Genomic DNA, 112,988 nt, shown 5'->3' with positions numbered 1-112,988 from the left:
CCGACACTGGAGACGCTCGCCGCCGTCGACCTGCTGCGCAAGGCGCTGCCCGAGCTGAAGATCCGCGTTGTCAACGTCGTGGACCTCATGACGCTGCAACCCAGGGAGCAGCACCCGCACGGCTTGTCCGACCGCGACTTCGACGGCCTGTTCACCCGCGACAAGCCGGTGATCTTCGCCTATCACGGCTATCCCTATCTGATCCACCGGCTGACCTATAACCGCACCAACCACGCCGGCATGCACGTGCGCGGCTTTGCCGAGGAAGGCACCACGACGACGCCGTTCGACATGGTCGTGCTCAACGAGCTCGACCGCTATCACCTCGCGATCGAGGCGATCGAGCGCGTGGCGGGGCTCGCGACCAAGGCGGCGCAGGTGAAGCAGCAATTCCGCGACAAGCTGATCGAGCATTCGCGCTATGTGCGCGAATACGGCGAGGACATGCCGGAAATCCAGGAATGGGTCTGGCAGAACAGCGCCGGCGGCAACACGCCGGCGGAGGCAGGCGATTGACGGCAGCCATGTTGAACACGGTTCTCGTTCTCAACTCGGGATCGTCGAGCATCAAATTCGGCCTGTTCGATATCTCGGCGGCCGAGCCCACCCTGCTCTGCAAGGGCCTGCTCGACGAGCACGAGACGAAGCCGCGGCTCGTCGTGAAGAGCCCCGCGGGCGAAGACCTGTTCGAGAAACGGCGGGAAGCATCGGATGCGGACAGCGATCATCTGTTCGCCGACGTGCTCGGCTTCATCGAGGATCGTTTCGGCGACCATCGCTTGGGCGCCGTCGGCCATCGCGTCGTCCATGGCGGTCCGGACTATTCCGCCCCAGTCGAGCTGACGGACGATGTCACCGCAAAACTTGAAGAGCTGACGCCGCTGGCGCCGCTGCACCAGCCGCGGTGTCTGGCGCCGGTCCGCACTATCAAGGCGATAAGGCCCGACCTGACGCAGATCGCCTGCTTCGACACCGCTTTCCACTACGGCATTGCGCCGCCCGCGAGCCGCTTCGCCATTCCGCGACGTTATGAAGAGCGCGGCGTCCGGCGCTACGGGTTTCATGGTCTCTCGTTCGAATATGTCGCGGGACGGCTCGCCCGAATCGCGCCGCAGCTCGTTGCGAAGCGCACCGTGATCGCGCATCTCGGCAACGGCGCGAGCCTGTGCGGCTTGCGCGACGGCCGCAGCATCGACACGACGATGGGACTGACGCCGCTCGATGGGCTGGTGATGGGCACGCGCTGCGGCAGGATCGACCCTGGCGTGCTGCTCTATCTGCAACAGCACGAGAAGATGTCGGTCGAAGACGTCCAGCACCTGCTCTATCACGAATCGGGCCTGCTCGGCGTCTCCCGCATCGCTTCGGACATGCGCACGCTGCTTGCGAGCAGCGAAGCTGCGGCACGGGAGGCGGTCGAGCTCTTCACCTTCCGCGCCGCGCAGGAGGTGGCGGCGATGGCGACGACGCTTGCCGGGCTGGACTGCCTGGTCTTCACCGGCGGCATCGGCGAGCATGCCGGGGAAATCCGCAGCGCGATCGGTGAGCGTCTCGACTGGCTCGGTGTGCGCATCGATCCCGCTGCGAATGATTCAGCGCGCGAGCGCATCAACCATGGCGATAGCGCAGTCGATGTTTTCGTCATTCCAACGAATGAGGAACTGATGATCGCACGACATTGTGCGGCGGTGCTGCGGGCCGTCAGCTCGTAATCAACGGCGTAGGATCGGCGTTGCTTCCCTTCTCCCCTTGCGGGAGAAGGTGGCGCGAAGCGCCGGATGAGGGGTTCTTTCGTCGCTCACGTATGCATGTGAGTATGCGGAGGAATACCCCCTCACGCCTGTGAGTTTGTGTCTCCTTGCGGTGCTGCCCTCTCCCGCAAGGGGCGAGGGCGCAGTCACGAGCATCTCGCTCGCGGGGTAAATTGATCCAGCGGCCCGCGTGTTCTAATGCGTCCCCGACCAAATCTGGAAACACCCGATCGCGACCTCGATCACGATCAGCACCACCACCGCGACCTCGAGGCGGAGCGAGCGCTGGGTGTCGATGATGTCGGTGAGCGCGTTGGCGGTCTCGGACACGGCGGTGAGCTTGCGCTCGAGCGTGTCGAGGCGCTCCTTCAGTTCGTACTCGTCTTCAAGGCGAGCATAGAGCCGGTCGAGTTCGGGTTTCTCCCAGAGCACGTCGGGTTTCTCGGCCACCGCAACACGGCCGGCCACGCGCTGCTGGACGAGAAGCGCATTGCCGATCAATTGCAGGATGCCCTTGCGCCGGGGCGGCGTGCGGCCCTGCTCGGCGAGCATGCGCGCAAACGGCTCGATCACGTCGAAGACCGCGGCGACGCGGCGCTCGTCACGCGCGAGCGAGGTGCTCTTGGCAAGCGCGTCCGCGATCAGCAGCAGCCGGTCGTCGGAGAATTTGGCGAGGCAGATCGGGCCTCCCGGCTGGATCGCCTCGGCGCTTTCGTCCTTGCAGAGTTGCGCATGCGCGATCTCCTCCTCGTAGGGGCTGAGCTCGCCGATCACGCGGGTCTTCAGGCTGTCGATCAGCACCTTCTCCTCCGATGGGAGGAGACCGATCAGCACCACGACGCCGTAGCGGAAAATGACCGCAAGGCCGGCATGAACGCGGAAGGCGGCCGGCGTCGAGGAGACGGTCGCCCCCATCTCGAGGCCGGAGGGATTGATGCGTTCGCCCAGCATCACGGCGCGGATCCGCAAGGCCGCCGCGCCGTCCGGCCTGGGCGATGTTGCCGGCGAGTTAACAGCAAGTTGATCGGCGTTCATTTCGAAGCCCTTGTCAGCAGCGTGATTGCACGTTCACGTTCTCGCGCTCGTCCGCTGGCGCATCCTCCCTTTGCAGGATTGCGAACGGCCCGCCCATCGCGCAATATCGCGGCTCCTCTGGATTAATACGGTCCAGGACAGCTGGCGCCGAAACATTCGGCAATATTGCCACCCCGCACGGGACATATTTGGATGCGATCGCTACAGCGGTTTACCATCGTAGACCGCGGCCCGTCCGAAAAGTTGCACTCGGCAGCGCCGCGTGTTTATGACAACATCATAACAGCTACGTATAACAGCTACGTTTCTCCCGAAGTGCGGAGACTGAAGCCTCAATCATGCTAAGCGTAATTATTCCGACCGAAGGCGTCGAGCAGACGGCGGTCGCAACTCTGGCCGCGTTGGTACCCGGTGCCGCCGCGGGCATCATCCGGGAAGTGCTCCTGGTCGACGGCACCCGCAATGGCGTCATCGAGCGCGTTGCCGACGTCGCGGGTTGCCGTTTCATCGGCTTCGAAGGATCCACGCAAGGCGCCGCGCTCGCCGCTGGCGCACTCCAGGCCCGCTCGTCCTGGCTGATGTTCCTCCCTGCGGGCGCCGTGCTGGAAACCGGCTGGATCGAGGAAACCACCCAGTTCATCCAGTCCGTCTCGACCAGCGGCCGGGATCGTGCGGCCGTCTTCCGCTATGCGCGCTCGCCCTACGCCGATGCCGGCTTCCGCGATATCCTCCGGGCCCTGATGCGCAAGCTCGTCGGTCCCTTCGGCGATCAGGGACTTTTGATCGCGCGTGATCACTACGACCGCATCGGCGGCTACCCGCCCCAGGCCCGCCGCTCCGAGGCGCGGCTGCTCCGGCGGCTCGGCCGCTCGTCGCGGATCATGCTGCGCAGCCGGATCGTCATGGTCGGCTGAGGCACCTCAATACTTGCCAAAGTCAAATAATTATTTGACAATGGCAAATATCGAGGTGACCCATGTCGTTCAATCCTACCGACGACCACATCGCAGCGGTCCGCGCCTTCAACCGCTTCTACACCCGCAAACTTGGCGTGCTCGACCAGCACCTTGGAAAAAGCCCGTTCTCGCTCAGCGAGGCCCGCGTGCTCTACGAGCTCGCGCAACGGGACGACCTTGCCGCAAAGGAGATCGGCAACGAGCTTGGCCTCGACCCCGGCTATCTCAGCCGGATCGTGCAAAGCTTCGACGAAAAGGGCCTGATCACCCGCAGGCCCCTGCCCGCGGATCGCAGGCAATACCAGCTCAGCCTCACCGCCAAGGGGCGCCAGACCTTTGCCAAGCTGAACCTGGGCTCGCAAAATGAGGTCGCCGTAATGCTGGCTCAGCTTTCGGCCAGCGATGCGACGCGGCTCACGCAGGCCATGGCGACCATCAAGGCTGTGCTGGAGCGTCGAAGCCAACCCGCGGCTTTCATGCTGCGCAGCCATCGCGTCGGCGACATGGGCTGGGTTATCTCCCGGCAGGCCGCCGCCTATGCGGCCGACTACAACTGGGATATCAGCTACGAGGCCCTGGTCGCCGATATCTGCGCACAGTTCATCAAGGATTATGACGCCGCGCGCGAGCACTGCTGGATTGCGGAAGTGGATGGCGAGCCGGTCGGTTCGATCTTTCTGGTCAAGGCCACGGACGAGATTGCCAAGCTGCGCCTGTTGCAGGTGGAGAAGAAAGCGCGGGGGCTCGGTGTCGGCCGCGCGCTGGTCGAGCAATGCATCCAGGGCGCACGCGAGAGGGGCTACAGCAGGATGACGCTGTGGACGCAAAGCATCCTGGTCGCCGCGCGTGGCATCTATCAAAGTGCAGGATTCAAGCTCGTCGCTACCGAGCCGCATCACAGCTTCGGGCAGCATCTGATTGGGGAAACGTGGGAGCGGGATCTCTGATGCTGCAACAGCGGGCGAGATGCGCATAAATGTGCCCTCGCCCCTTGCGGGACTTCGCGCCACCTTCCCCCACAAGGGGGGAAGGGACGCAAGCGCTCACACCGTCGCGCCCTGGGCCTTCGGCCGGCGCAGGTGCTCGTCCAGCCGCGGCATGATCTCGACGAAATTGCAGGGACGCGTGCGGTAGTCGAGCTGGGCTTTGAGGATGCCGTCCCAGCCGTCGCGGCAGGCACCGGGCGAACCTGGCAGGCAGAAGATGTAGGTCGCGCCGGTCACGCCGGCAGTGGCGCGGCTCTGGATCGTCGATGTGCCGATCTTGGCGTGGCTCAGCATGTGGAATGCGATCGAGAAACCGTCCATGCGCTTCTCGAACAAGGGCTCGACCGCCTCCGGCGTGACGTCGCGCCCGGTGAAGCCGGTGCCGCCGGTGGTGATGACGACATCGACGCCCGCATCCGCAATCCAGCGGCGGATGATGGCGCGGATCGCCTCGACGTCGTCGGTGACGATCTCGCGCGCGGCGAGATGATGGCCAGCCGCAAGGAGGCGGTCGGCGAGCGTCTGGCCGGATTTATCATCCGCGAGCGCGCGCGTGTCGGACACGGTGAGCACCGCGATATTGAGCGGGACGAATTGTTTTGTTTCGTCGATGGAGGTCATTGCAACGCACCTTCTCTTCTGGCCTGCTGACGTCATCCTGAGGTGCGCGCTCTTGCGCGCCTCGAAGGATGGGCCACGGGCTCGCATCCTTCGAGGCTCGCCAATTGGCGAGCACCTCAGGATCACGGATAACCCCTACTGTCCGCCGCCAAACGTGTTGCAGGCCTGGACGGTGCCCTGCTGATATCCGGTCATGAACCACTGCTTGCGTTGCGCCGCCGAGCCGTGGGTAAAGGAATCGGGCACGACGCGGCCCGTGGCCTGGCGCTGCAGCGTATCGTCGCCGATCGCGCTCGCAGTGGTCAGCGCAGCGTCGATGTCGCCCGGCTCGAGGAAGTTCGGCCGCTTCTTCGCCTCGCGGTTGACCCAGACGCCGGACAGGCAGTCGGCCTGCAATTCGACCTTCACCTGCAGCGCATTGGCCTCCGCCTTGCTGCCGGCCTGCTGCTGCAGCCGCGTCACGCGCGGAATGATGCCGAGCAGGTTCTGGATGTGATGGCCGGCCTCATGGGCGATGATGTAGGCGGTGGTGAAGTTACAGGCGGATTTGCCGGAGCAGCCGCGAAAACGCGTCTCGACCTCGCGGAAGAAACCGGTGTCGAGGAAGATGGTCCTGTCGGGCGGACAATAGAACGGTCCCATCGCCGACTCCGCCCGGCCGCAGCGCCCGCCATTGGTGACGTTGCGGAACAGCACGACCTTCGGACCGGTAAAGGTCTGGCCCGAGGCCTGGAAGATCTCGCTCCAGCGATCGTCGATCTCGCCGAGGATGCCGGAGATCATGCTGCCCATCTCGTCGGTCGGCGCGCCGCGCTTGGCGTTGGACGACGATTGGCGATCGGTCTGGTAGGACGGCGCCTGGCCGCCGCCGGTGAGGATCTCGGCGCCGCCGATCAGGATGCGCGGATCGATGCCGAAGGCGTAGCCGACCAGGCCGAGCACGATGATGGTGCCGATCCCGAGCCCGCCGCCGCCCATGGGGAGACCGAACCCGCCTCCTCCACCGCCGCCGCCACCATCGTCGCGACGATCCTCGATGTCGTCGCTGCGGCGGAAATCATCGTAGCGCATGGCGGCTTCCCTCGGTCCTGGCTCAATCCGGCGCAAGAGCGCGAAAGCTCAACGCGCCATACACGTAAAATTTCCATTGCATTAATCAATATCCCGCTCGGCAATTATTGCCTAGTGCGACAGCATGGCAATGCCAGCAATTTTTTCCGGGCGTCGTGCAATTTTTTCCGAGAGAAATTTGGAGTCTTTTTTGCGCTCTGGCCACTCCCGCAACGCGAACAAACACGAAATACACTGCAAAACACGGCGAATGCGCGGAGCGAACCGCGTGCGAGGCGCGAGGTGAAGGCTGCTCACGAAAGCGGCGGGTTAAGTCGATTTTTACTTTGCCGCTTCAATGTAACGGTCAGTCGGTTGTTTGGTCCCGCGTCGCCGACAGCGTCGCCTGAGTCAGAGTTCTTGAGTCATGGTAGAGTCGCGTCGCGGGGCGTCTGCAAGGGCGCCCCGCACAAATTTTGAGTCTCCTTCGCACAGCATCGTCCTCGGCGATTGCGTCGCCGAGATGTCGAAGCTTCAGGCTGGTTCGGTCGACCTGGTGTTCGCCGATCCACCCTACAATCTTCAGCTCAAGGGCGATCTCAAGCGCCCCGACGAATCCCATGTCGATGCGGTCGACGACGATTGGGACAAGTTCGATTCGTTCTCCGCCTATGACGATTTCACTCGCGCCTGGCTGCTTGCCGCCCGCCGCGCGATGAAGCCATCGGCGACGATCTGGGTCATCGGCTCCTATCACAACATCTTCCGCGTCGGCGCGATCATGCAGGACCTCGGCTTCTGGCTCCTGAACGACATTGTCTGGCGCAAGACGAACCCGATGCCGAATTTCCGCGGCCGCCGCTTCACCAACGCGCACGAAACCATGATCTGGGCCGCGCGCGACGAGAAGGCCAAGGGCTACACGTTCAACTACGAGGCGCTGAAGGCCGCCAACGAGGACGTGCAGGCACGGTCCGACTGGCTGATCCCGCTCTGCACCGGCGAGGAGCGCCTCAAGGGCGCCGATGGCAAGAAAGTGCACCCGACGCAGAAGCCGGAAGGCCTGCTCGCGCGCGTGCTGCTGTCGTCCTCCAAACCCGGCGATCTCGTGATCGATCCCTTCAACGGCACCGGCACCACCGGCGCGGTCGCAAAGCGCCTCGGCCGCTCCTATATCGGCTTCGAGCGCGACAAGACCTATGCGAAAGCGGCACAAGCGCGCATCGCCGCGGTCGAGCCGCTGCCGGAGGCAAGCCTCGCCCCGTTCATGACGGCGCGCGAAGCGCCGCGGGTTGCGTTCTCGGAATTGATCGAGCGTGGCATGATCATGCCCGGCACCAAGCTGTTCGATGCCAAGAAGAAGCTCGGCGCGCTGGTCCGCGCCGACGGCGCCATCATGTTCGGCGACAAGGTCGGCTCCATCCACCGCATGGGCGCAGTGGCGCAAGGGGCGCAAGCCTGCAACGGCTGGACCTTCTGGCATATCGAGACCAAGAAGGGTCTCAAGCTGATCGACGAGCTCCGCGCCGAGATCCGTGCCGGTATGGCGGCGGGGTAGGCTACCCTTCGTCATTCCGTATGCGCCTCCTGGCGCGAGCCCGGAATGACGAGACTGGTTGAACCCGGCGGCCGCCGGGACTACATTAACCGCCTACGCCCCGTCTTGACCGGTCGAGCATGCGACGACAGTCCGAGACATTGCTGCTGGTGCCGCTGCTGCCGATCTTCCTGGTCGGCATGTTTCCGATGTTCCTGATCGCGCTGCTGGGATTTTTCGGCCTCGCCTTGTTCGGCGCGCTCGTGGTCTGTGTCGGGCTCGCCAGCAGCAACGAGGCCCATGACAGCTTCAATCACGACGTCATCGTGCACGGCTACGCGCGCGGATCCGAGCGCGCGGCGCGGGCCTCCGACATGCATATCGCTACCCGGCTCGGGCTGCGCCTGGAGGTCGTGGGCGCGGCAATGGTCATTACGGCGGCGATCGGCCTTTGTTACGCCGGCTGATCTGCGTGACACGCAGATACCGCCCGGCAAACTCGCCGGTTGCCCTCCCCGATAAGGTTCAGGCAAGACAAGGCCGCTTGCGGACATGTTGCTGCCTCCACTCTCGGCCAACAAACACAGGGGAGATGCCCGATGCTTAAATTCTATTTCAACGGCTCGCCGAACCCGACCAAGGTCGCGCTCTATCTCGAAGAGGCCGGTCTGCCCTTCGAGCCGGTGAAGATCGACACCCGCAAGGGCGAGCAGTTCACGCCGGACTATCTAAAGATCAATCCGAACGGCAAGGTGCCGTCGATCGACGACAACGGCACTATCGTGTTCGATTCCAACGCCATCCTGCTCTATCTGGCCGAGAAGACCGGCAAATTCCTGCCCGCCGCCAATGTTCGCGGCGAGATGCTGTCATGGCTGATGTTCATCGCCACCGGCGTCGGGCCCTATTCGGGTCAGGCCGTGCACTTCAAGCATTTTGCGCCGAAAGACCAGAACCACGACTACGCGCATAACCGTTACCAGTTCGAGACCGATCGCCACTACAAAATTCTCGACGGTCACCTCAAAGGCCGCAGCTACATGGTCGGCGACAGTTATTCGATCGTGGACATGGCGCTGTGGGGTTGGGCGCGGATGGTGCCGTTCAAGCTCGGCGACGATGCCTTCGCGCGATATCCGAACGTCAAGCGGCTGGTGGACGAGGTCACGGCGCGGCCTGCGGCGACGCGCGCGATCGCACTGAAGGACAAGTTCACCTTCAAGGCTGAGATGGACGACGAAGCCCGCAGCAACATGTTCAAGCACATGACGACGAAAGTGGCCTGATCGCGGCACGTCGCAATGCGAGGCCACGCGCATGCGCGTGGCCTTTTGCTTTGAGGCTCAGGCGGCGTGGACCGAGTTCAGGAAGTTGGCGACTTCCTGCTTCAAGCGGTTGCTGTCGGCCGACAGCGAGCGTGCCGCCGAGAGCACCTGCGAAGAGGCCGAGCCGGTCTCGGACGCGCCGCGCTGCACGTCGCCGATGTTGGACGACACGAGTTGCGTGCCCTGGGCGGCCTGCTGGACATTGCGGGAGATCTCCTGCGTCGCCGCACCCTGCTCCTCCACGGCGGCGGCGACCGTCGACGAGATCTCCGACAGCCGCTCGATGGTGCCGCTGATCTCCCGGATCGAGCCGACCGACTCCTCCGTCGCGGCCTGGATGCCCGAGACCTGCTGGGCGATCTCACCGGTGGCCCTCGCGGTCTGCTCGGCGAGCGCCTTGACCTCCGAGGCCACCACGGCAAAGCCCCGGCCGGCTTCACCCGCGCGCGCCGCCTCGATGGTGGCGTTCAGCGCCAGGAGGTTGGTCTGGCCGGCGATGGTGCTGATCAGTTCGACCACGTCGCCGATGCGGGCCGCGGCCTTGGAGAGCTCGCTGACGCGCGCGTTGGTCTTGCTCACCTGTCCGACGGCTTCGCCCGCGATCCGCGCCGATTCCTGCACCTGGCGCGCGATCTCCGTCACCGAGGAGGACAGCTCCTCGGTCGCGGAGGCGACCGCCTGCACATTGGCCGAGGCTTCCTGGGAGGCGGATTGCACTTCGGTGGAGAGATCCTGAGCGCGCCTCGCGGTCGCGGTCAGGGTGCCGGCCGAGCCCTCGAGCTCGTGCGATGCCGAGGATACGGTATCGACGATCTCGCCCACCGCCTGCTCGAACTGGCTGGCGAGCCGGGCCATGTCGGCCTTGCGGCTCTCGGCCTGCCGGGCCTCGGTTGCGGTCTGCTCATGGCGCAGCCGTTCGGTTTCGATCATGTTGTTCTTGAAAACGTCGATCGCCTTTGCCATGTCGCCGATCTCGTCGGCCTTGCCGCGCGAGGGGATCTCGACGGCGAGATTGCCCCCGGCAAGCAGTCCCATAGCGCGCGTCATCGAGGTCAGCGGCCCCACGATGCTGCGGGCGGTCAGGAAGGCGACGATCAGTCCGAACAGGACGGCGAGGCCGCCCGCGATCCCCTGTAGCGACGTCGTGCCGTCGATCACAGCATCGGCCGCGGTGCGCGAATCCTTGTAGTCCGTCTTCAAGGCGGTTTCCGTGACCTTGAGTTTGGCGATGCTAGCGGAGATGAGCGGTGCGAGATCCTTGTGGTAGATCTCGTCGGACCGCAGCATCGCGGCGGAGGTCGTTTCGAACGCGGATTTGTAGATGCCGAGGGCGGTCTTCACAGGCGTCAGAGACGAGCGAAGGTCCGCCGCCTGCGGGCTCCTTTCGACGGCTGCCAGCCGCTGCACCGCCCTGTCGACATTGGTTCTGAAGACGGTGGGCCCGTTGGTGTCGCGCAGAGCGAGGAAGCGCCAGTTCGCGATTCGAACCAGCAGGACCCGGGATTCGACGTCCGCGACGAGCGACACCGTGTCGTCATCGGCGGCCGCGCGGGCCACATCGACCAGCTTGGCCATCTTGACGGTCAGCTCTTCGCCACTCGGCAACAGCGTCGCCTTGCCGGTCCGCGCCTCGTTGACGGCGTCGCCGAGACTGTCACGCAGGGTTTTCATTTTGGCGATGTCGGCGATCAGATCGTTGTAGAGCTTCCGCCGCTCCTCCGAGAGGGTGCCCTTTGCTCCGAGTTGCAACAGCCCGGTCGCCGCGGTCTCTCGCTCGGCAGCCTCCCGCATCGCAGGCTCGTTGGCGTCGTAAATGTAGCGCAGATTGGCCCGCTGGATGGCCTGAAGATGGGTCGATATCTCCAGGACGCGCGCCGTGCTGTCCGACAACGTGGAGAGTTTTGCGACCTGATCCTGGACGGAGCGCAAATTCCAGATGGCGACCACCGCCATCACGAGACCAACCGCCACCAAGGCCATGAAACCTGCGTACAGGCGTCCCCTGATCCGCAAACGAAACTTCGGCATTCCCACTGTCCACCCAGATGCATGTCAATTCGAGCGGCCGGCCTAATCCGGCGATTGTCACCGGCCACCCTGGCAGCCGCGCGTCGCGTCTTTCGCGACCCACGCTGCACCGCGACACAATGGGGGACACTCGTTAATTGAACCTTCAAATTTTTCGCGCGCGCATGGGTCAGACGGCCCAACATCTGCTGATTTTATCGGCAGGTGAGCAAGGGCTTGGCGCGAAGCCCGCAGCGCCGTGCAGGCCGCTGCAGCTTATCCGGATGACGATCTGTCAGCTGCCGGCCTGCTGCAATTTGCCGAGCGCGTTTTCGACCACTTCCAGCGTGTAGGGCTTCTGAATCACAGGCGCGGCGGCCAGCTCCGTTGGGATCGGCGCCCGCTCGCCATAGCCGGTCGCGAACATGAAGGGCACGCCGATTTCCGTCAGCTTCTGCGCCACCCTTATGCTGCTCTCGTTGCCGAGGTTGAGATCGAGCAAGGCAAAGCCCGGGCGCGTGCGCTCGATCGCCCGCAGCGCCTGATCGACGCTTGCGGCGGTATCGACATGGCGGGCGCCGAGATCGAGCAGGATGACCTCGGCGGCCATGGCGATGATGAGGTTGTCCTCGACGATCAGCGCCGTGTCGGAAATCCTGGGACGCGAGGATTGCTGTTCTTCTATTCGCATGGCGGCTCCCGCGATGGATGGGACGAGTTCGACGAAGTTGGGGGGAATGACGAACGTTGCTTGCACCCCCAGCAGGTCGAACCGGATTTCGGCTTCGCCCTTGAGGTCGAACGGCACGGAGCGCTCGATGATGGTGGTCCCGAAGCCGCGGCGCGACGGCGGCTGCACCGGCGGACCGCCGGTCTCCTTCCAGTCGATCACGAGGCTCGACGACGGATCGAGCCGCCACGCCACCTCTACGCTGCCGGTGGAATCGGCGAGCGCGCCGTATTTGGCGGAGTTGGTCATCATCTCGTGCACGACGAGGGCCAGCGTCGCGAACGCTTTGGGATCGAGCGCCACGTCGGGGCCGCCCATCTTGACCCGGTCTGCGCGCGCGCCGAGATAGGCGCCTGCCTCAGACTCGAGCAGCGAGCGCAATGCGACCGGCGCCCAGTTCAGATTGGTGATCTGGTCATGCGCGCGCGCCAGGGCCTGGATGCGGCCGCCGAGGACGCCGGCGAACTCCTCGACGGTGGTCGCGGTATCCTTGCTCTGCGCCACCAGCGCCCGGACGAGGCTCAGGATGTTGCGAACGCGGTGGTTGAGCTCGGCGATCATCAACTCCTACCGCTCCTGCGCGCCGCGCCGCTCGCGTGCGGCAAGATCGGACAGTTGCAGGATCACCTCGAGCAGCGTCACCCGCAGGCTCTCGGCAATGCGGATGTCGGCCGCCGACCACGGCTTCGACTGGCCCGCCACCGTCTCCTGCCACAGCTCGAAACTCCTGCGTGGCGTCAGGCGCGGCCCGTTCGGACCCTGGTCGTAGACCTTGTTGGGATCGCCGGCCCAATGGACCGAGCGCGTGACCTCGCGCCGGAAGAAGATCAGGCAATCGCGCGGGGCGCGCGAGATCGGGATGGCGAGAAAGCCCGCCGCGCGGTCGCGGAAGGACTGGCCCGCAGCATAGACCTTGGCGATCTCGGCGCTCGCGAAGATCCGTCCCGGCGACGTCCGATTGATGAAGCTGACGAGTTCCTTCACCTCGTCTTCGGTCGGCGTCTCGCCCTGGAGCACGATCCTGTTGTCGGACCACACCGCCACGCCGTCACACTCGATCATGTTGCGGTAGTCGCCGAGGAAATCGACGATCGCGCGCCGGCTGTGCTCGTGCGAGGCCGCGGTCTCGATCAGCCGCTCCTGCACATGGTGGGCGCGCGCCTCATAGGCGACGTCGCCCTCGCGCTCGCGTCCCTCCACGATCCAGGAGAACATCTGCCCGAACAGCTCGGATGCCGTACGCTTCTCGAAAGAGATGTAGCGCGGCGAATAATGGTGGCAGGCGAACAGGCCCCACAGCTTGCCGTCGCGCAGGATCGACACCGACATCGAGGCGCCAACGCCCATGTTGCGCAAGTACTCGATGTGGATCGGCGACACCGAGCGCAGCACGCTCATCGACAGGTCGAGCAGCCCCGCATTGTGCGTGGCCGTCGACACCAGCGCGGCGGGTTGCGCATCGATGTCCGCGATGATGCGCAGCCAGTTGCGCTGATAGAGAATGCGGGCCTGCCTCGGGATGTCCGACGCCGGATAGTGCAGGCCGAGAAACCGTTCGAGTCCCGCTTCCGCGGCCTCCGCGATCACCTCGCCCGATCCGTCCGGGTGAAACTGGTAGACCATGACGCGGTCGAAGCCGGTCAGCACCTTGAGCTGCCGCGCGGCCTCGCGAGCGAGCTCGGTCATGCCGCGCGTCTTGCGGATACGCTCCAGCATCAGACGGACGAGCTCGCCGGAATTGACGCCGGGCTCGTTGACGCTGGGCTCCGCCTCGACGACGAGATAGGCGCCGGAGAAGTGGATCGAGAGATCGTAGGGCGGCTTGCCAGCCTTAAGCTCGACGCCGAACAGGCGCTCGGTCGCGTCCGGCCCGCTGAGATGATCGACGCGGCTGCGAATGGTCTCGACAGCGGCTTCCGAGATGACGCGCGAGAGCGGCTGCTGGAGCAGGTCGGAGACGTCGGCCCCGAGAAAGCTCCCGACATTGTCCGAGGCCATACAGATCGTGAAATCCGACAGTAGCGTGAGCAGGAAGCCGAACGATTGCACGCTGCCGGGAATGTGGATCGGCTCGCGATCGCAATTGGTGAGATTGACAGCCTCGTTCATGCCCGGTCCGCCGCCTGCTCGAACGCGGCGAAGGCGATGCGCGCCGCATCGATCGCCTCGTCCTCATCGCAAGCCTCTTCGCTTGCGAGCTTCACCAGGAAACTCTGCCAGAGCCGCTTGCCTACACCATGGCTGAGATAAGCGGTGGCTTCGCTGATGCGCGGATCGCCGGCGTCCGCGACCGTCTTCAGCAGGAACTTGGCCCCGAGCCGGGAGCCCTCCAGCACGTACATGGTGCCCAGCACGCCGCTGCGTGTCAGCGGCAGCACGGTCACTGTGGATTGTGCGGCACCACCGAGCCGGCCAAGATCGTCCGCAATCGCAGCGCTGCGCGCCCGTTCCGGCCAGTCCGGAAACATTTTACCGACATCCGCGTCCATCAGCGCGGCTTCGAGCGGCAGCAAGGCCCCGGCGCTGGCTTGCAGGAAACGGCGGTAGCCGGAAAACACGCTGAGATCGAATGACGAAAGCTGCGCATCGAGTTCGCGGTGCGCAGCCGCCGTCGCATCTCTCAGTCGTTCGCGGAGTCCTGGAAAGCTGCGGCCCACCTGTGTAGTAACGTCCGAAACCCCAGCCAGCATGCAATTCCCAAACGCGCGCAATGCCGGGGCGCGATTGCCCCGGAACCGAACGAACGCAGGAGGATTCCAAAGGTTCCGAACCCCTCTGGAAAACCGGGCACGGGCGGCCCGGGCCCGCTCGTCCGCTATGTCCGCCGTAGGGGCTTCCGCAGCTCGTATCCGATCTCCGACCGCGCGCTCAGCTCGCGACCCTCACGGCCGTTTGTGGAAACGGACCGAGGGCCTTCTCGGTCAGCACCGAGTCGCAATATTCCCGGATCTCCTTGATCTTGCCGTCCTCGAGCCGAAACACGAGACAATAGTCGTTGTCGTAGCGCACGCCTTCGGGCGTGACGTTGTCGCCCTTCGCTTCAACGACGACGATATCGCCGTCCGCGATAAAGCGGTGGGCCTCCGTCCGCGTCCGGTCGACAAGGCGGGTCCGCACATAGGCGTGCAGGTCGTTGAGGATCGCCTGTTTGCCCGAAAAGGTGCGCGACCAGGAGTACTGGCCGGTCACGATCCACTTGGCGTCGTCGGCAAGACTTTCGGTGAACAAGGCGCGGTCGCGCGCAGCCGGATCGGGGCTAGCGGCGGCTGCAAAGATATCCTGCATCAGTTTCTTGTTTGCGCTCGCGCTCATGGCGGCATCTCCTTTGTGAGAACACGCAAATTATCGCCGCCGGTGCTAAATTCTTCAAATCGATAGTGGATATGATATCTATTCACCTCATGAATTTGAATTCGCTCGACCTCAATCTCCTGACCGCGCTCGACGCGCTGCTGCGCGAGGCCAGCGTCAGCCGTGCCGCCTTGCGGATCGGTCTGTCGCAGCCGGCGGCAAGTCATGCACTCCAGCGTCTGCGCGACATCTTCGGGGATCCGCTCTTGGTGCGCACAGGCGCGCGGATGGAGCTGACGCCGCGGGCGCAAGCGCTACGCGCACCGCTGGCTCAGGCTCTCGATCAGGTGCGCGGGCTGTTCCTATCGGATGAATTTGATGCGGCGCGCAGCGAGCGGCAATTCCGCCTGATGATGCCGGATCTCGCAGTCGAGCTGTTGATGCCGCCCTTGATGGAAAAGGTGACACGCCTTGCGCCCAACGTCCGCATCGACGTGGTGCCGTGGCGGGGACCGGCGATCTTCCACGCCGAGTTCGCCCGCACCATCGATCTGGTGATTTCGATCGGCAACGCTTTCAAGGGCTTTCACCGCCAGCTGCTCTACACCACAGCGACGCACTGGCGGTGCGGCGCGGCCACCCCACGACCACGAAGCTGAAGCGGCGCGAGACGTTCCTGGCCGCACGCCATGTCGGCGTGATCATCCGCGGCCAGCCGGAGGACCTCATCGACACTTGGCTGCGCACCAAGGGCATCGACCGGCACATCGCTCTCGTCGTCCCGGGTTATCTCGAAGCGCTGCACGTCGTCGCCCGCACCGACCTCGTCGCCTTCGTGCCGCGCCGGCTGATCGCGGCGCTGTCCAAGCAGCTCGGCCTCGTCACGGTGACGCCGCCGCTCGACCCCGGGATCGACGAGCAGTTCATGTTCTACCCGACCCGCGCACAGATGGACCCTGGCTCGATCTGGCTCAGGCGGCTGATGTTGGAGACGGGACGGGAATTGGAGAAGAAAGGGCTCGCTGGATAGGACGCAACTTCAAAGCAAATGGTGTCGTCCCGGACAAGCGCAGCGAAGCGGAGCGCCGATCCGGGACCCATAACCACAGGACGTGGTTTGGCGAAGACTTGCGATTGTCAGCTTGCGTCACAACTTCTCCCTGTGGTTATGGGTCCCGGGTCTGCGCTGACGCTTGCCCGGGACGACAGGGGAATATGTTGCCGCGCTCCTACGCCTTCTGCGCGTCCATCACCTTGCGCACGGCAGGGCGATCGGACATGCGCTTGAAATGATCGGCGATCTTCGGCGTCGCGTTGATATCGACGCTGTCGCCTTCGAGCCAGGTCGACAGGGTGTAGAGATAAGGATCGCAGATCGTGTACTGCTCGCCCATCACCCAGGGTCCCTTGTACATCTTCTGCTCGATCAAGGAGAAGCAGGCGCCCATGGTCTTCGGGATCATCGCCTTCATGTCGGCGAACGAGCTCTCTTCGCTCGCCCAGCGTGCGCCACGCATCTTGTGGGCATGGTTGATGTGCACGGTCGAGCAGAGATAGGAGTTGAACGACTGCACCTGGGCGAAGTCGAAGGGATCGTCGAGCGGCGCCAGCTTCGCCTTGGGGAAGGTCTGGGCGAGATAGGCCAGCATCGCCGGGGTCTCGGTCAGGACGCCGCGATCAGTCACCAGCGCGGGCACGCGGCCTTTCGGGTTGATCGCGAGGTACTCCGCGCTGTTTTGCTGGTTGGTCTTGAAGCTCAGCCGCTCCGCCGCGTAGTCGGCGCCGGCTTCTTCCAGGGTGATATAGGTGGCGAGCGCGCAGGTGCCGGTGGCGTAGTAGAGCTTGAGCATGTCGGACCTCATGGGAAAGCCGGAAGGTAACGGCTGCGGGCCCCGAGGTCCATAGCACAGCGTTCTCAGCGCTCTTGTTCTTCGCAGTTGCCCACCGGCGCCCGGCTGTGCCAAGACGCCCTGAGTTGGAGGGGCTTTCCCATGACCGTACTCATCGCCGGTGGCGGCATCGGCGGGCTGACGCTTGCGCTCAGCCTGCACGGAATCGGCATTCCCGTAAAAGTGTTCGAGAGCGTCGCCGAGCTGCGGCCGCTCGGTGTCGGCATCAACGTGCTGCCGCACGCGGTGCGCGAGCTGATCGAGCTCGGCTTGATGGACAAGCTCGATGCCGCCGGCGTGCGCACCCGCGAGTTGGCCTATTTCTCCAAGCACGGCAAGCCGATCTGGAGCGAGCCGCGCGGGCTGGAAGCCGGCTATAAATGGCCGCAATTTTCGATCCATCGCGGCACGCTTCAGCAATTGCTGCTCGACACCGCGATCGAGCGCCTCGGCCGCGACAACATCCTGACCAGCCATCATCTGACCGGCTGGAGCGAAACCGCTGACGGCGTGCGCGCCGATTTCATCGACAAGGCCACCGGCAAGGCCGCGGGGACCTACGACGGCACGATCCTGATCGCCGCCGACGGCATCCATTCCGCCGTGCGAGACAAACTCTATCCGAACGAAGGTCCGCCGATCTGGAACGGCCGCATCCTCTGGCGCGGCGTCACGCCTGCAAAAGCCTTCCTCAGCGGTCGCACCATGATCATGGCCGGCCACGAGATCCTGAAATTCGTCTGCTATCCGATCTCGAAGGAACCGGACGCCGCGGGCAACCATCTGATCAACTGGGTTGCCGAGCGCCACATGCCGCCAACTTATCAATGGCGGCGCGAAGACTATAACCGCACCGCGCGGCTGGAGGAGTTTCTGCCCTGGTTCGAGAGCTGGCAGTTCGACTGGCTCGACGTGCCCGGCCTGATCAAGAACTGTCCGCACGCCTATGAATATCCGCTGGTCGATCGCGATCCGGTGTCACAATGGACTCTCGGCCGCGTCACGCTGATGGGCGACGCCGCGCATCCGATGTACCCGATCGGCTCGAACGGCGCCTCGCAGGCGATCCTCGATGCCCGCACCATCACCCGCGAGATCCTGGCGCACGGCCCGACGCAAGCGGCCCTGCTCGCCTATGAGGCCGAGCGGCGGCCTGCAACCACCAGTCTCGTCCTGCTCAACCGCAAGAACGGCCCCGAGCAGGTGATGCAGCTCGTCGAGGAGCGCGCGCCGGATGGCTACAAGGTCGTCACTGACGTGCTGTCGCAACAGGAGCTCGAGGATGTTGCCGCCAACTACAAGCGCGTCGCCGGCTTCCAGGTGGAAGCGCTGAATGCGAAGCCGCCGATCGTGGGCGCGGGTGCGCGCGCGACGAAATGAGTATTCGCACGAAGCGAGACGCACGTTGATGCGCCCTCGCCCCTTGCGGGAGAGGGCAGCGGCGCCGGTAGACGCGGACTCACTCAGGTGAGGGGTCTGCCTCCGCGAAGCCAACCCGCATTAGAACTTGCTGAACCAACCCCTCATCCGGCGCTTCGCGCCACCTTCTCCCGCAAGGGGAGAAGGAAGAAAGAGTCCGCGGCAGCTATTTGCCCACCACCCTCGCCGCTTCGAGCAGCCGCTCGCTCGCGGTCGCCGTCGCCAGCAGCGTGCCGTCCTCCGCCGTCAGCCTGGCCTCGACGAACGCAATCGTCCTGCCGAGCTGCGTCACCTTGGCCTCGCCGATGATCGGCCCGGGCTTCGCGGGCGCGAGGAAATTCACGGTCATGCTGATGGTGGTGGTGTAGAGCCGGCCCTCGCTCATCACCAGCACGGCGGGGCCCATCGTGTCGTCGAGCATGGCCGAGAGCATGCCGCCCTGGATGAAGCCGGCCGGATTGCAGAACTCCGGCTTGCCGTCGAAGGCGAGCTTGATCCAGCCTTCCCCGGGACGGGCGTCGAGCAAGCGCCATCCGAGCAGCTCGGCACAAGGCGGCCTGGGAAAACTGTCGAGCGCGGTCTTGATCATGGGAGCCTCCGTTGCCGGCCACAGCTAACGCAGCCCTGCTGCCAGCATGTTGTCAGCAGGATGGGCAGCTAGGGGTCCAATCCACGCGCAATCACCTTGCGCATGACGTTGGGCAATGCTTCGTCGGCGAGAGTGGCAATGGGCACCCAGCGCATGCCCGCGGGTGCCCGCGTCCGCGCTTCCGCCCTGCCCGTGTAGACCACGAGCTCCAGCGGAAAATGCGTGAAGACGTGGGTGACCACGCCTGCCTTGCGGTGCCAGCGCGACAGCCCCTTCAGCGCGGGCGCCTGCTGTTTTGCCTTGGCATCGTCCTGCCCGGCCAGCCAATCCGATCCCGGTACCTCGGTCATGCCGCCGAGCAGACCCTTTTCGGGACGGCTGCGGACGAGAAGCTCGTCGCCGCGCGTGACAACGAAGGCGGCGCCGCGCCGTAGCGCGCCGCTCTTCTTCGGCGCCTTGCGCGGAAACGTTTCCTGCGTTCCCAGTGCGCGCGCCGTGCAGTCCTCGTTCAGCGGGCACAGCGAGCAGGCCGGCTTTTTCGGCGTGCAGATCGAGGCCCCCAGATCCATCAGCGCCTGCGCGCTATCACCGGCGCGAGAATCGGCGAGCAGCGTCGCAGCCAACTCCTGAATCAGCGGCTTGGCCTGCGGGAGCTCTTCTTCAACTGCAAAGAGCCGCGAGACCACGCGTTCGATATTGCCGTCGACCGGCATGGTGCGGCGGTCGAACGCAATCGCCGCGATCGCTGCCGCCGTATAGGGCCCGATGCCCGGCAGCGCGCGCAGGCCCAGTTCGGTGTCGGGAAAGGTGCCGCCGTGCTCGCGCGTCACCGCGACCGCGCAGGCATGGAGATTACGAGCGCGAGAATAATAGCCGAGCCCGGCCCACATCCGCAGCACGTCGTCTTGCGAGGCCCGCCCGAGCGCGGTGACATCAGGCCAGCGCGCGACGAATTTTTCGAAATAGGGCCCGACCGCCTTCACCGTGGTCTGCTGGAGCATGATCTCGGACAGCCAGACGCGGTAAGGGTCGGATGCCTCGCCGGGTGCAGCGCGCCAGGGCAATCGGCGTCGGTGGCGGTCGTACCAATCGAGCAGCGCGAGCGGGCGCGGCGAGGTCTCCGGCTGAATTGGTTCCGATTTCGCCTTGAGGGCGGATTTGGGGCTCATGTTCGCACTGTAACGGCAATGCACCGATCTCTCCACGTCATGCCCACGCTCGTCGCGGGCGTCCACGTCTTTCTTCGCGGCCAAGAGCTTGCCTTCGCCGCCAAGAGCCTGTGGCGGACGCGCCGGAGTGCTATAAGGTCCCATGTCCAAGCTTCGCCCCATCAAACCCGGTCCCATCAGCGCCAAGCCGCTGTCGCTCCTGCTCAACGACGTCTTTGCCGAAGCCTATGCCAAGCAGGGATTTGCCGCGCGCGAGCTGGTGACGCGGTGGGCGCAGATTGCCGGGCCGGAGATCGCGGCTCATGCCGAGCCGCTGAAGATGCAATGGCCGCGGCCGGTCGAGGGTCAGCCGCAGGAGCCGGCCACGCTGGTGCTGCGGGTCGAGGGGCCGATGGCACTGGAGATCCAGCACTCCGCCGATGTGATCCTGCAGCGGGTCAACCGCTTCTTCGGCTGGAGCGCGGTCGGCAAGCTGGCCTTCCGCCAGGCTCCGCTGTCGCGCGCTCGCCGGCCGACCCGGCCCAGCCCCCCGGACGCCAAATCGGTGGCCGAGGTGGCCGAGAGCCTGGGTGACATCGAAGATGAACAATTGAAGTCAGCGCTGGCGCGCCTCGGGGCCGCCATCAAGCGAAATTGAGCCTTATTCTGCGGCCAAACTGGACCTGTCCTTGCCGCTCGCCATTGCCTCAAACGACGTTTCAAGCTAGCGACAGGCCGTCTGAACGCGAATTTCGGGCGACACCACGCCAATCCGGGAGCCGACCTTGATCATCACCCGCCGCGCCTTCACGTCGATGCTGTCGCTGACCGGGCTTGCCGCGCTCGCCGGGCTCTCGCCGCTGCGGTTCATCTCCGATGCCATGATCCCTGAAGCAATGGCGCAGGCGGCGCCTGGCGACGTGGCCAAGCCGGTGTCGCTGCCCGACATGGCGCTGGGCCCGAAGGACGCCGCCGTCACCATCACCGAATACGCCTCGATGACCTGCCCGCATTGCGCGGCTTTTAATGAGCAGGTGTTTCCCAAGATCAAGTCGGAATACATCGACACCGGCAAGGTGCGTTACATCTTCCGCGAGTTCCCGCTCGACATCAAAGCCGCCGCCGGCTCGATGCTGTCGCGCTGCATCGCCAATGGCGACGCGCCGAAATACTTTGCCGTCACCGACATGCTGTTCCGCCAGCAGAACGACTGGGTGATGAAGAACACCACGGAGACCCTGACGCGGATCGGCAAGCAGGCCGGTCTCACCCAGCAGCAGGTCGAGGCCTGCCTGAAGGACCAGGCGCTGCTGGACAAGATTGCCGCCGACCAGAAATATGCCAGCGACGTTCTGAAGGTCGATTCGACCCCGACGTTCTTCATCAACGGCGAAAAGATCAAGGGCGAGACCTCGTTCGAGGAATTCGCCAAGAAGATCAATCCGCTGCTCAAGAGCTGATTCGCACCGCACATTCCCGATTCGCATCTCGATAGCCGTATCTTTCCCGGCATAAATCCCTTGGGAAAAACGGCTTTCGCCGGTTGCCCTCGCGGCGCACCGCGGCCATTGTCCGACCGCATGAGGCGCCCTCGCGCGACTCGCCCGGATAGCGACACTGCCTTCCATGGTATTGTCCCGGCAGGGGGATTCGCGCCTGCCAACAGAGATGCGTGCTTATGAAAATCACCCGCCTGCGCCTTCACGGCTTCAAGTCCTTCGTTGAGGCCACCGACTTCGTCATCGAGCCCGGCCTGACCGGCGTGGTCGGCCCCAACGGCTGCGGCAAGTCGAATCTGGTCGAGGCACTGCGCTGGGCGATGGGCGAGACCTCCTACAAGTCGTTGCGCGCCGCCGACATGGACGCGGTGATCTTCGCCGGCTCCGGCAATCGTCCCGCGCGCAACCACGCCGAAGTGACGATGACGATCGACAATTCCGATCGCACCGCGCCGGCGGCGATGAACGACAGCCAGCTTTTGGAAATTTCCCGCCGCATCGAGCGCGAGGCCGGCTCGGTCTACCGCATCAACGGTCGCGACGTGCGCGCCCGCGACGTGCAGATTCTATTCGCCGACGCCGCCACCGGCGCGCGCTCGCCGGCCCTCGTCCACCAGGGCAAGATCGGCGAGATCATTCAGGCCAAGCCCGAACAGCGCCGCCGCGTGTTGGAAGACGCCGCCGGCGTCGCCGGCCTGCACGCCCGCCGCCACGAAGCCGAGTTGCGGCTCAAGGCGGCCGAAACCAACCTCACCCGCGTCGAGGACGTGATCGGCCAGCTCGCCGGGCAGATGGAAGGCCTGAAGAAGCAGGCCCGCCAGGCCGTCCGCTATCGCGAGGTCGCGGCCAAGGTCCGCAAGGCCGAAGCAACCCTGTTCCACCTGCGCTGGATCGGCGCCCATGCCGACGTCAACGAGTCCGGCCAGACCCACGATCTCGCGGTCCGCGAGATGGCCGAGCGCACCCAGCACCAGGCCGAGGCGGCCCGCATCCAGGCGATTCGCGCCGCCGAAATGCCGGCGCTGCGTGATGCCGAAGCTCGCGCCGCGGCGGGGCTGCAGCGCCTGACCAACGCCCGCGAACTGCTCGATCGCGAGGAAGAGCGCGCCAAGGAGCGCGTCGCGGAGCTCGAGCGGCGCCTCGCCCAGTTCGAAGGCGACATCTCGCGCGCCCAGCAGCAGACCATGGACGCCGATGTCGCGCTGCAGCGCCTCGACGCCGAAGATGCCGAGCTGAAGGAAGAGATCAAGTCGCGCGTCGAGAAGCGCTCCGGCGTCGATGAGCGTGTCGCCGAAGCCGAGGCGGTGCTGACCGAAACCGAGCAGCAGTTCGCCGAGCTCACCACCGCGCTCGCCGACCTCACCGCCAAGCGCAATCAACTCGAAGCCAACGTTCGAACCCACCGCGACAAGCTCGCCCGGCTCGACCAAGAGATTTCGAACGTCGCGGCGGAAGAGCACAAGCTCACCGAGGAGACCGGCGGCTTCGGCGATCTCGACGAGCTGACCGCGACCGTCGAGAACGCCGAGCAGACGCTGGCAGCCTCGGAAGCCGCGGCTCAAGCCAGCGAAGCCGCGCACGTCGTCGCGCGGCAGACGCTGGAATCCTCGCGCTCGCCGCTCGTCGAAGCCGACAAGCGCGTGCAGCGGCTCGATACCGAGGCGCGCACGATCTCCAAGATCCTCAACGGCGAGACCAAGAATCTGTGGCCGCCGATCATCGACGGCATCACCGTCGACAAGGGATTCGAAAAGGCGATCGGCGCAGCGCTTGGCGACGATCTCGACGCCCCGGTCGATCCGTCCGCGCCGATGCGCTGGACCAATGCCGGCGTCACCGACGGCGATCCGGAACTGCCCGAAGGCGTCGTGCCTCTCGCCAGCCACGTTCAGGCCCCGGCCGAGCTGACCCGCCGCCTGGCGCAGATCGGCGTGGTGCCGCGCGAGCGCGGCGCCGAGCTGGTCTCGCAGCTCAAGACCGGCCAGCGGCTGGTCTCGCCCGAAGGCGACGTCTGGCGCTGGGACGGTTTTGTCGCAGCCGCCCACGCGCCGACCGGCGCAGCACGGCGGCTTGCCGAGCGCGCCCGCCTCATCGACATCGAGAACGAGCTGGAGCAGGCCCGCATCGACGCGCAGATCAAGCGTCAGGCGCTGGAGAACGCCGAAGCCGAGCTGCAGATGGCCGCCAGCACCGAAGGTGCGAGCCGCGAAGCCTGGCGCGCCGCGCAGCGCGAGCTCAACGTCGCGCGCGAGCGCCATGCCACGGTCGAGCGCGAGATCAGCCGCCACGCCGCGCGCAAGGCGACGCTGTCGGAAGCACACAGCCGTCTGGCCGCCGACCGCGCCGAGGCCGAAGCCGCCTACGAATACGCCGAGGCCGGGATCTCCGAGCTGCCGTCGAGCGAGGACACCGAAACCCGTCTGGCCGCCGTCCGCAGCGACATCGAAGGTCATCGCCGCATGGCCGCCCAGGTCCGCGCCGAGGCACAGGCGCTGGCGCGCGAAGCCGAGCTGGCCGACCGCCGCGTGCAGGCGATCCTCGCCGAACGCACCGAGTGGCAGAACCGCAAGGAGAGCGCGGCCTCCCACATCGACACCATCCAGACCCGCATCACCGAAGTCTCGATCGAGCGCAGCGATCTCGAGAACGCGCCGGCCGTGTTCGCGGAGAAGCGCAGCGCGCTGATCACCGAGATCGAATATGCCGAAAACGACCGCCGCATGGCCGCCGATGCGCTCGCCAGCGCGGAAAACGCGATGGCCGAAACCGATCGCGTCGCGAAGCTGACGCTCGAAGCGCTCTCAAGCTCCCGCGAGGCCACCGCCCGCGCCGAGGAGCGCATGGAAGGCGCGCGGCGCCGGCTCGAGGACATCGAGCGCGAAATCTGCGACATGCTCGAGGTCGAACCGCAGGCCGTTGCCGGCCTCGCCGAGATCGAACCCGGCACGGAGCTGCCGCCGCTGCACGACATCGAGGAAGACCTCGAAAAAATGCGCCGCGATCGCGAGCGGCTGGGCGCGGTCAATTTGCGCGCCGAGGAAGAGCTGCGCGAGGTCGAAACCCAGCACAACGGCCTGGTCACCGAGCGCGACGACCTCGTCGAGGCCATCAAGCGGCTGCGCCAGGGCATCCAGAGCCTCAACAAGGAGGCGCGCGAGCGGCTCCTGACCTCGTTCGAGGTCGTCAACAACCACTTCAAGCGCCTGTTCGTCGAGCTGTTCGGTGGCGGCGAAGCCGCGCTGCATCTGATCGAGAGCGATGATCCGCTCGAAGCCGGCCTCGAAATCATCGCCAAGCCGCCGGGCAAGAAGCCGCAGACGCTGTCGCTGCTCTCCGGCGGTGAACAGGCGCTGACCGCGATGGCGCTGATCTTCGCGGTGTTCCTCACCAATCCCTCGCCGATCTGCGTGCTGGACGAAGTCGACGCGCCGCTCGACGACCACAACGTCGAGCGCTATTGCAACCTGTTGCACGAGATGACCGCCTCGACCGACACGCGCTTCATCATCATCACCCACAACCCGATCACGATGGCGCGGATGAACCGCCTGTTCGGCGTCACCATGGCCGAACGCGGCGTCTCGCAACTGGTGTCGGTGAACCTGCAAGAGGCGGTGGACATTCTCGACCAGAACGTGGCGTGATTTTTGGGACGTCATTCCGGGGCGATGCGCAGCATCGAACCCGGAATTTCGCGCCACCATTTCGAGATTCCGGGTTCGCGCTACACGCGCCCCGGAATGACGACGAATTAAGATGATCTCGCCCGCGCTTCCCGCTGAGCTAAAGGCCGCTCTCGACGGCAAGCTGCAGGGCTTTTCCCGCACCGATGCTGCGCAGCGATCGCAGAAAATCTCGACCACCTATCGTACAGGCGGTGGCTCCGGCACGATCAAGTCGGAGGCCGATGCGCTCGCCTATGCGCTTGCGCGCATGCCGGCGACCTATGCGGCGGTGGCGGCAAGTCTGAATGCGCTGACCGAGATCGCACCGGACCTCGCTCCGGAAACGCTGCTCGACGTCGGCGCAGGTCCGGGCACCGCGAGCTGGGCCGCGGCGGAGGCGTTCTCCTCGTTGCAGGATTTCACCCTGCTCGACGCCAACGCCACCCTCAGCCGTCTCGCGCTCGAACTGGCCCGCGACAGCACCCGTCTGGCGGATTGCCGCTATCTGCCGGGCGATGCCGGCGCGAACCTCGCCGAGGTCTCGCAAGCCGATCTCGTCGTCGCGAGTTATGTCATCGGCGAGCTCAGTGAGGGCGATCAACGCAAGCTCGCGGAAATGATGTGGGCGAAAGCGCGCCACGCGCTGGTCGTGATCGAGCCCGGCACCCCCGCCGGCTACGGCCGCATCCTCGCTTTGCGCCAGCAACTGATCGCGGCGGGCGCCTATGTCGCCGCACCCTGCCCGCACGAAAAGCCGTGTCCGCTGACGGCGCCCGACTGGTGCCATTTCTCCCAGCGCCTGCCGCGCTCGCAGGCTCATCGCCAGATCAAGGGCGCCGAGGTGCCGTTCGAGGACGAACGATTCATCTACGTGGCGCTGACCCGTACGCCGCCTGCAACCCGCGGCGCGCGCGTGCTGGCGCCGCCGGATCTCGGCAAGGCCGAGATCACGGCCAAGCTCTGTAGCGAGCAAGGCGTCGAACTCGCCAAGGTCCCGCGCCGCGACAAGGCCGCCTATGCAAGCGCCCGCCGCTGGCGCTGGGGTGATGCCGTCCTGTCCGAAAGTTAACCTCCTCCGGCGCTTTCGCCTTGAACTCGGATAGTCCCTCATCCGACCAAATCCTACCTCCCTTCTGCGCCGGGGCTCTCGCTCCGCGCCAATTTGGTCTAGGCTGCGCCCGCCTTCTTCCCCCTTCAGGAGTTCTCCATGTCGACCGGCTGGATCGTCCTCGGCGTTATCGTCGTCCTCGTGTTCTTTGCCTTCGCCGCCTACAACCGGCTGGTGGCGCTGGGCCAGCGCGTCGGCCAGGCCTTTGCTGACATCGACGTGCAGCTCAAGCAGCGTCACGATCTGATCCCGAACCTGGTCGAGACCGTGAAGGGCTACGCATCGCATGAGCGCGGCACGCTCGACGACGTCATCAAGGCGCGTAATTCGGCGATGTCGGCGCAGGGACCGGCGCAGGTGTCCGCGGCCGAGAACCAGCTCTCGGGCGCGCTCGGCCGACTGATTGCGCTCTCGGAGGCCTATCCCGACCTCAAGGCCAACGCCAATTTCCAGCAACTCGCCAGCGAGCTGTCCGACCTCGAGAACAAGATCGCGGCCAGCCGCCGCTTCTTCAACAGCGCGGTCCAGGAATACAACACCGGCATCCAGCAGATGCCGGCCGCCTTGTTCGCCGGCATGTTCGGCTTCACCAAAAAGGACTTCTTCGATCTCGGTGCCAGCCGCTCCGAGGTCGAAGCCACGCCGCAGGTGAAGTTCTGAGTTGAGCCGATAGGCCGGCAGGGCATCGCGTCATGGCCGCGTATGGTCTCTACACGCACATCGCCTCGAACAAGTTTCGTTCGATGCTCCTGCTCGCCGGCCTGTTCGCGCTGGTCTATGTGCTGGTCTACGCCGGCGCGCTGATCGCCGAAGTCGTCATCAACGGCGACGAGACTGTCGTCCATTATCTGAGACGCGCCTTCTATGACCTGAAAGTCGCCGCACCGGTTGCGACCCTCGTGGCAGCGGCCTGGATCGCGATCGCTTATTTCTTCCACCAGTCGATGATCGATGCGGTGACCGGCGGCCACGACGTCACCCGGCAGGAGGAGCCGCGGCTCTATAATCTGCTCGAAAATCTCTGCATCTCGCGCGGCATCACGATGCCGAAGCTGAAGATCATGGAGAGCCCGGCGCTGAACGCGTTCGCGACCGGCCTCAACCCGCGGCAATATTCGATCACCGTTACCACCGGTCTCCTCAATGCGCTGAACGACAACGAGATCGAGGCCGTGCTGGGCCACGAGCTGACCCACATCAAGAACGGCGACGTGCAGCTCATGGTGGTCGCCGTCATCATCGCAGGCGTGGTCGGCTTCTTCGGCGAACTGTTCTTCCGCCTGTTCACGAATTTCAGCTGGAGCTCCGGCTCCGGCGGCTCGTGGTCGTCAGGCTCCTCCTCGTCGTCACGATCATCCTCGTCGTCGAGTGACAGCAAGAGTTCCGGCGGCGGCGCGGTGATCGTCATCATCATTGCGATCGTGCTGATCGTGGTGGCCTGGCTGTTGTCGCAGGTGGTGAAGCTCGCGCTGTCGCGCTCGCGGGAATATCTCGCGGACGCGGGCTCCGTCGAGTTGACGAAAAACCCGGACGCCATGATCTCGGCCCTGCGCAAGATCGAGAACCGCGGCGAGCTGCCGGGCGCAACCTCGGCGGTGATGGAGCTCTGCGTCGACAATCCGCGCGAGGGTTTTGCCGATTTGTTCGCGACCCACCCCTCGGTGCAGTCCCGGGTCGACGCGCTGGTCAAGTTCGCCGGCGGCCATGATCCTGGCCCGCTGCCGTCTCCCGCCGACGAGGCCGAGGAGCCAGACACGCAAGCCGATCGGCAGGACACCCCACCGCCGCTGCGTCAGGGTCCCTGGAACGACGCCAGCGGCGCGACCAGTCCGCCGCCCGTGCCCGCACCCAGCCCCGCCGGAACCGCCACCAGCAACCCGATAGGTCCTTGGGGCCGCCATTGAGCGTGATTTGACGCCACGCGCGGCAGGCCTCGTCGCGATTGGGAAAAACCTCGGGAATTGCCGTAACTGGGGCCTGCGGAATTGAATTCTCCCTTGTTTCTGCCATGTTCGCGCCCAACAGCAGGCATGGGACATCCTCGGGACATCCTTGGGACATCGATTTGGGGCCCGGCCGATTGCGACTTCGCGATCGGGGGCGCGCGTTAGGGGACAGCAATGGCAAAGCCGGCAGTGGTTGTGGTGGGCGCGGACAAGGGCGGGGTCGGCAAGACCACGGTGTCGCGGACCTTGCTCGATTATTTTTCCGCCAACAACGTGCCGACGCGCGCCTTCGACACCGAGTCGCCGCGCGGAACCCTGAAGCGCTTCCACCCTGACATCACCGAGATCGTCGACATGACGACGACGTCGGATCAGATGAAGATCTTCGATACGCTGAACGCGACGAGCCCGTCGGTCACCGTGATCGACGTCCGCGCCGGTCTGCTGTCGCCGGCGCTCGCCTCCTTGCGCGACATCGGCTTCCTCGATGCCGCCAAGGCCGGCCAGATCACCTTTGCCGTGTTCCACATCCTCGGACCCTCAATCGCCTCTCTGGACGAAATCGCCGAGACCGCAGGCTTCATGACCGGTGCCAAATACTTCCTGGTGAAGAACTTCATCAACGACACCCAGTTCTTCCAATGGGACCAGGCGACCTATAATTCCTACTTCCACCGCATCAAGGATGCGACCGAGCTGACCATCCCCAAGCTCAACGAAATGGCCTATGAGCAGGTCGAAGTTTCCTCCGTCCCGTTCCTGAAATTCGTCGCCAACAAGGGCATCAACGACGAGGCCGCGAACTATTCGTTCGTGCTGCGCGGGTATGTCCGGCATTGGTTGGCGAACGTCTGGAGCGAATTCGACCGGATCCGGCTGACCGACATCGTCGGCTCCAAGCCCGTCACCCGCAACAGCGAAAAATAGTTGCGCAAGCCGGGCGGATACGGCTGGATTGGTCGCCGAGTTCGACTGATATAGCTATCGATGCCCGCGACGCCCCTCTACATCATTTGCTCGCCCCGCCCGCAGGTCGGCAAGACCCTGCTGGCGCGGCTTTTGAGCGAATTTTTGCTGCTCAAGAACGGCAACGTCGTGGCCTTCGACGTCAACCTGAAGGAGCCGTCGCTGCTCGACTATCTGCCAAAGATCACCGAGACCGCCGACGTGATCGACACCTATGGCAAGATGCAGCTGATGGATCGCGTCATCGTCGATGACGGGGTAGCCAAGGTGATCGACCTCGGCTTCCACGCCTTTGACGAGTTCTTCAAGATGACCGAAGAGATCGGCCTGTTGAAAGAGGCGGCGCGCCGCCACGTCGCGCCGATGATCCTGTTCGTCGCCGACACCGACCGCGTCTCGGCCCGCGCGCACGAGATGCTGCGCGAACAGATCCCGCGGATCAACCTGATCACGGTGGACAACGAGCACGTCGTGCGTGGCGAGTTGCCGGCCGCGATGGCCGGCGGCCGGCTGCTGCGCCTGCCGGCGTTGCCCGGCTTCCTGAAGACCTATATCGGCCGCCTGAACTTCTCCTTCACCGGCTATCTGCGCCAGGAGAAAGATGCCTCGACCGAGCTGCACCAGTGGACCCGGCGCAACTATCTCGCCTTCCGCGAGCTCGAGCTCAGCCTGATCCTGCAACGATCTTGAATATTTACCCGGATAATATTGACGTCGAGCGGCCCTGCGGTTACTGAGTCCATGCACCAGCGTTCCTCAGCAAGGACCTCACCGTGACCATCGACCGGAAAGCAGCGATCGCCGCCTACAAGGAGCGGAAGACCGTTGCAGGCATATACGTCGTCCGCTGCGCGGCCTCGGGCGAGGCCTGGGTCGGCCAAGCCCCGAACCTCGACACAATCCAGAACCGCATCTGGTTCTCGCTGCGCCAGGGTAGCCACACCTGCCGTAGCCTCCAGGCTGCGTGGAACACGCATGGCGAGGCAGGCCTGATGTTTGGCGAATGTGAGCGTCTGGAGGATGAGGAGACCGCCTATGTCAGGAATGCGCTGCTCCAAGAGCGCATGCTGCATTGGCTGTCGGAGCTGAAGGCCGAGCCGATCTGAACGTCGCCAGCGGCGCCGTTGCCGCTCAGTGCCCCTCGAACGTCATCAGCGTGCGCACCGGCACGTCCATCGCGCGCAGCTTGGCCGCGCCGCCGAGATCGGGCAGGTCGATGATGAAGCAGGCGGCAACGACATTGGCGCCGATCTGGCGCAGCAATTTCACCGCGCCTTCCGCGGTGCCGCCGGTGGCGATGAGGTCATCGACCAGGATCACGCGCTCGCCGGGCTGGATGGCGTCGACATGCATCTCCATCTCGTCGATGCCGTATTCGAGAGAGTAAGCGATGCGCACGGTGGTGTGCGGCAGCTTGCCTTTTTTCCGGATCGGCACGAAGCCGGCCGAAACCTGGTGCGCCACCGCGCCGCCGATGATGAAGCCGCGCGCCTCCATGCCGGCGACCTTGTCGATCTTGTTGCCGGCCCAGGGATTGACGAGTTCGTCGACCGCGCGGCGGAACGCACGCGCATCTGCGAGCAGCGTGGTGATGTCGCGGAACAAGATCCCGGGTTTCGGGTAGTCCGGGATGGTGCGGACGCTTGCCTTCAGATCGTGGTCAAAAGTCATGGTGCCTCTCAATCAGCGCGCGCATCCAAACGGAACGCGTTCTCGACAATTCGTAAGCCCACCTCGCCGCTCAGCGACATCAGCGATTCCGGATGGAATTGCACGCCGGCGACCGGCAGGGTCTTGTGCTCCAGCGCCATGGCGACGCCGTCCTCGGTGCTGGCGGTGACGGATAGCACCTCCGGCATGCTGTCGCGCTCGACATAGAGCGAGTGATAGCGGCCGATTACGATCTCGTTCGGCAGATTGCGCATCAGCCGCCCGCCGCGGACCTGCACCCGCGAGGGCCGGCCGTGAGCGGGATGCGTGAGCTGCCCGAGCTCGCCGCCGAAATATTCGCCGATCGCCTGGACGCCGAGACAGACGCCGAACACCGGCAGCTTGTTCTCCAGCGCCGCGTCGATGGTCTTCTTGATCCCAAAATCCTCAGGCCTGCCAGGGCCGGGCGACAGCACCAGCAAATCCCACCGCTTCTGCTTGAGCATGTCGAGCGCATGCACATGTCGGACCACGGTGACGTCGGCGCCGACTTGGCGGAAGTAATCGGCCAGCATATGCACAAAGCTGTCGTCATGGTCGATCAGCAGCACCCGCTTGCCGCTTCCGGTCGCATCGGGCGCAAAGGCCGACAGCGGCTTCGGCGGATCACCGCGCAAGGCCTGGAATAAAGCGGCAGCTTTGACCTGGCATTCGCGGTCCTCGGCGGCGGGATCGGAGTCGAACAAACAGGTGGCGCCGACACGCACTTCCGCGAGGCCTTCCTTCATCCGGATGGTGCGGATGGTGAGGCCGGTGTTGATGCTGCCGTCGAAATTCACCGCCCCGATCGCGCCCGCATACCAGCGGCGGGGCGAGCGCTCGTGATCCTCGACGAACTGCATCGCCCAGAGTTTTGGCGCGCCGGTGACGGTGACGGCCCAGGCATGGGTGAGGAACGCATCGAGCGCATCGAAGCCGGGACGCAGCATGCCTTCGACATGGTCGACGGTGTGGAAGAGTTTTGAATAGGTTTCGATCTGCCGGCGCGCCAGCACCTTGATCGTGCCGGGGACGCAGACGCGCGCCTTGTCGTTGCGGTCGACGTCGGTGCACATGTTGAGCTCGAACTCGTCCTTCTCGGAGTTCAGGAGCTGGCGGATCTGCTCGGCATCGCCGATCGCATCGGTACCGCGCGCGATCGTACCCGAGATCGGGCAGGTCTCGACCCGGCGTCCGTCCGAGCGCACGAACATTTCCGGAGAGGCCGAGACGAGAAATTCACCCTCGCCAAGATTCATCAGCGCGCCGTACGGCGACGGGTTGATGACGCAGAGCCGCTGGAACACTTCGGCCGGCGAGCGGTCGCAGGGCTCGGCGAAGAGCTGCCCCGGCACCGCCTCGAACAGATCGCCGCGCGCAAAGGCGGCGCGCGCGGTCTCGACCGTGGCCTGATATTCGCCGGGCGCGTGATCGGCAAAACCCTGGCGCGGCGTCTTGAGGTATGGGCTCTCGGCGGTCTCGTGCGGCAGGCCCGCGGTGGACTTGCCCTTCCACGCGAAATCGTAAGTGAGCACGACGCCGCGGCCGGTAGCGCGGTCATAGGCGAGCAGGCGGTCGGGGACATAGAGCACGATGTCGCGCTGGTCGCTCTCCCGCGCGCGCTTCTGCACGAGGTCCTCGATCTGGAACACGAGATCGTAGGCGAAGGCGCCGAACAGGCCGAGCGACCCGTCGTCATTGGCGGAGAAGGCGGCGACGAGATCGCGCACCAGCGACATCACGCTGGCGCGCCGCGTGCGCTGGTCTTCGTCGATCGGCGCTTCGCCGCGGATGATATGACCGGCAAGGCGCGTGGGCGTTGTCTCGGAGATCACGACGCAGGGCTCGCGCAAGACGTCGGCGAGGAAGGCGATCAGCACCTCCCCGCGCGCGTTCAGCGCTTCCAGCTTGAAATTGACGCCAGTGGTCTCGAGCTTGAGCGGCGGATCGGAGAAGCCGAGGTCAAAGCTCTCGTAGCGGCCGGGCACGGTCGTGCCCGACGACAGCACCACGCCGCGGCGACGGTCGAGCAGGCTGACGAGATCGTCCAGCCGGTTGGCGCCGCCGGAAAACTGTTCCGCCACGCGCGTGATCGCGAGCCCCGCGCGGGTCACATAGTCGCTTCGAGCCGGAAGGGCAAAGACGGTCCTGTTCATCGGGTCCTCTTACGAAACTTGTCGAGGGAACGCCACACAGGACAAACGATCAGGCCGCCGCACTGCGTGGGCGACCTCAGACGATTTTGGGAGAATAAATCGCACCGGCCACCTCTCAGGAGGTGCGCCACCAAAGACGGGATGGGCGGACGGCGGTGCTCATGGGCGGATACTCATCATGGCGCGGGGACGGCGTCAAGGTGCCGTCTCCGGCAGCCCGGATGGAGCGCAGCGCAATCCGGGGCTGTCTATTGTGATACCAAACCCGGATTGCGCTGCGCTCCATCCGGGCTACGGGCGCCTACCCCAAATGCTTCCGGAAAAACTCGGTCGCCCTGCCCCAGGCGAGCTCGGCGGCTTCGCGGTCGTGGACGGCCTGGCGTTGCTCGTTGACGAAGGCGTGCTCGGCGTCATAGCGGAACAGCTCCAGCGACTTGCCGGCGGACTTCATGGCCTTTTCGAAGCCATTGACCAGCTCAGGCGTGCACCAATCGTCCTTGTTGGCGAAATGGGCCTGGAGCGGGATCTTGACGTCGGCGGGCTTGGCCGCCTGCTCGGGCGGAATGCCGTAGAACACCACACCGGCCGCGAGCTCCGGCACATGCACCGCGCCGATGATGGTGACGGCGCCACCGAGGCAGAAGCCGGTCAGGCCGACCTTGGCGCCGTTGCGGGACAGATATTGCGTGGCGCCGCGCACGGTCTGCGTGGTGGCGTCCATGAAATCGAGCGAGTTCATCTCTTTGCCGGCCGCGTCCGTGTCGTGATACGGCACCACCTTGCCCTTGTAGAGATCGGGCGCCAGCGCATCGAAACCGGCGAGCGCGAAGCGGTCGCACAGGCCCTTGATCTGGTCCGACAGGCCCCACCATTCCTGGATGACCACCACGCCCGGCGCGTTGCCGCGCGCGGCATTGGCGAGATAGCCCGATGCGTCCTTGCCGTCCGGGCGCTTGAAGGTGATGGCGGTTCCCATGGTGTCCTCCGACGAGTTTTTGGGGAGCGTTGGCGGCATTTTGGCGTTTGAGCGGACGATAGGCAATCGCGCCTGACAACACACTCTCGTGCCCAACAAAAAAGCCCCCTCGCGGGGGCCTCTTCATTCTCGCCTCGGGCCGCTCAGTGCGAGTCAGCCCAGACCTTCTTTTTGGTGAAGTACATCAGGCCGGCGAAGATGATCAGGAAGATGAACACCTGGAAACCGAGGCGCTTGCGCGCTTCCATGTGGGGTTCGGCGGTCCACATCAGGAACGTGGTGACGTCCTTGGAATATTGCGCAATCGTGGTCGGCGAGCCGTCGTCATAGGTCACCTGGCCGTCGCTGAGCGGCTTCGGCATCTTGATGGCGTGGCCCGGGAAGTACTTGTTGTAGTAGGAGCCCTCGGGGAGGGTCACGCCTTCGGGCGCCTTGTCCTCAAAGCCCTGGAGCAACGCCGAGACGTAGTCCGGGCCCTGCTCCTGATACTGGGTGAAGAAGTCGACGATGAACATCGGGAAGCCGCGACCGTAGGAACGCGCCTTGGTGATCAGCGACAGATCCGGCGGCGCCGCGCCACCATTCGCCGCACGCGCGGCCTGCTCGTTCGGGAATGGCGAGGGGAAATAATCCGCCGGCCGGCCCGCGCGTTCGAACATGTCACCCGCATCGTTCGGACCATCCTTGACCTTGTAGTCGGAGGCGAAGGCTGCAGCCTGCGCGACCGAATAGCCGGGACCGCCGGCTTCCGCGAGATTGCGGAAGGCGACGTAGGACAGGCCATGGCAGTTGGCGCAGACTTCCTTGTAAACCTTCAGGCCGCGCTGCAATGCGCCGCGGTCGTATTTGCCGAACGGACCGGCGAACGACCATTTGTTGCCCGGCGGCTTGTCGCTGCCTTCGGAGGCACGCGCGCTGTCGGCGGAGCCCGCAAACAACGCGCCCGCCAGCGCAAGCACGATCGCGCTCGACACCATCGGCGTCGACCTGCTCCCGGTTTTGGCCAGGACGGCATCCGAGATCGAGTTCGGCACCGGCCGCGGCTTCTCGATGCGCGAGAGCAGCGGCAGCACGATCAGGAAGTAGGCGAAGTAGCAGAACGTCAGGACCCGGCCGGCGATCACATAGATGCCTTCCGGCGGCTGCGCGCCGAGATAGCCGAGCAGGATGCAGACCGCGACGAAGATCCAGAAGAATTGCTTGGCCAGCGGACGGTACTTCGACGATTTCGTCCTGGCGGCATCGAGCCAGGGCAGGAAGCACAGGATGATGATCGCCGAGAACATCCCGATCACGCCCGCGAGCTTGTTCGGGATCGAACGCAGGATTGCGTAGAACGGCAGGTAATACCATTCCGGCACGATGTGCGGCGGCGTCACGCCCGGGTTCGCCGGAATGTAATTGTCGGCGTCGCCGAGGTAGTTCGGCATGTAGAAGATGAACCAGGCGTAGAGCAGCATGAAGCAGGAGACGCCGAACATGTCCTTGATGGTCGCATGCGGCGTGAACGGAACCGTATCCTTTTCCGTCTTGGGCTCGACGCCATCAGGGTTGTTCTGGCCGGAGACATGCAGCGCCCAGACGTGGAGCACGACGACGCCCGCGATCAGGAACGGCAAGAGATAGTGCAGCGAGAAGAAGCGGTTCAGCGTCGGATTGCCGACCGAATAGCCGCCCCATAAGAGCGTCACGATGCTCTCGCCGACATAGGGGATGGCGGAGAACAGATTGGTGATGACGGTGGCGCCCCAGAAGCTCATCTGTCCCCATGGCAGCACGTAGCCCATGAAGCCGGTCGCCATCATCAGGAGGTAGATGATGACGCCGAGGATCCACAGCACTTCGCGCGGCTCCTTGTAGGAGCCGTAATAGAGGCCGCGCAGCATGTGGACGTAGACGGCGACGAAGAACATCGAGGCGCCGACGGCATGCATGTTGCGCAGCAGCCAGCCGTAATTGACGTCACGAACCAGAAGCTCGACGGACTTGAAGGCGAGGTCGGCATGCGGCGTGTAGTGCATCGCCAGGATCACGCCGGTCAGGATCTGGATCCCCAGCATGAAGGAGAGGATGGCGCCGAAGGTCCACCAATAGTTCAGGTTGCGCGGGGTCGGATAGACCACGAAGGAGGAGTGCATGAGGCCGAGGATCGGCAGACGTCGCTCGATCCATTGCAGGGCCGGATTGCTCGGCTGGTAGTCGGATGGTCCGCTCATGATGCGATCCTGAGGAAATAATACGACGAGACGGCGCGAAGCTTCGGACGAGGCCCGAAGCTCAGCCGATCTGAATTTTGGTGTCGGAAACGAACTGGTACGGCGGCACCGGCAGGTTCGCGGGCGCGGGCCCCTGGCGGATGCGGCCGGACGAATCGTATTGCGAACCATGGCAGGGGCAGAAGAACCCGTCGTAATTGCCTTCATGGGCGATCGGGATGCAGCCGAGATGGGTGCAGATGCCGATCACGACCAGCCACTGCTCATGGCCGGACTTGACCCGGGCCTCGTCGGACTGCGGATCGGGCAGGCTCGCCACGTTGACGGCGCGCGCCTCGTCGATCTGCTTCTTGGTGCGGTGGCTGATGTAAATCGGCTTGCCGCGCCAGAACACCTTGATGTCCTGCCCCTCGGCGACCGGGCTGAGATCGACCTCGATCGGCGCACCGGCGGCGATGGTCGACGCATCAGGATTCATTTGGGAGATAAAGGGCCAGAGCGCAGCTGCGCCCCATACTGCTGCAGCTGCCCCCGTTGCAACGAATAAGAAATCACGGCGTGTCGGATGGTCCGCCGAAGACGCTGTCGTCACGATTCCAACCCTTTCTTCTTATGCAGCCGGCGGAACCGCTCCAGGAGCCCCCAAGGTCCCCAGAACAGTCTGCCGGCGCCCGCGGCCCCCCGCGGCGGCAGAACTTCACGTGCCCCCACCAAAACAAGGCGAAAACAGCAGTCCAGAATCGTTCTATTGGCACCCTTGCCGGGCGAGCGCAAGCCCGCTATCGGCGCGGGAGCGTGCAATGCACGAATTCCGCGGCCAGCGATGTTTTATTGAAACATTTCCGGCCCGCACCGAACCCGGCACAGCCCATGCAGATAGCGCTTTTCCAACCCGACATCCCCCAGAACACCGGCACGATTCTCAGGCTCTGCGCTTGCCTGGACGTGGCCGCCCATATCATCGAACCGGCGGGGTTCCCCGTCTCCGACCGGCATTTCCGCCGGGCGGGAATGGATTACCTCGATCAGGTCAGCATCGTCAGGCACGACTCCTGGTCGAAATTCGAGCAATGGCGCGCGGCGCAGGGGGCCCGCCTGCTGCTGTTCACCACCAAGGGGGCGACCGACTACCGCGATTTCCGTTACCAGACGGCGGACATCCTGCTATTCGGGCGCGAGAGCGCCGGCGTCACCGAGGCGGTGGTCGATGCCGCGGACGCGCGGCTGGTGATCCCGATCGCTCCGGGGCTGCGGTCGCTCAATGTCGCCATGACCGCGGCGATGGCCGCAGGCGAAGCGCTGCGGCAGCTCCGGAACCCGCAAGTTTGATAATGTTGAGGAGAGACGGTTGAGTTACGCGGTCAAGGAAATCTTCCTGACACTGCAAGGCGAAGGCGCCCATGCCGGGCGCGCGTCCGTATTTTGCCGCTTTGCCGGCTGCAACCTCTGGAGCGGGCGCGAGGCGGACCGCAGCGAGGCCACCTGCAAATTCTGCGACACCGATTTCGTCGGCACCGACGGCACGCTCGGCGGGCGCTATGCCTCGGCCGCGGAACTCGCCGGCACCATCGCGGCGCAATGGACGGCCTCCACCGACAACCGTTACGTGGTGCTCACCGGCGGCGAGCCGCTGCTCCAGGTCGATACCGCGCTGGTCGACGCGCTCCATGCACGCGGCTTCGAGATCGGGGTCGAGACCAACGGCACCATCGCCCCGCCCGAGGGGCTCGACTGGATCTGCGTCAGCCCGAAGGGCGGCAGCGATCTGGTGATCCGGCGCGGCCACGAGCTGAAGCTGGTCTATCCGCAGCCGCTCGCCATGCCGGAGGCCTTCGCGGATCTCGCCTTCGAGCGCTTCTCGCTGCAGCCGATGGACGGGCCCGAGGTCGCCCAAAACACCGCGGGCGCCATCGACTATTGCCTCAATCATCCGCAATGGCGGCTCAGCGTGCAGACGCATAAATCGCTCGGTATCAGATAGGATTGGTTTTCGAACAGATGTGGGAATTGACGAAATCGTTTCGCTTCGAGGCGGCGCACTCATTGTCGGGAACGACGTTCGGCGCGGCCAGCGAAGAGATCCACGGCCACTCCTTTCGCGCCGAGGTGACGCTGCGCGGCACGCCCGATCCCAAAACCGGCATGGTGGTCGATCTCGGCCTGGTCCAGCGCGCCATCGAGGACGTGCGCATGATTCTGGACCACAAGTACCTCAACAAGATCGAGGCACTCGGCACCCCGACGCTGGAAAACCTCTCGCGCTTCGTCTGGGAACGGCTGGCGCCTATCGGCAAGCTCACCCGCGTCAGCATCCACCGCGACAGTTGCAACGAGAGCTGCACCTATTACGGTCCGCAAGGCTAGAATTGGTAGGGTGGGCAAAGCGTAGCGTGCCCACCATTCAAGATAAACGGTGAAAGATGGTGGGCACGGCGCAAGTGCGCCTTTGCCCACCCTACGAGCCGGTTCGTTGGGATTTGCAGATGGACGTTTCTACGATCGAAGACCGCAAGACGCGCGCACGCGCCTGGTTCGAAGCGCTGCGCGACGACATCTGCGCGAGCTTGGAGCGGCTGGAGGACGATGCCCCGCCAGGCCTTTATTCGGGCGAGCCGGGTCGCTTCAAACGCACGCCGTGGCAGCGCACCGATCATACCGGCGCGGCCGGCGGCGGCGGCGTGATGTCGATGATGTCAGGCCGCCTGTTTGAGAAGGTGGGCGTGCATTGCTCCACCGTGCACGGCGAATTCGCGCCCGAGTTTCGCGCGCAGATTCCCGGTGCGGCGGAGGACCCGAAGTTCTGGGCCTCCGGCATCTCGCTGATCGCGCATCTGCGCAATCCGCACGTGCCGGCGGTGCACATGAACACGCGCTTCGTCGTCACCACAAAAGCCTGGTTCGGCGGCGGCGCCGATCTCACGCCGGTGCTCGACCGCCGCCGCACGCAGGACGATGCCGACAGCATCGCCTTCCACGCCGCAATGAAACAGGCCTGCACGCAGCCGAACGGCATCGCCGATTACGACAAGTACAAGAAGTGGTGCGACGAGTATTTCCACCTGCCGCATCGCAAAGAGGCGCGTGGCATCGGCGGCATCTTCTACGACTGGCACGACAGCGGCGACTGGGACGCCGACCTTGCCTTCACCCGGGATGTCGGCCGCGCCTTCCTGAAGATCTATCCCGACATCGTGCGGCGCAATTTCGCGACAAGCTGGACCGCGGAGGATCGCGAGGAGCAGTTGATCCGGCGCGGCCGCTATGTCGAGTTCAACCTGCTCTACGACCGCGGCACCATCTTCGGTCTCAAGACCGGCGGCAATGTGGATTCGATCCTGTCGTCGCTGCCGCCGGAGGTGAAGTGGCCATGACGACGATGACTCCCGCAATGAGGCCGCTGCCGCGCGCCATGCTGATCGACATGGACGACACCATCCTGTCGGCCTATGGCCGGCCCGAGATCGCCTGGAACACGATCACAGCGGAGTTCGCCGAGGAGCTCGCGCCGCTGCCGCCACACCTGGTCGCCAGCACCGTCCTGGCCTTTGCGAAAAATTTCTGGGCCAATGCGAACGCTTCGTGGCGGATGAAGCTCGCCGAGGCCCGGCATCTCACCGTCAAGGGTGGCTTCGCCGCACTCGCGGCCGCCGGTCATCGCGCACTATCAGACGACCTCGCCATTCGCCTCGCCGACCGCTTCACCAGCTATCGCGAGGAGGAGATGTTCGTCTTCCCCGGCGCGCATGACGCCATCGACAGGCTCAAGGCGCTCGGCATCAAGCTCGCGCTGGTGACCAACGGCGCCGCCGACACCCAGCGCGCCAAGGTCGAGCGGTTCGAACTGGCGCACCGCTTCCACCACATCCAGATCGAGGGCGAGCACGGTTTCGGCAAGCCCGAGGAGCGCGCCTATCTGCACGCGATGGACGCACTCGGCGTCACCGCCGAGGACACCTGGATGATCGGCGACAATCTGGAATGGGAAGTCGTGACTCCGCAGCGCCTCGGCATCTACTCGATCTGGATCGACGTGCATGGCGACGGCCTGCCGGAAGGCTCGATCGTCAAGCCCGACCGCATCATCCGCTCGCTGACAGAACTGCTGCCGGGCTGACTGCAATCAGGGTGCGCAATCAAAAACATCGAAAACAACCCCATGCACAGTAGACGGCCGCAGCAAAATCAAGGGCTTGCGGCAAACGCAAACTGCGGATCTGACGAAATCGGTTGCTCCGTCGGGCAAAACAGGCGCATGGTGTCATCGTCGCGACGCACGGGACGGAAGAGCCCTTGCGCCATCCATCGAACAGGCGCCATTGCCTCTCGTGATGGGATCGCTCCGGCCTAAAGCTCTCTGATCGACGTTTCAGCGGCCCGGCCGGCGCATGCGCGCTACCACAACACATCCACTGACCGAGTAGCCCGTGATCGGCATGTCATGCCGTTTTGCTAGCTTCACCGTCAATCAACCCGAAAGGACCATCCATGGAACTAAAAGCCGGCGATATCGTCATGCTGAAATCCGGCGGGCAGCCGCTCACCGTCGCGGACGTGAAGGGCGACGACGTGATCTGTCTCTGGATGGGCGCGGAAGGCGATCTGTTTCGCGAGACGCTGCCGCTCGCGGTGCTCGATCGACTGGAAGAGCTCGACGAAGACGAGGACGACGAAGACGAAGACGAGGAGTAAGCGCGGCTGAGGCCGCGTCCTAGTTTGATCGGAGCGCACAGCTCCGGCGCGCATGATGTCCGCTTCTTCGCCAACAATGGCGCGACAGCGGACATCGCTGCATGGCAGAACGGCCGACGAGACGTTGTCCGGATTCATCCTCTTGTCAGCATCCGTTACCTTGCTGACGGGATTCCTCGGCGGATACTTTCAGGATCATCGTGTCTCGCGTAAGGGGTGCAGCCGGCACCGTCACGATGATTTCCCATTTGTCTCGTCGGCCGTAAGCCGAGATCAGCTTGTGTAAGCCTGAAGGCCCGCGCCGATATTTAACGATCGGCTACACGGTTCGATGGCTTCTTCGTATTGACGGAGCTGCAGGTGCGCAACACAGAGGAGCCGCACCGTGATATTCTTCTGCACAATGGCCAGATCTGTCCGATCGCCGTCGAACCGGTCGGACCATATGTCGCGCGCGGTCTGAAGATCGGTCAGCGATACGCTGATCCGCACCTGATCTCCGTTGCGCCTCACCGCGCCGCGCACAGCCCAGCGGGCGCCGAGATCTCCTCCAAGCTGCTTCAGATCAATCGACTTATTCTTGTAGGTAAGGGCGGCCTCGCGTCCGATGACGAAAGTGGCGGGCGCTCGCGCAAGATCGGTCGTCAAACCTGTCGTGATGGCATCGGCAAGGTGATCCTGCTCTGGATCGTTGTTGAGGTTAGCGAAGGGCAATACGATGAGAGAGAGACGATGCGCGATCTCCGGCCCGACTATCGGTTGTCCTTGAAGCTCTCGAGCTTCCCGAACTGCGTCAGTACGGAGCGTCTTCCAGACATTCCAATAACCGAGAAGGCCGCCGGCAATTGCACCGATGGCAGCAACGGACGCCAGCGTCCCGCCGACGAACTTCAGAGGACCTCTGATGTGACGCATCCAGTTTTTGGATCGTCGTTTGCAAGCTAATTTTTCGGAGAACTCCGGGACCAAAACCGCTGCCTCCGCGGCTGCGCGCGCAAGATTCGACGGTTCTGCGAGGGCGTCTGAGATCACCGCTGTTTCAAGACATCGCTCGTCATCGTGGACAGCGCCCACGAAACGAAAGCCCTTTCGTGGAAATGTCTTGATAAGACGTTGTTGCGCGCCGGAGTCGCCGATCGCGCGTCGGACCGCATTCAATCGGGTCGTCAGCGCCGCATCAGACACGATCCGACCATCCCAAATTGCGTTTATCAGATCATCCTTGCTGACGACGCGATCCCTGCTGCGGATCAAATAGCCGAGCAGATCAAGTACCTGTGGCGTCGTAGGCACGGCATCGGGCCCGCGCCGCAACTCGCGCCGGTCGGTATCCAGCACACAGTCCTCGAAGAAATAGCGCATGGCACCATTCCCCAGGCTTGCCCTCTACTTCCGAGAGCGCCGCAGCGATTGTCCAGCGAAGATAGGCCTTCGAAACGGAAAATGTAAGCCGAATATCAAGTGTGCCTTGCCCCAGTGTCGCGGGATCGGCCGACGTCAGCCGCACGGAAACGCCCCCGCACCGGCTGGAACGCAAAGAATAAGCCGCCGGTAAGAAAAATGTAAGCCCCTCGTTAAGCGTACCGGACCGAGCATTGGCACCTTAGCCCTCGGTGAGAAGCAAGCCAAAGGAGATTGCGATGAGCGCGATCTATGGCGCCGCGTGGATGCGACGGCCCTTCGGATCAACGCAGCGCGTTGTTAGCCTCGTCCGGCAATTCTTGAGCGCATGGCGGGAGCGCCGCAGACGCCGGAGTGCACAAGCGACCCTGTGCGGCCTCAGCGACAGGGAGCTCATGGACATCGGCACGACGCGCGGCGAGATCGACTACATCGCCTCGCACCGAAACATCACGAGGCCGAGTCGTTCGACAGAACGGGACAGCGGCGTTATTACCCTGCTGCTCTGTAGCGCGCTTATCCTCGCTTTCGCAAGCGAGGCCAAAGCCCAATGCACTGCGCACGACGTTCTGCGGAATCACCTGGACCTCAAGACCGCTCCTCCGGTGCCGAGATCGCAGACTCCCGTCAGTTCGGCCGTCGATGTTCGGCTGTGGAAGACGATTGCGATAGGGACGTTCAGGGACATGCGCTCCCTTCGCAAGGCGATGAGTGCAATGGGCTGCGACGTCGGAAGCGCCGCTGCTGAAGTCCTTGCGCGGCCGGCTTTTACTCTGAGTGGCAAGAAAACGGACGTGGAGCTCGTCCCTGTCTCGGCCGCTGAGCTCGGCTTCGAGGGCGAGACAGCGTCGTTGACCGAAATCTATGCGCGCGCGCAACGGCTGGGTTTCGGACTTGCGCCCGCAGAAATCGGTCCGCAGCTGAGACTTCAGTACTTGGACCAGCCAATTGGTGAGTTTCTCATCATCGGAATGGAGCCGATCAGGACCTGGGCGGGTGAACCGGTGATCCTGACGGTGGCGAATGGTGGAGCAGGCCTCATTCTCATCGGCCAGGGCACCCGCGAGAACGCGGAAATTCCAGTGAACTCCACCATTTTATTCGTGCGGCCAAGTACGCCCGCCCAGGCGGAGACCGCGGCATTCAAGTAGCTCGGGTCATGCGTATGTCCGCTTTACGCCGAGATGCAGCATTTGTGGGTACTCGCCCTGGTCACGTCGATCCACGTTGAGAGTTTCAGCCTGGCGCTGTCGAAGGGATTGTCCGGCCTGCTCCTGCGGTTTGAGCTTGCGAGGCCAGGTTGGGTCCGGGCTTCCGGTTCAAACCATCGGAACGTCAATCCAACGGAACGTTCAAACTGGTACCTTTGGTGATGATGCCACCACGGTTGCCAACCTCGATCGAACCATAGCGCTGCTTGAAACAATCGGGCAGCGGCCGATCGCCTTCCATGCTGAGCCAAAGGCGCAATAGATGACGCTTCTGGCCTGCATCGGACCAATCGCGGAATCCAGTCCGGTCATGCAGCAAGGCATGATTGTAGACGAACTGCATGTCGCCCGGCTGAAGCCGCATGCCGAAATGCAGCGCGGGATCATTTGCGAGCGCGTCAAAGAGATTGAGCGCCTCGACGCGAGCCGGCGTCAGTCTCGGCGCATCGGGAAAGCGCTGCGCACTATCGATATACTGGCGCTGATAGAACCCGGTCAGGAACCCCGCATGCCAATTCAGCACCGGGATTTCAAGATATGGCTTTTCGTTCTCCGGCACCTCGCCTCGCCGATCTGTCGCGATCGGATCAAACAAGAGAGCGGCAAGGTCGGGACGTCTGTCAAACATCTCGTTGTAGATTGTCGTCGTACTGACAAGGAGGGAATCCCCTCCCTCCATCGCCTCGCGAATGCATAACAATCCAACCACGTCGGACGAATCCGTGTGGAATGTTTGCCGTTCCGAAGTTTGATAAATTCGGGTGTTCGGATCCTTCGCATCCGCGCCGGTGTCACGGACGTGACCGAGAATGTGACCCGCTGCATTCTGAGACCGCGCCGATCCGAGATGCGCGCCCACTCCGCAAAAGATCGTAGCGGCGAACTCCTGGTTATATTTTGCCACCGGGAGGCCGCGTATGACCTCGAAGCCCAAGCCGACCAGGAGCTTTGTCTTGAGATCTTCCAGGTGCGCACCGAGATTGGGAAGCGGAAAGCTTTCCTTCGTGATCTCGGCGATTTTTTTGTTTCTGCCGAGATATGTTTCAGCCGCGCCCTCGAGTTCCGCGATCTCGCCGGCCGCAAGCGATATCAACCATCGATCAGGATTGGCTTTCATCTCAGCGCCCTGCCAGGCGGACGGGATATCGACCTTCCCTGGAGGGCGATGAATCCCGCCGGGCACTGAGACCACATTCATCGTGTTGGCTCCTGGGGAGATTGGACGTCAGACATCGGGGCGGAAGACATGGGGGCAGACGACCAACGATATTGTGCCGACCGCTTGTTTGCAACTTGGCTGAAGCGCAGCAATGAGCCGAGTGCACTGTCGCCGCCAACGGGTGCGCTCGTTGACGAGGACCGTTTCAGGCAGTTCAGCGAGCCGCTTCCACCAAAATGATCGGGTAACAACATGGCCGCTCGTACGACCAATGAAGCCTGGGAAAAAATGGCATCAGCCGGAACGTTCGCGAAGCTGGTTGAGTTGAAAGTCATGCGCCTCGTGCCGCGGTCGTGGCCGCACCAGGCGGCCCGGATAAGGCTCTGCAAGAGGCGAAAGCTACTTTGCGGCGTGCTTGGCAGCACGGCCGCGCGAGGACGACGATGTACACGACGGCGATATACGATGAGCTGAGGCAGATCGAGCGCGACGTCGTCGAAGGAGAACGGCGGCTCGCAGAGCAGGAGGCGCTGATCATTGAAATGAAGCGCCAGAACGAGGACACAGCCAAAGCGGAAGGCGAACTCGAACGGATGCGGATGGAGCAGCGACGTCGCGACCAGGATCGGCAACGTCTGCTCTCACGGCTGCAACCCTGAAACAATTCCGCCCAATGAGGCTGATCCGCCGAAGGCGTCGCGTTTCTGAGACGCGAGACCAGGCCAGGCGCGCTCGGCGAGACATTCTGTCGTGGGAAGTCACTCACCAAAACGGAGCCCGCCAGGCGAAGCGAACTTGACCTGCGAGAGTCCGGCAGGGGTTTACGCCCTTTGTATCGCAGGATCGATGTCCGAGGGCTGGTAAGCCATGGAATTGCCAAGCACGCAAACGAGAGAGTCCCACCTTCTTCGGTGTTCCATGTAGGATTCGCACGAATGCGGAAGATCGTCGGTGACACTGATGCCTGCTTGCCGCAGCCGCCGTCGTGCATTGTCGAACCGGACCCGCCAGACTTGCCGATCTCCCTCGTCGGCTTCAGCCGATGCTTTCTCGTGCAGGAAAACGTTGTTGAGGGTCGAAAGGAGTAGCAGCGCGGAGGACCATAGCTGGGTGACTGCGCCGGATTGCTTGAGCCAATCGGCGTCCTTCGGCAATGCACTTTTGATCAGCGAGACGGCATCGAGGACGATGAGTGACGACCGGGACACGGAGTAGAACGGTTCAGGGAAGCGGAAGTAAAACAGAACGGGATAGAAGTGGTGAGCTTCTTTGGTATCGGTGACCTCTGCGGCCAACTCGGACAAATTGTTGTAACCCGCACTCAACTGGTTATTTGCGAACAGATGCGCGAGCAGATCCGCGGCATCGCCGGTCTCACCGCAGAGCGCGTGAATCTTGAGGCAAAGCGAGTTCCTGCTCCTGAGCGCGCCGTAGACCTGCATCAGGTAAGTGATGGTGAGCGATATGACTGATGTCCCGATCACCGAATTCAGAAGAAACAGCAGTTTCGCTCCGGCGCTTTGCGGACCAAAGTTGCTGCCGCCTACGATCGAGAGGCTGCTTCCCGCGACGTAAAGCGCGGTCACGAAGTCGGTTGGAGTCTCCTGGCTGCTGCTGGTGATGCTGGTCCCGAGCTGAGGGTGCACAATCAGGGCTGCCCCGAGCGCGAGCAGAATAGACCAGGTGAGCAGCAAGCCGACCACGATCAACGGGCCGCAGAATGAAAGCAGATGGTTGCCGTTGCCGGCCGAGGAAAGCCGGCGCAGCGCAAGCCAGACCATTCTAGCCAGGCGGTCGCTGATGATTCCGGTGCCGGCGCGTGCGTAGAGAACCGTGAGGAATACGTCGGCAAGGACCAGTGCCATCAGCAGCGTGCCGGCTATAGGCTCAACCCAATGGGCCATCTGTCCTCCTCGTCCTAAGCCGCCTCCGAAGTCGTACGTTTACTGCCGGTTCGGCTCGCGACTTGACCCGACGGTGTTCGCGTGTTCAGGCATGAACTTGAACAACGTGAAGTTCTTGTCCGTCCACGCCATGTGAAACCAGGGCGAATCCTGGATATGCGACGCGGTGACATAGATTGCGCCATCAGGACCTTGCGAGAAGGTGTCCGGCCAGCGCAGGCGCGAATCCGTCAACAGCTGTCGCACGGTACCATCGCGGGGATTGATGACCTTGACGGCGTTGTTGGCGATCGAGCTCAGATAGATTTCGTCATGGTCGCCGGTCCAGAGCCCATCGACGGGCTCCGTCGTTGCCACTGTCTCCGGGCGAGCGCGAGCCGCCGCGTCCGCACTCTGGATACTGGACGTGGCGATCCGGTAGAGAGTCTTCCCGGTCAGGGCCTGCCAGTAGAGGGTGTTGCCGTCCTTCGACAGCGCCAGACTATCGGCATTGAACAAGGGCTGCCGTCCGTCCGGCCGCCGCAAGGGCTGGCCATCTGTCATCACGGTGACGCTCGGATCGAATTGGGTCGAAGGATCGTCGCTCAGCACACGCCAAGCCTGCCCGGATTCGATGTTGAGAACGACCAGGCCGCCGGGCGAACCGGAATCGGTCAGATAGGCGAACTTTCCGTCGGGGGCGATACGGATGTCGTTGAGGTAGCTGGCCGGACCAGCGACGTCCGGCCCGATCGGAAAGGTCCGCTTCACGTTGTTCGATTTCAGATCGACCTCGACGATCTTGGGTCCACCCTTCACGGTCTTCTCGGCATTGGGAGCCGCGGGATCGACGACCCAAAGCGATCCGCGCCGGTCCGCAACAACGCTTTGAACGCAAACGAAGTGATCATTGGGCGACACCTCGGACATTCGCGCATTGCGCCAGCCGTTCCATTCCTCATTGGGATATGGCTTGGTCGACCCGTCCGGCATGAGTTCGGCCACCGAAACCGGCGTATCCTCCGTCCAGCGCGGGAAGTTCACGAATATGCGGCCGTCCGGAGCGACCGTAACGCCGGTCACCTGATGCTCGAACGTCGCGACCGATTGCAGCCGGCTGTCGCGACTTTCGACAAGAGGCGCGACAAGCCGTTGGGCCTTGGACTTGATATCCTCTGTTGCGGATTGCGCATGAACCGCGGACGAAATGGATAGCACGACTGCTACGCAGGAGCTGAACGCGATTGGACGCATGAGAGGCCCTTTCCAAAAAGTTTAGGGCCCAATCCGGCTTTGCTTCGATCGTTCCTAGCAACTCCACATCTGCCAACGCGCCTTTGATGGGGAGTTCCAACCAGCGGTCCAGCGATGATGGTTGCCGAGGGATATGGCCGGGCGAGCGAGAGCATCGCCCCCGTCGCGGTCACAGTTCAAATCAGCAAATCATGATGCGCAGGTACAATGGCTTGATGCGGCCCGTTATTGCCGTGGTCGTCCGCGTGTCCGTTCAGTGCATGAGGGACGATCTTGCCGTTGAACCCGAGGCTCTCTTCCTGACCAGGCGGAACGTGCGCATCGAGCGGGTGATTGAACTCTTTAACCTCAACTATCGCGACGAGAGGAGAAGGAGTTGGTCCGCTATCGAACCGGAACACCGGTCCTTGGTCTGCGCCGCCGGTTTCGAACGCAGCCTTGGCCGGGTGTGCGTCGTCTGATGCGATCGCTGCAGATTGCGCAGCGTGCTGGGAGCTGCCGTGGTCCACGGTGGCTGGTTCTGCCGTCTTCACGGTCCCCGCAGCCTGCGAAGCCGAAGCGTGATGCTCGCCGCCATCGCGCGGGCCGTTGCCCGGCTTGGAGTCAGCTTCAGTCGACTCGGTGGATGCCACTTTTGCAGACCCTGGCTCTGAAGCGTGCTGCGAGTTGCCGTGGCCCGCGCTGGCGGCCGTTGCGGCGCCCGGATCGATCTCTGCTCCGTCCGGCGGGCTTGCAGCGGCAGAGTGCCCGGATTTGCCGTGTTCCGCGCTGCCTGCTTCTGCCGTCGTCGCTGGTGCTTGCGCGGCGTCAGAAGCCGAAGCGCGATGATGATCGCCGCCATGGCCGCCATCATTGCCCTGTTTGGAGCCAGCTTCAGTCGATTCGGTAGCTGCCGCCTTTGCAGACCCTGGCTCCGATGCGTGCTGCGAGTTGTCGTGGCCCGCGCTGGCGGCCGTTGCGACGCCTGGATCGATCTCGGCTGCGTCCGGTGCGTTTGCGGCGGTTGAGTGCCCGGATTCGCCGTGTTTCGCGCCCGCTGGTTCTGCCGTCTTCGCTGGTGCTTGCGCAGCGTCAGAAGCCGAAGCGTGGTGCTCGGCACCACGGTCGGCGGCGTTGCCCGCTTTGGCCCCATCTTCAGTGGGTTCCGTGGATGCCGCCTTTGCAGGCCCAGGCTCCGAAGCGTGCTGCGCGTTGCCGTTTCCTGGGCTGGCACCCGTTGTGCCCGGATTGATCTCGGCTGCGGCCGGCGCGCTTCCAGTGGTTGGGTGCCCCGATTTGCCGTGTTCCGCGCCCGCTGGTTCTCCCGTCGCGGCCCCTGGTGCAGCCTCCGAAGCCGAGGCGTGATGCTGGGCGCCATTGCCGTCGTCATTGCCCGGTTTGGAGCCGGCTCCAGTCGATTCGGTAGCTGCATCCTTTGCAGATCCTGGCTCCGAAGCGTGCTGCGAGTTGCCGTGCCCCGCGTTGTCGGCCGTTACGACGCTCGGTTGGCCGATCTCGTTAGGCCCAGTCGAGGAAACGCCGGTGCCCGCATTGATCGGACCACTGGTCGATGTGACATTTGCGACTGCCGGCGCCGTCGCGCTATGAGCAAGTTGGACTGGCGATGCGTGAGCCGACGCGGCAGATGCAGCATCGCTTTCTTCCGTTGCATCCGCCGACGGGCCGTTGGAGCTTCCGAACTTCGTCGGCGTTCCCAATCCGGTCCGGGTCTGCCCGAAATGGAAACCCGAGCCGTTGTTGGCCAGAAGGGCCCACGCTCCGGCCGTCCCGAGCGAGCTCTCGCTCCCCTCGATACTGGTTTGGACATTGTCCTTCGTCAGAACAGACTCATCGGGTGCCACCGCCTGTATCAGCGCGGCTTCGAGCTGCTCCAGGGTGGTCGCAACAGCCGCGCCATCTGGCTCGGAGACGACATCCGCCTCCGCAATGGATACAATCCCCTCCAGATGGATTTCCAGCAAGCCGCGATCGCCGATATCGAGGATACGATCGGTCGCATTCACATAGACGATCGTTTCGTTGCTTGCGGAGTCGTAGACCCAGGCGAGTGTGTGTGGCGGTATGGACTTGCTTGCGGCCGTCATATGCAGCCAAGCAAGCGCTCCGAAAGCCGCAAGATTGATCCTGCCAGGCCCAGATGCGAAATCGAACACGGTATCGGAAGCGGTCGACCTGGAATCATTAGACTCGGAATCGATCGGGGACCGATAAACAATTTCTTTAACGTTGCCGCCTACGCCGAGGCTGGCATCGTGACCAGGGTCCGCGCCAACAGGTTTATGGAGGTTGTCACCCGCATCGCCCGGCCCATTTGGACCCAGAGCGCCTTCTTGAGCGGCGTTGTCGTGTCCAGCGGTCACTACGGCGGAAGACAGGTGGACATCGTGCGGAAGGATACTTGGGGCTGAATGGTCGTCATGATTGGCGGCAGCATGAGTGATCGCAGCCAGCTTTGTAGTCGCACTCTCTTGGGTGACGGCCAGGATGCTGTCGATCGAGGCTTCGCGGAGGTCATGCGCGTGGGCGGCGAGTTGAGGGTCCTGCAGTGCGTAGATCAACGCACCGGTGAGAATAGCGAAGTTGCCATACCCTCCGTGCATCGACATCGCATTGGAAAGAAGCCGCGGGAATTGATGTTCCGGGGCCGGGTCAACTCCGACCTGTATGTCGTTTGCTCCTCGCAGTAAGGGCACGGGAAGATCGGGCGCGCTCGATCCAACAGGAGCGAAGTGCGTCCACGGTTTCGATCCTCCGGATTGCTCGGCCGTGCGCAGCGCTTCCATGGCCGCCGCCGGGTTGGTGATTTGGGTGGCCTTGGCGAACAAGTCTCTCTGGGCGAGCGTGGGCGTCTCGCCGGATTCCCAGGCGATGAGGTGCCGGAGAATCCCTTTTTTCCAGGGCTCGTACGCGGCGTGCTCGTCCGCGTGGCCGACGCCGTTCTCATCCGGAAAGATGCCATTCGCTTCCGACGCCTTGAGTTCGTCCGCAATTGCCAACGCCAGAAAGGCCAGGGAGAGCGCAGCCAGGCCGGAGGGGCGTTGCAGCAATGCGATGGTCGCGAGCACAGTTCTGTTGGTGATCTCAAGCTTCTGGAAAATATTGTACAGGTGGACTTTGACCGTCCCGTCGGAAACGTTGAGCTGACGCGCGATCTCCTTGTTCGACATTCCTTCCGACACGAGTCGTGCAATTTGACGTTCCCGTTGCGTCAACAGCTCCAGCATCTTTTCGACTTTGCCGTCGCCGTCCGCCTCCTTGCCGGCTGCCGAGAGATCGGACTTCTCCAGTGCCACACCGCTCTTCGTCATCAGCCGCAGCGATCGCAGCATCGTGGCGGGAGAGGCATACTTCGAAATTGCGCTGCAGGCGCGGGCTGCGATGGCGGAAGTCAGATCGTGGTTGATGTCGGACTCGGTGAAGAACACCAGGCGCGTGGAGAGCTTCTCAGCTTTCACAATCGCGAGGATCTCGGAGACCGTCAGATCTGGCACCTTGTCGGCGAGAATCGCGACGTCAGGTGTCAGCTTCCGAATTGCTTCGAGGCAGCTTGTCCGATCGCTGGACGATGCGACAACGTCGAAGTCCGGCTGCGTCCCGAGGACCGACCTCAGTCCCTGCAAAACGATCGGCTGTGGATCGACGATCACAAGCCGGATGGGCTTGAGTATCCCCTGCCTGGCGGACGCGTCCAACATCGACTTTGGCCCTCGGCCCGGTCCGCTATGTCGTTCGCCATATGGCCGTGCCCGGGTGGGACATTAAAATCAAAAAAGGCTTGGCAGTTCCAGAGCCTGAAGCAGATTTGGACGGTATGCGAGTGAAAAATATGTCCTTTGACCCGATGGCCGTCGCGGTAGACTGGCTTGATGCCTATCGCGCAGGCGATATCGAGGCGATCTTGGAGCTCTATGCCGAAGATGCCGTTGTGCACTGCGGCTGCGCCGGCGTCCAGACCATTACCGGCCGCGAGGCACTTCGTGCCTATTGGGTCGATCGCCTCCGGAAATATCCGGCGGGCACGTTGGATGATCTCAATCCCTGGCAGAACGACGGGACCGTTATCTCGTACATCACCAGTGCCGGAGTCATGAGTGCACTTTTGGCGTTTGACACCGCCGGCAGGATCAAGGAACTGGACTGCAGTCCCTCACACTAGACCTGCGGCGCAATCCAAACGGGCAGCGGGACACGTGCCAGATCCGATTGATTAGATCAGCTGCCTCGCCGCAGCCGAGATCATTACCAGCCCGCCCGTGATCACCGCAACGTCGAGGATCGCGGTGTGGATGTGTACCGGCATCCGCTCGACGAAGGCCTTTGCCAGGAACGCGCCGGGAATGGCAATCGCTCCGATCAGCAATGCAAAGGCGAGCACCTGGGCGGTCACGGCGCCGGCGAGGCCGAACACCGAGATCTTGATGAGGCCGGTGCCGAGCGAGATCATTGCATCGGTCGCGATCACGGCGGCGCCTTCGAGACCCGCGGCCATCAGCAGCGACAGCAGGATCACGCCGGAGCCGGAGGTGCCGCCGACCAGCACGCCATAGCCGACCGAGCCGGCCGCGAGCCCGGTGTCGCCGATCCTGACCTGGCGGCGGCGGAGCACACGACGCAGCGGCACGCTCAGGATCAGCATGGAGCCGATCACCAGTGCCGCGCCGGCATTGGTCAGCCGCGTATAGCCGTAGGCACCAAGCGCGGTCGTCAATGCCGCGCAGGCCAACACGATTACCGCGCGGCGGCGATCGGCATAGCGGAGATAGGCGAGCGCGCGGCTGGAATTGGTGAAGATCGCGGAGATCGCGATGATCGGCACCACCGGCTCGGCGCCGACGAGAGGGACCAGCGCCAGCGGCATCAAGGCGCCGGTGCCGTAGCCGGCGAGACCACCGATGATCGAAGCAAACAACGCCATCAACGCGACCAGCAGGAGCTGAAAAATCGAGATGTCGGCGAAGCCTGAGACGATGCTCACGTTCTCTCATCGCGGCTGACGCGTGCCGCAGCTTGATCGGCGATGGAAGCGATTGCGGCTTCCTCTAGGGGAAAATCCGCCGCAAGCCAAGCGTCCTCCGCGAGCGTCAACACATGTCCGAGCGAAGGTCCTTCCGCCATGCCGCGCGCGATGAAGTCGGCGGCGCGAAGCGGAAATTTCGGCGCAATCCAGCGCTGCGGCAGCTCGGCGAGCGCACGCCATCGCGACGAGCCGACGTCACCGCCGGCTCTCGCCCAGCCCAGCAACACGCGATCGTGATAGCGATGCGCACCGAGCCGGTAGAGCAATCGCCGCGCATCGGCTTCGCCCTTGGTGGCCAGGCGCCACCAGCGGTGCCCCATCGAATCCAGCGCCTTGGTTTCCGCATTGGAGAGCCTCAGGCGCGTGGCGACGCGCTTGGCGTCTTCAGTCACCGCAACCGTCAGCGCGGCGAGGCGCCGCGTGCTGCTCGCGGTGAGGCCGAGCTCGCGCTCGATCGCGATCATCGCCGAGAGCGGCCCGGTATAGGCGACGCCGCCGGTCAGCGCTTGCAGCAATCCGCCGTCCGCCATCGCGACCGCGGCGGCGAACGCGCCGGGGGCGACCAGCAGCTTCAGCGTCTCCATGCGCAGCCGCTCGGCCGACAGGCTCGCGAGGCCCGCGCGTCCCCGGATGCAGGCGAGATAGCCGTCGCGGTCGGGATCGCCGGCGCCAAAGGCGGCGTGGATGCGGAAGAAGCGCAGGATGCGCAGGAAATCCTCGGCGATGCGCTGGTCGGGATCGCCGATGAAGCGCACGCGCCGCGCCGCCGCATCCGCGATGCCGCCGACGTAATCGTGGACGACGCCGTCAGCATCGACCGAGAGACCGTTCATCGTGAAGTCGCGGCGCTCGGCGTCCTTCACCCAGTCGCGGCCGAACGCGACCTTGGCCTTGCGGCCGAAGGTCTCGGTGTCCTCGCGCAGCGTCGTGACTTCATAAGGCTGGCTGTCGATGACGAGCGTGACGGTGCCGTGGTCAATGCCGGTCGGCACGGCCTTGATGCCGGCGCTCTTCGCGCGACGCATCACCTCGTGCGGCAGCGCCGTGGTCGCGATGTCGATGTCCCCCGGCACGAGGCCGAGCAGCGCGTTGCGCACGGCGCCGCCGACCACCCGTGCCTCCTCGCCATCCGCATTGAGCAATTGCAGGACGCGCGCGGTCCCGCCCGAAATCAGCCAGGGTGCATCGGCGAGCATGGGCACCGCGCTCATCGGCCGGTCCTATCTTTCCACGCCCGGCACGAGCTTGCCGTTCTCGACATGGGCGGGAACATAGGTCGAATCCGGCGCGGCGCCGGAGAAATGCGCAAACCCAATCAGCCCCGCGATCACCAGCACGAGCGCCGCCAGCATAAGGCGCGCGACGATGGTAATCGGCCAGGACGATTGCACGAACAGGCCGGAGCGCGTGGCGGCCAGGAACAGCGCATAGACGGCGAAGGGAACGAGGAAGATTCCGATCTCGGTCAGGATCGGCCGGATCATGATGAATAGATCCGCTCGTAGAGCACGCGCAGCATGCCCGCTGTCGCGCCCCAGATGTAGCGTTCCGCAAACGGCATCGCGTAGTAGGACCGCTCCATGCCGCGGAATTCCTTGCTGTGCACCTGATGGTTGGCCGGGTTCATCAGGAACGATAGCGGCACTTCGAACGCATCATCAACCTCGGAATGGTTGATCGTCAGCTCAAAACCCGGGCGCACCCTGGCAACCGTCGGCAGGATGCGGAAGCCGAAGCCGGTGCCGTAGAGATCGAGATAGCCGATCGGTTCGACGAAGTCTCTGGACAGCCCGACCTCCTCCTCGGCCTCGCGCAACGCCGCATCGAGCGGCGAGGAATCCGTCGCATCGATCTTGCCGCCGGGAAAGGCGATCTGGCCGGCATGGTCGTTCAGATGCGCCGAGCGCTGCGTCAGGAGGATGGTCGGCTCGGGATGATCGACCACCGCGATCAAGACCGCCGCCGGCCGCACCGGCTGCTCACGCGCGATGATCTCGAGCATCTTGTCGGTGCCGGGATCGCCCGAGGCCGGAATGATATTGGGATCATAGAGACCGGGCGGAACGTCGAAGCCGAGCCGCGCGGCGGAGCGGGCGAAGAAATCGGCCGCACCGATCACGGCGGGATCGTTCCTGGAGATAGGCTTGTTCAAAGCGCGGCCCTCACCTGCTCCGCATCGGCCATGGCGAAGAATTCGCCGGCCGATTCGACACCGAACATCGGCTGGCCATCGACCATCCGCTCCTCACCCATGTCAACCAGATCGTAATAGAGCGCGCGGGTGACCTTGGCCCACAGCTCGGCGCGGACGTGCAGATAGGGCGTCAGCCCGCCGTCTTTGGCCTGCTCGAAGCGCAGCCGGTGCGCCGCATCGCAGGTGACCCAGTCATCGACATTGGTGCGGAAGCGGAGCACGCGGTGGTCGTCCTCGCCGTCCTTCTGCATTTCGACCGCCATGAACGGTGCGTCGTCGACGCGAATGCCCACCTTCTCCACCGGCGTCACGAGGAAATGCTTGTCGCCTTCACGCTTGAGGATGGTCGAGAACAGGCGAACCAAAGCGTGACGGCCGATTGGCGTCCCCAAATAGAACCAAGTACCATCCGACGCGATTCGCATGTCGAGATCGCCGCAGAACGGCGGATTCCACAAATGCACCGGAGGCAGGCCCTTTTTGGCGCCTTCGGCATCGGCAGCAGTTTTGGCAGCGGCAGTCAGCCCCTCAAGACCGCGATCGGCGCTCTGCCCTTGGTTCGCCATGGTTTGCCTTGACTTTGTCATTTGGCACGATCGGTCATTTGGCACGATTGGTGCAGGTTTACGTTGTATCCGGGTGCTCGGTTCCACCCCGCATTAGTCCGGTGTGGAGGTCGCCACTTCGTGATGCCCTACATATCCCTAAGCCGATAAGGTGGGGATAGGTTAATTCAACGAATACATGGCCTTCCTGCAAGTCTAGCATAGGGCCCACGTCTTGAGTTGAGGACGTGATGACATGACGACGCAAGCGAGCCGCATGGCAGGCTGAAGGAGCTAACGGATGGCGGAGAGTGTCGAGAAGCTCGAAGACGGGATAGTCCGTTCGGCCGAGCAGGTGTCGAGCCAAATTCGCGCGGCAAAGGATGCGATCGCGTCCGTCATCTTCGGTCAGGATCGCGTGATCGAGAACACGCTGGTCACCATCCTCTCCGGCGGCCATGCGCTGTTGATCGGCGTCCCCGGCCTCGCCAAGACCAAGCTGGTCGAGACGCTCGGCATCACGCTCGGCCTCGATGCCAAGCGCATCCAGTTCACGCCCGATTTGATGCCATCCGATATTCTCGGCGCCGAAGTGCTCGACGAGAGCACCTCCGGCAAGCGTGCCTTCCGCTTCATCTCCGGCCCCGTGTTCGCGCAACTGCTGATGGCCGACGAGATCAACCGCGCCAGCCCGCGGACGCAGTCGGCGCTGCTGCAGGCGATGCAGGAGCAGCACATCACCGTTGCCGGCGCGCGTCACGATCTGCCGAAGCCGTTCCACGTGCTCGCCACGCAAAACCCGCTGGAGCAGGAAGGCACCTATCCGCTGCCTGAAGCCCAGCTCGACCGTTTCCTGATGGAGATCGACGTCGACTATCCCGACCGCGACGCCGAGCGCCGCATCCTCTTCGAAACCACCGGCGCCGACGAGACGCTGGCCAAGGGCGCGATGACACCTGATGCACTCATCACCGCGCAGCGACTGATCCGGCGCCTGCCGGTCGGCGATTCCGTGGTCGAGGCGATTCTGTCGTTGGTGCGCTCGGCCCGTCCGGGTCCGGACGGCGGCGACACCAGCAAATTCATCGCCTGGGGACCGGGCCCGCGCGCCAGCCAATCGCTGATGCTCGCGGTGCGCGCACGCGCGCTGATCGACGGCCGCCTCGCGCCCTCGATCGACGACGTGCTCGACCTTGCCGAGCCCGTGCTGAAGCACCGCATGGCGCTGACGTTCCAGGCGCGCGCCGAAGGCCGCACGATTCCGGACGTGATCAAGCAGCTCAAGACACGGATCGGTTGATGGCCGCAGAGAACGGGCACGCAGCGAAGGAGATCATCGCGATCCGACGTGCCGATGGCGAAAGCCGCACGCTCGCCGCTTCGCTGCCGCGCCTGGTGCTCGAGGCCCGCCGTATCGCCGCCAACGTCATTCACGGTTTGCACGGCCGCCGTCGCGCCGGCTCCGGCGAAAATTTCTGGCAATACCGCCGCTTCGTCTCCGGCGAGCCCTCGCAGAACGTCGACTGGCGGCGCTCGGCGCGCGACGATCTGCTCTATGTCCGCGAGCTCGAATGGGAAGCTTCGCACACGGTCTGGATCTGGCCCGACCGCTCGCCGTCGATGGCCTTCGCTTCAAAACAGGCGCGCGAATCCAAGCTCGAGCGGACGCTGATCGTCGCCTTCGCGCTGGCCGAGCTGCTCGTCTCCGGCGGCGAACGCGTCGGCATTCCCGGGCTGATGGCACCGACCGCAAGCCGCAGCGTCATCGACAAGATGGCGCAGGCGATGCTGCATGACGATGCCGACCGCTTGAGCCTGCCGCCGTCCTTCGTGCCCGCGGCGCTGGCCGAGACGATCGTGCTGTCGGATTTCTGGTCGCCGATCTCCGAGATCAGGACCACGCTCGCCGGACTGTCCGGCTCCGGTGCGCATGGCACGCTGGTGCAGGTCGTCGATCCCGCCGAGGAATCATTCCCCTATTCCGGCCGCGTCGAGTTCGTCGAACCCGAGGGATTCGGCGTGATCACCGCCGGCCGGGCCGAGAGCTGGACGCTGGATTACACCGCGCGGCTCGCGCTGCACCGCGACCAGATCCGCGCCGAGACCAACAAGCTCGACTGGCTGTTCACGACGCATGCCACCGACCGCTCTGCCGCCGAGCTGCTGCTGTTCCTGCACGCCGGCATGCAGGTGAGCAAATCGGGCGCGCGCACCACCACGATCAAGGCGGGGCCGGCCGCATGATGGGACTGCCGCTCGCCTTCACCGAACCGCTGCTCCTCATCGGCCTCGTCAGCCTGCCGGTGCTGTGGTGGCTGTTGCGCGTGATGCCGCCGCGGCCGCGCCGCATCGAGTTTCCGCCGACCCGCCTCCTGTTCGACATCGCACCGCGCGAAGAGACCCCGTCGCGGACGCCGTGGTGGCTGACCGCATTGCGGCTGCTGGCTGCGGCGCTGGTCATTTTCGCCGCCGCCGGTCCGATCTGGAATCCGCAAACAGGTGCGGCCGCGAGCAAGGCGCCGCTGATGATCATGTTCGACGATGGCTGGAGCGCGGCCTCGAACTGGGACATCCGGATCAGGGCCGCCGACGAGTTGATCGCGAGTGCCGAGAACGACCGCCGTGCGATTGCGCTGGTGCCGCTGTCCGAGCCGAACCGCGATATCACCCTGATGCCGGCGGGCGCCGCGCGCGTCGCGCTGCGGCAGCTGACGCCAAAGCCGTATTCGATCGACCGCGTCGAGACCCTGACCGCAATCGATCGCTTCCTGAAAGCCACGGGCGAATGCGAGATCGCCTGGCTCTCCGACGGGGTCGACACCGGTCGCGGCGAGGAATTCGTGGCTGGCCTCGGCAAGACCGTCGGCGATCGCAGCCTGACTGTGTTCGAAGGCGGCACCTCCTCAGCCCTGGCCCTGGTCGCGGCCGAGAACGCCGCAGCCAGGATGACGGTGAAGGTGCTGCGCACCGACGGCGGCATCGCCATCGGCACCGTGCGCGCGCTGGACCAGAAGTCATCGCCGATCGGCGAAGCGCGTTTTTCGTTCGGTGCGCAGGACAAGGAAGCCGAAGCGTCGTTCGATCTGCCGGTCGAGCTGCGCAACGACATCACGCGGCTTGAAATCGCCGGTGAGCGCTCCGCCGGCGCAGTGCAGCTGCTCGACAAGCGCTGGCGCCGCCGTGCCATCGGCATCGTCTCGGGCTCGACCAGCGAGACCGCGCAGCCGCTGCTGGCGCCGACCTTCTATCTCACCCGCGCGCTGGCGCCGTTCGCCGACGTGCGGCTCGCCGACAAGGGCTCGCCGCAGCAGGGCATCACGCAGTTCCTCGACCAGAAGCTGCCGATGATCATCCTTGCCGATGTCGGCACCATCGCCCCCGAAATCCGCGAGCGTCTCAATGCCTGGATCGATCAGGGCGGCGTGCTGGTGCGGTTCGCCGGTCCGCGGCTGGCGCAGGCCGAGGACGATCTCGTTCCGGTCAAGCTGCGCAAGGGCGGCCGGACGCTCGGCGGCAGCCTGACCTGGGAAAAGCCGCAACATCTGGCCTCCTTTGCCGCCGATGGTCCGTTTGCCGGTGTCGTGGTCCCCAAGGACGTCACCATCAGCCGCCAGGTGCTGGCCGAGCCCGACGCTGTACTTGCCACCAAGAGCTGGGCGTCGCTGGAAGACGGCACGCCGCTCGTGACCGGCGAGCATCGCGGCAAGGGCGTCGTCAGCCTGTTCCACGTCAGCGCCGACATGCGCTGGTCGGATCTGCCCATGTCGGGCACCTTCGTCGAAATCCTGCGGCGCGTCGTCGACATGTCCGGCTATACCGCCAAGCCGGGTCCAGGCGTTGCCACTGAGGCGACCGCCGAAACGGTGGCGCCGCTGCATATCCTCGACGGCTTCGGCGCCTTCGGTCCGCCGCCGGCCGCCGCCAAGCCGCTGCCCGCGGATTATCGCGACCGCGCCACACCCGATCATCCGCCGGGCTTTTATGGTCCGGCAGAAGGACCGCTCGCCGTGAACACGCTTGCCAGCGCCGACCGTATCGCAGCCCTGAACACCGCAAGCCTGCGCGCCCGGCACGCCACCTACACCAATGCCGAGCCGCAGGACTTGCGCGGCTGGCTGCTGTCAACGGCGCTCGCGCTGTTCCTGATCGACGCCATCATCGTCGCGGTGCTCGGCGGCGGCCTTGCCGCGCTGCTGCGCCGCCGCGCCGCGCCCGCGATGATCGTCTTCGGTCTGGTGCTCGCAGGCCTCGCCTCGTTCGTGCCGACGCCATCGCACGCGGACAGCGCATCCGACGAGTTCGCGATGAAGGCGGTGTCGCAGACCCGCCTCGCCTATGTCGTGACCGGCAATGCCGACGTGGATTCCATCGTCAGGGCCGGGCTGTCAGGACTGACGCTGTTCCTGGCGCAGCGCACCGCGCTTGAGGCCGGCGATCCCGTCGGCATCGATCCGGCGCGCGACGAGCTCGCCTTCTTCCCGCTGATCTACTGGCCGATCGTGCCCGGCGCGCCCAAGCCGTCGCGGGACGCCATCAACAAGATCGACGCCTACATGAAGCAGGGCGGCACCGTGCTGTTCGACACTCGCGACGCGGTCGAAGCGCCGCCCGGCGCCAACGGCGCCGCGCAGACCCCGGCCATGCAGACGCTCCGCGAGATCCTGTCCTCGCTCGACGTCCCCGAGCTGGAGCCGGTGCCGCGCGAGCACGTGCTGACCAAGACCTTCTTCCTCTTGCGCGACTTCCCCGGCCGCTTCACCACCGGCCAGACCTGGGTCGAGACCTTGCCGCGCGAAGAGGACGAGGACAGCGCGCAGCGGCCGGCGCGCGGCGGCGACGGCGTCTCACCGATCATCATCACCTCGAACGACCTTGCCGGCGCCTGGGCCGTGCGGCCCGACGGCCAGGCCATGCTGCCGGTGACCGGCGGCGACCCCCGCCAGCGCGAATTCGCCTACCGCGCCGGCGCCAACATCGTGATGTACACGCTGACCGGCAACTACAAGGCCGACCAGGTGCACGCACCGGCTCTGATCGAACGGCTGGGGCAGTAGGATCTATATGAATTACGGCATCGCATTCACGCCGCTGGTTCCCGCGATCGTCCTGTGGATCGCGCTGGCCGCGATCGTCGTCATCGCGATCGTGCTGCTGCTGGCGCGGGCGCGCGGCGCTGCCGTGCGCGTGGCCGCGTTGGCGCTGTTCCTGCTGGCGCTCGCCAACCCCTCCTTCACCCGCGAGGACCGCGATCCGCTCACCTCGGTCGCCGCCATCGTCGTCGACAAGAGCCCGAGCCAGAATTTCGGCAATCGCAATCGCGAGGCCGCTCAGGCGCAGGAAGCGCTGGTCGACAGCCTGAAGAAGATCAAGGGGCTCGAGGTCCGCGTCGTCGATGCCGGACAGGCCGACGGCGAGACCGACGGCACAAAGCTGTTCGGGGCGTTGGCCTCGGCCTTGTCCGACGTGCCGGTCGACCGCGTCGCCGGTGCGTTCCTGATCACCGACGGCCGCGTTCACGACATTCCGGCCAACGCTGCCGGGCTCGGCTTCCAGGCGCCGGTGCACGCGCTGATCACCGGGCAAAAAGACGAGCGCGACCGCCGTATCGCGGTCATCGCTGCTCCGCGCTTCGGCATCGTCGGACAGCCCCAGACCATCACCTACCGCCTCGACGACCAGGGCGTCAGCGGCGAGCGCGCCAAGGTCACGGTCCGCAGGGACGGCGAGGTCATCAACGAGCGCACGCTTTCGAGCGGCCAGGCGGCAAGCGTCGAAGTCGACATCAAGCATTCCGGGCCGAACATCGTCGAGATCGAGGCCTCGCCGCTCGAGCGGGAATTGACGCCGGTGAACAACCGCGCCGTCGTCGCCATCGACGGTGTGCGCGACAAGCTGCGCGTGCTGCTGGTCTCGGGCGAGCCGCATTCCGGCGAGCGCACCTGGCGCAACCTGCTCAAATCCGATGCCAGCGTCGATCTTGTCCACTTCACCATTCTGCGGCCGCCGGAGAAGCAGGACGGCACGCCGATCAACGAATTGTCGCTGATCGCGTTTCCGACTCGCGAGCTGTTCCAGCAGAAGATCAACGAATTCCAGCTGATCATCTTCGACCGCTATGCCCGCCAGGGCGTGCTGCCGATCGCCTATTTCGACAACATCGCACGCTACGTGCGTTCCGGCGGCGCGGTGCTGGTCTCGGCCGGCCCCGATTACGCCTCCAACACCAGCATCTGGCGCACGCCGCTGGATTCGGTGCTGCCGGCCGAACCGGTCGGGGTGACGGAAAAGCCGTTCTACGCGCATCTGTCCGACGTCGGCAAACGCCATCCCGTCACGCGCGGCCTCGAGGGTTCGGCCTCCGAGCCGCCGCGCTGGAGCCGATTCTTCCGCACCGTCGACACCCGCAATGCGGTCAACCCGCCCGTCATGACGGGCGTCGACGGTAAGCCGCTGCTGTTCCTGTCGCGTTTCGGCGAGGGCCGCGTCGCACTGCTGCTCTCCGACCACATCTGGCTGTGGGCGCGCGGCTATGAAGGCGGCGGCCCGCATCTCGACCTGTTGCGGCGGATGTCGCACTGGCTGATGAAGCAGCCTGATCTGGACGAGGAAGCGTTGCGCCTGCAGGTGCAGGGCAAGAATCTCGTGGTGGTGCGCCAGACCATGGCGGACAGCGTTCAGCCGGTGAGCGTGACCTCGCCGTCGGGCGTGTCGCGCGACCTGACGCTTGCAGCCGGCGATCCCGGCGAATGGCGCGCCAGCCTGCCGGCGAGCGAGCTCGGCCTGTGGCAGGCCACCGATGGCACGCTGAAGGCGCTGATCAATGTCGGCCCGACCAATCCGAAGGAGTTTTCGGAAGTCACCTCCACCGTCGACACGTTGAAGCCGCTGACCCAGGCGACCGGCGGTGACGCCGTGCGCGTGGTCGACGGCGCCAGCGTCGAGCTGCCGCGCATCCTGCCGGTCCGCTCGGCGAGCGTCTTCCATGGTGACGGCTGGATGGGCGTGCGGATGCGCGACGCCAGCGTCGTGAAGGGCGTCGGCGTGCTGCCGATCTTTGCCGGCCTGATCGGGCTGCTGCTGCTGCTCGGCGCGTTTGCTGCGACGTGGATGCGCGAGGGGCGCTAGGCGGCTTACGCGCCTCCCTTCGCTTCCCGTCAGTCAGATTGAATCCCCATCTCCCGTTCTTCGCCGGAAGCTCCATAGCGCCTTCGGCCCCGAACTCGGTCGAATGTAGCGCGTTGTGAAATCTGGGGGCGGTTCTTCCTCGGCCCTGGGCAGGCGTGTCCCTGTCCAAGCATCGCCCCCCGCGGACAAGAGCAGTTCTGGACGCAGCCTTCGCAGCACCCAATTAGCGCGAGCGCTCCGTGAGCGCATCACGTTCAAGAACCCAGCCGAATTCAAGCGGAGCTACTCGACCATGACAGACCCACTTCCACCAATCAGTTCTGGAGCCGAACTAGGCCTCGACCAGCGCACGTTCAGCTCGCCTCGACAGACAACGCGCTACATCGAGTGCGGGCCGGCCGACGGACCGTTGATGATCTTCGTCCATGGCTGGCCGAGCATCAGTTTAATGTGGCGCGCGCAGATGGATGCGTTCGCCGCCGACGGTTGGCACTGCGTCGCTCCCGATCTGCGCGGCTACGGCGGCTCTACCACGCCTGCAGCCAACGACGCCTATACCATCGAGGAAATCGTGACGGACATGGCCGAACTCCATGATCACCTTGGCGGCAAGCCTGCGATCTGGGTTGGTCACGACTGGGGCTGTGTTGTGGTTGGTCAGTTGGTCGCGCATCAGCCAAGGCGCAGCCGCGGCGTCGTGCTGACCTCACTGGCGTACCAACCCGACGGGCACGCCATGCGCACAGTCGTCCCGCTGGTCGACCGAACGATTTATCCGGTTGACCAATATCCGGACGGCCAATGGGATTACTACCGCTACTACAACACGCACTTCGAGGCGGCAGTCGCCGATCTCGATGCAGATCTGGCCGCATCGCTGGCGTCGATCTTTCGGCCAGGCAACCCCGCCGGCATCGGCAAGGTTTCGCCGAAAGCGATGGTCACGCGCAATGGAGGGCGCTTTGGCGCCGCGCACCGCGCCCCGCCGACTGAGCCCGATCCGGCTCTCTGGCCGCCGGCGGACTTCGACGTGCTGGTGCAGTCGTTCAAGGCTCATGGCTTCCGCCCATCCTGCGCGTGGTACCTGAACGACGACGCCAACGTCGCCTATGCGCGCAAGGCACCCAATGGCGGCCGCCTGTCGCAGCCGGTGCTGTTCGTTAACGGCGACTTTGATCAGATCTGCAGCATCACCGGAAATCGCCAAGGTGACCCGATGCGCGCCGCCTGCCCGGACCTGACCGTGACGAGCATGCCCGCAGGACATTGGCTGCCGCTGGAGCGCAAGGCAGAACACATCGAGGCCATTCGCACCTGGCTCCAGAGCAAAAAGCTCTGATGCCGTAGGCCTTCAGTTGCCCGCACAACACATCGAGGAGCCGGCTGGCGCGGGTCGGCTCGACAGCAGTTGACATCCGCAGACCGATCGGGCGATGTTACATTATAACGTCGCGGGATCAGGGGATGATGCCTCGCGATGTGGGGTGGCGTTTTCGGATGAAGTGGTTCCGGTCGAATATCAGGCACGGCGCCCGGCTCGCGATCTTCGCGATGCTGGTGCAGTTCGCGCTGACGTTCGGCCACAGCCATTGGTTCGCCCAGGCCGCTCCCCTTGCCCAATCCTCGCTTCAGCAGACCGACAGCAACCAAAGTCTCGCTTTGATCGACCGCGCTGCGATCGAGAGGCAATCGCCGTTGGCTCCGGACAGGGAGCACCCGGGCGAGGACAATTGCGCGATCTGCGCATTGGTCGCGATGGCCGGCACCGTCATCTTCGCGGCGCCGCCTGTGTTGTTGCTGCCGCAGGCAATTGACCTGCTCTACCGCACCACCGACGCCGAATTCGTCCATCTGAAATCGGCCGGCACGGCATTCCAGCCCCGCGCCCCTCCCGCGTCCTGACTTCCAACATCGCTTGATCACGCCCAGGCTCGCCGCTTTCAGGCGCATGCCCGGGAGACGTTGAAGTCGAATTCCGTCGCGCAGCGACGGCAGGCCGCCTCCGATCAGCAGACGAACTTGCGGACGGCGCCTGACTGGAATCAGGACCATGTCATTCAAATTGCGGCGCGCGCAGCGTCTTGGTGGAGCAAGCCTGCTCCTGCTCGGCGCCGCCACCTCGGCGCTCGCCGAGGATAAATCATCGACCGAGATCCCCGCCGTCACCGTGACGGCTCCGAGCCCCATCGTACGCAGGGCAGTGGTGCCGAACCGCAATCCGGGCCGCCCCACGCGAACCGCGCGGGCCCGCAGCCACGAACGCACCGCGGACGCCACGCCGGCAGCCTCCACGCCGACCGCACCTCAGCAGGGCGTGCTGCCGATCGTCACCAACCAGTTCGCGACGGTCACGGTGGTGCCGAACGAGGAGATCCGCCGCGAGGGCGGCGGCCAGCTTGGCGATCTCCTGTTCTCCAAGCCCGGCATCACCGGTTCGAGCTTTGCGCCCGGCGCGTCCAGCCGGCCGATCATCCGGGGGTTAGACGTCAACCGCGTCGGCATCGTCGAGAACGGCACCAATTCCGGCGGCGCCTCCGACCTCGGTGAGGATCACTTCGTCCCGATCGATCCGCTCGCGACCAACCAGGTCGAGGTGGTGCGCGGGCCGGCTGCGCTACGCTACGGCTCGACCTCGATCGGCGGCGTCGTCAGCGCCACCAACAACCGGATTCCCGACGCGCTGCCGTCCTGCGCTCCATCGTTCCAGGCTTACGGCATGCCGGCCAAGGCGCCCCTCGCAACGGCCGCGACGTCGCCTTGCGTCACCGCCGAGACACGCAGCGCGTTCAGTTCGGTCGACCGCGGCGTCGAAAGCGGCGTGCTGCTCGACACCGGCGGCGGCAATTTTGCGTTCCATGCCGACGTCTACGGGCGCAACACCACCGACTACAGCATCCCGAGCTACCCGTATCTGAATGACCAGACGCGGACCGTCGCCAACGGACGCCAGCCCAATTCGGCGACACGCTCGGACGGCGCCTCGATCGGCGGCTCGTACTTCTTCCAGGGCGGCTATATCGGCGCGGCGATCACGCAGAACGACTCGCTCTACCACATTCCCGGCATCGACGGCGCCGACCACAACACGCGGATCGACGGCCATCAGACCAAGATCAACGTCAAGGGCGAGTACCATCCCGACGCTACGGCGATCGATGTCGTTCGCTTCTGGGCCGGTGCGACCGACTATCGCCACAACGAGATCGGGCTTGCCGATCCCGCCGATCCCAATACCGACGGCGTGCGGCAGACCTTCACCAACAAGGAGCAGGAGATCCGCACCGAGGTGCAGCTGATGCCGTTCAATGCGCGCTTCGCCGAGGTGACGGCGGCGCTGGGCTTCCAGGTCGGCCATCAGGAATTGAGCGCGCCGAGCCCGGACAATCCGGGCACGCTGTTCAACGGCCTGTGGGACCCGAACAACAGCACGCGCGTTGCCGGTTACGCCTTCAACGAGTTCAAGTTCACGGACGCGACGCGGGCGCAGATCGCCGGCCGCATCGAGCATGTCGAGCTGCACGGCACGACGCCGGATTTTCCCGCGGACTTCCTGCCCGACGGCACGCCGCAGACGGGCATCGGCCGCAATCCGTCCTTCACGCCGAAGAGCGGCAGCATCGGCCTGTTGCAGGACCTGCCGGGCGGCTTGGTCGGCAGCATCACCGCGCAATATGTCGAGCGCGCGCCGAAGGCGGCCGAGCTGTTCTCGCGCGGCGCGCATGATGCGACCGCGACCTTCGACATCGGCAACCCCAACCTCGGCATCGAGACCGCGAAGTCCGTCGAGGTCGGGCTGCGCAAGGCGACCGGGCCGTTCCGGTTCGAGGCGACCGTTTACTACACGCACTTCAACAACTTCATCTATCGCCGTCTCACCGGCGTGATGTGCGACGACGACTTTGCCTCATGCGGCACACCTGGCGCCGAGGTGAACCAGGCGGTCTATTCGCAGCGGGACGCGAATTTCCGCGGCGGCGAATTCCAGTCACAGCTCGATGTCGGAGCATTCCAGGGCGGCATCTGGGGCATCGAGAACCAGTTCGACGTGGTCCGTGCCACCTTCACCGACGGCACCAACGTGCCGCGCATTCCGCCGGTGAGACTGGGCGGCGGCGTGTTCTGGCGCGACGACAATTGGCTGATGCGCGTCAATCTGTTGCACGCCTTCGCTCAGAACAACGTCGCCGTGATCGCGGAGACGCCGACGGCGGGCTACAATTTGCTGAAGGCCGAGGTCAGCTACAAGACCAAGCTCAACCCGAATGCATTCGGTGCGCGCGAGATGATCGCCGGCCTCGTCGGCAACAATCTCCTCAACGAGAACATCCGCAACTCGGTGTCCTACACCAAGGACGAGGTGTTGATGCCCGGCATCGGCGTGCGGGCGTTTGCGAATTTCAAGTTCTGAAAGCGCGATAGCTAGCCGGACTTCATCGCGCGTTGGCTGAAAGCGGCTGTTTCAGGGGCGTCCTCTGCCGCCTCCTGAAACAGCACGGCAAACAGCAGGGTCCACAATGTCAGGAGAGAAATGGGGATCGTGTAGTATGGCGTCGCGATCGGATAGGTGAAGAAGAAGGCGAGGTTGAGCGCCAGATTGGCCAACGTGAGCAGCGCGACGCGGCGAATGTGGTTTGCCTGCCGCAACAGCCAGATCGAGCCTGCAATTCCGATGACGATCAGCAAGGTCTGGAGCGGATCGGCGAGATAGTCCCGGACCACCGCGAACGAAAAATCCAGCGGCCTGACATCGGGGTTGTTGCCATAGGTCGATGCGAACGGACTGCCGGCGTTGACGGCGTAAGAGACGACGGTCGGGATCACACCGGCCAGCAACGCGACGCCGAACACGACCCCTTGCAAGAACCGGGACCATGTTCGTTCCGCGAGAAACGCGACGAGGAGAAACACGCCATAGCCGGACGCCAGGAAAAGGTTGGCCAACCGGAAATCGACGGTCAATCCGAGCAGAAAACCGATGGGCGCCAGCAGCCAGATCCCCGGTTGGGATCGTGGGCTCGCCAGCCATCGCGCCGTGAGACATCCTGCAAGCGCGCACACGACGACCGTCGGGGCCATCGAATAGCTCGCCTTGACCGGATTGACCATCAGGTAGATCGCAACACAGCCGAACGTCCCGGCCATCACGACCGACCTCATGTTGCGCGCAAGGGAAAGGGCAAATAGCGCGAAGCCGAGGACGACAATGGTCGCCAGCATGTACATGGGCACGACCTGGTGACCCGGCGGAAACAACGCCAGCACGAGGCCGACACCCGGCGGGTATTGACTGACGACCTTCCCCGTGGCCGGCATCAGATTGTGACAGGGCGCAGCGGTCGTATCGTTCCAGTCCGGGTAGCCGATCTCCTTCAGCTTTGCTTTCTGATAGCCATCGTCGTCGCGGGCGAGGTTGGTGTCGAAGCCCTGTACCAGCCCGAACCTCTGGAACAGATGCGCCTGCCTGAGGTAGCAGATGTCGTCATAGACGCCGCGCGCTTCATTCCATCGCATCATGGTCCAGAAATGGCCGACCAGCACCGCGAGAAACAACACGGCGAAGACGGCTTTGCTGGCGTGGATTTTGTTCATCGGGATCATGCTGCGGGGAGGCGTCGCTGCTTTAGCGGAATGCAAGATAGAGATTGGACGAGAGCGGGCCGAGCGACAGACCGGTGTAGCCCACGGCCGCGGACTTGGGGGTGGAGGACTTGGCGGCGAGCTCCAGCAGCCGTTTTCGCGTCATCAGAATCAGGTTCTGCTCGTCGGTCCATTCCGACTTGCCGGCGATCCTGCAGGCGATCCTGAAGGTGCCGTCCAGATAATGCGCAAGCGGGATGGCCGTGTGGTGCTCGACCGGAAAGAACCTGTTGGGCACCGTGATGAACACCCGCCGTGCGACGCGGCAAAGCTCCTCGACCAGGAGCACCTGATTTCGATGGCTGCCGGCATGCTCGAGCACGGCATTGGACGTCGCGACATCGAACGCATTATCGTCAAACGGCAGCCGTGTATTCGGTTCGATCTGCACGTAACGGCAAAGCGGAAAAGCCGCCTTGAATCCTAATCCTTCGCCAAGCCCGCAGGCCGTGATCTTGTGCTGATGCGGGTAGCTTCTCTCCAGTACGTTTGCACCGTCGTTGATGACGTCGGAAACGCCGACATCCAGGATCTCGTCCGCCGCGGACGGCTGCATCTGGGCGATGAAACCCTGGAAGATGCGGTCGCGCGCCGCGATCAGCAGCTTTTCCGCCGTGCTCCCGGACGCCACTTCACGGTAATATTGCTGATCGACCGGCACTGCCCTACCTTCATGTGAGCTTCGAAGCGATGGCGCGTCAGGTTCGCGTCTTGCTCCAGTCGGGACCGACCGGCCCCGACACACCTTCGAACGCGCCTTCGACGAGCTCAATGACGAGGAGCCGGCTGTAATCGACCGGGCCCGGCATGGTCACGCGCCCCTTGGCGACCTGCTTGAAGCCGACGCGACTGTAATAGGGCTCGTCACCGACCAGCAGCACCAGACGATGGCCCTGCGCCTTCGCATCCTTCAGCGCGCGCTCGAGCAGCAGCCGGCCGACGCCGCGGCTGCGGAACGGAGGCTCGACCGTCAAGGGCCCGAGCAGCAGTGCCGGCGTATCGCCGACGCAAATCGGCAATTGCCGGACGGATCCGACCAGCAACGTTCCGACGCGGGCGGTGAAGGATAGATCGAGCACATGATCCACATGCTCGCGGATGCGGTATGCGCTGAGCACGAAGCGGCCCGGTCCGAAGGTGCGTTCGTGCAGCCGCTCGATTGCCTGAGCATCGCCGACAGCTTCCGACCGGATGGTGAGGGAGAGATCGTTCATCGCGTCGGCGGGATATCACCTTGGAGGGCGGCGGTCCATGGGATTACGCCCGGCCCCGAAGGCAATTTCAGGTCCGCCCGAGCGGCGGCTGGGACAGGTAGGCGAGCATCTTCATTTCCCGCCGCCCGCGCGTCACGGTGTCGAGCACGAGCCCCGACGAAGCCGAAAGCAGCGCCATGATCATCAGACCCATGGAGAGCACGGCGGTCGGTAGGCGCGGTACGAGGCCGGTTTCGAGGAAGGTGATCACGACCGGCAGCCCGAAAGCAATCGACAGCAGCGCGAAGACGATGCCGATCGCCGAAAAGAACCGCAGCGGCCGTTCCGACCGGTTGAGCTTCAGCATCGTGTTCAAGATGCGCAAGCCATCCTGCCAGGTGTTGAGCTTGGAGAAGGAGCCTTCCGGGCGCGCGTAATAGGGCGTCTCGACCTCGGCGACCGGCAGCGACAATTCCAGCGCATAGACCGCAAACTCGGTCTCGATCTCGAAACCGCCGGACAGGACCGGGAAGGATTTGACGAAGCGGCGCGAGAACACGCGGTAACCGGACAGGATGTCCTTGAAGGCGTGGCCGAAGGTCGATGCCAGGAAACCGGTGAAGAGCCGGTTGCCAATGCGATGACCGCGCCGGTAGGCCGCTTGCGATTGATCGACACGCAGACCGACAACCATATCCAGATGCTCATCGAGGAGCTGGTCGATCATGCGCGACGCGCTCGGCGCGTCGTAGGTCGCATCGCCATCGACGAGCACGTAGATGTCGGCCTCGATGTCCGCGAACATGCGGCGCACGACGTGGCCCTTGCCCTGGCGCCGTTCGCTGCGCACGATCGCTCCCGCCTCGCGCGCGACCGCCGCGGTACGGTCGGTCGAGTTGTTGTCGTACACGTAGACCTCGGCCGCAGGCAGCGCCTTGCGGAAATCGGCGACGACCGTCGCGACGGCGGCTTCTTCATTGTAGCAGGGCACCAGCACGGCGACCCGAAACGGCCATGGCCTTGTCGATTCAGACAATCTTCATCCCTCGTCCCTGCGCCGACACCGCAGGCGCGGCGATTTACTAGCACAGGCCGCCATCATCGCCACGTCGCAATCAAGGGCTTGCCGTCCAGCACTTCCGCGATCCGCAGCCGCGTGCCGGGCGTGGTCCCCTCGGGCAGCGCGGTGACCGCGAAGAACCCGCACTCGGCGATCTCGCGGTTGGGCGCGGGCAGACGATCCTGCTTGAACTGCCTGACGACGTAGACCGCGACATGGTCGCGGCGGGAGACGTGACTGTTGAGGAAGATGCCGTGCAGCACGGCGTCGCCGGTGAGATCGATATCCCCCTCCTCCTTGAGCTCGCGCCGCAGCGCCTGCTCCATGCTCTCGCCGAGATCGACGCCGCCGCCGGGCAGATACCAGCCCATGACGTAGCTGTGCCTGACCAGGAACACCCTGGTGTCGGCATCCAGCACCACGGCGCGGACGCCGAGCGTCATGCCGCGGACCAGCAGGAAATAGGCGTGGAAGATTCGCCGCAGCAGCGGCTCGAATCTCCGTCGGACGTGGTTCAGACGTTCCGCCATCGGGCTCCCTTGCTGCCCCGCTTGCACCTGGCCTGCGACCTTGCCATTACAGCGGGCGAATAGCGAGGCAATCGCCCCCAATGGCCCCCTTCACGCTCGCCCATCTGTCCGACCCGCATCTGCCGCCGCTGCCGACGCCGCGGTTGATCGAGCTCGCGGGAAAGCGCGCGTTCGGCTATGTCAACTGGACGCGCAACCGTCACAAGTACCAGCGCCGCGAGGTGCTCGACGCACTCGTCGCCGACGTGAAGGCGCAAGGTCCCGACCACATCGCGGTCACAGGCGATCTCGTCAATCTCGCGCTGGAGGCGGAGTTCGCGCCGGCGCGCGCCTGGCTCGAGGGCGTCGGTCCGCCCGACCGCGTCACCACGATTCCCGGCAATCACGACGCCTATGTCCGCGCCTCCTCTCATCGCTTCGGCGAAACCTTCGCGCCCTATCTTGCGGGTGACGATGGCCGTATCGGCTTTCCGAGCCTGCGCCGGCGCGGGCCGCTCGCGCTGATCAGCCTGTCCACGGCGGTGCCCACCTTGCCGTTGATGGCGACAGGCACGCTCGGACGCGATCAGCTCGCATCGCTCGAAGAGGTGCTCGAGCAGCTCGCGGCCGAGGACGTCTTTCGCGTGCTGCTGGTGCATCATCCATTGAAGTCCGGCGCGCGTCACAAGCGGATGACTGACTCGGCCGGGCTGCTGACGCTTTTGAAACGCCATGGCGTCGAGCTGATCCTGCACGGGCACGACCACATTCATTCGACGATGTGGTTCGAAGGACCCAACCGCAACATTCCCGCAATCGGCGTGCCCTCGGCCTCCGCGCTCGCGCACGGGCACACCCCGGCTGCGGCCTACAATCTGTTCACGATCGATAAGGACAACACCGGCTGGCATTGCGAGCAGACGGTGCGGAGCCTGAGGGCCGGATTTCAGATCGGGCAGATCAAGCATGTGAAGTTGATTTAGTCTCACGCCGTCATTGCGAGCGCAGCGAAGCAATCCAGAGTCCCTCCGCGGCGGCAGCCTGGATTGCTTCGTCGCCAGCGCAAAATTGCTTCGCAATTTTGTCGCGGGCTCCTCGCAATGACGACGCCTCACCAGCTCCGCAGGGCCGCGAGCACGGCGACGCCGAACAGCGCAGCGGCGCCGAGCACGAACCCCAGCACGAATGGCCAGAGGCGCGAGCGGCGCCGCGGCGGCGCGACGTCGGGCTTCGGCTCGGGCGGGACCACCATCGCATGCTCGCGCTCGATCATGCGGCGCGCGACGTAATCGGTCACGGCCTCGACGATGACAGACGTGTCGTGCGATTCGGCGAGCACGATGCGGCCGAAGCGGGTGTCCTGCACGAAGCGGTACATCCGCTTGTCGCGCCCCATCAAGATGTGCGCGACGACGTCGATCCAGAGCCTGGGCGTATCGCCCTGGCTGATGCCGCGGTCGAACAGGTCGATCTGCTCAGGCACCTGTGCGAACAGGGGATCGAGCGAATCGTTGAGGATCTCGAGCCGCGCCACCTCGGCATCGCGCAAATCGACGACGACGCCCGTCCGGTCGGCGGCCTCGATCCGCGCGCGCAACAGCGCATCGCGCAGCCGCACCGGGCGCGGCTGGCTGGGATGGATCCCGCTGGTCTCGGGCTCTGACATTGGCGGCCTCGTCCCTCACTTGGCCGGATTAACCTATCAGCAACCAAAGTGTCCGCAAAGGCCCTACAATTCCAGTTACTTACGGTGCCCACAGGCCGTTCACCTGTGCCAAAAACAGACGGTCCCACCCGGCTTGCGCCGGATGGGACCCTCCGTCCTTGGACGTCTTCTTATCCAGGTTATCAGGCCGAGACCCGCGACGGCTCTTCCACGATCGAGAAGCGGACGCCCGCCTTGTGGCGGTTCTCTTCCGAGACCGAGCGCCAGGCGTCCTCGGCCTCCTTGCGGGTCTTGAACGGACCCTGCACCTGGGCCGAACCTTCCACCAGCTTGTGGAAGTTCATCGAGCCGAACTCGCCGCCGATCACCCAGAAATTGCTGTTGGTCATTGTCAGTCTCCTGTCGATTAGCGTGATGCGTTAGCCGAACTGGTTCATCGTGTTGTGGGCGCCGCCCGCCTTCAGGGCAGCCTCGCCGGCGAAGTATTCCTTGTGGTCGTCGCCGATGTCGGAGCCGGCCATGTTCTGATGCTTGGCGCAGGCGATACCCTGACGGATCTCGGCGCGCTGGACGTTCTTCACATAGCCGAGCATGCCCTGGTCGCCGAAATATTCCTTCGCCAGATTGTCGGTCGAGAGCGCCGCCGTGTGGTAGGTCGGCAACGTGATCAGATGGTGGAAGATGCCGGCACGCTTGGCCGAATCCGCCTGGAAGGTACGGATGCGCTCGTCGGCTTCCTTCGCCAGCGGCGTATCGTCGTATTCCGGCTTCATCAGCTCGGCACGATTGTACTTGCTGACGTCCTGGCCGGCTTCCTTCATCGCGTCGTAGACCTGCCAACGGAAGTTGAGCGTCCAGTTGAACGAGGGCGAGTTGTTGTAGGCCAGCTTCGCGTTCGGAACCACCTTGCGGATCCGGTCGACCATCTTGGCGATCTGCTCGATATGCGGCTTCTCGGTCTCGATCCAGAGCAGGTCGGCGCCGTTCTGCAGGGAGGTGATGCAGTCCAGCACGCAGCGGTCTTCGCCGGTGCCCGGGCGGAACTGATAGAGATTGGAGGGCAGCCGCTTCGGACGCATCATCTTGCCGTTGCGGTTGATGATGACGTCGCCATTGCGGGCGTTCTCCGCCGTCACTTCCTCGCAATCCAGGAAGCTGTTGTACTGGTCGCCGAGGTCACCGGGCTTGTGGCTGACCGCGATCTGCTGGGTCAGGCCGGCACCGAGCGAGTCGGTACGGGTCACGACGATGCCGTCTTCTACACCGAGTTCGAGGAAGGCGTGGCGGCAGGCCCGGATCTTGGCCAGGAACACCTCGTGCGGCACGGTGACCTTGCCGTCCTGGTGGCCGCACTGCTTCTCGTCCGAGACCTGGTTCTCGATCTGGAGCGCGCAGGCACCCGCCTCGATCATCTTCTTGGCGAGCAAATAGGTCGCCTCCGCATTGCCGAAGCCGGCGTCGATGTCGGCGATGACGGGCACGACATGGGTCTGGAAGTTGTCGATCTTCTCGATCAACTCCTTCTCTCGGGTCTTGTCGCCTTCCTTGCGGGCCTTATCGAGGTTGCGGAAGATATCGTTCAGCTCGCGCGAATCGGCCTGACGCAGGAAGGTGTAGAGCTCTTCGATCAGCGCCGGCACCGAGGTTTTCTCGTGCATCGACTGGTCCGGCAGCGGGCCGAACTCGGAACGCAGCGCCGCGATCATCCAGCCGGACAGATACAAATAGGTGCGATCGGTCTTGCCGAAGTGCTTCTTGACCGAGATCAGCTTCTGCTGGGCGATAAAGCCGTGCCAGCAGCCCAGCGACTGCGTGTACTTGGTGGGATCGCCGTCATAGGCGGCCATGTCGGCCCGCATCAGCGCCGCGGTGTAGCGGGCAACGTCGAGGCCGGTCTTGAAGCGATTCTGCAGGCGCATGCGGGCGACCGCCTCGGCCGACACCCCGTTCCACGTCGGCTGGGTCTCCAGGAGCGACCGGGCCGCCTCGACCTCACTCTGATACGAGGCGGGGGCCTGGAGGGTGCTGATGCCACGGGGTTGGTAATTCATGTGCCTGATCCTTTCGCTGACGATGGCCACCAGCCATCGACATTCTTGACAATGCATTGCGAGATGCGTGTCAGAAGCTAAACGCGAGAAAGCTCAGCTCGTATAGTGCGCTTGTATTTGAATGGTGATGTCATGTAACATCGGTACTTGTAATAGATGTCACTTTGTAAATCTTGTAAACACAGAAGGTCAGCAAGGCTGTCCTTGATGTCCCTCTGGAGGCCTGAGAATGCCCGCCGGTTCCAGCAAAAAGCTCTTCGTCGGCCCGCGCTTCCGGCGGATTCGGCAGCAACTGGGGCTGTCCCAGACCCAGATCGCCGAGGGGCTCGGGATCTCGCCGAGCTATGTCAACCTGATCGAGCGCAACCAGCGTCCGGTGACCGCCCAGATCCTGCTGCGGCTGGCCGAAACCTACGACCTCGACCTGCGCGACCTCGCGACCGCCGACGAGGACCGCTTCTTCGCCGAACTCAACGAGATCTTCTCCGACCCACTGTTCCGCCAGATCGACGTTCCCAAGCAGGAATTGCGCGATCTCGCCGAGCTCTGCCCCGGCGTCACCCATGCGCTGCAACGGCTCTATGCAGCCTATACCGAGGCCCGCCAGGGCGAGACGCTGGCCGCGGCACAAATGGCCGACCGCGACGTCGGCACCCGCTATGAGGCCAATCCGGTCGAGCGCGTCCGCGAGCTGATCGAGGCCAATCGCAACTACTTTCCGGAACTCGAGCAGGCCGCGGAGACTCTGCGCGACGAGCTGAACGTGCCGGCCGAAGAGCTTTACGCGGCGCTCGCGGCACGGCTGCGCGAAAAGCATTCGATCCAGACCCGCATCATGCCGGTCGACGTGATGCGCGAGACGCTGAGGCGCTTCGACCGCCACCGCCGCCAGCTCCTGATCTCCGAGCTGGTCGACCCGCCCGGCCGCGCGTTCCAGCTCGCCTTTCAGCTCGGCCTAGTTGAATGCGCGCAGCATCTGGAGACCATCATCGGCCGCGCCGGCCCGCTCGACGACACACCGCGCCGCCTGTTCCGCATCACGCTCGGCAACTACTTTGCGGCCGCCGTGATGATGCCCTACCCGGCTTTCCTGGCTGCGGCGGAAGCATTGAACTACGACATCCATCTGCTGGCGCAGCGCTTCAATTCCGGCTTCGAGCAGGTCTGCCATCGGCTCACGACGCTGCAGCGGCCGAACGCGCGCGGCATCCCGTTCTTCCTGCTTCGTGTCGACAATGCCGGCAACGTGTCGAAGCGATTTTCATCGGGCACGTTCCCGTTCTCGAAATTCGGCGGCACTTGTCCGTTGTGGAACGTGCACTCGACCTTCGACACGCCTGACCGCCTGCTGAAGCAGGTCATCGAGCTGTCGGACGGCACGCGCTATTTCTCGATCGCGCAGATGGTGCGCCGCCCGGTCGCGCCGCACCCGCTGCCGCAGCCGCGCTTCGCCATCGGCCTCGGCTGCGAGATCCGTCACGCCGCGCGCCTCGTCTATGCTGCCGGCATCGATCTGGAGAAAACGGAGGGCACGCCGATCGGCGTCAACTGCCGTCTCTGCGAACGGGAAAACTGCGCCCAGCGCGCCGAGCCGCCGATCACGCGCACGCTGATCCTGGATGAGACGACGCGGCGGGTGTCGAGTTTTGCGTTCTCGAATGCAAGGGAGTTGTGAGAGGCACATCTGCCTCCTCGTCATTGCGAGCGAAGCGAAGCAATCCAGACTGTCTCCGCAGTGACAGCCTGGATTGCTTCGTCGCTCCGCTCCTCGCAATGACGAAGGCTTCACGCCAGCGTATGCACGATCACCGGCCCCGCGGCGGCGCGGGCGTCGCCTGCAAGCAGCGCGCCCAGATCCTTCTCGATCCAGGCAATCGCACGCCGGTTCGCCTCCTCCGCCTGCTCGAACTTGTCGAAGATCGAAATCGCCGTGACGGTGTCGTCGCCGGCGTAGACGACGTAATAGGCACGGAAGCCGTCGACGTCGCTGATGATCGGAACGGCGCCTTCCTTGATACGGCGCGCCAGCTCTTCGGCGCTCCCGCTTTTTGCCTTGGCCTGACGGATGGCGGCATACATGGCATCCTCCCTTCCGGCTATCTGGTTTGGGGCTTGGTGCCCGGATCGCATGCTACGCCGAACCGCGCAGGCAATCCACGCTTGGTTAACCCGGCACTAATCCGTCTCCGCTATCTGCAACCATCAATTAAGCACGCCTCAACATCGCTGCCTTAGTCTTGCCCCACTCACTTTTCGCAAACAACGGCGGCTTATTCTGTCGCGTGAAGTGACATCAGGGGGTTCATCATGCGCATTGCGTTGCTGCTGACCGCGACCATTGTCGGCGCGCTCTTTGCCAATTCGTCCCATGCCGGACCGCTTGATGCGTCCGCCGGCGCAGCGCAGGCGTTACCGCCGGGCTTCCAGAGCTACCGCGGCTACATGTTCGACCTGTCGGAGAATTCCGACCGCAAGGATGTCGACAAGCTCACCGACAAAGTGAAGAGCCAGATCGACGTGGTCGAGGCAGCCGGCCTTTCGCCGCGCGTACTGCGCTTCTTCCGCACCGTCCCGATCATCGCCAGCGAACTGGCCTGCCTCGACGAAGGCGCCGCGACCGCCTGCTACGGCCGGGTCACGCCTGACATCCAGCGCACCGCTCCCCGCACGCTGACGGTCTGGGACCCCAACAAGCAGCGCTGGAGCAATCCGAACGCCGTCGACCTCGCGGTCGATTCCGGCCTTGGCGTGATCATGCTGCGGCCGGACATGATGCGGTACGAAAAGGAAGCCGTGCTGCTGCACGAGCTCCTGCACGCCTACCACGCGCGGCTGTTGCCGGACGGCTACGCCAACAAGGGCGTGATCGGCTATTACGCCTACGCCAAGTCCAAGGATCTACTCCCCAAGGAATCCTATGCGCTGAAGAATCACATGGAATTCTTTGCGGTGACCGCCAGCATCTTCCTGGCCGGCAAGAGCGAATTCCACGACCCGAAGTCGCGCGAGGCGCTCAAGGAGAAGCTGCCGGACTATTACAAATATCTGGTCGGCGTGTTCGGCTTCGACCCCGATCCGGCAGCGGCAAGCGGCCCGGTCGCCTCGCTGAAGTAAGGCCAAAAACGCCAAACCAAGCCCGAGAGCCGCGCGCGCAGCGCGGCTCTTTTGTTTTGGTCACCGGAAGCTGCGGATGACGCGTGGCCGGGAATTGCCAAGGTAGGGGCCGATCTGCATAGTCCCGCCCGCATCGATACCTGTTTTCGAAGAGGATAGAACAACATGGCGGACGCCGACCTGGATGTCGTGATCCGGCAACTGGCCAGACAGCTGCATACGGGCCTGATGACCCGCGCCAAGGAGCGGCGGGATCGATTCAACGGCCTTGCGGCCAAGGCCAAGAGCAAGGAGACCGGCGACCGCTTCAAGATGATGGCCAAGGCCACCATGGAGCAGGCCATTGCCGCTGCCAAGCGCCTGCAGATGTCCGCCGACAACGTCGCCGACAGCTACGCACGGTCGATGCGGATCGCCGCCAGCACACCTGTCGCGGTGAAGGTGGAGAAGAAGGCGCCCAAGGAAAAGCCGGTGAAGAAGGCGAAGAAGGCCAAAGCCAAGAAGGCGAAGTAGGCGCTCACTTTCTTCCTTCTCCCCTTGTGGGAGAAGGTGGCGCGAAGCGCCGGATGAGGGGTTGTTTCCGCGGATTTCAACCGCAGCAGGCTCACGCGCGGAGAGATACCCCTCACCCGTCTCGCCGCTTCCCGGCGAGCCACCCTCTCCCACAAGGGGAGAGGGTTGCAGCGGCGCATGCAGCTCCAGATATCTCTACCTTCCTGGCGCGGCGAGGCGGGTCGGCTCGGCGCTTGCCAGTTCGGCGAGCTTAGCGCGCGCCGCATCGCGGGTGTGGGCATCCTTGCCGGCGGGCAGCGCCAGCGCGGCCTCGAAATCGGCGCGTGCCTCATCCGCTTGGCCGCGGGCGAGAAAGGCGAGGCCGCGGTCGAGCCGAGACTGCGCATCCGACGGGTCGACGCGAACTGCAGTGTTGTAGCTCAAGATCGCGCGATCGAGATCGCCGGTTGCGGCGAGCGCGAGACCGCGCTGGTGATAGGGCCCGGCGTGCCTGGGATCATGCGCGATCGCCTCGTCATAATCCTCGATGGCAAGTTCGAGGTCGCCGTTCTGCCGGCGCGCCAGCGCCCGATCGCGATAGAGCGAGGCGCGGTTGGGATTGAGGTGGATGGCCTCGTCGAAATCCGCGATCGCTCGCCGCCAGTCGCCGTGGCGCAGCGCGATCCGTCCGCGCCCCTCATAGGCGAAAGCGATCAGCGAGCCGCGCAGCGGCGAGAAGCCGATCACCGCCGAGCAGATGTCCGGGTCGTCCTCGTCCCCGCAATTGACGACGGTGTGCGTGGACAGGCCAATCAGCACGCCCAGGACGATCAACAATGGTACCGCAGCTTTGGTCATCTTCGACGGCGGCAGGCAAAGGGCCGGCCACGCATCCCCTTTCGCAGGAACTGTCACGGCAGGGTGTTAACACCGGCCGGGACCCTCCTATGTGCGACAGGTCACAAAGCGCGCAAATTAGGGCCGCGTCTGCATCAACCCCAAGGACCGCGCGAGGACGAGCGGCCCCACGGGCTTCGCGGCGGATAGTTCTCATTGGCGCCGACCGATGGCGCCGCCTGCGCGCCAAGCTCGGCTGCTAGCTGCTGAAGCGCCGCGATGCGATTCTGCGTCGAGGGATGGGTGGCGAACAGATTGTCCACGCCATGGCCCGACAGCGGATTGATGATGAACATGTGCGCGGTGGCGGGATTTCGTTCCGCCTCGACATTCGGGACCTGATGCGCCGCGCCTTCGATCTTCACCAGCGCCGATGCCAGCCACATCGGCTGACCGGCGATGCGTGCGCCGAGATTGTCCGCGGCATATTCGCGCGTACGACTGATGGCCATCTGCACCAGCATGGCGCCGATCGGGGCTAGGATCATCATCAGGATCGAGCCGACGATGCCCGGGCCGTTGTTGTCGCGGTTGCCTCCGAAGAACATGCCGAACTGCGCCAGCATCGAGATCGCACCCGCAATAGTCGCGGTCACAGTCATCAGCAGCGTGTCGTGGTGCTTGATATGAGCGAGCTCGTGCGCGATCACGCCGGCGAGCTCCTCGCGGCTGAGCTGGCGCATCAGCCCGGTGGTGACCGCAACCGCGGCATTCTCGGGATTGCGCCCGGTGGCAAACGCGTTGGGCTGCGGCTCATCCATCAGGAACACGCGCGGCATCGGCAAGCCGGCGCGGCTCGCAAGCTCGGCCACGAGCCCGACCAGCTCCGGGGCGCTGCTGCGGTCGACCTCATGGGCGCCATACATCGACAGCACCATCCGGTCGGAGTTCCAGTAGGTGAAGAGATTGGTCGCCGCGGCAATGACGAGCGCAATCATGGCGCCGCCGGCACCGCCGATCAGATAGCCGACGCCCATGAACAGGGCGGTGAGGCCTGCGAGCAGCATTGCGGTACGAAGATAATTCATGGCCGTCTCCCGAGGCCGGCCGTGGCCGCTGGAGGCGTTGCGGGCCGGCGAGCATGAGGTAGGGATGACCCCCGTCCACGTGCAAGGTTTCAGGGTGCGTCGCGGAGACGCGGCACTGGCCCAACATTGCCTTTCCGTCATGCCCGGGCTTGTCCCGCCTGCGCGGTCATGACGAAGGGATGGTTTGAGGCGCTCAATTCCCTTAAGCTTTGGCAAGATTCCCCACGCCCCTTCCCCGCCGGAAACCTCATGCTCCAGACCCGATTTGCGATCGCGGCCGCCGCCCTGCTCACGCTCGCCCTTCCCGCCTCCGCCCAGTTCGCGCCGCCACCCGCAAAGCCGGCGGCCCCCAGGGCCACCGCGCCCTCGCCGCGCGCGGCGTCGTGCCACAACGGCGCGAACTTCGATCGCTTCCTGGCCGACGTGAAGCAGCAGGCCGTTGCCGCCGGCGTGTCGCAGCGGACGATTGCGGCGGCCTCGCCTTACCTCGTCTACGACCAGGGCATCGTCAACCGCGACCGTGGTCAGCGCGTGTTCGGCCAGCTCTTCACCGAATTTGCCGGCCGCATGGCCGCGCCCTATCGCATGCAGAACGGCCAGCAGCACATCAAGCAACATGCGGCCGCATTCGCCCGCGCGGAAAAGGAATACGGCGTGCCGCCGGCAGTGATCGCCGCGTTCTGGGGACTGGAGAGCGACTTCGGCGTCAACATGGGCAATCTGCCGACACTGAAATCGCTGGTGTCGCTGGCCTATGATTGCCGCCGCTCGGAGATGTTCGTGAACGAGACCATCGCCGCGCTGAAGATCATCGACCGCGGTGATTTGCATCCCGACGAGATGGTCGGCTCCTGGGCGGGCGAGCTCGGACAAACCCAGTTCCTGCCCGTGCATTACGTCAACTATGCCGTCGACTATGACGGCGACGGACGGCGTGACCTCCTCCGCAGCGAGGACGACGTGATTGGCTCGACTGCGAACTACATCGCCAACGGGCTGAAGTGGCGGCGCGGCGAGCCGTGGCTGGAGGAGATCAAGGTGCCGCAAAACCTGCCGTGGGATCAGACCGATCTCACGGTGCGAGAGCCGCGCTCGAAATGGGCACAACTCGGCGTCACCTATCCCGACGGCCGACCGCTGCCGAACGACAATCTCACGGCTTCCGTGCTGCTGCCGATGGGGCGCTTTGGTCCGGCCTTCATGGCGTACCCGAATTTCGCGGCCTACACCGAGTGGAATAACTCGCTGATCTATTCGACCACCGCGGGTTATCTCGCTACCCGCATCGCGGGCGCGGCTCCGATGCGAAAGCCGTCCACGCCGGTCGCGCAGCTGCCGTTCAACGAGCTCAAGCAATTGCAGCAGCTTCTGGTCCAGTCCGGCTTCAACGTCGGCAAGGTCGACGGCGTGCTGGGCCAGCAGAGCCGCGCCGCGGTGAAGGCGATGCAGATCAAATACGGTCTGCCGGCCGACTCCTGGCCGACGGCCGAGCTGCTCGCTCGCATGCGCGGCGGCACGGCGCAGGCACAGCCGGCGGCCACGATCCGCTAAGCACTAGAATCGCTGTCACGCCCCGCGAAAGCGGGGCATCCAGTACGCCGCGGCCTATCGATACAATCACAGCTGCCTCGGAGTACTGGATCGCCCGGTCAAGCCTTAACGATGACAGCGGGGGGTATGGCGCCGATAGCACCACAAGCCCGCGCGGTAGAATTTTCGCACTGCACAAGCCGCTCGCGCGATTGTATTTTTCCATGAGGTTCCCATGTGAGTGGCTCAGGTTTTTCTCCTGAGATTTCCCACCACAGAGCGAGCATCACATGTCCTTCCACGACGCCGTCGTTCCCGCCTATTTGCAAATGCTGAACAGCCTGACCGGCCTGCTCACGAAAGCCGAGGCGCATTGTGCGGCCAAGAAGGTCGATCCCGCCGTCCTGCTCGGCTCCCGCCTGTTTCCGGACATGCTGCCGCTCTCGAAGCAGATCCAGCTGGTCAGCGATTTCGCAGCCAAGGGCTGCGCCCGGCTGACCCATAGCGAAGTGCCGTCCACACCGGACACCGAGACCAGCTTTGCCGAATTGAAGCAGCGGCTCGCCAAGACCATCGACTATGTGAAATCGTTCAAGCCGGCGCAGTTCGAGGGCGCCGACACCAAGGACGTCACCTTCCCGGCCGGCCCCGACAAGTCCATCACCATGAAGGGCCAGCAATTCCTGAGCGCGTTCTCGCTGCCGAACTTCTATTTCCATGCCGCGACCGCCCACGGGATCTTGCGTCACAACGGCGTCGAAATCGGAAAGCGCGACTACATGGGCGCGAACTGAGTTTTCCAACTCGTGCGACCGCGGCAGGGAGATCAAATCCACTGCCGCGGCCCGCAATTGCACATCAATTAAGCTGCGCAAGGCCCGTGCGCAGCTCGCCTGCGCTTTCCGTATGGCTCCTCCCTTGCGCCTCGTGTCGCAATGCACAAGTGTTCCGGATCTCTCACCGCCTGGAAGCATTCTCATGAGCCGTTCGACCAAATTGTTTGAGACCTACAAGCTCGGCCCGATCACGCTGGCGAACCGTTTCGTGATGGCGCCGCTGACGCGCAACCGCGCCGTTCCCGGCACCTTCGTACCGGGCGCGCTCGCCGCCGACTATTACGCCCAGCGCGCCTCGGCTGGGCTTCTGATTACCGAAGCAAGCCAGGTCTCGCAGCAGGGCCAAGGCTACCAGGACACCCCCGGCATCTACTCCAAGGAGCAGGTTGCCGGCTGGCGCAAGGTCACCGATCAGGTGCACCAGCGCGGCGGCAAGATCTTCATCCAGCTCTGGCATGTCGGCCGCATCTCGCACGTCGACCTTCAGGCCAATGGCGCAGCCCCGGTGGCGCCGAGCGCGATCCGCGCCAAGGGCAAGACTTTCGTCAACGGCGGCTTCGCCGACGTCTCCGAGCCCCGTGCGCTCGAGCTCTCCGAAATTCCGGGGATCATCGACGATTTCAAGCGCGCCACGAAGAACGCACTCGAGGCCGGCTTCGACGGCGTCGAGATCCATGGCGCCAACGGCTATCTGCTCGAGCAGTTCGCCAAGGACGGCACCAACAAGCGTACCGACGCCTATGGCGGCTCGATCGAGAACCGCGCACGGCTGATGCTGGAAGTCTCCAAGGCCGTCGCGGCCGAAGCCGGCGCCGAGCGCACCGGCATCCGCATCTCGCCGGTGACGCCGGCCAACGACATCTCGGATTCGAACCCGCAAGCCTTGTACGACCATATCGTCGACGGGCTCGCCGCGCTGAAGCTCGTCTATCTCCACGTCGTCGAAGGCGCCACCGGCGGTCCGCGCGACATCGCCCCGTTCGACTATGCCGGCTTGCGCAAGCGCTTCCCCGGCGCCTACATCGCCAACAACGGCTATGATTTCGATCTCGCCACCAAGGTGCTGGACGCGAACGCGGCCGATCTCATCGCCTTCGGCAAGCCGTTCATCTCCAATCCCGATCTGGTCGAGCGGATGAAGACGGGCGCGACGCTGAACGACTGGGACAAGAACACGTTCTATGGCGGCGGCGCGAAGGGATACACGGACTATCCGACGCTGGCGGCTGAACCGGCGGAGTAAGGCGTCGTCGTCGCTCCATCCTCCGTCATTGCGAGGAGCGAAGCGACGAAGCAATCCAGACTACCTCCGTGGAAAGACTCTGGATTGCTTCGCTTCGCTCGCAATGACGGTGTGGAAGCAAATCCACGACAATAAAAAGGAAAAAGGCCGGGATTGCTCCCGGCCTTTCGTTTTTTGATGTCGCTCGACGCGGCGCTTACTTCGCTTCCGCGCGCTTCGGGGGCTGTGCCGGCCACGACTTGATCAGGGTGTCGTAGTCGACCGTCTCGCCCTTCGGCTTCTCGTTGGCGAGCTTGCGCTGCGGGGCAATCGTGCCGTCCTTCTGGGCCTTGGCGAACCAGTACTCGGCCGTTTCCTTCTTGTGCAGCTTCGGACCGCAGGCGCCCTGCACGCCGGATTTCTCCAGACGCTCCATGACGGAATCCTGCGCAGCGGCAAGCGAGTCCATCGCGGCTTGCGGCGTCTTCGCACCGGACGACGCATCGCCGATGTTCTGCCACCACAGCTGCGCCAGCTTCGGATAGTCGGGCACGTTGTTGCCGGTCGGGGTCCACTGCACACGCGCGGGCGAGCGGTAGAACTCGATCAGGCCGCCAAGCTTCGGCGCACGCTCCGTGAACGACTTGTCCCAGATGTCGGATTCACGGATGAACGTGAGGCCGACATGGCTCTTCTTCAGCGACACCGACTTGGAGACGATGAACTGGAGATAGAGCCAGGCTGCCTTGCGGCGATCCGCCGGGGTCGACTTCAGCAGCGTCAGCGAGCCAGCGTCCTGGTAGCCGAGCTTCATGCCTTCCTTCCAGTACGAACCGTGCGGCGACGGAGCCATACGCCACTTCGGCGTACCGTCCGCGTTCATCACGGCGATGCCCGGCTTCACCATGTCGGCGGTGAAGGCGGTGTACCAGAACATCTGCTGGGCGATGTTGCCCTGCGCCGGCACCGGACCGGACTCGGAGAAGGTCATGCCCTGGGCCTGCGGCGGCGCATACTTCTTCATCCAATCGAGGTATTTGGTGATCGAGTAGACCGCGGCCGGACCGTTGGTGTCGCCACCACGCTCCACCGAGGAGCCGACCGGACGGCAGCCTTCCATGCGGATGCCCCATTCGTCGACCGGCAGACCGTTCGGGATGCCCTTGTCGCCGTTACCGGCCATCGACAGCCAGGCGTCGGTGAAACGCCAGCCGAGCGACGGGTCCTTCTTGCCATAGTCCATATGGCCATAGACTTTGACGCCGTTGATCTCCTTGATGTCGTTGGTGAAGAACTCGGCGATGTCTTCATAGGCTGACCAGTTCACGGGCACGCCGAGCTCGTAGCCATACTTGGCCTTGAACTTGGTTTTGTAGTCGGCGTTGGTGAACCAGTCGTAGCGGAACCAGTAGAGGTTGGCGAACTGCTGGTCGGGCAGCTGGTAGAGCTTGCCGTCCGGCGCGGTGCCGAACGACTTGCCGATGAAGTCGTTGACGTCGAGCATGGGATCGGTGACGTCCTTGCCCTCGCCGGTCATGTAGTCCGACAACGCGATGGTCTGGCCGTAGCGGAAGTGGGTGCCGATCAGGTCGGAATCGTTGATCCAGCCGTCGTACACGTTCTTGCCGGACTGCATCTGGGTCTGCAGCTTCTCGACGACGTCACCTTCCTGGATGAGGTCGTGCTTGAGCTTGATGCCGGTGAGTTCGGAGAACGCCTTGGCCAGCGTCTGCGCCTCGTATTCGTGGGTCGTGATGGTCTCGGAGACGACGTTGATCTCCATGCCCTTGAAGGGCTCGGCGGCCTTGGCGAACCACTCCAGCTCCTTCTTCTGGTCTTCCTTCGACAGCGTCGAGGGCTGGAATTCCGCGATCCACTTCTGGATCGCGGCGTCGTCGGCGGCGCGCACCGGCGCCGAGACGGCCAGCGACACCGCGACGATGGCGGCGACGCTGGACATCGTCAGAAAGCTATTCTTGGTCAATGAACGTTCCCTTCTCCTAAACTGCCGCATGTTATTCCTCCATTGCAGCGACAAACTTTTTACAGACCCGGGTTGGTCCCGGATCTGGCCGTTCCTTCGCGGGCTAGACCGTGCGGAAAATGAGTACGGCCGTGGCCAGCGAAATTCCTGATGCGATCCAAAGGCGCGAAATTTCAAGTCCGTCCTCGCCGATCGGCAGCGTGACGAGGGCGTCAGTGCCGGCGAAAGCGATCCAGAGCAGGTGGATGACCGCCGCCGTGATCAGGGAGATGAACAGACGGTCGCCGCGCGTGGTCGGGATGCGCAGCACGCCGACGCGCTCGGCTTCGGGATAGGCCACCCCAAGCCAGGTCATCACGGCCAACGTGCAGGCGAGCGCGACAAAGAAGATCGCCGTCGGCGGCGTCCAGGCCATCCATGCGATAGCTTCCATTGATGCCTCCCTAGACCCGACCGAGCGCAAAGCCGCTCGCGATATAATTGCGGACGAACCAGATCACGAGCGCGCCCGGGATGATCGTAAGTACGCCGGCCGCAGCCAGCAGGCCCCAGTCCATGCCCGCCGCCGACACCGTGCGCGTCATAATCGCCGCGATCGGCTTGGCCTGCACCGAGGTCAGCGTGCGCGCGAGCAGCAGTTCGACCCAGGAGAACATGAAGCAGAAGAAGGCGGCCACGCCGATGCCGCTCGCGATCAGCGGCACCAGGATCTTGATGAAGAAGCGCGGGAAGGAATAGCCGTCGAGGAAGGCGGTCTCGTCGATCTCGCGCGGCACGCCGGAAACGAAGCCTTCCAGGATCCACACCGCCAGGGGAACGTTGAAGATGCAGTGCGCGAGCGCGACCGCCCAGGGCGTATCGAACAGCCCGATCGCCGAATAGAGGTTGAAGAACGGCAGGGCATAGACCGCGGCCGGCGCCATGCGGTTCGACAGCAGCCAGAAGAACAGATGCTTGTCGCCGAGGAAACGGTAGCGCGAGAACGCGTAGGCCGCCGGCAGCGCCACCGAGATCGAGATGATGGTGTTGAGGACGACATATTCCAGCGAGTTGATATAGCCGGAATACCAGCTCTCGTCGGTGAAGATGCGCTTGTAATGCTGGAGCGTCGGGGCGTGCGGCCACAGCGTCATCGTCGAGACGATCTCGGCGTTGGTCTTGAAGCTCATGTTGACGAGCCAGTAGATCGGCAACAGCAGGAAGATCAAGAACAGCGCCATAATGAGGCGGCGGCCGGGGATCGAGTGCATCACGCGGCTCCTTCCTGCGGCTTCCGCTCGGCGCCGGCATTGGTCATGACGGTGTAAAAGATCCAGCAGACGATCAGGATGATGAGGTTGTAGACCAGCGACAGTGCGGCGGCCTTGCCGAGGTCGAACTGGCCCAGCGCGATCTTGACCAGCTCGATCGACACGAAGGTCGTCGAATTGCCGGGACCGCCACCTGTCACCACGAACGGCTCGGTGTAGATCATGAAACTGTCCATGAAGCGCAGCAGCACCGCGATCAGTAGCACGCGGTTCATCTTTGGCAGCTGGATCGCCTTGAACACCGCCCAGCGCGAGGCGCCGTCGATCTGGGCCGCCTGGTAGTAGGCTTCGGGAATCGACTTCAGGCCGGCGTAGCACAGCAGCGCGACAAGGCTGGTCCAGTGCCAGACGTCCATCACGATCACCGTGACCCAGGCGTCGATCTCGTTGGAGACGTAATTATAGTCGATGCCGATGGCGTTGAGGACATAGCCGAGCAGGCCGATATCGGGGCGGCCAAAGATCTGCCAGATCGTGCCGACCACGTTCCACGGGATCAGCAGCGGCAGCGCCAGGATGACGAGGCAGGCCGCGACCGTCCAGCCCTGGCGCGGCATCGACAGCGCGACGACGATGCCGAGCGGCACCTCGATCGCGAGGATCACCAGCGAGAAGAACAGATTGCGGCCGAGCGAAGCGAGGAAGCGGCCGCCGAGATCGGTCGAAGGATCGAGCAATTCCTTGAACCAGCCGACACCGTTCCAGAAGAACTGGTTGTTGCCGAAGGTATCCTGCATCGAATAGTTCACTACCGTCATCAACGGCAGCACTGCCGAGAAGGCGACGACCAGGAACACCGGCAGCACCAGGAACCAGGCTTTTTGGTTGACGGTCTTGTCCATCAGGCGGCTCCCTCCACCAGAAGGCTGTCGACATAAACGTGGACGTGCGACGGGTCGAATTTCAGGCCGGCCGTGCCGTCCGGGCTGGTGAAGCCGGCCGGCGCGCGGGCCGCGAGTTTTGCGTCACCGAGCCGCGCCCGCGCGAAGCGGATGCGGCCGAGGTCGTCCACGCGTTCGATCTTCGCACTGAGCAGGCCGGGCGCAGGCGCGACGGCCTCAACGAATTCTGGACGGACGCCGATCTCGATCTTCGCGCCATCAGGCAGCTTGTCGTAGCTACGGTTGAGCGCGATGACGTGACTGCCGATCCTGGCCTCGCGGCCCCTCACCTCCGCCGGCAGGATGTTCATGCCGGGCGAGCCGATGAAGTAGCCGACGAAGGTGTGCGCCGGCTTGTCGAACAGCTCGGCCGGCGTACCGCTCTGCACCACGCGGCCGTCATGCATGACCACCACGGTGTCCGCGAAGGTCAGCGCTTCGGTCTGGTCGTGGGTGACGTAGATCATCGTAAGGTCGAGCTCGCGATGGAGCGCCTTCAGCTTGGAGCGGAGCTGCCATTTCAGCTCGGGGTCGATCACGGTGAGCGGCTCGTCGAACAGCACGGCGGCGACGTCGGAGCGGACGAGGCCGCGGCCGAGCGAGATCTTCTGCTTGGCATCGGCCGTGAGCCGTGTCGCCTTGCGGTTCAGATAGGGCTCGAGGTCGAGCAGGCGGCCGATCTCGGCGACGCGCTTGTCGATCTCGACCTTCGGCACGCCGCGGTTCTTCAGAGGGAACGCCAAATTCTGCCCCACCGTCATGGTGTCGTAGATCACCGGAAACTGGAACACCTGGGCGATGTTGCGCTTCTGGGTTGACAGCGGTGTGATGTCCTCGCCGTCGAACAGGATTTTCCCCCGCGACGGCGTGATGATGCCGGAGATAACGTTGAGCAGCGTGGTCTTGCCGCAGCCGGACGGCCCGAGCAACGCGTAGGCGCCGCCCTGCCGCCACGTCATGGTGACAGGCTTGAGAGCAAAGCTGTCCTGCGGCGCATCATTGCCGCCGTAGGAGTGGGCGAGATCGACGAGGTCAATGCGGGCCATGTCGCACCTCCCTCAAGAAACTCTATTTGTTGACGCGTCTTCTTCACGCGAACCGCTACGCGGTTCGCTTGAAAACGCTATGGCGGGTGCCGCGACCAGCCGGTCGGCAGCATCAAACACGAAAACGTCGTTGGGATCGAGCACGGCATCGAGCGTCTGGCCGGGCTCGAACTCGTGCACGCCGTGCAGCACCGCCACCCAATTCGATCCATCGCGGGTCAGATGCACGAAACTCTCCGAACCGGTGATCTCGGTCACCGTTACCGTGGCATGGAAGGCGTGGCGGTCAGTCTCGCCATTGGCAAGCGCGAGCTGATGGGCACGAAATCCGACGCGATAGGCGCCGTCGGCGAGCGAGGAATAAAGACCGGACGCCGGCGCGGCGATGCCACCCGCATATTGCACGGAACCGTTCTTCTTCTCGATACCGACGAGATTTAGCGGCGGATCGGAGAACACCTGCGCGACGCGCAAGGTCTGGGGCCGCCGGTAGACGTTCGGCGTCTCGCCGATCTGAAGCGCTTTCCCCTCCCACATGCACACCGTATTGCCGCCGAGCAGCAGCGCCTCGGTCGGCTCGGTGGTGGCATAGACGAAGATCGCACCGGACGCCTCGAAGATGCGCGGCAGCTCGGTGCGCAGCTCCTCTCGGAGCTTGTAGTCGAGATTGGCGAGCGGCTCGTCGAGCAGGACGAGGTCGGCGCCCTTCACCAGCGCGCGCGCCATCGCGGTTCGCTGCTGCTGGCCGCCGGAAAGCTGGAGCGGCGTGCGCTTCAGGAACGGCTCGAGCCTGAGCAGCCGGGCCGCTTCCGCGACCCGCGCCTCGATTTCGGCCCGCGGCTTGCCCTGCACGCGCAAGGGCGAAGCGATGTTCTCGTAAACCGACAGCGAGGGGTAGTTGATGAACTGCTGATAGACCATGGCGACCGAGCGTTGGCGCACGTCAACACCGGTGACGTCCTTGCCATTGACCAGCAACTTGCCCGATGTCGGCTTGTCCAGGCCAGCGAGCAGCCGCATGATCGAGGTCTTGCCCGACAGCGTCGGCCCGAGCAGCACGTTGAGCGTGCCGCTCTCGAGCGTCAGCGAGACGTCACGGATGTGTGGGATACCGTCGACAGTCCGGGTCACATGATCGAGTGTCACGGTCATGAGCGTCCTCCCGCTTCCAGCAGGGGACTTTGCTGCACGGCGTGGGTCCTGATCCAGTCGTCAAGCACCGCGATCTCATCGGCACTTAGTCGCAGGCCGAGCTTGGAACGGCGCCAGACAACGTCGTCGGCGGTAACGGCCCATTCGTGGGCCATGAGATAGCGGACTTCGCGCTCGGTCAGCGTCGCGCCGAAGGCCTGGCCGAGATCGGCCGCCGATTTCGCATCCCCAAGCAGCTTGATCGCCCTCGTGCCATAGCCGCGCGCGAGGCGCCGCGCATGCTCGTGGCTGAGGAAGGGATAGCCGCGCTGAAGCTCGGCGATCAGGCCGTCAACATCGGACACGCCCATGTCGCCGCCGGGCAGCGGCCATTTGCCGGTCCAGCCTTCGCGCGCTTTCGCACTGCGAAGATAGGGCGCGAGCCGCTCCAGCGCCTCCTCGGCGAGACGGCGGTAGGTCGTGATCTTGCCGCCATAGATCGACAGCAGCGGCACGCCGCCGGGCGTGTCGAGCTCGAACACATAGTCGCGTGTCGCGGCCTTGGCTTCGCTGGCGCCGTCATCGTAGAGCGGACGCACGCCGGAATAGGTCCAGACCACGTCATCGGGCGTGATAGGCTTGGCCAGATATTCACTTGCCGCCGTGCAGAGATACTGAATCTCTTCGGCCGTCGCCTTCACCTTGGCGGGATCGCCGTCATAGTCGCGGTCGGTGGTGCCGATCAGCGTAAAATCGTCCTGATAGGGGATGACAAAGATGATGCGGCCGTCGGCATTCTGGAACATGTAGGCGCGGTCGTGGTCGTAGAGCTTTTTCACGACGATGTGCGAGCCTTGCACCAGGCGCACCTTGGCTTTGGCGTTGACGCCGACGCCGCGGCCGAGCACATCCTCGACCCAGGGACCGCCGGCATTGACCAGCGCACGGGCCTGGATCGACGAACGCGCGCCGGTCAGCGTGTCGATCATGCTGACGGTCCAGATGCCGTCTGACTGTTTGATATCTGTCGCGCGAGTGCGGGTGCGGATCTCGGCGCCCTTGTCGGCGGCGTCGCGTGCGTTGAGCACGACCAGACGGGCATCATCGACGAAGCAGTCGGAATATTCGAACCCACGGCCATAGCGGTTCGGGATCAGCGGGCGGCCGACCTCGTCACGCCGAAGGTCGACCGAGCGGGTCGCCGGCAACAGATGACGGCCGCCGATGTGGTCATAGAGGAAGAGGCCGAGGCGCAGCAGCCAGGCTGGCCGCAAGCCCGCATGGTGCGGCAAAACGAAACGCAGAGGGCGAATGATGTGGGGCGCGATGCCCCAGAGGATCTCGCGCTCGATCAGCGCCTCGCGGACCAGCCGAAACTCGTAATATTCGAGATAGCGCAGGCCGCCATGCACCAGCTTGGTCGACCAGGACGACGTCCCGCTCGCCAAATCATTCATTTCGCACAGGAAAACGGAGTTGCCGCGGCCCACCGCGTCGCGCGCGATGCCGCAGCCGTTAACGCCGCCTCCGATAATGGCGAGGTCGAAAATACGCTCCAACAGACGCATCCCCCGGCGACCGCCCGTTCAATCGAGCGGTTACTTTCGTTTTTGATTAGATCACACCGAGAAACGAAAGCAAGATGAAAGAGAGGCGGAAGGAAGTGAAAGCGGAACTTTGTCGGCGCCAATGAGGTGGAGAAATTGCCAGACCGAGCGCCGCATTTAAGGGCAAAGGGCTCGATTGAACCGCATGCGGGCATGGCTCGCATCAACCAGAGCGCTCAACCCCTTGAATGTAGCAACATTTCTACATATACTTGGCGGTATGGCACTGCCACGGCGAGGAGGCGCTGACGATGGTGACCACCCTGACCAGTCGGGAATTCAATCAAGACACCAGCGGCGCGAAAAAGGCCGCATCGCAGGGGCCCGTCTTCATTACGGACCGCGGCCGTCCGGCCCACGTCCTGCTCTCAATCGAGGAATATTTGCGTCTGAGCGGCGGGCACATGAGCCTTGCCGAGGCTCTTGGGCAAGTGAGCGCGGAGTTCGATTTCGATCCGCCTCGCATGGCAGGTGAGATTAAGGCTGCCGATCTCGACTGATGTTTCTGCTGGACACCAATGTCATTTCCGAACTGAGGCGGCCAGATAAAGCTGATCGCAACGTCGTCGCATGGGCCAATGCAATTCCCGCGGCGAATTTCTTCATGTCTGCCATCTCGATCCTCGAAATTGAACTGGGCGCGCGCTTGATCGAGCGCAAAGACGCGGCGCAAGGTGCCGTCCTGCGCACCTGGATCGATGGCCAAATTCTGGTTCGCTTTGAGGGGCGAATCCTGGCCATCGATACAGCCGTGGCGCAGCGCTGTGCGCAACTTCACGTTCCCAACCCCCGGGCGGAACGCGATGCTCTCATCGCAGCGACCGCGCTTGTTCACGGCTTGACGGTTGTCACGCGCAATGTGGGGGATTTCGAACCAACGGGCGTCCCGCTACTCAATCCATGGGACGCCGCATGAATTCTACCTCAGCCGCACCACCGGCGCCGCCTCTGGCGCTTCTTGTGCCTCGGCTTGGGCATCATCGACGTCCGCCGCCTTCGGCATCGCCGCCATCACCTCGATGCCCTTGCCGTGGCAGATGGTGGCGAGGCGCTCGGGCAATTCCTGGTCGGTGACGAAGGTCTGGATCTGGCTGATATGCGCGATGCGGACCGGTGCGCTGCGCCGGAGCTTGGTGGAATCAGCGACCAGCATGACGCTGCGGGCGTTGGCGATGATGGCCTGCGCCACCTGCACCTCGCGATAGTCGAAGTCGAGCAGAGCGCCCTCCTCGTCGATCGCGGACGCCCCGATGATGGCGTAGTCAACCTTGAACTGGCCGATCAGCTGCGTCGCGGTCGAGCCGACCACCGCACCGTCGGCGCGCCGCACCGTGCCGCCGGCGACCACCACCTCGATGCGGGGATGGCGGTAGAGCAGCATGGCGACGTTGAGATTGTTGGTGATGACGAGGAGATCCTCGTGCGAGGTCAGCGCGCTCGCGACCTCCTCGGTCGTGGTGCCGATGTTGATGAAGAGCGAGCAGCCGTTCGGGATCAGCGAAGCGGCCGCGGCTCCAATCGCCTTCTTCTCGTCGGCGGCGACGAACCGCCGCGCCTCATAGGCGAGGTTTTCCACGCCGGAGGCGATGATGGCGCCGCCATGGATGCGCGTCAGCGATCTCCGCTCGCAGAGATCGTTGAGATCCTTGCGGATGGTCTGCGCCGAGACCTCGAACCGGCGCGCCAGCTCCTCGACCATGACGCGGCCCGAGGCTCGCGCGATGTTGAGGATTTCGGCTTGGCGATGAGTCAGTCCGGTCACGGCGATAGCCTTAGGTCAGGAAGCTGCATGGTGCGGCGGTTCGCGCCTTCGGTCAATGCGCGCGCCGATCACGGTTAACGGACGAAGGTCCTCACCACGCCATCGCGGCAGCGAGGCGCGCGAGCAGCGTGGGATCGTCGAAGGCGCTGGCGGAGGCGATAGCCCCGGCGGCGACGAGATCGGCGTGGCTGAGGCTGGTCCGGATGCCGATGGTCGGAATGCCGGCCGCTGCGGCCGATTGCACGCCGGTGCGGGAGTCCTCGAACGCGATCGAGGCCATCGCGCTGGCGCCGGCAAAGCGCAACCCTTCCTGATAAGGCAGCGGATGCGGCTTGCCGTGCAACAGCTCGGCGCCGATTACGAGCGCCTTGAAGCGGTCCGTGATGCCGAGGCCGGACAGCAGCATCTCCGCATTGAGCCGCGGGGCGTTGGTCACGGCAACCATGGGAATACCGGCCGCATCCGCCCTGTCGAGCAGCGCCATCAGGCCCGGCAGCGGTTCGATCTGCCCAGCGACGAGCTCGCGGAAGACTTCCTCCTTCTCATCTAGGATCAAGGCACGCCGTTCCGGCGCCTCGTCGGGCAGAAAGCGCTCGCCGATCGATATATTCGCGAAACCTTGCAGCTCCCTGGAGAAGCGCGCGTGATCGAAGACATGGCCGCGAGGGCCGAACACCTGATTGAAGGCCTTCAGGTGCAGCGGATCGGTGTTGGCGAGCGTACCGTCGATGTCGAACAGCAACGCCCTGCCGATAGCCTCGATCATGTCCGTACTTTCCCGAATATATGACGCATCAGTACGAAAGCCGTATCAATACAGCGGCAATCGCGCAATGACGCACGTGAATGACCACGACGCGACACTCGACAAAGTCGCGCGCGGCTGCAACACTCCATGCAAGATCAAAAAGGAGGAAACGATGACGATCAACCGACGCGATCTGGCTCTCTCGACTCTTGCTGTCTCCACTCTTGCAGTCTCAGCGCTCACGACACCGGCGCTGGCAGCCTCGGCGGACGAGGAGGCCGTGGCGAAAAAGGTCGAGGCGTTCCGTCTCGCCCAGATGGCGGCCGATCCCAAGGCGCTCGGCGCGCTCTGCGCCGACGAGGTGAGCTACAGCCATTCTAGCGGCAAGGTCGAGGACAAGGCGACTTTCGTCACCAACGCCACCGACGGCAAATCCAAATTCCTGTCGATCGAGTACAAGGACCCGACCATCAAGGTTGTCGGCCCCGCTGCGATCGTGCGTTTCCACTGGGTGGCGGAACAGGAGATGGCCGCCGATGGGAAAAAAGTGCCGACCAACCTTCACATCCTGATGAACTGGCAGAAGCAGGGCGACGACTGGAAGCTGCTCTCACGAGCGGCGACGAAGTTGTGATTGACGGTGTCATTCCGGGACGCGCCAAAAGGCGCGGGCCCGGAATGCGTTCGTCGACATTCTCTGCGGCAAAATGGATTCTCAGATGCGCAATTGCGCATCGTAGCTCGCGCTACGCGCGCTCCGGAATGACAGCTGCGCTTACGCCGCTTCCTTCACATCACCGTTAACCAGCTTGCGCGCGGCGCGCTCGGCTTCGCGCGCGTTGCGGAAGAGCTGGCCTTCGAGACGGTTGAATTGGTGGGACGAGGCGAAGAAGCAATAGCCGCCCTGGCCACGAACAACGATTCCCGCGGTCTCTGAATTAACTTCGATGATGTAGCTGTCCGGCATGGCCCGTAGATTCCTCAGTGCGGGCAAATAACGGCAGCTCTGCCCAAAGGTTCCTAGGGCATATGAGGCCGTTTCCACCCCGAATCGACAGGCAACTGAGTACGCCGGGACCTCATCCGTTTTATGACTGGTTCTTGGCAAAGCCGCGGCGTCGTGACTCAGTCGCGCCGCGTTTGGCGGTGCCGCACGCATCAGACAGATGAGGCGCAACGCCGCGCGCGATTACGTCGCGATCGCGGTGTCGGTCGGGCGAACCGGCTGCGGGCGGCCGTGCTCGTCGATCGAGACGTAGGTGAAATTGCCGTCGGTGACGAGGAACGGTTGCTGCTCGCCGCGGCGTAGCGCCCACGCTTCCAGATGCACGGTGATGGAGGTACGCCCGACGCGGACGAGGTGGGCGTGAACCGACACGAGATCGCCGACATAGACAGCCTTGCGGAAATTCATCGCCTCGATGGCGACGGTCACCGTGCGCGACTTCGCGACCTTTGACGCAAACACGCCGCCGCCGACGTCCATCTGGCTGAGCAGCCAGCCGCCGAAGATGTCGCCGTTTGCGTTGGTGTCGGCAGGCATCGCCAGCGTGCGGATGCAGAGATCGCCGCCCGGCCCCGCATTGGCTTGTTCGTTCATGCCTCTCTCACTCGAAGATTGCTCACTTGAAACTGCTCACTTGAAATTGTCCCAGCCCGGATCCGGCGCAAAGCGCTCGCCGAATCTTCCGGCCAGCGCGCGCAAGGTGGATACGACGTGATCCACGCCACGCGTGCGCGCATAGTGCAACGGACCGCCACGGAACGGTGCATAACCGGTGCCGAAGATCATGGCGCCATCGACCATGTCGGCATCATCGACGATACCCTCGCGAAGCGCCGCAACGCAGACGTTGGACATCGGCAGCACCAGGCGGTCGATCATCTGGTCGGTGACGCGCGGACCGGTCTCGGGCAACGGCGCCTTCTCGGCCTTGCCCTCGCGCCAGACGTAAAAGCCCTTGCCGGTCTTGCGGCCGAGTTCGCCCTTCGCAACCTTCTCGCGCAGCCAGGCCGGGGTCGGCGGCAGCAGATCGCCGAACTTGGTGCGCAGCATGTCGCCGACATCGAGACAAATGTCGAGCCCGACCTGGTCGGCCAGTTCGATCGGCCCCATCGGCATGCCGAACTGCTCCGCGGCAGCGTCGATCAGGCGCTGGTCGATCTTCTCGTCCAGCATCACCATCGCTTCCAGCATGTAGGGCGTCAGCGCGCGGTTGACTAAGAAGCCCGGCGAGCTCCTCACCGATAAAGGCAGCCGATCGATCGCGCCGACGAAGGCGAGTGCCTGCTTCAGCACCTGCGCATCGTTGCCGTCATGGCTGACGACTTCGACCAGTTGCAACCGCGACACCGGGTTGAAAAAGTGAAGGCCGACCAGCCGCTCCGGCCGCGCCAGCGTGGTGCGCAAATCCTGGAGCGGAATGCTCGACGTGTTGGTCGCGAGAATCGCGCCCGGCTTCATCCGCGGCTCGAGAGCGGCATAGACCTTCTGCTTGAGCTCGAGCTTCTCCGGGACCGCCTCGATGATGAGATCGGCGTTGCGGGCGCCCTCCCCGGCCACGTCGGGGATCAGGCGATCGAGCGCGTCGCGCACCTCGGTCGGCTTGCGGATGATCTTGCCATAGAGCTCGGCGGCGCGCTTGACCGCGCCCGCAATCGGCTCCGCCTTCATGTCGGCGAGCGAGACGCGCAGCCCCTGCCCCGCGCACCAGGCCGCGATGTCGCCGCCCATGGCGCCGGCGCCAATGACATGGACATGCTTGATCGTGTTGCCGGAGCCTGCCGCCTTCTTCATCTGCTCGCGCAGGAAGAACACGCGGATCAAATTCTGCGCAGTCGGCGTCACCATCAGCTTGGCGAACGAGGCCTGCTCTGCCTTGAGCATCGCGGCCTTGCGGCCGCCATGGGTCTCCCAGAGATCGATCAAGGCATAGGGCGCCGGATAATGCTCGCGGGACGCGGCCTTCGCGGCCTCCGAGCGCATGCGCCTGGCCAGCAGCCCGCGCACCGGGCCGAAATTGGCTGCGCGCGTGAGCATCCCCGGCCGTACCCGCTTTAGCCGGCCAAACAGTGCGTCCTTCACCGCATTGCGAACGTGGCGCTCCTGCGTCACGGTGTCGACGAGGCCGAGCGATTTGGCGCGGCGGGCATCGATAGTGCGGCCGGTCAGCATCAGGGCCATCGACTGGGTCGGATTGACCAGCGCGGTGAAGCGCGCGGTGCCGCCGAGACCGGGATGTAGCCCCAGCATCACCTCAGGGAAGCCGAAGCGGGCGCCGTCGATGGCGATGCGCGACTGGCAGGCCAGCGCGACTTCGAGCCCGCCGCCGAGGCAGAATCCATGGATCACCGCGACCGTCGGCAGCTTCAGCGCTTCCAGATGGTCGACCACCGCATGGGCCGCGCGGATCCGCGTCTCGACCATCCCGGCATCAGCGACGCCGCGAAATTCGTTGACGTCAGCGCCAGCGATGAAGCCGGACGGCTTTGCGGAGCGGATCACGAGGCCGGCAGGGCGCTCGGTCTCGATCGCCGCCAGCACGGCGTCGAACTCCTCCATCACGTCCGAGGACAGCGTGTTGGCGCTGGCGTAAGTGCGGTCGAACAGCAGCCAAGCGACGCCGTCGGCGTCGCGCGTCAGCTTGAAGTGGCCGTAAGGACTGTCAAGCGCGGGCTTGGGCCCGAGCTCCAGCACGCGGTCGCCGAGCGCGGTCATGATCCTGGAATCCATGGTCACACCGCCTCGATCAGCATGGCGCCGCCGAGCCCGCCGCCGATGCATTCGGTGGCAACGCCGCGCCGCGTGCCGAGCCGCTTCATGGTGTTGACGAGATGCAGCACGATGCGATTTCCGGAGGTACCGACGGGATGCCCGAGCGAGATAGCGCCGCCATCGACATTGAGTTTTTCGCGGTCGATCTCACCGGCAGCGCCGTCGAGCCCCAAAATCTCGCGGCAGAACTTGTCGTCATTCCAGGCGGCAAGGCAGCCGAGCACCTGGGTGGCAAACGCCTCGTTCAGCTCCCAGGTCTCGACGTCCTGGATGGTGAGATCGTTGCGCTTCAGGAGCGGCGTCGCCGACATCACGGGACCGAGACCCATGATGCTTGGGTCAAGTGCGGCCCAGTTGCTGTCGACGATGACCGCCTTCGGCGCCAGCTTGTGCCTGGCGACCGCTTCGTCGGAAGCCAGGATCACCCAGGACGCGCCGTCGGTAATCTGAGAGGAATTGCCGGCAGTGACCTGGCCCCAGGGACGCTCGAACACCGGCCTCAGTTTTGCCAGCGACTCGGCCGTCGAGTCCGGACGCACGCCATCGTCATGGTCGAAGAATTTTCCGTCGCGGGAGAACGCGGTTTCGACTTCGCCCTTGAGAAAACCTTCCGCCTGCGCATGCGCGAGCCGGCGATGGCTCTCGGCGGCATAGGCATCGGACTGCGCGCGGGTGATGCCGAAGAGATGGCCGACGACTTCGGCCGTCTGGCCCATGTTCAGGTCGGTAATCGGATCGGTCAGCCCGCGCTCCAGGCCGATGACCGGCTTGAGATAGCGCGGCCGCAGCTTGAAGGCGGCAGCGAGCTTCGCGGCGACGCCCTTGGCGGTGGCGAGGCCGGCGAACCAGCGTACGCCGGAATTGGGCCAGACCAGCGGCGCGTGGCTAAGCGCCTCGGTGCCGCCGGCGAGAATCATGTCGGCATGGCCCTCGCGGATGTAGCGGTAGGCGGTGTCGATCGACTGCATGCCCGAGCCGCAATTGATCTGCACGGTGAAGGCGACCATGTCCTCGCCCATGCCGAGCCGGAGCGCGGCGACGCGGGCCGGGTTCATTTCGTCCGCGATCACGTTGACGCAGCCGAGGATGACCTGGTCGAAGGTATCAGGCGGAAACGGCTGGCGCGCCAACACCGGCCGGCCGCATTGCACGGCGAGGTCGACCGGCGTGAACGGCCCCGGCCCCGAACGCGCCTTCAAAAACGGCGTCCGGCTGCCGTCGACGATGAAAACCGGTCGTGCCATCAGCTCGCCGCCCTCTGTTCACCGAGTTCCTGGAAGAACTGATGCACGTCGCCGGTTTTCTTGTAAATCGGCGACAGCGCCTCCGGCGCAAAATCGTCGACATCGATCACTTCAGTGACGGCTTCGCGGGCCGCGGCCAGCTGCTCGCCTTCGGCCTGCGTGATCACACCCTTGGCCACCGCATCCTTCCAGTCGCTCATATGCGCCGCGCGCATTCGCCTGGCGATGGCGTCCGTACCTGCGACCAGGTTGAACGCACGCTCCAGCCGGGCGAAGCCGCCATCGTCGTCGACATAAGCGAGGTCGGGCGTGAGGCGGTCGCGCGCGGCCGACGGCTCCAGCACCAAGCTCGCGCATTGATGCACAACCCGGTCCGAGGGACCCAGCACGCGGGCGCCGAATGGCTGGACCACGAATTTGAGGATGCCTGCGACGAAGCGGTTCGGCAGATTGGCGAGAATCTCCGCAAGCCGGTTCTCGATGGTCCGAAAGCCCGTCGCCATGCACCATTCGAGCGCGGCAAAGTCCTCCTTCTGCCGGCCCTCGTCCTGCCAGCGTTTGAGCGCGGCCGAGAGCAGGTACAGCTCGGACAGGATGTCGCCGAAGCGCGCCGACAGCATCTCCTTGCGCTTGAGCGCGCCGCCGAGCGTCAGCAGCGCCATATCGGCGCAGAGGGCAAACGCCGCGGAGTAGCGCGAGAGCTGACGATAGAATGGCCTGGCGTCACCGGCGTCGGGTGCAAGCGCGAAGACGCCAAAGCTCCAGCTCCGGCCGAACGCGCGCAAGAGTGTCTCGAAGCTGTGGCCGACATGCTTCCAGAACACCTTGTCGAAGGCAGTGAGCCCGCGCTCGCGATCGGCATCCGCGAGCGCATTCATCTCGTCGAGCAGATAAGGATGGGCGCGGATGGCGCCCTGTCCGAACACGATGAGATTTCGGGTGAGGATATTGGCGCCCTCGACGGTGATGCCGACAGGGACGGCACGGTGGAGATTGCCGAGATAGTTTTGCGGACCGTCGATCACGGCCTTGCCGCCATGGATGTCCATGGCGTCGTCGACCGCGATGCGCATCCGCTCGGTCGCGTGCAGCTTCATGATGCCGGAGATGACGGCGGGATGGATCCCGGCGTTCAGCGCGGCGCATGTGAGCCGGCGGGCCGCATCGAGCTGATAGGCGGTCGCGACGATGCGGGCGAGCGGCTCCTCGACGCCCTCGAATTTGGAGATCGAGATGCCGAACTGCTCGCGGATGCGGGCATAGGCGCCGGTGGTGCGGGCGGCATAGGCGGCGCCGGCGGCGGAGAGCGACGGCAACGAGATGCCGCGGCCGGCGGCGAGCGCCGTCATCAGCATCTTCCAGCCCTGCCCCAGCCGCGCCTGGCCGCCGATGACGTAGTCGAGCGGAATGAAGACGTCGCGGCCCCAATTCGGGCCGTTCTGGAAGACCTGCATCGACGGCAGATGGCGCTTGCCGATTTCGACGCCCGGAAGGTTGGTCGGGATCAGCGCCACGCTGATGCCGAGCTCTTCCTGGCTTCCCACCAGATGATCGGGGTCATAGGCCTTGAAGGCGAGACCAAGCAGCGTCGCGACGGGACCGAGCGTGATGTACCGCTTGTGCCAGTTGAGCTTCAGACCCAGCACCTCCTGACCCTCGAAGGTGCCCTTGCAGATGACGCCGGTGTCGACCATCGAGGCGGCATCAGAGCCGGCCTCGGGGCTGGTGAGGCCGAAGCAGGGAATGTCGCGGCCGTCGGCAAGACGCGGCAGCCAGCGCTGCTGCTGCTCCTTGGTGCCGAAGTGCATCAGGAGTTCGCCAGGGCCTAACGAGTTCGGCACCATCACCGTCACCGCGGCGGCAATCGAGCGGGTCGAGATCTTGCGCACCACTTCCGAGTGCGCATAAGGCGAGAAGCCGAGGCCGCCGAACTCCTTCGGAATGATCATGCCGAAGAATTTTTCGCGCTTGATGAAGTGCCAGACATCGGGCGGCAGGTCGCGCCATTCCCAGAAGATCTTCCACTCGTCGAGCATGGCGCAGAGCTCATCGACGGGGCCGTTGAGGAAGGCCTGCTCCTCTTCGGTCAGCGTTGCCTGTTTGACCTTCAGCAGCTTCGACCAATCAGGGTTGCCGGTGAAGAGATCGGCGTCCCACCAGACGTCGCCGGCCTCCAGCGCCTCCCGCTCGGTGTCCGACATCGCCGGCAGCACGCCGCGCGCCCAGGAGAAGATCGGCTTTGTCAGGCTGTCGCGGCGGAAGCTCATGGCGGACCTCATGCATCGGCGCGGTGATCGGGCATTTTAGCGGAAAGTGGCCGGCGGCGGTGAACACTTCACCTGCGAAAAGACGCGAATTGACGCGGCCGGGCAGCCGCCCAGGGCCATAACGGCCGAGGCGTGGTGGCAGTTCCGGGAGTACGGAGGTCGGCCGATCTAATCCGGCCGCACCATCTCGAACATATTTTCCGGCTTGATCTCGAAATAATCACCGCTGCGGCCGGCGCGGACGATCGGGCGGGCGGCGGCGGTCTGGTAGACGCCGTCCTTGATCATAGCCTTGTCGATGTGAACGGCAACGACCTCGCCGAGCGTCAGCCAGGCATTGGCCTCCTTGCCGTCGGCGCCCTTGAGCCGGACGATGTCGGACACCTTGCACTCGAAGGCGACGGGACTCTCGCCGACGCGCGGCACGTTGACGAGCCTGCCGGGCACAGCGGTGAGGCCGGCGACCTCGAACTCGTCAACCTCAGGGCCAACGTGCGCCGCCGTCGCGTTCATGTGCCTCGCCAGGTCCATGGTGGCGAGATTCCAGACGAACTCACCGGTCTGCTGGATGTTCTCGACCGTGTCCTTCCAGTTGGTGGAGGAGAAGCCGATGATCGGGGGGACATAGCAGAACGCGTTGAAGAAGCTGTAGGGGGCGAGATTGACGTGGCCTTTGGTGTCGCGCGACGAAATCCAGCCGATCGGCCGCGGCGCGACGATGGCGTTGAAGGGATCGTGCTTGAGGCCGTGGCCCTTGGCGGGCTCGTAAAAGTGCAGGTCTTTGTCGGTCACGCGCTTGCTTCTCCACTGCCCGTCGTTCCGTGGCGGTCCGCAGGACCGAACCCGGAATCTCGAGATTCCGGGTTCGCGCTTTGCGCGCCCCGGAACGACGGCAGATCCGCTTATAGGGGGAAATTCCTGGGCGCGTCAGTGCCGCGGGGACAATCCCGCGATGACGAAATCGATCATCTGGTCGATGGTCGGGCCCGGCTTGGTAGCGCACTGGGCGATCATCTGGGGGTGGAAAAAGCGCATCATCGCCGTGCAGGCGCACAGCGCGGCCAGTTGCAGGTCCGGCGCCTCGAACTCGCCGGAGGCCACGCCTTGCGCGATCATCTGGCCGATGACTCCGGCAATGCATTCCATGTGGTTGACGCAGACGTCCCAGTCCTCCTGCATCGCGATCTCGACCATCTCGTGCAGCTTATTGTCGCCGACATAGCGCTCGGTGTTCATGCGATGGATGGTGGTGAGCAGCTCACGGAAGCGCGGCAGCACCGGACCGGGCCTCGCCACGATCCGCTGCGCTTCCAGCTCGACCTCGCCCATCAGCGAGCGGGCCACCGCCTGATGAATCGCCTTCTTCGATTCGAAGAAACGATAGACGTTGGCGGGGCTCATCTTGAGCTCCTTGGCGATGTCGCCGACCGTGGTCTTGAGATAGCCGATCTGGCGGAACAGCCGCTCAGCCACCTCGAGAATACGATCCCGGGTGTCGCCTTCGATATGTTCCGAAACCAGTGTCATCTGTCAGGACTCGTCAATCAGCAGTTTATCTTCACTTATTCAGCCGCCTCAGCAAGCGGAATTGCGTGCTGGTCATCGCTCCCATGCTGCGGCGCGGCAGGCTGCTCAGGCGTGCCCGCCTCATCCAGGCTCTTGCGGAACCAGAGGGCGTAGAGGCCCGGCAGGTACAGCAGCGTGAGGAAGGTCGCAACGAACAATCCGCCCATGATGGTGATGGCCATCGGCCCCCAGAACGCCGAGCGCGACAGCGGGATCATGGCGAGGATGGCGGCGAGCGCCGTCAGCACCACCGGGCGGGCCCGGCGGACGGTGGCCTCGACGATCGCCTCGCGGCGGGTCAGGCCGTGCGAGACGTCGGTCTCGATCTGATCGACCAGGATCACGGCGTTGCGCATGATCATGCCGGCGAGCGCGATCAGGCCGAGCAGCGCCACGAAGCCGAACGGGGCGTTGGCGATGTTGAGCCCGAAGGAGGCGCCGACAATGCCGAGCGGCGCGGTGAGGAACACCAGGATCAGGCGCGAGAAGCTCTGCAGCTGGAACATCAGCAGCGTCAGCATCACCATGACCATCAGCGGGAAGAGAATGAAGATCGAGGCGTTGCCCTTGGCGGATTCCTCGAACGCGCCGCCCGCCTCGATGCGGTAGGCCGGCTCGAGATTGTCCTTGATCGCCTTCAGCTTCGGCGCGATCTGGCCGGTGACGTCGGGCGCCTGCACGCCGTCGACGACGTCGGAGCGCACGGTGATCGCCATGTCGCGGTTACGCCGCCACATGATCGGCTCCTCGTGGGCATACTCGATCTTGGCGATCTGCTGCAGCGGCACGGCAACGCCGTTGCGCGAGGTGATGGTGAGATCGCCGACTGCGCCGAGGTCGAGCCGCTCGGACGACACGGCGCGCGCGACCACGCCGACCTTCTCGATGCCGTCGCGCACGGTCGTCACCTGTGAGCCCGAGATCAGCATCGACAGCGCCTGCGACACGTCCTGCGGGGTCAGGCCCATGGCGCGGGCGCGGTCCTGGTCGACGACGAGCTTGAGGTAAGGCGACTGCTCGTTCCAGTCGAGCTGGACGTCCTTGACGCTCTTGTTCTGCCGCATGACGTCGCGGACCTGGTAGGCGATCTCGCGCACCTTGTTGGCGTCGGGTCCGATGACGCGAAACTGCACGGGAAAACCAACGGGAGGACCGAAATTGAAGCGGTCGACGCGCACGCGGGCTTCGTTGAGCGCGCCGTCGGCGACGGCGTTTTCAAGCTTGGCCTTAATGCGCTCGCGCGCCTCGACGCCCTTTGCGACGATGACGATTTCGGCAAAAGCCTCGTTCGGAAGCTGCGGATTGAGGCCGAGCCAGAAGCGCGGCGAGCCCTGCCCGACATAGGCCGTGTAGGTCTCGATGTCCTTGTCGTCCTTGAGCATGGTCTCGGCCTTCTTCACCGCCTTTTCCGTGACGTTGAAGGCGGTGCCCTCGGGCAGGCGAAGCTGGAGGAACAGCTCCGGGCGCTCGGACAGCGGGAAGAACTGCTGCTGGACGTGGCCGAATCCGACGATCGAGGCGATGAAGACGCCGACGGTCGCAGCCACCACCGTAATGCGGTGGTTGACGCACCACTGCACGATGGCGCGCAGGCCCCGATACATGCGGGTCTCGTAGACCGCGTGCGGATCGTGATTGTGGTGCACCTTGATGTTGGGCAGCAGCATGACGCCGATATAGGGCGTGAAGATCACCGCCACGAACCAGGACGCGACCAGCGCGATCGCCACGATCCAGAAGATGCTGCCGGCATATTCGCCGACCGCGGAATTGGCAAAGCCGATGGGGAGGAAGCCAGCGGCCGTGACCAGCGTTCCCGTGAGCATCGGAAACGCAGTGGACTCCCAGGCAAAGGACGCCGCACGCATGCGGTCCCAGCCCTGCTCCATCTTCACCACCATCATCTCGACAGCGATGATGGCGTCATCCACCAGCAGGCCGAGCGCGATGATCAGCGCACCCAGCGTGATGCGGTGAAGGTCGAGCGACATCGTGTTCATGACGACAAAGACGATACCGAGCACCAGCGGCACCGACAACGCGACCACGATGCCGGTGCGCCAGCCGAGTGCCAGGAACGACACGAACAACACGATCACCAGCGCTTCCATAAAGGAGTGCACGAATTCGCTGACGGCGTGCTCGACCACCTTGGGCTGGTCGGCGATCAGCTTGATGTCGACGCCCTGCGGCACCGCCTTCATGAATTCAGCCGTCGCCTTCTCGACCTCCTTGCCGAGATCGAGGATGTTGGCGCCCTTGGCGGTGACGACGCCGATGCCGATCGCGGCCTTGCCTTCCTGGCGCACGATGAAGCTCGGCGGGTCGACGTAACCATGGGTGACGGTGGCGATGTCGCCGAGGCGGAACACGCGACCATTGCTCTCGACCGGAGTTTCGGCGACGGCCTTGGCGCCGTCGAGCGCACCGGTCACGCGCAGCGGCACGCGTTGAGAGGAGGTCTCGACCGTGCCGGCCGGCGTCACGTTGTTCTGCTTGGCGAGCGAATCGAACAGCGCCTGCGGCGTGATGCCGAGAGTGGCGAGCTTGGCATGGCTGAACTCGACGAAGATGCGCTCATCCTGGTTGCCGTAGACGTCGACCTTGGTCACGCCCGGCACCTTCAGGAGGCGCTGACGGAAACCCTCCGAGACCTTCTTGAGCTGGGCGTAGTCGGCGCCGTCGCCGGTCATCATGTAGAGGATGGAATCGACGTCGGAGAACTCGTCGTTGACGACGGGTCCCAAAATCCCCGAGGGCAGCTGGCCCTGCACGTCGGCCAGCTTCTTGCGCAACAGATAAAAGAGATACGGCACGTCCTTCGGCGGCGTGGAATCGCGGAAGGTCACCTGGAGCGCGGTGAAGCCCGGCTTGGAATAAGTCTGGACCTTCTCGAAGTAAGGCAGCTCCTGGATCTTCTTCTCGATGGGATCGGCGACCTGCGCCTGCATTTCCTGCGCGGTCGCGCCCGGCCACAGCACGGAGACGTTGACCACCTTCACCGTGAAGAAGGGATCCTCGGCGCGGCCGAGCTTCTGATAGGAGAAGAACCCGGCGACGCCGAGAATGAGCATCAGGAACAGGATCAGCGTCGGATGGCTGACGGCCCAGGCCGAAAGATTGAAGCGCTTCATCGCACTCTCCAAAGAGATCCGGTTGCAAAAAAACGACAGCCACTCTGTTAAACGCGTCGTCGCGAGGCAGCGAAGCAATCCAGGGGGCTGGGCAGGTTCTGGATCGCTTCGCCGCTTCAGCCAAAGCATTTGCGCTTGGGCCGAAACTCACCTCACACGACGTAACTCGTAAGCGAGACTTAAAAGGACAGTGACGAGACGATCCGCACCCTCTGGCTTGGATCGAGCTTCTGCACACCGAGAGCGACGATCTTGGCGCCCTCTTCGACACCGCCGGTGATGACGACGTCGTTGCTCTCATAGGACTTCACCGCGACCGGCTTCAGCGCGACCGCACCGTTGTCGTCGACGACGTAGAAGGACGGCTTGCCGCCTTCGTTGAACAGTGCCGACAGCGGCAGCCGCGCAACGCGCTCGGTTGCGGCGTCCGACAAGGTCAGCGTCGCGGTCATGCCGAGCGAGACTTTGTCGTCGGCCTCGGGTAGCGAGAACTTCGCGAGATAGGTGCGCGTGGCAGGATCCGCGGTGGGCGCGATCTCGCGCAGCTTGGCTGTATATTTCTTGCCCGGCTCCGACCAAAGAGTGACACTGGCGGCGCCCGATTTGGCACGTCCGACCAGCGTCTCAGGGATCGCGACGACCGCTTCCTTTTCGGCAAAGCGGGCGACACGGATCGAGGTCTGGCCCGCGGAGACCACCTGGCCAGGCTCGATCAGCGTTGCGGTGACGACGCCACGGGCGTCGGCGTTGAGCGTCGCGTAGGAAAGGGAATTCTTGGTCAGTTCAACCGAGCGCTCGGCCCGGTTCAGGCGGGCGCGGGCCTCATCGGCGGCGGCGCGGCTCGAATCCAGCTGCGCATCGGTGGTCCAACCCTTGGCCTTCAAATCCTTGGCGCGCTGCTCGGCGGCGGCGGCCTGAGCCAGCACGCCGGTCGCAGCGCTCTGCTCGGCGACGGCCTGCTCGGCCTGGAGCTTCAGGTCGACCTCATCGAGGGTCGCGAGGGGCTGACCGATCTCGACGGTCTGGCCGACTTCGACGAGACGCTTGGCGACCTTGCCGGCGACCCGAAAGCCCAGATCGCTCTCGATCCGCGGCCTGATGGTGCCGACGAAGCTGCGCTCGGGCTTTTCGGCATCGTAGTGGGCGGTGGCGACGAGAACCGGCCGCGGCGGCTCCGCCTTTTCAGCGACGGTGTCATTGCACCCAGCGAGAGCGGCAGCCATCAACGCCAGCGAAACACCGGCGAAGAGCTTGGAATAGCTGGACAAAACGGTTCGGACGAACATCGGAGGACACTCCCTCGGCTGCAATGAGAGGAATGTCGACTAATCACTGATAAAAGTCAATAATCGTCAGTCATCAGGAAAGCGTGATCGTTAAGGGGTGGTAAGAATGACAGTCAGCTCTAACGGAGCGGGACGCCACAATGTTATTGGTCCCGCCGGAGGTCCTTATGGCGAAGCCATCACGCGATAGTACTCGGGAAGATCGACGGCAACTCCGAGCGCGGGGGCTCCGGCCGATCGAGACTTGGGTCCCGGATGTTACCTCAGCATCATTTCGGGCGGAGGCACATCGGCAGTCGCTTGCCGTCGCCACGAGCACTGGTGCCGATGAGGATCAGGCGTTCATCGATGCCGTTTCTGATTGGCGCGGGGACATCGAGCCTAAATAGCCAGTGGATAGATTCTGCCGTCGCTATCCATCTGGCCACTGACGTAGAAACCTCCAGATAGATGGTGGGCACGGCGCGCGAAGAACGCGCCTTTGCCCACCCTACGCAACTAGCCCCTCACCGCCCCTGCTCGACAAACTCGTGCTTGCTGTCGTGGCCGCCGATGAAGACCAGGATGCCGGCGATCAACGGCAGCACCGCGAGCACGAGCAGTCCGGTCGAGGTCTGGCCGGTGGCTTCCTTGACCCAGCCGATCAGATACGGCCGACCGAAGCCGGCGAGATTGCCGATCGAGTTGATCAAGGCGATGGCGCCGGCCGCCGCCGTGCCGGACAGCCAGGCGGTCGGCAAGGTCCAGAACACGCCGAAGCAGCAGAACACGCCGATCGCGGCGATTGTCAGCACGATCATCGTCAGGGTGGGGTCGGTGAGATAGCTGGAGACGCCGAGCGCGAGGGCGGTGAGCAGCAACGGCGCGCCGACATGCATCACGCGCTCGCGCGTGGCATCGGAATGCCGAGCCCACAGGATCATCGCGATGGTGCCGAACAGATACGGGATCGCGGTGACAAATCCGGTCTGGGCGTTGGTGAGGCCGAACGCCTTGACGATCTGCGGCAGCCAGAACTGCATGCCATACAGCGCCCCGACGAAGCCGAAATAGACCAGGCTCAGCATGATCACCTTCGGTGAGGTCAGCGCTTCACTAAGCGACAAATGCTTCACCGCCTGCTTGGCCGCGATCTCGGCATCGAGCTTGGTCTTGAGCCAGGCCTTCTGCTCGGCCGAGAGCCAATCCGCCTTCTCCGGCCTGTCGGTGAGATAGAACCAGGTGACGATGCCGAGCAGCACGGAGGGAATGCCCTCGATGATGAACAGCCACTGCCAGCCCTTCAGGCCCATGGCGCCGTCGAGCCCGAGCAGCAGGCCCGAGACCGGTGCGCCGATCACGGTGGAGACCGGCACGGCGATGGCGAAGGCCGCGAGGAAGCGGGCGCGATATTCGGCCGGATACCAATAGGTGAGATAGAGAATGATGCCGGGGAAGAAGCCGGCCTCGGCGACGCCGAGCAGGAAGCGCAGCACGTAGAAGCTCGTGACGCCGCTCGTGAGCGCCATCAGCGCCGAGATGATGCCCCAGGTCACCATGATGCGGGCGATCCAGCGGCTGGCGCCGAACTTCTCCAGCGCCAGATTGCTCGGCACCTCGAAGATGAAATAGCCGATGAAGAAGATGCCGGCGCCCCAGGAGAAGATCAGCGGCGTGAATTTCAGCTCGGCATTCATGGTCAGCGCGGCGAAGCCGAGATTGACGCGGTCGAGATAGGAGAAGAAGTAGGCCAGCACCAGGAACGGGATCAGGCGCCACGAGATGGCGCGGATCGTCGAGGTCTCGATTTCCGACTTGGCTGCGCCGGTCGAACCGGCATAGGTCGTAGTCTGGCTCATGGCTTCCCCCGGGGTTGTTGCTTTTATGGGCTGATGCGGGGTTTTGAGGATCGCCGCGAAAGAGTCAATGGAGCAAGCAATGCATCAGGCGCAACCGGTCAAACCCATTGCGCCGCTTCGGACATCGCTGATCCGCGCCGGGCTGGCGCTGGTCGTGATCGCATGTGGATTGTCGTTGCGCTGGTACGGCTTTCCGCTCGGGCTCCCCGCCTTCGTGGTGAAGTATGGCGGCTCGCTGCTATGGGCGACCATGGTGTTTCTGCTGGTCGGGGTTTTACTGCCACGGCTGTCACGGACACAGATCGCAGCCATCGCGGCGGCGATCGCGATCGCTGTTGAGTTTTCCCGGCTCGTCCATACGCCATGGCTCGATGCGTTCCGGCTAACGACGGCCGGTGCGCTGCTGCTGGGGCGCATCTTCTCGCCGTGGAACTTGCTGGCTTATGCGGCCGGGATCGCGTTCGGCGTTTGGATTGATCGGCTCGCCAGGGTGCGTAGGGTGGGTTAGCGTAGCGTAACCCACCACTGTTTGTCTCCGCGGAAGTGAAAGAGGTGGATTACGCTTCGCTAATCCACCCTACAGACCGACGAGGGCGCATCTCACTCCGCCAATTGAAACTTCTCAAAATGATCGAGTTCCTCCTCGATCTTCCGTTTCAGCTCCTTGCGCCGCACGGTCTTCTTCCCCTCGCCGACCCAGGTCCATTTCTGCATCAACAGCTTCTTCGCCTGGCGGTCGGTCTTCAGATCGAGCGCGGCGACGATCTCATCGCCGACCAGTACGGGCAGCGCGAAATAGCCGAGCTTGCGTTTGGCCTTCGGCACATAGGCCTCGAACAAATGGTTGTAGCCGAAAATGAGATTGGTGCGCTTGCGCTGGATGATCAGCGGATCGAACGGCGAGAGGATGTGGACGAGATCTGGCGGCGCGCGCTCGCCCGGCGCGAGCGCAGCCGGCGGTGCCCAGTGCTCCTGCTTGCCGGCACCGTCGATGGCGGCAGGCACGAGCTCACCACGGCGGACGCGCGAGCCGATCAGGGCAGCCACCGCCGGTTTACGCGGCGCGTCGAGATGGCAGACCGAATCGAGGCTCACGACACCCTGCGATCGCAGCGCGCGATCGAGCAGATAGATCGTGATGTCCCTTGTCGACGCCGGCTTCGGCAGCCTGTCCCAGCCGAAATGGCGCGTCATCAGCTCATAGGTCTTGAGCATGCCCTGGCGCTCGCTGATGGTCACGGCACCCGTATAGAAGGCGAGCTGCAACGCCCGCTTCGAGGGCTTTCGGCTTTGCCAGAGATGCTCCTTCTCGGTGAGCACGTCGTCCTCGATGTCGCGGATCGTCAGCGGGCCGGCGCGCACCAGCCGCATCACCTTGCGCATGTCGGCAGGCTTCACCGAGGCGAACCATTTGTGCCCCTCACGCCGGTGCTCGCGCATTGCCGGCAGGAAGAAGCGGAAGTCGCCGGCCGGCACATAAGAGAGCGCATGCGTCCAATATTCAAAGACGCTCTTGTCGACGCTCTGGGCGTGGCGCAGGTCGGCGCGGCGGTAGGACGGGATCCGGCTGAACAGGATGTGGTGATGGCAGCGCTCGATCACATTGATGGTGTCGATCTGCACGTAGCCGAGATGGGCGACCGCGTCGGCGACGGCTTGCGCGCCGTCACCGAACGGCGCGCGCTCGTCCAGCCGCTGGGCATGAAGCCAGATTTGCCGGGCTTGTATCGTGGTGAGTGGAATCGGTTTGGGCGCGCGGGACATTGCGGATGCAGTGTAGCGGGATTCGCATCCAGGCAAGAAGCCGATCCAGGAGCGGACAAGGAAAAACCGCGCTGCCATCTGCTGACAGCGCGGTCGGAAGGTGCGCTACCCGCGCCCTACTTCATCGACATCGCCTTCTGCGCCTTCATGTAATGCATGCAGGCGCTTTTCATCTTGCCGTTGCTCATGTCCGTGTTGGCCATGGCCATTTCCTTGTTCATGGCCGTCTTGGCCGGCGTATCCGCCGTGCCGCCCATCATGGCGGCGGACTTCATCATATTATCGCTGGTGCACGCCATCATCGCGGCCGATGCAGGGGGAATGGCGAACGCAACCAAAGCTGCGGCTGTGAGCAAGATTTTCATCGAAAAGTCTCCTCCGTAAAACGAAACCGGCGTCGTGCCGGCCTTCGCAATTACGTATTCTCTGGCGAAGACGTTTCGTGGAGAAGACAATTTTCTTGCTGCGGTGCGAAGACGGGGGCTCAGCGGCCAGCTTTCGGGGCTTTGGAACGGTCGCCAACACTGCCTGTTGCGACATCGGGTTCGCACGAGGCTTTGCCGCGCTCCTCCGCCTGACAGCGATAGACGTTGCCGGTGAGACGATCGACCAGCCACATGTTCTCGTCGGTCGGCGCTCCAAGCCCGACATAGCGGGAGGTCAGCCCCGTGATCAGAGTCGACAGCAGGATCGCCACCGCGATCATCGCCGCGCCGATGTAAATGGGCATGGAGCTCAGGGACACGGTCCGATCCGGCGGGCCACTGCGATAGAACTGGTAATCACTTGGCCTCGGCACTGGATGGAACTCGGCTCCCTTCGTTGCCCTTGTCGGAGGCTCCGCCCTAGGCGTCCATCTGGCCGAAAAATTGTCCGCAGACAGGCCATCACGCGACGGCTTTGCGACAATCGGTCAGCGCAGGTTTCCCTGAGTGAACCAGACCCCGGCCCCGAGCGGCACCTGGGCGCGGTGGTCCTCAGTGATGCGGATCACGACAGGACTGCGACGGCTCGAACGCTCGCCGGGCAGCGTGCGACCACTCTCTTCACGCGTTAGCGTCCGTCCTCGGAGTGGACCGCGGGTCGGCCCCCCGTGAGCCCGAAACCGCTTGAAATTCGCTGCCGTGGCCCCGGAGGCCCGGCTTCCCCCGTGACCAAGATCACACCAGGGCTTTTGAACCTGCCCTATGCTTGCAGCATCAAATAGCCATCAGGCGTCACAACGAGGATTCGACAATGACTAGTTTCAATAAGTCTTTTGCACTGAAGGCGATGACCCTCTCGGCGGTTCTGTCGATGACGGCCGGCCTGGCCATGGCCGGCGACGGCAATGTCTCTACCAACCAGATCCTGGATGCATTGAAGCCGAAGCCGGCG

General features: G+C 64.2%; 102 protein-coding genes and 3 pseudogenes (2 of these 105 only partly in view). 47 read left to right on the top strand and 58 right to left on the bottom strand.

Annotated elements, in window-relative coordinates; all coding sequences use genetic code 11:
• Together AC0L3P_RS11200 and AC0L3P_RS11195 are read left to right on the top strand one after the other, a co-directional pair.
• Positions 1–516 carry the end of a phosphoketolase family protein gene (locus AC0L3P_RS11200; RefSeq protein WP_473301875.1) on the top strand. 1,899 nt of this gene lie to the left of the window's left edge, so only the last 516 of its 2,415 coding nucleotides appear in the window; its start codon lies off the left edge, out of view; the stop codon is at positions 514–516.
• An 8-nt stretch (positions 517–524) separates the two neighbouring features.
• On the top strand, positions 525–1,712 hold the full coding sequence (locus AC0L3P_RS11195; RefSeq protein WP_354057221.1) for an acetate/propionate family kinase: 1,188 nt from the start codon (positions 525–527) through the stop codon (positions 1,710–1,712).
• A gap of 234 nt (positions 1,713–1,946) precedes the next feature.
• On the opposite strand, the gene AC0L3P_RS11190 is transcribed toward AC0L3P_RS11195, so the two are convergent.
• The gene (locus tag AC0L3P_RS11190; protein WP_354057223.1) at positions 1,947–2,786 is read right to left on the bottom strand and encodes an RMD1 family protein; all 840 of its coding nucleotides are present in this window, start codon (positions 2,784–2,786) and stop codon (positions 1,947–1,949) included.
• 338 nt (positions 2,787–3,124) lie between these two features.
• Here AC0L3P_RS11190 and AC0L3P_RS11185 point away from each other — a divergent pair, with 338 nt between their 5' ends.
• Together AC0L3P_RS11185 and AC0L3P_RS11180 are read left to right on the top strand one after the other, a co-directional pair.
• Positions 3,125–3,700 (top strand): glycosyltransferase family protein, encoded by a 576-nt coding sequence (locus AC0L3P_RS11185; RefSeq protein ID WP_007607113.1) that lies wholly within the window; start codon positions 3,125–3,127, stop codon positions 3,698–3,700.
• Positions 3,701–3,762: 62 nt separating this feature from the next.
• The gene (locus AC0L3P_RS11180) at positions 3,763–4,689 is read left to right on the top strand and encodes a bifunctional helix-turn-helix transcriptional regulator/GNAT family N-acetyltransferase (RefSeq protein ID WP_473301874.1); all 927 of its coding nucleotides are present in this window, start codon (positions 3,763–3,765) and stop codon (positions 4,687–4,689) included.
• A gap of 96 nt (positions 4,690–4,785) precedes the next feature.
• On the opposite strand, the gene moaB is transcribed toward AC0L3P_RS11180, so the two are convergent.
• Both moaB and ypfJ read right to left on the bottom strand, forming a co-directional pair.
• The gene (moaB, locus tag AC0L3P_RS11175) at positions 4,786–5,349 is read right to left on the bottom strand and encodes a molybdenum cofactor biosynthesis protein B (RefSeq protein ID WP_275171574.1); all 564 of its coding nucleotides are present in this window, start codon (positions 5,347–5,349) and stop codon (positions 4,786–4,788) included.
• Positions 5,350–5,484: 135 nt separating this feature from the next.
• Positions 5,485–6,420, bottom strand: a complete 936-nt coding sequence (gene ypfJ / locus AC0L3P_RS11170; protein ID WP_275171573.1) for a KPN_02809 family neutral zinc metallopeptidase — start codon at positions 6,418–6,420, stop codon at positions 5,485–5,487.
• Between the two features lie 406 nt (positions 6,421–6,826).
• On the opposite strand from ypfJ, the gene AC0L3P_RS11165 reads away from it, so the two are divergent.
• The 3 genes from AC0L3P_RS11165 to AC0L3P_RS11155 all read left to right on the top strand — a co-directional run bounded on the left by AC0L3P_RS11165 (position 6,827) and on the right by AC0L3P_RS11155 (position 9,222).
• A complete protein-coding gene (locus AC0L3P_RS11165) occupies positions 6,827–7,957 on the top strand; it encodes a site-specific DNA-methyltransferase (protein WP_007607106.1) in 1,131 nt (376 codons plus the stop codon).
• A 119-nt stretch (positions 7,958–8,076) separates the two neighbouring features.
• Entirely contained in the window at positions 8,077–8,403 is a 327-nt protein-coding gene (locus AC0L3P_RS11160) for a hypothetical protein (protein ID WP_473301873.1), read from the top strand.
• A gap of 132 nt (positions 8,404–8,535) precedes the next feature.
• Positions 8,536–9,222 carry a glutathione S-transferase family protein gene (locus AC0L3P_RS11155; protein WP_275171571.1) on the top strand — a complete coding sequence of 229 codons (687 nt, stop codon included), beginning with the start codon at positions 8,536–8,538 and terminating at the stop codon, positions 9,220–9,222.
• A gap of 57 nt (positions 9,223–9,279) precedes the next feature.
• Here the strand turns inward: AC0L3P_RS11155 and AC0L3P_RS11150 are convergent, their stop codons facing one another.
• The 4 genes and pseudogenes from AC0L3P_RS11150 to AC0L3P_RS11135 all read right to left on the bottom strand — a co-directional run bounded on the left by AC0L3P_RS11150 (position 9,280) and on the right by AC0L3P_RS11135 (position 15,310).
• Positions 9,280–11,289, bottom strand: coding sequence for a HAMP domain-containing methyl-accepting chemotaxis protein (locus tag AC0L3P_RS11150; RefSeq protein WP_275171570.1), 2,010 nt, complete (start codon positions 11,287–11,289; stop codon positions 9,280–9,282).
• A 274-nt stretch (positions 11,290–11,563) separates the two neighbouring features.
• A pseudogene (locus AC0L3P_RS11145) lies at positions 11,564–14,107 on the bottom strand (HWE histidine kinase domain-containing protein).
• On the bottom strand, positions 14,104–14,688 hold the full coding sequence (locus tag AC0L3P_RS11140; RefSeq protein WP_275171567.1) for a biliverdin-producing heme oxygenase: 585 nt from the start codon (positions 14,686–14,688) through the stop codon (positions 14,104–14,106). The pseudogene AC0L3P_RS11145 and the gene AC0L3P_RS11140 overlap by 4 nt, the downstream one beginning before the upstream one ends.
• 178 nt (positions 14,689–14,866) lie before the next feature.
• Positions 14,867–15,310 (bottom strand): nuclear transport factor 2 family protein, encoded by a 444-nt coding sequence (locus tag AC0L3P_RS11135; protein ID WP_275171565.1) that lies wholly within the window; start codon positions 15,308–15,310, stop codon positions 14,867–14,869.
• A gap of 89 nt (positions 15,311–15,399) precedes the next feature.
• Here AC0L3P_RS11135 and AC0L3P_RS11130 point away from each other — a divergent pair.
• Positions 15,400–16,319 (top strand): annotated as a pseudogene (locus AC0L3P_RS11130) (LysR family transcriptional regulator).
• A 199-nt stretch (positions 16,320–16,518) separates the two neighbouring features.
• Here AC0L3P_RS11130 and AC0L3P_RS11125 read toward each other — a convergent pair.
• Complete coding sequence (locus tag AC0L3P_RS11125; RefSeq protein WP_275171562.1) at positions 16,519–17,139, bottom strand: glutathione S-transferase family protein; 621 nt, start codon at positions 17,137–17,139, stop codon at positions 16,519–16,521.
• Positions 17,140–17,280: 141 nt separating this feature from the next.
• Between AC0L3P_RS11125 and AC0L3P_RS11120 the strand changes: the two genes are divergently transcribed.
• Positions 17,281–18,558, top strand: a complete 1,278-nt coding sequence (locus AC0L3P_RS11120; protein ID WP_275171560.1) for a flavin-dependent oxidoreductase — start codon at positions 17,281–17,283, stop codon at positions 18,556–18,558.
• A gap of 205 nt (positions 18,559–18,763) precedes the next feature.
• Here AC0L3P_RS11120 and AC0L3P_RS11115 read toward each other — a convergent pair whose 3' ends face one another.
• Together AC0L3P_RS11115 and mutY are read right to left on the bottom strand one after the other, a co-directional pair.
• Positions 18,764–19,186, bottom strand: coding sequence for a PaaI family thioesterase (locus AC0L3P_RS11115; RefSeq protein WP_275171559.1), 423 nt, complete (start codon positions 19,184–19,186; stop codon positions 18,764–18,766).
• 68 nt (positions 19,187–19,254) lie between these two features.
• Entirely contained in the window at positions 19,255–20,355 is a 1,101-nt protein-coding gene (mutY, locus tag AC0L3P_RS11110) for an A/G-specific adenine glycosylase (RefSeq protein ID WP_473301923.1), read from the bottom strand.
• 142 nt (positions 20,356–20,497) lie between these two features.
• Between mutY and AC0L3P_RS11105 the strand changes: the two genes are divergently transcribed.
• The 9 genes from AC0L3P_RS11105 (at position 20,498) to AC0L3P_RS11065 (ending at position 30,624) form a co-directional block, all read left to right on the top strand.
• On the top strand, positions 20,498–20,992 hold the full coding sequence (locus AC0L3P_RS11105) for a DUF721 domain-containing protein (RefSeq protein WP_275171557.1): 495 nt from the start codon (positions 20,498–20,500) through the stop codon (positions 20,990–20,992).
• Positions 20,993–21,119: 127 nt separating this feature from the next.
• Positions 21,120–21,794, top strand: coding sequence for a DsbA family protein (locus AC0L3P_RS11100; protein ID WP_473301872.1), 675 nt, complete (start codon positions 21,120–21,122; stop codon positions 21,792–21,794).
• Between the two features lie 218 nt (positions 21,795–22,012).
• A complete protein-coding gene (smc, locus tag AC0L3P_RS11095) occupies positions 22,013–25,477 on the top strand; it encodes a chromosome segregation protein SMC (RefSeq protein ID WP_473301871.1) in 3,465 nt (1,154 codons plus the stop codon).
• A gap of 112 nt (positions 25,478–25,589) precedes the next feature.
• Positions 25,590–26,567 (top strand): small ribosomal subunit Rsm22 family protein, encoded by a 978-nt coding sequence (locus tag AC0L3P_RS11090; RefSeq protein ID WP_473301870.1) that lies wholly within the window; start codon positions 25,590–25,592, stop codon positions 26,565–26,567.
• Between the two features lie 138 nt (positions 26,568–26,705).
• Positions 26,706–27,266, top strand: a complete 561-nt coding sequence (locus tag AC0L3P_RS11085) for a LemA family protein (protein ID WP_007595027.1) — start codon at positions 26,706–26,708, stop codon at positions 27,264–27,266.
• 32 nt (positions 27,267–27,298) lie between these two features.
• Positions 27,299–28,510: a M48 family metallopeptidase gene (locus AC0L3P_RS11080; protein ID WP_275171552.1), complete on the top strand. Its 1,212-nt coding sequence runs from the start codon at positions 27,299–27,301 to the stop codon at positions 28,508–28,510.
• Between the two features lie 216 nt (positions 28,511–28,726).
• The gene (locus tag AC0L3P_RS11075; RefSeq protein ID WP_028134861.1) at positions 28,727–29,479 is read left to right on the top strand and encodes a P-loop NTPase family protein; all 753 of its coding nucleotides are present in this window, start codon (positions 28,727–28,729) and stop codon (positions 29,477–29,479) included.
• A 60-nt stretch (positions 29,480–29,539) separates the two neighbouring features.
• Positions 29,540–30,208, top strand: a complete 669-nt coding sequence (locus AC0L3P_RS11070; RefSeq protein WP_473301869.1) for a hypothetical protein — start codon at positions 29,540–29,542, stop codon at positions 30,206–30,208.
• 83 nt (positions 30,209–30,291) lie between these two features.
• Positions 30,292–30,624, top strand: coding sequence for a GIY-YIG nuclease family protein (locus AC0L3P_RS11065; protein ID WP_473301868.1), 333 nt, complete (start codon positions 30,292–30,294; stop codon positions 30,622–30,624).
• Between the two features lie 25 nt (positions 30,625–30,649).
• On the opposite strand, the gene AC0L3P_RS11060 is transcribed toward AC0L3P_RS11065, so the two are convergent.
• The 5 genes from AC0L3P_RS11060 to petA form a co-directional block, all read right to left on the bottom strand.
• Positions 30,650–31,189, bottom strand: a complete 540-nt coding sequence (locus tag AC0L3P_RS11060) for an adenine phosphoribosyltransferase (protein WP_007595035.1) — start codon at positions 31,187–31,189, stop codon at positions 30,650–30,652.
• Positions 31,190–31,197: 8 nt separating this feature from the next.
• Positions 31,198–33,363 (bottom strand): anthranilate synthase component I, encoded by a 2,166-nt coding sequence (locus tag AC0L3P_RS11055; RefSeq protein ID WP_473301867.1) that lies wholly within the window; start codon positions 33,361–33,363, stop codon positions 31,198–31,200.
• Between the two features lie 301 nt (positions 33,364–33,664).
• Positions 33,665–34,339 (bottom strand): dienelactone hydrolase family protein, encoded by a 675-nt coding sequence (locus AC0L3P_RS11050; protein ID WP_354057251.1) that lies wholly within the window; start codon positions 34,337–34,339, stop codon positions 33,665–33,667.
• Between the two features lie 143 nt (positions 34,340–34,482).
• Positions 34,483–36,555, bottom strand: a complete 2,073-nt coding sequence (gene fbcH / locus AC0L3P_RS11045; protein ID WP_275171541.1) for a cytochrome b/c1 — start codon at positions 36,553–36,555, stop codon at positions 34,483–34,485.
• A 61-nt stretch (positions 36,556–36,616) separates the two neighbouring features.
• Complete coding sequence (gene petA, locus AC0L3P_RS11040) at positions 36,617–37,147, bottom strand: ubiquinol-cytochrome c reductase iron-sulfur subunit (protein WP_473301866.1); 531 nt, start codon at positions 37,145–37,147, stop codon at positions 36,617–36,619.
• A 278-nt stretch (positions 37,148–37,425) separates the two neighbouring features.
• Here petA and AC0L3P_RS11035 point away from each other — a divergent pair, with 278 nt between their 5' ends.
• The 6 genes from AC0L3P_RS11035 to AC0L3P_RS11010 all read left to right on the top strand — a co-directional run bounded on the left by AC0L3P_RS11035 (position 37,426) and on the right by AC0L3P_RS11010 (position 41,244).
• The gene (locus AC0L3P_RS11035) at positions 37,426–37,884 is read left to right on the top strand and encodes a tRNA (cytidine(34)-2'-O)-methyltransferase (protein WP_007607073.1); all 459 of its coding nucleotides are present in this window, start codon (positions 37,426–37,428) and stop codon (positions 37,882–37,884) included.
• A gap of 19 nt (positions 37,885–37,903) precedes the next feature.
• Entirely contained in the window at positions 37,904–38,536 is a 633-nt protein-coding gene (queE, locus tag AC0L3P_RS11030; protein ID WP_473301865.1) for a 7-carboxy-7-deazaguanine synthase, read from the top strand.
• Positions 38,537–38,553: 17 nt separating this feature from the next.
• The gene (locus AC0L3P_RS11025; protein WP_007607071.1) at positions 38,554–38,919 is read left to right on the top strand and encodes a 6-pyruvoyl trahydropterin synthase family protein; all 366 of its coding nucleotides are present in this window, start codon (positions 38,554–38,556) and stop codon (positions 38,917–38,919) included.
• 119 nt (positions 38,920–39,038) lie between these two features.
• Positions 39,039–39,926 (top strand): oxygen-dependent coproporphyrinogen oxidase, encoded by an 888-nt coding sequence (gene hemF, locus AC0L3P_RS11020; RefSeq protein ID WP_354209112.1) that lies wholly within the window; start codon positions 39,039–39,041, stop codon positions 39,924–39,926.
• Positions 39,923–40,669 (top strand): HAD family hydrolase, encoded by a 747-nt coding sequence (locus tag AC0L3P_RS11015; RefSeq protein ID WP_354057259.1) that lies wholly within the window; start codon positions 39,923–39,925, stop codon positions 40,667–40,669. The genes hemF and AC0L3P_RS11015 overlap by 4 nt, the downstream gene beginning before the upstream one ends.
• 371 nt (positions 40,670–41,040) lie before the next feature.
• Positions 41,041–41,244 carry a YodC family protein gene (locus tag AC0L3P_RS11010; RefSeq protein ID WP_354057261.1) on the top strand — a complete coding sequence of 68 codons (204 nt, stop codon included), beginning with the start codon at positions 41,041–41,043 and terminating at the stop codon, positions 41,242–41,244.
• A 1,047-nt stretch (positions 41,245–42,291) separates the two neighbouring features.
• On the opposite strand, the pseudogene AC0L3P_RS11005 reads toward AC0L3P_RS11010, so the two are convergent.
• Positions 42,292–42,606, bottom strand: a pseudogene (locus tag AC0L3P_RS11005) (winged helix-turn-helix domain-containing protein); the annotation flags it as partial.
• Between the two features lie 278 nt (positions 42,607–42,884).
• Between AC0L3P_RS11005 and AC0L3P_RS11000 the strand changes: the two are divergent.
• Positions 42,885–43,796: a DUF1127 domain-containing protein gene (locus tag AC0L3P_RS11000; RefSeq protein ID WP_473301864.1), complete on the top strand. Its 912-nt coding sequence runs from the start codon at positions 42,885–42,887 to the stop codon at positions 43,794–43,796.
• A 184-nt stretch (positions 43,797–43,980) separates the two neighbouring features.
• Here AC0L3P_RS11000 and AC0L3P_RS10995 read toward each other — a convergent pair whose 3' ends face one another.
• On the bottom strand, positions 43,981–45,054 hold the full coding sequence (locus AC0L3P_RS10995) for a TauD/TfdA family dioxygenase (protein ID WP_354256335.1): 1,074 nt from the start codon (positions 45,052–45,054) through the stop codon (positions 43,981–43,983).
• Positions 45,055–45,458: 404 nt separating this feature from the next.
• On the opposite strand from AC0L3P_RS10995, the gene AC0L3P_RS10990 reads away from it, so the two are divergent.
• Positions 45,459–45,674, top strand: a complete 216-nt coding sequence (locus tag AC0L3P_RS10990) for a hypothetical protein (RefSeq protein WP_007595064.1) — start codon at positions 45,459–45,461, stop codon at positions 45,672–45,674.
• Positions 45,675–45,836: 162 nt separating this feature from the next.
• Here the strand turns inward: AC0L3P_RS10990 and AC0L3P_RS10985 are convergent, their stop codons facing one another.
• The 3 genes from AC0L3P_RS10985 to AC0L3P_RS10975 all read right to left on the bottom strand — a co-directional run bounded on the left by AC0L3P_RS10985 (position 45,837) and on the right by AC0L3P_RS10975 (position 51,847).
• A complete protein-coding gene (locus tag AC0L3P_RS10985; protein WP_354057269.1) occupies positions 45,837–46,919 on the bottom strand; it encodes a two pore domain potassium channel family protein in 1,083 nt (360 codons plus the stop codon).
• Positions 46,920–46,958: 39 nt separating this feature from the next.
• Positions 46,959–48,152 carry an L-dopachrome tautomerase-related protein gene (locus AC0L3P_RS10980; RefSeq protein ID WP_354057271.1) on the bottom strand — a complete coding sequence of 398 codons (1,194 nt, stop codon included), beginning with the start codon at positions 48,150–48,152 and terminating at the stop codon, positions 46,959–46,961.
• 176 nt (positions 48,153–48,328) lie between these two features.
• Positions 48,329–51,847: a LuxR C-terminal-related transcriptional regulator gene (locus AC0L3P_RS10975; RefSeq protein ID WP_473301863.1), complete on the bottom strand. Its 3,519-nt coding sequence runs from the start codon at positions 51,845–51,847 to the stop codon at positions 48,329–48,331.
• A 41-nt stretch (positions 51,848–51,888) separates the two neighbouring features.
• Here AC0L3P_RS10975 and AC0L3P_RS10970 point away from each other — a divergent pair, with 41 nt between their 5' ends.
• Positions 51,889–52,308, top strand: coding sequence for a nuclear transport factor 2 family protein (locus AC0L3P_RS10970; RefSeq protein ID WP_473301862.1), 420 nt, complete (start codon positions 51,889–51,891; stop codon positions 52,306–52,308).
• A 51-nt stretch (positions 52,309–52,359) separates the two neighbouring features.
• On the opposite strand, the gene AC0L3P_RS10965 is transcribed toward AC0L3P_RS10970, so the two are convergent.
• The 5 genes from AC0L3P_RS10965 to AC0L3P_RS10945 are packed head-to-tail and all read right to left on the bottom strand — an operon-like array spanning position 52,360 to position 55,929.
• Complete coding sequence (locus AC0L3P_RS10965) at positions 52,360–53,127, bottom strand: sulfite exporter TauE/SafE family protein (protein WP_473301861.1); 768 nt, start codon at positions 53,125–53,127, stop codon at positions 52,360–52,362.
• Positions 53,124–54,380, bottom strand: coding sequence for a CCA tRNA nucleotidyltransferase (locus AC0L3P_RS10960; RefSeq protein WP_473301860.1), 1,257 nt, complete (start codon positions 54,378–54,380; stop codon positions 53,124–53,126). Before AC0L3P_RS10960 ends, AC0L3P_RS10965 begins: the two co-directional genes overlap by 4 nt.
• A 9-nt stretch (positions 54,381–54,389) precedes the next feature.
• A complete protein-coding gene (locus AC0L3P_RS10955; protein ID WP_018454951.1) occupies positions 54,390–54,653 on the bottom strand; it encodes a DUF6111 family protein in 264 nt (87 codons plus the stop codon).
• Complete coding sequence (locus AC0L3P_RS10950) at positions 54,650–55,321, bottom strand: CoA pyrophosphatase (RefSeq protein ID WP_247466246.1); 672 nt, start codon at positions 55,319–55,321, stop codon at positions 54,650–54,652. Before AC0L3P_RS10950 ends, AC0L3P_RS10955 begins: the two co-directional genes overlap by 4 nt.
• Positions 55,318–55,929, bottom strand: a complete 612-nt coding sequence (locus tag AC0L3P_RS10945; protein ID WP_354209124.1) for a DUF1285 domain-containing protein — start codon at positions 55,927–55,929, stop codon at positions 55,318–55,320. The genes AC0L3P_RS10950 and AC0L3P_RS10945 overlap by 4 nt, the downstream gene beginning before the upstream one ends.
• Positions 55,930–56,209: 280 nt before the next feature.
• Here AC0L3P_RS10945 and AC0L3P_RS10940 point away from each other — a divergent pair, with 280 nt between their 5' ends.
• From AC0L3P_RS10940 to AC0L3P_RS10910, 7 genes are all read left to right on the top strand, one after another.
• The gene (locus AC0L3P_RS10940; protein ID WP_275171517.1) at positions 56,210–57,208 is read left to right on the top strand and encodes an AAA family ATPase; all 999 of its coding nucleotides are present in this window, start codon (positions 56,210–56,212) and stop codon (positions 57,206–57,208) included.
• Positions 57,208–58,152 (top strand): DUF58 domain-containing protein, encoded by a 945-nt coding sequence (locus AC0L3P_RS10935; RefSeq protein ID WP_354057281.1) that lies wholly within the window; start codon positions 57,208–57,210, stop codon positions 58,150–58,152. The genes AC0L3P_RS10940 and AC0L3P_RS10935 overlap by 1 nt, the downstream gene beginning before the upstream one ends.
• Positions 58,149–60,962, top strand: a complete 2,814-nt coding sequence (locus AC0L3P_RS10930) for a DUF4159 domain-containing protein (RefSeq protein ID WP_354057283.1) — start codon at positions 58,149–58,151, stop codon at positions 60,960–60,962. The genes AC0L3P_RS10935 and AC0L3P_RS10930 overlap by 4 nt, the downstream gene beginning before the upstream one ends.
• A 7-nt stretch (positions 60,963–60,969) precedes the next feature.
• Positions 60,970–63,033: a hypothetical protein gene (locus AC0L3P_RS10925; RefSeq protein WP_354209127.1), complete on the top strand. Its 2,064-nt coding sequence runs from the start codon at positions 60,970–60,972 to the stop codon at positions 63,031–63,033.
• Positions 63,034–63,445: 412 nt separating this feature from the next.
• The gene (locus AC0L3P_RS10920; RefSeq protein WP_473301859.1) at positions 63,446–64,372 is read left to right on the top strand and encodes an alpha/beta fold hydrolase; all 927 of its coding nucleotides are present in this window, start codon (positions 63,446–63,448) and stop codon (positions 64,370–64,372) included.
• Between the two features lie 158 nt (positions 64,373–64,530).
• Positions 64,531–64,935, top strand: a complete 405-nt coding sequence (locus AC0L3P_RS10915) for a DUF2946 domain-containing protein (protein ID WP_473301858.1) — start codon at positions 64,531–64,533, stop codon at positions 64,933–64,935.
• 148 nt (positions 64,936–65,083) lie between these two features.
• Positions 65,084–67,441, top strand: a complete 2,358-nt coding sequence (locus AC0L3P_RS10910) for a TonB-dependent receptor (RefSeq protein WP_473301857.1) — start codon at positions 65,084–65,086, stop codon at positions 67,439–67,441.
• A gap of 11 nt (positions 67,442–67,452) precedes the next feature.
• Here the strand turns inward: AC0L3P_RS10910 and AC0L3P_RS10905 are convergent, their stop codons facing one another.
• From AC0L3P_RS10905 to AC0L3P_RS10885, 5 genes are all read right to left on the bottom strand, one after another.
• A complete protein-coding gene (locus tag AC0L3P_RS10905) occupies positions 67,453–68,622 on the bottom strand; it encodes a hypothetical protein (RefSeq protein WP_473301856.1) in 1,170 nt (389 codons plus the stop codon).
• A gap of 31 nt (positions 68,623–68,653) precedes the next feature.
• Positions 68,654–69,331, bottom strand: a complete 678-nt coding sequence (locus tag AC0L3P_RS10900) for a methyltransferase domain-containing protein (protein ID WP_473301855.1) — start codon at positions 69,329–69,331, stop codon at positions 68,654–68,656.
• Positions 69,332–69,368: 37 nt separating this feature from the next.
• Entirely contained in the window at positions 69,369–69,884 is a 516-nt protein-coding gene (locus AC0L3P_RS10895; RefSeq protein WP_473301854.1) for a GNAT family N-acetyltransferase, read from the bottom strand.
• Positions 69,885–69,951: 67 nt separating this feature from the next.
• Entirely contained in the window at positions 69,952–70,899 is a 948-nt protein-coding gene (locus AC0L3P_RS10890) for a glycosyltransferase family 2 protein (RefSeq protein ID WP_473301853.1), read from the bottom strand.
• A 62-nt stretch (positions 70,900–70,961) separates the two neighbouring features.
• On the bottom strand, positions 70,962–71,453 hold the full coding sequence (locus AC0L3P_RS10885; protein WP_473301852.1) for an NUDIX domain-containing protein: 492 nt from the start codon (positions 71,451–71,453) through the stop codon (positions 70,962–70,964).
• 80 nt (positions 71,454–71,533) lie between these two features.
• Here AC0L3P_RS10885 and AC0L3P_RS10880 point away from each other — a divergent pair, with 80 nt between their 5' ends.
• Complete coding sequence (locus tag AC0L3P_RS10880) at positions 71,534–72,415, top strand: metallophosphoesterase family protein (RefSeq protein ID WP_275171505.1); 882 nt, start codon at positions 71,534–71,536, stop codon at positions 72,413–72,415.
• Between the two features lie 128 nt (positions 72,416–72,543).
• Here the strand turns inward: AC0L3P_RS10880 and AC0L3P_RS10875 are convergent, their stop codons facing one another.
• From AC0L3P_RS10875 to AC0L3P_RS10865, 3 genes are all read right to left on the bottom strand, one after another.
• Positions 72,544–73,098: a hypothetical protein gene (locus tag AC0L3P_RS10875; RefSeq protein WP_473301851.1), complete on the bottom strand. Its 555-nt coding sequence runs from the start codon at positions 73,096–73,098 to the stop codon at positions 72,544–72,546.
• 182 nt (positions 73,099–73,280) lie between these two features.
• Positions 73,281–73,487 (bottom strand): DUF4170 domain-containing protein, encoded by a 207-nt coding sequence (locus AC0L3P_RS10870; RefSeq protein ID WP_007595122.1) that lies wholly within the window; start codon positions 73,485–73,487, stop codon positions 73,281–73,283.
• A 30-nt stretch (positions 73,488–73,517) separates the two neighbouring features.
• Entirely contained in the window at positions 73,518–75,149 is a 1,632-nt protein-coding gene (locus tag AC0L3P_RS10865) for an isocitrate lyase (RefSeq protein WP_275171501.1), read from the bottom strand.
• A 229-nt stretch (positions 75,150–75,378) separates the two neighbouring features.
• Between AC0L3P_RS10865 and AC0L3P_RS10860 the strand changes: the two genes are divergently transcribed.
• Complete coding sequence (locus AC0L3P_RS10860; RefSeq protein WP_275171499.1) at positions 75,379–76,824, top strand: helix-turn-helix domain-containing protein; 1,446 nt, start codon at positions 75,379–75,381, stop codon at positions 76,822–76,824.
• Positions 76,825–76,934: 110 nt separating this feature from the next.
• Here the strand turns inward: AC0L3P_RS10860 and AC0L3P_RS10855 are convergent, their stop codons facing one another.
• Positions 76,935–77,228, bottom strand: coding sequence for an antibiotic biosynthesis monooxygenase (locus AC0L3P_RS10855; RefSeq protein WP_007607017.1), 294 nt, complete (start codon positions 77,226–77,228; stop codon positions 76,935–76,937).
• 228 nt (positions 77,229–77,456) lie between these two features.
• Between AC0L3P_RS10855 and AC0L3P_RS10850 the strand changes: the two genes are divergently transcribed.
• Both AC0L3P_RS10850 and AC0L3P_RS10845 read left to right on the top strand, forming a co-directional pair.
• Positions 77,457–78,263 (top strand): hypothetical protein, encoded by an 807-nt coding sequence (locus tag AC0L3P_RS10850; protein WP_473301850.1) that lies wholly within the window; start codon positions 77,457–77,459, stop codon positions 78,261–78,263.
• A gap of 165 nt (positions 78,264–78,428) precedes the next feature.
• Positions 78,429–78,776: a hypothetical protein gene (locus AC0L3P_RS10845; RefSeq protein ID WP_473301849.1), complete on the top strand. Its 348-nt coding sequence runs from the start codon at positions 78,429–78,431 to the stop codon at positions 78,774–78,776.
• Between the two features lie 195 nt (positions 78,777–78,971).
• Here the strand turns inward: AC0L3P_RS10845 and AC0L3P_RS10840 are convergent, their stop codons facing one another.
• Complete coding sequence (locus AC0L3P_RS10840) at positions 78,972–79,613, bottom strand: tetratricopeptide repeat protein (protein ID WP_354057312.1); 642 nt, start codon at positions 79,611–79,613, stop codon at positions 78,972–78,974.
• Between the two features lie 134 nt (positions 79,614–79,747).
• Positions 79,748–80,680, bottom strand: a complete 933-nt coding sequence (gene htpX, locus AC0L3P_RS10835) for a zinc metalloprotease HtpX (protein WP_473301848.1) — start codon at positions 80,678–80,680, stop codon at positions 79,748–79,750.
• A gap of 249 nt (positions 80,681–80,929) precedes the next feature.
• Here htpX and AC0L3P_RS10830 point away from each other — a divergent pair, with 249 nt between their 5' ends.
• The 3 genes from AC0L3P_RS10830 (at position 80,930) to AC0L3P_RS10820 (ending at position 84,289) form a co-directional block, all read left to right on the top strand.
• Positions 80,930–82,231, top strand: coding sequence for a lytic murein transglycosylase (locus tag AC0L3P_RS10830; RefSeq protein WP_473301847.1), 1,302 nt, complete (start codon positions 80,930–80,932; stop codon positions 82,229–82,231).
• Positions 82,232–82,500: 269 nt separating this feature from the next.
• Positions 82,501–83,004: a DUF1993 domain-containing protein gene (locus AC0L3P_RS10825; RefSeq protein WP_275171490.1), complete on the top strand. Its 504-nt coding sequence runs from the start codon at positions 82,501–82,503 to the stop codon at positions 83,002–83,004.
• A gap of 184 nt (positions 83,005–83,188) precedes the next feature.
• Positions 83,189–84,289 carry an alkene reductase gene (locus tag AC0L3P_RS10820; protein WP_473301846.1) on the top strand — a complete coding sequence of 367 codons (1,101 nt, stop codon included), beginning with the start codon at positions 83,189–83,191 and terminating at the stop codon, positions 84,287–84,289.
• Positions 84,290–84,485: 196 nt separating this feature from the next.
• Here AC0L3P_RS10820 and AC0L3P_RS10815 read toward each other — a convergent pair whose 3' ends face one another.
• From AC0L3P_RS10815 to glpD, 7 genes are all read right to left on the bottom strand, one after another.
• Entirely contained in the window at positions 84,486–86,228 is a 1,743-nt protein-coding gene (locus AC0L3P_RS10815; protein ID WP_473301922.1) for an ABC transporter substrate-binding protein, read from the bottom strand.
• A 127-nt stretch (positions 86,229–86,355) separates the two neighbouring features.
• Positions 86,356–86,685: a DUF2160 domain-containing protein gene (locus tag AC0L3P_RS10810; protein ID WP_473301845.1), complete on the bottom strand. Its 330-nt coding sequence runs from the start codon at positions 86,683–86,685 to the stop codon at positions 86,356–86,358.
• Between the two features lie 10 nt (positions 86,686–86,695).
• A complete protein-coding gene (locus tag AC0L3P_RS10805; RefSeq protein WP_007606994.1) occupies positions 86,696–87,502 on the bottom strand; it encodes a carbohydrate ABC transporter permease in 807 nt (268 codons plus the stop codon).
• Complete coding sequence (locus tag AC0L3P_RS10800) at positions 87,502–88,404, bottom strand: carbohydrate ABC transporter permease (protein ID WP_275171486.1); 903 nt, start codon at positions 88,402–88,404, stop codon at positions 87,502–87,504. The genes AC0L3P_RS10805 and AC0L3P_RS10800 overlap by 1 nt, the downstream gene beginning before the upstream one ends.
• Positions 88,404–89,489: an ABC transporter ATP-binding protein gene (locus tag AC0L3P_RS10795; protein WP_473301844.1), complete on the bottom strand. Its 1,086-nt coding sequence runs from the start codon at positions 89,487–89,489 to the stop codon at positions 88,404–88,406. The genes AC0L3P_RS10800 and AC0L3P_RS10795 overlap by 1 nt, the downstream gene beginning before the upstream one ends.
• Before the next feature lie 12 nt (positions 89,490–89,501).
• Entirely contained in the window at positions 89,502–90,641 is a 1,140-nt protein-coding gene (locus tag AC0L3P_RS10790; protein WP_473301843.1) for an ABC transporter ATP-binding protein, read from the bottom strand.
• Positions 90,638–92,188 (bottom strand): glycerol-3-phosphate dehydrogenase, encoded by a 1,551-nt coding sequence (glpD, locus tag AC0L3P_RS10785; protein ID WP_473301842.1) that lies wholly within the window; start codon positions 92,186–92,188, stop codon positions 90,638–90,640. The genes AC0L3P_RS10790 and glpD overlap by 4 nt, the downstream gene beginning before the upstream one ends.
• A 290-nt stretch (positions 92,189–92,478) precedes the next feature.
• Between glpD and AC0L3P_RS10780 the strand changes: the two genes are divergently transcribed.
• On the top strand, positions 92,479–92,727 hold the full coding sequence (locus AC0L3P_RS10780) for a type II toxin-antitoxin system prevent-host-death family antitoxin (protein WP_473301841.1): 249 nt from the start codon (positions 92,479–92,481) through the stop codon (positions 92,725–92,727).
• Positions 92,727–93,143, top strand: coding sequence for a type II toxin-antitoxin system VapC family toxin (locus AC0L3P_RS10775; RefSeq protein WP_354209145.1), 417 nt, complete (start codon positions 92,727–92,729; stop codon positions 93,141–93,143). The genes AC0L3P_RS10780 and AC0L3P_RS10775 overlap by 1 nt, the downstream gene beginning before the upstream one ends.
• Positions 93,144–93,146: 3 nt before the next feature.
• Here the strand turns inward: AC0L3P_RS10775 and AC0L3P_RS10770 are convergent, their stop codons facing one another.
• A complete protein-coding gene (locus AC0L3P_RS10770) occupies positions 93,147–93,989 on the bottom strand; it encodes a DeoR/GlpR family DNA-binding transcription regulator (RefSeq protein WP_275171480.1) in 843 nt (280 codons plus the stop codon).
• 91 nt (positions 93,990–94,080) lie between these two features.
• Positions 94,081–94,755, bottom strand: coding sequence for an HAD family hydrolase (locus tag AC0L3P_RS10765; protein ID WP_354057334.1), 675 nt, complete (start codon positions 94,753–94,755; stop codon positions 94,081–94,083).
• 154 nt (positions 94,756–94,909) lie between these two features.
• Here AC0L3P_RS10765 and AC0L3P_RS10760 point away from each other — a divergent pair, with 154 nt between their 5' ends.
• Positions 94,910–95,371, top strand: coding sequence for a nuclear transport factor 2 family protein (locus tag AC0L3P_RS10760; protein WP_354057336.1), 462 nt, complete (start codon positions 94,910–94,912; stop codon positions 95,369–95,371).
• Between the two features lie 141 nt (positions 95,372–95,512).
• Here the strand turns inward: AC0L3P_RS10760 and AC0L3P_RS10755 are convergent, their stop codons facing one another.
• The 9 genes from AC0L3P_RS10755 to AC0L3P_RS10715 form a co-directional block, all read right to left on the bottom strand.
• Complete coding sequence (locus tag AC0L3P_RS10755) at positions 95,513–95,704, bottom strand: hypothetical protein (RefSeq protein WP_008137732.1); 192 nt, start codon at positions 95,702–95,704, stop codon at positions 95,513–95,515.
• A gap of 222 nt (positions 95,705–95,926) precedes the next feature.
• Positions 95,927–96,337, bottom strand: a complete 411-nt coding sequence (locus tag AC0L3P_RS10750; RefSeq protein WP_247372636.1) for an acyl-CoA thioesterase — start codon at positions 96,335–96,337, stop codon at positions 95,927–95,929.
• Between the two features lie 36 nt (positions 96,338–96,373).
• Positions 96,374–98,470 (bottom strand): 3-hydroxyacyl-CoA dehydrogenase NAD-binding domain-containing protein, encoded by a 2,097-nt coding sequence (locus AC0L3P_RS10745; protein WP_473301840.1) that lies wholly within the window; start codon positions 98,468–98,470, stop codon positions 96,374–96,376.
• A 2-nt stretch (positions 98,471–98,472) separates the two neighbouring features.
• On the bottom strand, positions 98,473–99,756 hold the full coding sequence (locus tag AC0L3P_RS10740) for an acetyl-CoA C-acetyltransferase (RefSeq protein ID WP_473301839.1): 1,284 nt from the start codon (positions 99,754–99,756) through the stop codon (positions 98,473–98,475).
• Entirely contained in the window at positions 99,756–102,023 is a 2,268-nt protein-coding gene (locus AC0L3P_RS10735) for an acyl-CoA dehydrogenase (RefSeq protein WP_473301838.1), read from the bottom strand. The genes AC0L3P_RS10740 and AC0L3P_RS10735 overlap by 1 nt, the downstream gene beginning before the upstream one ends.
• Positions 102,024–102,191: 168 nt before the next feature.
• Positions 102,192–102,815, bottom strand: a complete 624-nt coding sequence (locus AC0L3P_RS10730; protein WP_027516354.1) for a flavin reductase family protein — start codon at positions 102,813–102,815, stop codon at positions 102,192–102,194.
• 135 nt (positions 102,816–102,950) lie between these two features.
• On the bottom strand, positions 102,951–103,550 hold the full coding sequence (locus AC0L3P_RS10725) for a TetR/AcrR family transcriptional regulator (RefSeq protein ID WP_027516353.1): 600 nt from the start codon (positions 103,548–103,550) through the stop codon (positions 102,951–102,953).
• A gap of 35 nt (positions 103,551–103,585) precedes the next feature.
• Positions 103,586–106,723: an efflux RND transporter permease subunit gene (locus tag AC0L3P_RS10720; RefSeq protein WP_275171470.1), complete on the bottom strand. Its 3,138-nt coding sequence runs from the start codon at positions 106,721–106,723 to the stop codon at positions 103,586–103,588.
• Between the two features lie 179 nt (positions 106,724–106,902).
• Positions 106,903–108,009 (bottom strand): efflux RND transporter periplasmic adaptor subunit, encoded by a 1,107-nt coding sequence (locus tag AC0L3P_RS10715; RefSeq protein WP_473301837.1) that lies wholly within the window; start codon positions 108,007–108,009, stop codon positions 106,903–106,905.
• A 140-nt stretch (positions 108,010–108,149) separates the two neighbouring features.
• Here AC0L3P_RS10715 and AC0L3P_RS10710 point away from each other — a divergent pair, with 140 nt between their 5' ends.
• A complete protein-coding gene (locus AC0L3P_RS10710; RefSeq protein WP_342761054.1) occupies positions 108,150–108,398 on the top strand; it encodes an antitoxin MazE family protein in 249 nt (82 codons plus the stop codon).
• Positions 108,399–108,515: 117 nt separating this feature from the next.
• Here AC0L3P_RS10710 and AC0L3P_RS10705 read toward each other — a convergent pair whose 3' ends face one another.
• On the bottom strand, positions 108,516–109,847 hold the full coding sequence (locus tag AC0L3P_RS10705; RefSeq protein ID WP_473301836.1) for an MFS transporter: 1,332 nt from the start codon (positions 109,845–109,847) through the stop codon (positions 108,516–108,518).
• A gap of 79 nt (positions 109,848–109,926) precedes the next feature.
• On the opposite strand from AC0L3P_RS10705, the gene AC0L3P_RS10700 reads away from it, so the two are divergent.
• Positions 109,927–110,355 (top strand): ribosomal maturation YjgA family protein, encoded by a 429-nt coding sequence (locus AC0L3P_RS10700; protein WP_473301835.1) that lies wholly within the window; start codon positions 109,927–109,929, stop codon positions 110,353–110,355.
• A gap of 92 nt (positions 110,356–110,447) precedes the next feature.
• On the opposite strand, the gene AC0L3P_RS10695 is transcribed toward AC0L3P_RS10700, so the two are convergent.
• The 3 genes from AC0L3P_RS10695 to AC0L3P_RS10685 form a co-directional block, all read right to left on the bottom strand.
• Positions 110,448–111,611, bottom strand: coding sequence for a winged helix-turn-helix domain-containing protein (locus AC0L3P_RS10695; protein WP_473301834.1), 1,164 nt, complete (start codon positions 111,609–111,611; stop codon positions 110,448–110,450).
• A 116-nt stretch (positions 111,612–111,727) separates the two neighbouring features.
• The gene (locus AC0L3P_RS10690) at positions 111,728–111,976 is read right to left on the bottom strand and encodes a hypothetical protein (protein WP_473301833.1); all 249 of its coding nucleotides are present in this window, start codon (positions 111,974–111,976) and stop codon (positions 111,728–111,730) included.
• 119 nt (positions 111,977–112,095) lie between these two features.
• Positions 112,096–112,341: a hypothetical protein gene (locus tag AC0L3P_RS10685; RefSeq protein WP_473301832.1), complete on the bottom strand. Its 246-nt coding sequence runs from the start codon at positions 112,339–112,341 to the stop codon at positions 112,096–112,098.
• Between the two features lie 506 nt (positions 112,342–112,847).
• On the opposite strand from AC0L3P_RS10685, the gene AC0L3P_RS10680 reads away from it, so the two are divergent.
• Positions 112,848–112,988, top strand: partial view of an OmpA family protein gene (locus AC0L3P_RS10680; protein ID WP_275171461.1) — the 5' end (the start) only. The gene runs 501 nt beyond the window's last position; 141 of the gene's 642 nt are visible here — the first part of the coding sequence; its start codon is at positions 112,848–112,850; its stop codon lies beyond the right edge, outside the window.

The organism is Bradyrhizobium sp. WSM4874 (assembly GCF_055811835.1).
This window is presented reverse-complemented; position numbering and strand designations above follow the sequence as displayed.

Excerpts from the sequence above, each read along its gene's own strand:
- AC0L3P_RS11150 (WP_275171570.1), bottom strand. The coding sequence starts at position 11,289 with ATGCCGAAGTTTCGTTTGCGGATCAGGGGACGCCTGTACGCAGGTTTC.
- AC0L3P_RS10685 (WP_473301832.1), bottom strand. The coding sequence starts at position 112,341 with ATGCCCATTTACATCGGCGCGGCGATGATCGCGGTGGCGATCCTGCTG.
- AC0L3P_RS10895 (WP_473301854.1), bottom strand. The coding sequence starts at position 69,884 with ATGAACGATCTCTCCCTCACCATCCGGTCGGAAGCTGTCGGCGATGCT.
- AC0L3P_RS10790 (WP_473301843.1), bottom strand. The coding sequence starts at position 90,641 with ATGACCGTGACACTCGATCATGTGACCCGGACTGTCGACGGTATCCCA.
- AC0L3P_RS10710 (WP_342761054.1), top strand. The coding sequence starts at position 108,150 with ATGTTATTGGTCCCGCCGGAGGTCCTTATGGCGAAGCCATCACGCGAT.
- mutY (WP_473301923.1), bottom strand. The coding sequence starts at position 20,355 with ATGAGCCCCAAATCCGCCCTCAAGGCGAAATCGGAACCAATTCAGCCG.
- AC0L3P_RS10915 (WP_473301858.1), top strand. The coding sequence starts at position 64,531 with ATGAAGTGGTTCCGGTCGAATATCAGGCACGGCGCCCGGCTCGCGATC.
- AC0L3P_RS11155 (WP_275171571.1), top strand. The coding sequence starts at position 8,536 with ATGCTTAAATTCTATTTCAACGGCTCGCCGAACCCGACCAAGGTCGCG.
- AC0L3P_RS11185 (WP_007607113.1), top strand. The coding sequence starts at position 3,125 with ATGCTAAGCGTAATTATTCCGACCGAAGGCGTCGAGCAGACGGCGGTC.
- htpX (WP_473301848.1), bottom strand. The coding sequence starts at position 80,680 with ATGAATTATCTTCGTACCGCAATGCTGCTCGCAGGCCTCACCGCCCTG.
- AC0L3P_RS10865 (WP_275171501.1), bottom strand. The coding sequence starts at position 75,149 with ATGAATTACCAACCCCGTGGCATCAGCACCCTCCAGGCCCCCGCCTCG.
- ypfJ (WP_275171573.1), bottom strand. The coding sequence starts at position 6,420 with ATGCGCTACGATGATTTCCGCCGCAGCGACGACATCGAGGATCGTCGC.
- AC0L3P_RS11025 (WP_007607071.1), top strand. The coding sequence starts at position 38,554 with ATGTGGGAATTGACGAAATCGTTTCGCTTCGAGGCGGCGCACTCATTG.
- AC0L3P_RS10690 (WP_473301833.1), bottom strand. The coding sequence starts at position 111,976 with ATGAAAATCTTGCTCACAGCCGCAGCTTTGGTTGCGTTCGCCATTCCC.
- AC0L3P_RS11160 (WP_473301873.1), top strand. The coding sequence starts at position 8,077 with ATGCGACGACAGTCCGAGACATTGCTGCTGGTGCCGCTGCTGCCGATC.
- AC0L3P_RS10920 (WP_473301859.1), top strand. The coding sequence starts at position 63,446 with ATGATCTTCGTCCATGGCTGGCCGAGCATCAGTTTAATGTGGCGCGCG.
- smc (WP_473301871.1), top strand. The coding sequence starts at position 22,013 with ATGAAAATCACCCGCCTGCGCCTTCACGGCTTCAAGTCCTTCGTTGAG.
- AC0L3P_RS10830 (WP_473301847.1), top strand. The coding sequence starts at position 80,930 with ATGCTCCAGACCCGATTTGCGATCGCGGCCGCCGCCCTGCTCACGCTC.
- AC0L3P_RS11000 (WP_473301864.1), top strand. The coding sequence starts at position 42,885 with ATGAGCGCGATCTATGGCGCCGCGTGGATGCGACGGCCCTTCGGATCA.
- AC0L3P_RS10980 (WP_354057271.1), bottom strand. The coding sequence starts at position 48,152 with ATGCGTCCAATCGCGTTCAGCTCCTGCGTAGCAGTCGTGCTATCCATT.
- AC0L3P_RS10735 (WP_473301838.1), bottom strand. The coding sequence starts at position 102,023 with ATGAGCTTCCGCCGCGACAGCCTGACAAAGCCGATCTTCTCCTGGGCG.
- AC0L3P_RS10995 (WP_354256335.1), bottom strand. The coding sequence starts at position 45,054 with ATGAATGTGGTCTCAGTGCCCGGCGGGATTCATCGCCCTCCAGGGAAG.
- AC0L3P_RS10760 (WP_354057336.1), top strand. The coding sequence starts at position 94,910 with ATGACGATCAACCGACGCGATCTGGCTCTCTCGACTCTTGCTGTCTCC.
- AC0L3P_RS10985 (WP_354057269.1), bottom strand. The coding sequence starts at position 46,919 with ATGGCCCATTGGGTTGAGCCTATAGCCGGCACGCTGCTGATGGCACTG.
- AC0L3P_RS10720 (WP_275171470.1), bottom strand. The coding sequence starts at position 106,723 with ATGAAGCGCTTCAATCTTTCGGCCTGGGCCGTCAGCCATCCGACGCTG.
- AC0L3P_RS10880 (WP_275171505.1), top strand. The coding sequence starts at position 71,534 with ATGGCCCCCTTCACGCTCGCCCATCTGTCCGACCCGCATCTGCCGCCG.
- AC0L3P_RS10800 (WP_275171486.1), bottom strand. The coding sequence starts at position 88,404 with ATGGACAAGACCGTCAACCAAAAAGCCTGGTTCCTGGTGCTGCCGGTG.
- AC0L3P_RS10925 (WP_354209127.1), top strand. The coding sequence starts at position 60,970 with ATGAATTACGGCATCGCATTCACGCCGCTGGTTCCCGCGATCGTCCTG.
- AC0L3P_RS10695 (WP_473301834.1), bottom strand. The coding sequence starts at position 111,611 with ATGTCCCGCGCGCCCAAACCGATTCCACTCACCACGATACAAGCCCGG.
- AC0L3P_RS11050 (WP_354057251.1), bottom strand. The coding sequence starts at position 34,339 with ATGGGAACCGCCATCACCTTCAAGCGCCCGGACGGCAAGGACGCATCG.
- AC0L3P_RS11090 (WP_473301870.1), top strand. The coding sequence starts at position 25,590 with ATGATCTCGCCCGCGCTTCCCGCTGAGCTAAAGGCCGCTCTCGACGGC.
- AC0L3P_RS10825 (WP_275171490.1), top strand. The coding sequence starts at position 82,501 with ATGTCCTTCCACGACGCCGTCGTTCCCGCCTATTTGCAAATGCTGAAC.
- AC0L3P_RS11035 (WP_007607073.1), top strand. The coding sequence starts at position 37,426 with ATGCAGATAGCGCTTTTCCAACCCGACATCCCCCAGAACACCGGCACG.
- AC0L3P_RS10860 (WP_275171499.1), top strand. The coding sequence starts at position 75,379 with ATGCCCGCCGGTTCCAGCAAAAAGCTCTTCGTCGGCCCGCGCTTCCGG.
- AC0L3P_RS11135 (WP_275171565.1), bottom strand. The coding sequence starts at position 15,310 with ATGAGCGCGAGCGCAAACAAGAAACTGATGCAGGATATCTTTGCAGCC.
- AC0L3P_RS10750 (WP_247372636.1), bottom strand. The coding sequence starts at position 96,337 with ATGAACGAACAAGCCAATGCGGGGCCGGGCGGCGATCTCTGCATCCGC.
- AC0L3P_RS10780 (WP_473301841.1), top strand. The coding sequence starts at position 92,479 with ATGGTGACCACCCTGACCAGTCGGGAATTCAATCAAGACACCAGCGGC.
- AC0L3P_RS10745 (WP_473301840.1), bottom strand. The coding sequence starts at position 98,470 with ATGGATTCCAGGATCATGACCGCGCTCGGCGACCGCGTGCTGGAGCTC.
- AC0L3P_RS10945 (WP_354209124.1), bottom strand. The coding sequence starts at position 55,929 with ATGGCGAACCAAGGGCAGAGCGCCGATCGCGGTCTTGAGGGGCTGACT.
- AC0L3P_RS11120 (WP_275171560.1), top strand. The coding sequence starts at position 17,281 with ATGACCGTACTCATCGCCGGTGGCGGCATCGGCGGGCTGACGCTTGCG.
- AC0L3P_RS11180 (WP_473301874.1), top strand. The coding sequence starts at position 3,763 with ATGTCGTTCAATCCTACCGACGACCACATCGCAGCGGTCCGCGCCTTC.
- AC0L3P_RS10705 (WP_473301836.1), bottom strand. The coding sequence starts at position 109,847 with ATGAGCCAGACTACGACCTATGCCGGTTCGACCGGCGCAGCCAAGTCG.
- AC0L3P_RS10715 (WP_473301837.1), bottom strand. The coding sequence starts at position 108,009 with ATGTTCGTCCGAACCGTTTTGTCCAGCTATTCCAAGCTCTTCGCCGGT.
- AC0L3P_RS10855 (WP_007607017.1), bottom strand. The coding sequence starts at position 77,228 with ATGTATGCCGCCATCCGTCAGGCCAAGGCAAAAAGCGGGAGCGCCGAA.
- AC0L3P_RS11105 (WP_275171557.1), top strand. The coding sequence starts at position 20,498 with ATGTCCAAGCTTCGCCCCATCAAACCCGGTCCCATCAGCGCCAAGCCG.
- AC0L3P_RS11080 (WP_275171552.1), top strand. The coding sequence starts at position 27,299 with ATGGCCGCGTATGGTCTCTACACGCACATCGCCTCGAACAAGTTTCGT.
- AC0L3P_RS10970 (WP_473301862.1), top strand. The coding sequence starts at position 51,889 with ATGGCCGTGCCCGGGTGGGACATTAAAATCAAAAAAGGCTTGGCAGTT.
- AC0L3P_RS10795 (WP_473301844.1), bottom strand. The coding sequence starts at position 89,489 with ATGGCCCGCATTGACCTCGTCGATCTCGCCCACTCCTACGGCGGCAAT.
- AC0L3P_RS11055 (WP_473301867.1), bottom strand. The coding sequence starts at position 33,363 with ATGAACAGGACCGTCTTTGCCCTTCCGGCTCGAAGCGACTATGTGACC.
- AC0L3P_RS11190 (WP_354057223.1), bottom strand. The coding sequence starts at position 2,786 with ATGAACGCCGATCAACTTGCTGTTAACTCGCCGGCAACATCGCCCAGG.
- fbcH (WP_275171541.1), bottom strand. The coding sequence starts at position 36,555 with ATGAGCGGACCATCCGACTACCAGCCGAGCAATCCGGCCCTGCAATGG.
- AC0L3P_RS11165 (WP_007607106.1), top strand. The coding sequence starts at position 6,827 with ATGGTAGAGTCGCGTCGCGGGGCGTCTGCAAGGGCGCCCCGCACAAAT.
- AC0L3P_RS10940 (WP_275171517.1), top strand. The coding sequence starts at position 56,210 with ATGGCGGAGAGTGTCGAGAAGCTCGAAGACGGGATAGTCCGTTCGGCC.
- AC0L3P_RS10810 (WP_473301845.1), bottom strand. The coding sequence starts at position 86,685 with ATGGAAGCTATCGCATGGATGGCCTGGACGCCGCCGACGGCGATCTTC.
- moaB (WP_275171574.1), bottom strand. The coding sequence starts at position 5,349 with ATGACCTCCATCGACGAAACAAAACAATTCGTCCCGCTCAATATCGCG.
- AC0L3P_RS11125 (WP_275171562.1), bottom strand. The coding sequence starts at position 17,139 with ATGCTCAAGCTCTACTACGCCACCGGCACCTGCGCGCTCGCCACCTAT.
- AC0L3P_RS10930 (WP_354057283.1), top strand. The coding sequence starts at position 58,149 with ATGATGGGACTGCCGCTCGCCTTCACCGAACCGCTGCTCCTCATCGGC.
- AC0L3P_RS10990 (WP_007595064.1), top strand. The coding sequence starts at position 45,459 with ATGTACACGACGGCGATATACGATGAGCTGAGGCAGATCGAGCGCGAC.
- AC0L3P_RS10960 (WP_473301860.1), bottom strand. The coding sequence starts at position 54,380 with ATGAGCGCGGTGCCCATGCTCGCCGATGCACCCTGGCTGATTTCGGGC.
- AC0L3P_RS10870 (WP_007595122.1), bottom strand. The coding sequence starts at position 73,487 with ATGACCAACAGCAATTTCTGGGTGATCGGCGGCGAGTTCGGCTCGATG.
- AC0L3P_RS11060 (WP_007595035.1), bottom strand. The coding sequence starts at position 31,189 with ATGACTTTTGACCACGATCTGAAGGCAAGCGTCCGCACCATCCCGGAC.
- AC0L3P_RS11140 (WP_275171567.1), bottom strand. The coding sequence starts at position 14,688 with ATGCTGGCTGGGGTTTCGGACGTTACTACACAGGTGGGCCGCAGCTTT.
- AC0L3P_RS10935 (WP_354057281.1), top strand. The coding sequence starts at position 57,208 with ATGGCCGCAGAGAACGGGCACGCAGCGAAGGAGATCATCGCGATCCGA.
- AC0L3P_RS11195 (WP_354057221.1), top strand. The coding sequence starts at position 525 with ATGTTGAACACGGTTCTCGTTCTCAACTCGGGATCGTCGAGCATCAAA.
- AC0L3P_RS10820 (WP_473301846.1), top strand. The coding sequence starts at position 83,189 with ATGAGCCGTTCGACCAAATTGTTTGAGACCTACAAGCTCGGCCCGATC.
- AC0L3P_RS10755 (WP_008137732.1), bottom strand. The coding sequence starts at position 95,704 with ATGCCGGACAGCTACATCATCGAAGTTAATTCAGAGACCGCGGGAATC.
- AC0L3P_RS11075 (WP_028134861.1), top strand. The coding sequence starts at position 28,727 with ATGGCAAAGCCGGCAGTGGTTGTGGTGGGCGCGGACAAGGGCGGGGTC.
- AC0L3P_RS10765 (WP_354057334.1), bottom strand. The coding sequence starts at position 94,755 with ATGATCGAGGCTATCGGCAGGGCGTTGCTGTTCGACATCGACGGTACG.
- AC0L3P_RS10700 (WP_473301835.1), top strand. The coding sequence starts at position 109,927 with ATGCATCAGGCGCAACCGGTCAAACCCATTGCGCCGCTTCGGACATCG.
- AC0L3P_RS10725 (WP_027516353.1), bottom strand. The coding sequence starts at position 103,550 with ATGACACTGGTTTCGGAACATATCGAAGGCGACACCCGGGATCGTATT.
- AC0L3P_RS10840 (WP_354057312.1), bottom strand. The coding sequence starts at position 79,613 with ATGACCAAAGCTGCGGTACCATTGTTGATCGTCCTGGGCGTGCTGATT.
- AC0L3P_RS10875 (WP_473301851.1), bottom strand. The coding sequence starts at position 73,098 with ATGTCAGAGCCCGAGACCAGCGGGATCCATCCCAGCCAGCCGCGCCCG.
- AC0L3P_RS10955 (WP_018454951.1), bottom strand. The coding sequence starts at position 54,653 with ATGATCCGGCCGATCCTGACCGAGATCGGAATCTTCCTCGTTCCCTTC.
- AC0L3P_RS10740 (WP_473301839.1), bottom strand. The coding sequence starts at position 99,756 with ATGGCACGACCGGTTTTCATCGTCGACGGCAGCCGGACGCCGTTTTTG.
- AC0L3P_RS11115 (WP_275171559.1), bottom strand. The coding sequence starts at position 19,186 with ATGATCAAGACCGCGCTCGACAGTTTTCCCAGGCCGCCTTGTGCCGAG.
- AC0L3P_RS10845 (WP_473301849.1), top strand. The coding sequence starts at position 78,429 with ATGGCGGACGCCGACCTGGATGTCGTGATCCGGCAACTGGCCAGACAG.
- AC0L3P_RS10885 (WP_473301852.1), bottom strand. The coding sequence starts at position 71,453 with ATGGCGGAACGTCTGAACCACGTCCGACGGAGATTCGAGCCGCTGCTG.
- AC0L3P_RS11010 (WP_354057261.1), top strand. The coding sequence starts at position 41,041 with ATGGAACTAAAAGCCGGCGATATCGTCATGCTGAAATCCGGCGGGCAG.
- AC0L3P_RS10975 (WP_473301863.1), bottom strand. The coding sequence starts at position 51,847 with ATGTTGGACGCGTCCGCCAGGCAGGGGATACTCAAGCCCATCCGGCTT.
- AC0L3P_RS10805 (WP_007606994.1), bottom strand. The coding sequence starts at position 87,502 with ATGCACTCGATCCCCGGCCGCCGCCTCATTATGGCGCTGTTCTTGATC.
- AC0L3P_RS11070 (WP_473301869.1), top strand. The coding sequence starts at position 29,540 with ATGCCCGCGACGCCCCTCTACATCATTTGCTCGCCCCGCCCGCAGGTC.
- AC0L3P_RS11015 (WP_354057259.1), top strand. The coding sequence starts at position 39,923 with ATGACGACGATGACTCCCGCAATGAGGCCGCTGCCGCGCGCCATGCTG.
- AC0L3P_RS10775 (WP_354209145.1), top strand. The coding sequence starts at position 92,727 with ATGTTTCTGCTGGACACCAATGTCATTTCCGAACTGAGGCGGCCAGAT.
- AC0L3P_RS10910 (WP_473301857.1), top strand. The coding sequence starts at position 65,084 with ATGTCATTCAAATTGCGGCGCGCGCAGCGTCTTGGTGGAGCAAGCCTG.
- AC0L3P_RS11085 (WP_007595027.1), top strand. The coding sequence starts at position 26,706 with ATGTCGACCGGCTGGATCGTCCTCGGCGTTATCGTCGTCCTCGTGTTC.
- AC0L3P_RS10905 (WP_473301856.1), bottom strand. The coding sequence starts at position 68,622 with ATGAACAAAATCCACGCCAGCAAAGCCGTCTTCGCCGTGTTGTTTCTC.
- AC0L3P_RS10815 (WP_473301922.1), bottom strand. The coding sequence starts at position 86,228 with ATGTCCAGCGTCGCCGCCATCGTCGCGGTGTCGCTGGCCGTCTCGGCG.
- glpD (WP_473301842.1), bottom strand. The coding sequence starts at position 92,188 with ATGCGTCTGTTGGAGCGTATTTTCGACCTCGCCATTATCGGAGGCGGC.
- hemF (WP_354209112.1), top strand. The coding sequence starts at position 39,039 with ATGGACGTTTCTACGATCGAAGACCGCAAGACGCGCGCACGCGCCTGG.
- AC0L3P_RS10850 (WP_473301850.1), top strand. The coding sequence starts at position 77,457 with ATGCGCATTGCGTTGCTGCTGACCGCGACCATTGTCGGCGCGCTCTTT.